Origin of the sequence: Vibrio navarrensis, from assembly GCF_015767675.1 — a bacterium.
Lineage (GTDB): Bacteria > Pseudomonadota > Gammaproteobacteria > Enterobacterales > Vibrionaceae > Vibrio.
The window spans coordinates 2,880,535-2,995,877 of record NZ_CP065217.1; the positions used below are offsets into that span (position 1 = coordinate 2,880,535).

102 protein-coding genes, 8 tRNA genes and 1 other RNA gene (2 of these 111 only partly in view) are annotated in these 115,343 nt (G+C 49.5%); 34 read left to right on the forward strand and 77 right to left on the reverse strand.

From position 1 onward, the window contains the following. The 4 genes from acnB to hrpB all read right to left on the reverse strand — a co-directional run. A protein-coding gene (acnB, locus tag I3X05_RS13525) for a bifunctional aconitate hydratase 2/2-methylisocitrate dehydratase (RefSeq protein WP_337970793.1) crosses the window boundary here: on the reverse strand, nucleotides 1–2,416 show its 5' portion. Its footprint begins 182 nt before the window's first position; only the first 2,416 of its 2,598 coding nucleotides appear in the window; its start codon is at nucleotides 2,414–2,416; its stop codon lies beyond the left edge, outside the window. Between the two features lie 268 nt (nucleotides 2,417–2,684). Then, complete coding sequence (locus I3X05_RS13530) at nucleotides 2,685–5,006, reverse strand: patatin-like phospholipase family protein (RefSeq protein WP_425304487.1); 2,322 nt, start codon at nucleotides 5,004–5,006, stop codon at nucleotides 2,685–2,687. Nucleotides 5,007–5,067: 61 nt separating this feature from the next. Beyond that, nucleotides 5,068–7,431 (reverse strand): penicillin-binding protein 1B, encoded by a 2,364-nt coding sequence (gene mrcB, locus I3X05_RS13535; protein ID WP_337970794.1) that lies wholly within the window; start codon nucleotides 7,429–7,431, stop codon nucleotides 5,068–5,070. After that, nucleotides 7,428–9,890: an ATP-dependent helicase HrpB gene (hrpB, locus tag I3X05_RS13540; protein ID WP_337970795.1), complete on the reverse strand. Its 2,463-nt coding sequence runs from the start codon at nucleotides 9,888–9,890 to the stop codon at nucleotides 7,428–7,430. Before hrpB ends, mrcB begins: the two co-directional genes overlap by 4 nt. Nucleotides 9,891–9,956: 66 nt before the next feature. On the opposite strand from hrpB, the gene sfsA reads away from it, so the two are divergent. From sfsA to panC, 7 genes are all read left to right on the forward strand, one after another. Next, nucleotides 9,957–10,673 carry a DNA/RNA nuclease SfsA gene (gene sfsA / locus I3X05_RS13545; RefSeq protein WP_337970796.1) on the forward strand — a complete coding sequence of 239 codons (717 nt, stop codon included), beginning with the start codon at nucleotides 9,957–9,959 and terminating at the stop codon, nucleotides 10,671–10,673. 131 nt (nucleotides 10,674–10,804) lie between these two features. Then, nucleotides 10,805–11,251, forward strand: coding sequence for an RNA polymerase-binding protein DksA (gene dksA / locus I3X05_RS13550; protein WP_045571188.1), 447 nt, complete (start codon nucleotides 10,805–10,807; stop codon nucleotides 11,249–11,251). Nucleotides 11,252–11,313: 62 nt separating this feature from the next. Beyond that, complete coding sequence (gene gluQRS, locus I3X05_RS13555) at nucleotides 11,314–12,195, forward strand: tRNA glutamyl-Q(34) synthetase GluQRS (RefSeq protein ID WP_045571189.1); 882 nt, start codon at nucleotides 11,314–11,316, stop codon at nucleotides 12,193–12,195. A 79-nt stretch (nucleotides 12,196–12,274) separates the two neighbouring features. Continuing rightward, a complete protein-coding gene (gene pcnB / locus I3X05_RS13560) occupies nucleotides 12,275–13,642 on the forward strand; it encodes a polynucleotide adenylyltransferase PcnB (RefSeq protein ID WP_045571190.1) in 1,368 nt (455 codons plus the stop codon). After that, nucleotides 13,639–14,124, forward strand: a complete 486-nt coding sequence (gene folK, locus I3X05_RS13565; RefSeq protein ID WP_045571191.1) for a 2-amino-4-hydroxy-6-hydroxymethyldihydropteridine diphosphokinase — start codon at nucleotides 13,639–13,641, stop codon at nucleotides 14,122–14,124. The genes pcnB and folK overlap by 4 nt, the downstream gene beginning before the upstream one ends. 23 nt (nucleotides 14,125–14,147) lie before the next feature. Then, nucleotides 14,148–14,942, forward strand: coding sequence for a 3-methyl-2-oxobutanoate hydroxymethyltransferase (gene panB, locus I3X05_RS13570; protein ID WP_337970797.1), 795 nt, complete (start codon nucleotides 14,148–14,150; stop codon nucleotides 14,940–14,942). A gap of 12 nt (nucleotides 14,943–14,954) precedes the next feature. Further along, nucleotides 14,955–15,866, forward strand: a complete 912-nt coding sequence (gene panC / locus I3X05_RS13575) for a pantoate--beta-alanine ligase (RefSeq protein WP_193157531.1) — start codon at nucleotides 14,955–14,957, stop codon at nucleotides 15,864–15,866. 132 nt (nucleotides 15,867–15,998) lie between these two features. Here the strand turns inward: panC and I3X05_RS13580 are convergent, their stop codons facing one another. The 3 genes from I3X05_RS13580 to I3X05_RS13590 all read right to left on the reverse strand — a co-directional run bounded on the left by I3X05_RS13580 (nucleotide 15,999) and on the right by I3X05_RS13590 (nucleotide 19,506). Then, nucleotides 15,999–16,769 carry an ABC transporter permease gene (locus I3X05_RS13580; RefSeq protein ID WP_039430436.1) on the reverse strand — a complete coding sequence of 257 codons (771 nt, stop codon included), beginning with the start codon at nucleotides 16,767–16,769 and terminating at the stop codon, nucleotides 15,999–16,001. 2 nt (nucleotides 16,770–16,771) lie between these two features. Continuing rightward, nucleotides 16,772–17,695, reverse strand: a complete 924-nt coding sequence (locus I3X05_RS13585) for an ABC transporter ATP-binding protein (RefSeq protein ID WP_045571194.1) — start codon at nucleotides 17,693–17,695, stop codon at nucleotides 16,772–16,774. 152 nt (nucleotides 17,696–17,847) lie between these two features. Next, entirely contained in the window at nucleotides 17,848–19,506 is a 1,659-nt protein-coding gene (locus tag I3X05_RS13590; protein WP_337970798.1) for a SulP family inorganic anion transporter, read from the reverse strand. A gap of 237 nt (nucleotides 19,507–19,743) precedes the next feature. Here I3X05_RS13590 and can point away from each other — a divergent pair, with 237 nt between their 5' ends. Continuing rightward, nucleotides 19,744–20,412 carry a carbonate dehydratase gene (gene can / locus I3X05_RS13595; protein WP_045571196.1) on the forward strand — a complete coding sequence of 223 codons (669 nt, stop codon included), beginning with the start codon at nucleotides 19,744–19,746 and terminating at the stop codon, nucleotides 20,410–20,412. Between the two features lie 118 nt (nucleotides 20,413–20,530). Here the strand turns inward: can and hpt are convergent, their stop codons facing one another. Further along, nucleotides 20,531–21,061, reverse strand: a complete 531-nt coding sequence (gene hpt, locus I3X05_RS13600) for a hypoxanthine phosphoribosyltransferase (RefSeq protein ID WP_039430440.1) — start codon at nucleotides 21,059–21,061, stop codon at nucleotides 20,531–20,533. A 390-nt stretch (nucleotides 21,062–21,451) separates the two neighbouring features. On the opposite strand from hpt, the gene I3X05_RS13605 reads away from it, so the two are divergent. Continuing rightward, complete coding sequence (locus I3X05_RS13605; RefSeq protein WP_045571197.1) at nucleotides 21,452–22,066, forward strand: LuxR/HapR/OpaR family quorum-sensing transcriptional regulator; 615 nt, start codon at nucleotides 21,452–21,454, stop codon at nucleotides 22,064–22,066. A gap of 177 nt (nucleotides 22,067–22,243) precedes the next feature. On the opposite strand, the gene lpdA is transcribed toward I3X05_RS13605, so the two are convergent. The 5 genes from lpdA to ampD all read right to left on the reverse strand — a co-directional run bounded on the left by lpdA (nucleotide 22,244) and on the right by ampD (nucleotide 30,302). Beyond that, entirely contained in the window at nucleotides 22,244–23,671 is a 1,428-nt protein-coding gene (gene lpdA / locus I3X05_RS13610) for a dihydrolipoyl dehydrogenase (protein WP_045571198.1), read from the reverse strand. 255 nt (nucleotides 23,672–23,926) lie between these two features. Continuing rightward, nucleotides 23,927–25,828 (reverse strand): pyruvate dehydrogenase complex dihydrolipoyllysine-residue acetyltransferase, encoded by a 1,902-nt coding sequence (aceF, locus tag I3X05_RS13615; protein WP_337970799.1) that lies wholly within the window; start codon nucleotides 25,826–25,828, stop codon nucleotides 23,927–23,929. 19 nt (nucleotides 25,829–25,847) lie between these two features. Continuing rightward, a complete protein-coding gene (gene aceE / locus I3X05_RS13620) occupies nucleotides 25,848–28,508 on the reverse strand; it encodes a pyruvate dehydrogenase (acetyl-transferring), homodimeric type (protein ID WP_193157535.1) in 2,661 nt (886 codons plus the stop codon). 50 nt (nucleotides 28,509–28,558) lie between these two features. Next, the gene (pdhR, locus tag I3X05_RS13625) at nucleotides 28,559–29,329 is read right to left on the reverse strand and encodes a pyruvate dehydrogenase complex transcriptional repressor PdhR (protein ID WP_039430445.1); all 771 of its coding nucleotides are present in this window, start codon (nucleotides 29,327–29,329) and stop codon (nucleotides 28,559–28,561) included. A gap of 409 nt (nucleotides 29,330–29,738) precedes the next feature. Beyond that, complete coding sequence (ampD, locus tag I3X05_RS13630; RefSeq protein WP_337970800.1) at nucleotides 29,739–30,302, reverse strand: 1,6-anhydro-N-acetylmuramyl-L-alanine amidase AmpD; 564 nt, start codon at nucleotides 30,300–30,302, stop codon at nucleotides 29,739–29,741. Nucleotides 30,303–30,394: 92 nt separating this feature from the next. Between ampD and nadC the strand changes: the two genes are divergently transcribed. The 8 genes from nadC (at nucleotide 30,395) to yacG (ending at nucleotide 37,551) form a co-directional block, all read left to right on the forward strand. Further along, nucleotides 30,395–31,282 (forward strand): carboxylating nicotinate-nucleotide diphosphorylase, encoded by an 888-nt coding sequence (gene nadC / locus I3X05_RS13635; RefSeq protein WP_337970801.1) that lies wholly within the window; start codon nucleotides 30,395–30,397, stop codon nucleotides 31,280–31,282. 215 nt (nucleotides 31,283–31,497) lie between these two features. Beyond that, nucleotides 31,498–31,938 (forward strand): type IV pilin protein, encoded by a 441-nt coding sequence (locus tag I3X05_RS13640; RefSeq protein WP_045571203.1) that lies wholly within the window; start codon nucleotides 31,498–31,500, stop codon nucleotides 31,936–31,938. Between the two features lie 7 nt (nucleotides 31,939–31,945). Next, entirely contained in the window at nucleotides 31,946–33,634 is a 1,689-nt protein-coding gene (gene pilB, locus I3X05_RS13645) for a type IV-A pilus assembly ATPase PilB (RefSeq protein ID WP_337970802.1), read from the forward strand. Nucleotides 33,635–33,654: 20 nt separating this feature from the next. Continuing rightward, nucleotides 33,655–34,881 carry a type II secretion system F family protein gene (locus I3X05_RS13650; RefSeq protein WP_193185744.1) on the forward strand — a complete coding sequence of 409 codons (1,227 nt, stop codon included), beginning with the start codon at nucleotides 33,655–33,657 and terminating at the stop codon, nucleotides 34,879–34,881. 139 nt (nucleotides 34,882–35,020) lie between these two features. Then, the gene (locus tag I3X05_RS13655; RefSeq protein WP_193157540.1) at nucleotides 35,021–35,890 is read left to right on the forward strand and encodes a prepilin peptidase; all 870 of its coding nucleotides are present in this window, start codon (nucleotides 35,021–35,023) and stop codon (nucleotides 35,888–35,890) included. Between the two features lies 1 nt (nucleotide 35,891). Then, complete coding sequence (coaE, locus tag I3X05_RS13660; protein WP_193167015.1) at nucleotides 35,892–36,500, forward strand: dephospho-CoA kinase; 609 nt, start codon at nucleotides 35,892–35,894, stop codon at nucleotides 36,498–36,500. A gap of 32 nt (nucleotides 36,501–36,532) precedes the next feature. Further along, complete coding sequence (zapD, locus tag I3X05_RS13665; protein WP_045571208.1) at nucleotides 36,533–37,273, forward strand: cell division protein ZapD; 741 nt, start codon at nucleotides 36,533–36,535, stop codon at nucleotides 37,271–37,273. An 83-nt stretch (nucleotides 37,274–37,356) separates the two neighbouring features. Further along, complete coding sequence (gene yacG, locus I3X05_RS13670) at nucleotides 37,357–37,551, forward strand: DNA gyrase inhibitor YacG (protein WP_045571209.1); 195 nt, start codon at nucleotides 37,357–37,359, stop codon at nucleotides 37,549–37,551. A gap of 292 nt (nucleotides 37,552–37,843) precedes the next feature. Here yacG and rplS read toward each other — a convergent pair whose 3' ends face one another. The 5 genes from rplS to ffh form a co-directional block, all read right to left on the reverse strand. Further along, a complete protein-coding gene (gene rplS, locus I3X05_RS13675) occupies nucleotides 37,844–38,197 on the reverse strand; it encodes a 50S ribosomal protein L19 (protein ID WP_045571210.1) in 354 nt (117 codons plus the stop codon). Between the two features lie 42 nt (nucleotides 38,198–38,239). Next, the gene (gene trmD / locus I3X05_RS13680; RefSeq protein ID WP_045571211.1) at nucleotides 38,240–38,989 is read right to left on the reverse strand and encodes a tRNA (guanosine(37)-N1)-methyltransferase TrmD; all 750 of its coding nucleotides are present in this window, start codon (nucleotides 38,987–38,989) and stop codon (nucleotides 38,240–38,242) included. A gap of 27 nt (nucleotides 38,990–39,016) precedes the next feature. Further along, the gene (rimM, locus tag I3X05_RS13685) at nucleotides 39,017–39,565 is read right to left on the reverse strand and encodes a ribosome maturation factor RimM (protein ID WP_045571212.1); all 549 of its coding nucleotides are present in this window, start codon (nucleotides 39,563–39,565) and stop codon (nucleotides 39,017–39,019) included. Nucleotides 39,566–39,579: 14 nt separating this feature from the next. Next, a complete protein-coding gene (gene rpsP / locus I3X05_RS13690) occupies nucleotides 39,580–39,828 on the reverse strand; it encodes a 30S ribosomal protein S16 (RefSeq protein ID WP_011079541.1) in 249 nt (82 codons plus the stop codon). 255 nt (nucleotides 39,829–40,083) lie between these two features. Then, nucleotides 40,084–41,463, reverse strand: a complete 1,380-nt coding sequence (gene ffh, locus I3X05_RS13695) for a signal recognition particle protein (RefSeq protein ID WP_045571213.1) — start codon at nucleotides 41,461–41,463, stop codon at nucleotides 40,084–40,086. Between the two features lie 212 nt (nucleotides 41,464–41,675). Between ffh and I3X05_RS13700 the strand changes: the two genes are divergently transcribed. Next, nucleotides 41,676–42,470: a cytochrome C assembly family protein gene (locus I3X05_RS13700; RefSeq protein ID WP_045571214.1), complete on the forward strand. Its 795-nt coding sequence runs from the start codon at nucleotides 41,676–41,678 to the stop codon at nucleotides 42,468–42,470. A gap of 109 nt (nucleotides 42,471–42,579) precedes the next feature. Next, nucleotides 42,580–43,857 (forward strand): HlyC/CorC family transporter, encoded by a 1,278-nt coding sequence (locus I3X05_RS13705; RefSeq protein WP_039437916.1) that lies wholly within the window; start codon nucleotides 42,580–42,582, stop codon nucleotides 43,855–43,857. A gap of 81 nt (nucleotides 43,858–43,938) precedes the next feature. Here the strand turns inward: I3X05_RS13705 and luxS are convergent, their stop codons facing one another. The 23 genes from luxS to pncC form a co-directional block, all read right to left on the reverse strand. Then, entirely contained in the window at nucleotides 43,939–44,457 is a 519-nt protein-coding gene (gene luxS, locus I3X05_RS13710; protein ID WP_039430460.1) for an S-ribosylhomocysteine lyase, read from the reverse strand. A gap of 63 nt (nucleotides 44,458–44,520) precedes the next feature. After that, complete coding sequence (locus I3X05_RS13715) at nucleotides 44,521–45,081, reverse strand: hypothetical protein (RefSeq protein WP_171816740.1); 561 nt, start codon at nucleotides 45,079–45,081, stop codon at nucleotides 44,521–44,523. Between the two features lie 58 nt (nucleotides 45,082–45,139). Continuing rightward, the gene (gshA, locus tag I3X05_RS13720; protein ID WP_337970803.1) at nucleotides 45,140–46,705 is read right to left on the reverse strand and encodes a glutamate--cysteine ligase; all 1,566 of its coding nucleotides are present in this window, start codon (nucleotides 46,703–46,705) and stop codon (nucleotides 45,140–45,142) included. Nucleotides 46,706–46,857: 152 nt separating this feature from the next. Continuing rightward, nucleotides 46,858–49,716, reverse strand: a complete 2,859-nt coding sequence (locus tag I3X05_RS13725; protein ID WP_337970804.1) for a M16 family metallopeptidase — start codon at nucleotides 49,714–49,716, stop codon at nucleotides 46,858–46,860. A 9-nt stretch (nucleotides 49,717–49,725) separates the two neighbouring features. Further along, the gene (locus I3X05_RS13730) at nucleotides 49,726–50,187 is read right to left on the reverse strand and encodes a YqaA family protein (RefSeq protein WP_039430463.1); all 462 of its coding nucleotides are present in this window, start codon (nucleotides 50,185–50,187) and stop codon (nucleotides 49,726–49,728) included. Next, nucleotides 50,181–51,131, reverse strand: a complete 951-nt coding sequence (locus tag I3X05_RS13735; protein WP_045571218.1) for an NADP-dependent oxidoreductase — start codon at nucleotides 51,129–51,131, stop codon at nucleotides 50,181–50,183. The genes I3X05_RS13730 and I3X05_RS13735 overlap by 7 nt, the downstream gene beginning before the upstream one ends. A gap of 123 nt (nucleotides 51,132–51,254) precedes the next feature. After that, nucleotides 51,255–52,385, reverse strand: coding sequence for a sodium ion-translocating decarboxylase subunit beta (locus I3X05_RS13740; protein WP_045571219.1), 1,131 nt, complete (start codon nucleotides 52,383–52,385; stop codon nucleotides 51,255–51,257). A gap of 9 nt (nucleotides 52,386–52,394) precedes the next feature. Continuing rightward, nucleotides 52,395–54,173: a sodium-extruding oxaloacetate decarboxylase subunit alpha gene (gene oadA / locus I3X05_RS13745; RefSeq protein WP_139046372.1), complete on the reverse strand. Its 1,779-nt coding sequence runs from the start codon at nucleotides 54,171–54,173 to the stop codon at nucleotides 52,395–52,397. A 31-nt stretch (nucleotides 54,174–54,204) separates the two neighbouring features. Beyond that, a complete protein-coding gene (locus I3X05_RS13750; RefSeq protein ID WP_039430467.1) occupies nucleotides 54,205–54,462 on the reverse strand; it encodes an oxaloacetate decarboxylase subunit gamma in 258 nt (85 codons plus the stop codon). Nucleotides 54,463–54,931: 469 nt separating this feature from the next. Further along, a tRNA-Arg gene (locus tag I3X05_RS13755) sits at nucleotides 54,932–55,008 on the reverse strand. 46 nt (nucleotides 55,009–55,054) lie between these two features. Then, a tRNA-Arg gene (locus tag I3X05_RS13760) sits at nucleotides 55,055–55,131 on the reverse strand. A gap of 64 nt (nucleotides 55,132–55,195) precedes the next feature. Continuing rightward, a tRNA-Arg gene (locus I3X05_RS13765) sits at nucleotides 55,196–55,272 on the reverse strand. A 45-nt stretch (nucleotides 55,273–55,317) separates the two neighbouring features. Beyond that, nucleotides 55,318–55,394 (reverse strand) — tRNA-Arg (locus tag I3X05_RS13770). 62 nt (nucleotides 55,395–55,456) lie between these two features. Further along, nucleotides 55,457–55,533 (reverse strand) — tRNA-Arg (locus tag I3X05_RS13775). A gap of 84 nt (nucleotides 55,534–55,617) precedes the next feature. Next, nucleotides 55,618–55,709, reverse strand: a tRNA-Ser gene (locus I3X05_RS13780). Nucleotides 55,710–55,732: 23 nt separating this feature from the next. Beyond that, a tRNA-Arg gene (locus I3X05_RS13785) sits at nucleotides 55,733–55,809 on the reverse strand. Nucleotides 55,810–55,840: 31 nt separating this feature from the next. After that, nucleotides 55,841–55,932 (reverse strand) — tRNA-Ser (locus I3X05_RS13790). A gap of 238 nt (nucleotides 55,933–56,170) precedes the next feature. Next, on the reverse strand, nucleotides 56,171–56,368 hold the full coding sequence (gene csrA / locus I3X05_RS13795) for a carbon storage regulator CsrA (RefSeq protein ID WP_039430468.1): 198 nt from the start codon (nucleotides 56,366–56,368) through the stop codon (nucleotides 56,171–56,173). Between the two features lie 91 nt (nucleotides 56,369–56,459). Next, nucleotides 56,460–57,647 (reverse strand): aspartate kinase, encoded by a 1,188-nt coding sequence (locus tag I3X05_RS13800; protein WP_045571221.1) that lies wholly within the window; start codon nucleotides 57,645–57,647, stop codon nucleotides 56,460–56,462. Nucleotides 57,648–57,843: 196 nt separating this feature from the next. Further along, nucleotides 57,844–60,426 carry an alanine--tRNA ligase gene (gene alaS, locus I3X05_RS13805; protein WP_045571222.1) on the reverse strand — a complete coding sequence of 861 codons (2,583 nt, stop codon included), beginning with the start codon at nucleotides 60,424–60,426 and terminating at the stop codon, nucleotides 57,844–57,846. Nucleotides 60,427–60,607: 181 nt separating this feature from the next. Next, complete coding sequence (gene recX / locus I3X05_RS13810; RefSeq protein WP_045571223.1) at nucleotides 60,608–61,066, reverse strand: recombination regulator RecX; 459 nt, start codon at nucleotides 61,064–61,066, stop codon at nucleotides 60,608–60,610. A gap of 57 nt (nucleotides 61,067–61,123) precedes the next feature. After that, the gene (recA, locus tag I3X05_RS13815) at nucleotides 61,124–62,170 is read right to left on the reverse strand and encodes a recombinase RecA (protein WP_039430472.1); all 1,047 of its coding nucleotides are present in this window, start codon (nucleotides 62,168–62,170) and stop codon (nucleotides 61,124–61,126) included. Between the two features lie 177 nt (nucleotides 62,171–62,347). Beyond that, a complete protein-coding gene (gene pncC, locus I3X05_RS13820; RefSeq protein ID WP_045571224.1) occupies nucleotides 62,348–62,839 on the reverse strand; it encodes a nicotinamide-nucleotide amidase in 492 nt (163 codons plus the stop codon). A gap of 81 nt (nucleotides 62,840–62,920) precedes the next feature. Here pncC and mutS point away from each other — a divergent pair, with 81 nt between their 5' ends. Next, the gene (gene mutS, locus I3X05_RS13825) at nucleotides 62,921–65,482 is read left to right on the forward strand and encodes a DNA mismatch repair protein MutS (protein ID WP_045571225.1); all 2,562 of its coding nucleotides are present in this window, start codon (nucleotides 62,921–62,923) and stop codon (nucleotides 65,480–65,482) included. A 98-nt stretch (nucleotides 65,483–65,580) separates the two neighbouring features. Here mutS and rpoS read toward each other — a convergent pair whose 3' ends face one another. The 13 genes from rpoS to rlmD form a co-directional block, all read right to left on the reverse strand. Beyond that, a complete protein-coding gene (rpoS, locus tag I3X05_RS13830) occupies nucleotides 65,581–66,579 on the reverse strand; it encodes an RNA polymerase sigma factor RpoS (protein ID WP_045571226.1) in 999 nt (332 codons plus the stop codon). An 86-nt stretch (nucleotides 66,580–66,665) separates the two neighbouring features. Continuing rightward, the gene (locus tag I3X05_RS13835; protein ID WP_045571227.1) at nucleotides 66,666–67,589 is read right to left on the reverse strand and encodes a peptidoglycan DD-metalloendopeptidase family protein; all 924 of its coding nucleotides are present in this window, start codon (nucleotides 67,587–67,589) and stop codon (nucleotides 66,666–66,668) included. 15 nt (nucleotides 67,590–67,604) lie between these two features. After that, nucleotides 67,605–68,231: a protein-L-isoaspartate(D-aspartate) O-methyltransferase gene (locus tag I3X05_RS13840; protein ID WP_045571228.1), complete on the reverse strand. Its 627-nt coding sequence runs from the start codon at nucleotides 68,229–68,231 to the stop codon at nucleotides 67,605–67,607. Then, entirely contained in the window at nucleotides 68,224–69,000 is a 777-nt protein-coding gene (gene surE / locus I3X05_RS13845; protein WP_045571277.1) for a 5'/3'-nucleotidase SurE, read from the reverse strand. Before surE ends, I3X05_RS13840 begins: the two co-directional genes overlap by 8 nt. Before the next feature lie 2 nt (nucleotides 69,001–69,002). Continuing rightward, a complete protein-coding gene (gene truD, locus I3X05_RS13850) occupies nucleotides 69,003–70,049 on the reverse strand; it encodes a tRNA pseudouridine(13) synthase TruD (RefSeq protein ID WP_045571278.1) in 1,047 nt (348 codons plus the stop codon). 34 nt (nucleotides 70,050–70,083) lie between these two features. Then, nucleotides 70,084–70,560, reverse strand: a complete 477-nt coding sequence (gene ispF, locus I3X05_RS13855; protein WP_045571229.1) for a 2-C-methyl-D-erythritol 2,4-cyclodiphosphate synthase — start codon at nucleotides 70,558–70,560, stop codon at nucleotides 70,084–70,086. A gap of 3 nt (nucleotides 70,561–70,563) precedes the next feature. Then, the gene (ispD, locus tag I3X05_RS13860) at nucleotides 70,564–71,268 is read right to left on the reverse strand and encodes a 2-C-methyl-D-erythritol 4-phosphate cytidylyltransferase (RefSeq protein WP_045571230.1); all 705 of its coding nucleotides are present in this window, start codon (nucleotides 71,266–71,268) and stop codon (nucleotides 70,564–70,566) included. A 1-nt stretch (nucleotide 71,269) separates the two neighbouring features. Then, nucleotides 71,270–71,551 (reverse strand): cell division protein FtsB, encoded by a 282-nt coding sequence (gene ftsB / locus I3X05_RS13865; protein WP_039430478.1) that lies wholly within the window; start codon nucleotides 71,549–71,551, stop codon nucleotides 71,270–71,272. Nucleotides 71,552–71,738: 187 nt separating this feature from the next. Continuing rightward, complete coding sequence (gene eno / locus I3X05_RS13870) at nucleotides 71,739–73,040, reverse strand: phosphopyruvate hydratase (protein WP_045571231.1); 1,302 nt, start codon at nucleotides 73,038–73,040, stop codon at nucleotides 71,739–71,741. Nucleotides 73,041–73,117: 77 nt separating this feature from the next. After that, nucleotides 73,118–74,755, reverse strand: coding sequence for a CTP synthase (locus I3X05_RS13875; RefSeq protein WP_045571232.1), 1,638 nt, complete (start codon nucleotides 74,753–74,755; stop codon nucleotides 73,118–73,120). A gap of 202 nt (nucleotides 74,756–74,957) precedes the next feature. Then, nucleotides 74,958–75,755 (reverse strand): nucleoside triphosphate pyrophosphohydrolase, encoded by a 798-nt coding sequence (mazG, locus tag I3X05_RS13880; RefSeq protein ID WP_045571233.1) that lies wholly within the window; start codon nucleotides 75,753–75,755, stop codon nucleotides 74,958–74,960. A gap of 96 nt (nucleotides 75,756–75,851) precedes the next feature. Beyond that, on the reverse strand, nucleotides 75,852–78,071 hold the full coding sequence (relA, locus tag I3X05_RS13885; protein WP_045571234.1) for a GTP diphosphokinase: 2,220 nt from the start codon (nucleotides 78,069–78,071) through the stop codon (nucleotides 75,852–75,854). Nucleotides 78,072–78,163: 92 nt separating this feature from the next. After that, entirely contained in the window at nucleotides 78,164–79,480 is a 1,317-nt protein-coding gene (gene rlmD / locus I3X05_RS13890; RefSeq protein ID WP_045571235.1) for a 23S rRNA (uracil(1939)-C(5))-methyltransferase RlmD, read from the reverse strand. Nucleotides 79,481–79,655: 175 nt separating this feature from the next. On the opposite strand from rlmD, the gene barA reads away from it, so the two are divergent. Continuing rightward, on the forward strand, nucleotides 79,656–82,448 hold the full coding sequence (gene barA, locus I3X05_RS13895; RefSeq protein ID WP_045571236.1) for a two-component sensor histidine kinase BarA: 2,793 nt from the start codon (nucleotides 79,656–79,658) through the stop codon (nucleotides 82,446–82,448). A 69-nt stretch (nucleotides 82,449–82,517) separates the two neighbouring features. Here the strand turns inward: barA and acpS are convergent, their stop codons facing one another. The 11 genes from acpS to rpoE form a co-directional block, all read right to left on the reverse strand. Continuing rightward, nucleotides 82,518–82,898 (reverse strand): holo-ACP synthase, encoded by a 381-nt coding sequence (gene acpS, locus I3X05_RS13900; protein ID WP_039430485.1) that lies wholly within the window; start codon nucleotides 82,896–82,898, stop codon nucleotides 82,518–82,520. A gap of 1 nt (nucleotide 82,899) precedes the next feature. Further along, a complete protein-coding gene (pdxJ, locus tag I3X05_RS13905; RefSeq protein ID WP_045571237.1) occupies nucleotides 82,900–83,631 on the reverse strand; it encodes a pyridoxine 5'-phosphate synthase in 732 nt (243 codons plus the stop codon). Beyond that, nucleotides 83,628–84,359, reverse strand: a complete 732-nt coding sequence (gene recO / locus I3X05_RS13910) for a DNA repair protein RecO (RefSeq protein ID WP_045571238.1) — start codon at nucleotides 84,357–84,359, stop codon at nucleotides 83,628–83,630. Before recO ends, pdxJ begins: the two co-directional genes overlap by 4 nt. 84 nt (nucleotides 84,360–84,443) lie before the next feature. Continuing rightward, entirely contained in the window at nucleotides 84,444–85,412 is a 969-nt protein-coding gene (gene era / locus I3X05_RS13915) for a GTPase Era (protein ID WP_045571239.1), read from the reverse strand. Further along, the gene (gene rnc, locus I3X05_RS13920; protein WP_045571240.1) at nucleotides 85,405–86,082 is read right to left on the reverse strand and encodes a ribonuclease III; all 678 of its coding nucleotides are present in this window, start codon (nucleotides 86,080–86,082) and stop codon (nucleotides 85,405–85,407) included. The genes era and rnc overlap by 8 nt, the downstream gene beginning before the upstream one ends. A gap of 22 nt (nucleotides 86,083–86,104) precedes the next feature. Next, complete coding sequence (gene lepB / locus I3X05_RS13925; RefSeq protein ID WP_337970805.1) at nucleotides 86,105–87,004, reverse strand: signal peptidase I; 900 nt, start codon at nucleotides 87,002–87,004, stop codon at nucleotides 86,105–86,107. Nucleotides 87,005–87,111: 107 nt separating this feature from the next. Next, complete coding sequence (lepA, locus tag I3X05_RS13930; RefSeq protein WP_045571242.1) at nucleotides 87,112–88,905, reverse strand: translation elongation factor 4; 1,794 nt, start codon at nucleotides 88,903–88,905, stop codon at nucleotides 87,112–87,114. A 113-nt stretch (nucleotides 88,906–89,018) separates the two neighbouring features. Further along, nucleotides 89,019–89,489: a SoxR reducing system RseC family protein gene (locus I3X05_RS13935; RefSeq protein ID WP_045571243.1), complete on the reverse strand. Its 471-nt coding sequence runs from the start codon at nucleotides 89,487–89,489 to the stop codon at nucleotides 89,019–89,021. Beyond that, entirely contained in the window at nucleotides 89,486–90,457 is a 972-nt protein-coding gene (gene rseB, locus I3X05_RS13940; protein WP_045571244.1) for a sigma-E factor regulatory protein RseB, read from the reverse strand. The genes I3X05_RS13935 and rseB overlap by 4 nt, the downstream gene beginning before the upstream one ends. Beyond that, the gene (locus I3X05_RS13945; protein WP_337970806.1) at nucleotides 90,454–91,074 is read right to left on the reverse strand and encodes a sigma-E factor negative regulatory protein; all 621 of its coding nucleotides are present in this window, start codon (nucleotides 91,072–91,074) and stop codon (nucleotides 90,454–90,456) included. Before I3X05_RS13945 ends, rseB begins: the two co-directional genes overlap by 4 nt. A 28-nt stretch (nucleotides 91,075–91,102) precedes the next feature. Then, nucleotides 91,103–91,681 carry an RNA polymerase sigma factor RpoE gene (gene rpoE / locus I3X05_RS13950; RefSeq protein ID WP_039430495.1) on the reverse strand — a complete coding sequence of 193 codons (579 nt, stop codon included), beginning with the start codon at nucleotides 91,679–91,681 and terminating at the stop codon, nucleotides 91,103–91,105. A gap of 351 nt (nucleotides 91,682–92,032) precedes the next feature. On the opposite strand from rpoE, the gene nadB reads away from it, so the two are divergent. Next, nucleotides 92,033–93,640 (forward strand): L-aspartate oxidase, encoded by a 1,608-nt coding sequence (gene nadB, locus I3X05_RS13955; protein WP_045571246.1) that lies wholly within the window; start codon nucleotides 92,033–92,035, stop codon nucleotides 93,638–93,640. A 33-nt stretch (nucleotides 93,641–93,673) separates the two neighbouring features. Here nadB and I3X05_RS13960 read toward each other — a convergent pair whose 3' ends face one another. Both I3X05_RS13960 and I3X05_RS13965 read right to left on the reverse strand, forming a co-directional pair. Then, a complete protein-coding gene (locus I3X05_RS13960; RefSeq protein WP_171816739.1) occupies nucleotides 93,674–94,090 on the reverse strand; it encodes a protein YgfX in 417 nt (138 codons plus the stop codon). Beyond that, complete coding sequence (locus I3X05_RS13965) at nucleotides 94,059–94,319, reverse strand: succinate dehydrogenase assembly factor 2 (RefSeq protein WP_045571248.1); 261 nt, start codon at nucleotides 94,317–94,319, stop codon at nucleotides 94,059–94,061. Before I3X05_RS13965 ends, I3X05_RS13960 begins: the two co-directional genes overlap by 32 nt. Nucleotides 94,320–94,547: 228 nt before the next feature. Here I3X05_RS13965 and ygfZ point away from each other — a divergent pair, with 228 nt between their 5' ends. The 3 genes from ygfZ to I3X05_RS13980 all read left to right on the forward strand — a co-directional run bounded on the left by ygfZ (nucleotide 94,548) and on the right by I3X05_RS13980 (nucleotide 96,781). Next, the gene (gene ygfZ, locus I3X05_RS13970; protein ID WP_045571249.1) at nucleotides 94,548–95,522 is read left to right on the forward strand and encodes a tRNA-modifying protein YgfZ; all 975 of its coding nucleotides are present in this window, start codon (nucleotides 94,548–94,550) and stop codon (nucleotides 95,520–95,522) included. After that, entirely contained in the window at nucleotides 95,515–96,003 is a 489-nt protein-coding gene (locus tag I3X05_RS13975; RefSeq protein WP_045571250.1) for an aminoacyl-tRNA deacylase, read from the forward strand. Before ygfZ ends, I3X05_RS13975 begins: the two co-directional genes overlap by 8 nt. A 571-nt stretch (nucleotides 96,004–96,574) precedes the next feature. Continuing rightward, entirely contained in the window at nucleotides 96,575–96,781 is a 207-nt protein-coding gene (locus tag I3X05_RS13980) for a DUF1107 domain-containing protein (protein ID WP_039430501.1), read from the forward strand. A 71-nt stretch (nucleotides 96,782–96,852) separates the two neighbouring features. On the opposite strand, the gene I3X05_RS13985 is transcribed toward I3X05_RS13980, so the two are convergent. The 3 genes from I3X05_RS13985 to I3X05_RS13995 are packed head-to-tail and all read right to left on the reverse strand — an operon-like array spanning nucleotide 96,853 to nucleotide 99,856. Beyond that, the gene (locus I3X05_RS13985) at nucleotides 96,853–98,076 is read right to left on the reverse strand and encodes an FAD-dependent 2-octaprenylphenol hydroxylase (protein ID WP_045571251.1); all 1,224 of its coding nucleotides are present in this window, start codon (nucleotides 98,074–98,076) and stop codon (nucleotides 96,853–96,855) included. Nucleotides 98,077–98,090: 14 nt separating this feature from the next. Then, nucleotides 98,091–99,269, reverse strand: coding sequence for a 2-octaprenyl-6-methoxyphenyl hydroxylase (gene ubiH, locus I3X05_RS13990; RefSeq protein ID WP_045571252.1), 1,179 nt, complete (start codon nucleotides 99,267–99,269; stop codon nucleotides 98,091–98,093). 11 nt (nucleotides 99,270–99,280) lie between these two features. After that, complete coding sequence (locus tag I3X05_RS13995) at nucleotides 99,281–99,856, reverse strand: YecA family protein (protein ID WP_045571253.1); 576 nt, start codon at nucleotides 99,854–99,856, stop codon at nucleotides 99,281–99,283. Between the two features lie 247 nt (nucleotides 99,857–100,103). On the opposite strand from I3X05_RS13995, the gene I3X05_RS14000 reads away from it, so the two are divergent. From I3X05_RS14000 to serA, 5 genes are all read left to right on the forward strand, one after another. After that, nucleotides 100,104–100,415, forward strand: coding sequence for a cell division protein ZapA (locus I3X05_RS14000; protein WP_045571254.1), 312 nt, complete (start codon nucleotides 100,104–100,106; stop codon nucleotides 100,413–100,415). A 4-nt stretch (nucleotides 100,416–100,419) separates the two neighbouring features. Then, nucleotides 100,420–100,604: non-coding RNA, 6S RNA (gene ssrS, locus I3X05_RS14005), on the forward strand. A 5-nt stretch (nucleotides 100,605–100,609) separates the two neighbouring features. Continuing rightward, a complete protein-coding gene (locus I3X05_RS14010) occupies nucleotides 100,610–101,209 on the forward strand; it encodes a 5-formyltetrahydrofolate cyclo-ligase (RefSeq protein ID WP_045571255.1) in 600 nt (199 codons plus the stop codon). Nucleotides 101,210–101,263: 54 nt separating this feature from the next. Then, the gene (gene rpiA, locus I3X05_RS14015) at nucleotides 101,264–101,920 is read left to right on the forward strand and encodes a ribose-5-phosphate isomerase RpiA (protein ID WP_039430508.1); all 657 of its coding nucleotides are present in this window, start codon (nucleotides 101,264–101,266) and stop codon (nucleotides 101,918–101,920) included. 259 nt (nucleotides 101,921–102,179) lie between these two features. Next, complete coding sequence (serA, locus tag I3X05_RS14020) at nucleotides 102,180–103,409, forward strand: phosphoglycerate dehydrogenase (protein ID WP_045571256.1); 1,230 nt, start codon at nucleotides 102,180–102,182, stop codon at nucleotides 103,407–103,409. Between the two features lie 67 nt (nucleotides 103,410–103,476). Here serA and I3X05_RS14025 read toward each other — a convergent pair whose 3' ends face one another. Both I3X05_RS14025 and I3X05_RS14030 read right to left on the reverse strand, forming a co-directional pair. Next, complete coding sequence (locus tag I3X05_RS14025) at nucleotides 103,477–104,172, reverse strand: oxidative stress defense protein (protein WP_045571257.1); 696 nt, start codon at nucleotides 104,170–104,172, stop codon at nucleotides 103,477–103,479. 106 nt (nucleotides 104,173–104,278) lie between these two features. Beyond that, nucleotides 104,279–105,175, reverse strand: a complete 897-nt coding sequence (locus I3X05_RS14030) for a LysR family transcriptional regulator ArgP (RefSeq protein ID WP_045571258.1) — start codon at nucleotides 105,173–105,175, stop codon at nucleotides 104,279–104,281. A 133-nt stretch (nucleotides 105,176–105,308) separates the two neighbouring features. Between I3X05_RS14030 and I3X05_RS14035 the strand changes: the two genes are divergently transcribed. Continuing rightward, nucleotides 105,309–105,938 carry a LysE/ArgO family amino acid transporter gene (locus tag I3X05_RS14035; protein WP_045571259.1) on the forward strand — a complete coding sequence of 210 codons (630 nt, stop codon included), beginning with the start codon at nucleotides 105,309–105,311 and terminating at the stop codon, nucleotides 105,936–105,938. Nucleotides 105,939–106,027: 89 nt separating this feature from the next. Here I3X05_RS14035 and mscS read toward each other — a convergent pair whose 3' ends face one another. From mscS to tkt, 5 genes are all read right to left on the reverse strand, one after another. Beyond that, nucleotides 106,028–106,891 carry a small-conductance mechanosensitive channel MscS gene (mscS, locus tag I3X05_RS14040; RefSeq protein WP_045571260.1) on the reverse strand — a complete coding sequence of 288 codons (864 nt, stop codon included), beginning with the start codon at nucleotides 106,889–106,891 and terminating at the stop codon, nucleotides 106,028–106,030. 212 nt (nucleotides 106,892–107,103) lie between these two features. Further along, complete coding sequence (gene fbaA, locus I3X05_RS14045) at nucleotides 107,104–108,180, reverse strand: class II fructose-bisphosphate aldolase (protein ID WP_039430514.1); 1,077 nt, start codon at nucleotides 108,178–108,180, stop codon at nucleotides 107,104–107,106. A gap of 156 nt (nucleotides 108,181–108,336) precedes the next feature. Continuing rightward, the gene (locus tag I3X05_RS14050) at nucleotides 108,337–109,500 is read right to left on the reverse strand and encodes a phosphoglycerate kinase (RefSeq protein ID WP_045571261.1); all 1,164 of its coding nucleotides are present in this window, start codon (nucleotides 109,498–109,500) and stop codon (nucleotides 108,337–108,339) included. A 147-nt stretch (nucleotides 109,501–109,647) separates the two neighbouring features. After that, nucleotides 109,648–110,673 (reverse strand): erythrose-4-phosphate dehydrogenase, encoded by a 1,026-nt coding sequence (gene epd, locus I3X05_RS14055; protein ID WP_045571279.1) that lies wholly within the window; start codon nucleotides 110,671–110,673, stop codon nucleotides 109,648–109,650. Between the two features lie 113 nt (nucleotides 110,674–110,786). Then, nucleotides 110,787–112,781 (reverse strand): transketolase, encoded by a 1,995-nt coding sequence (gene tkt / locus I3X05_RS14060; protein WP_337970807.1) that lies wholly within the window; start codon nucleotides 112,779–112,781, stop codon nucleotides 110,787–110,789. Nucleotides 112,782–113,103: 322 nt separating this feature from the next. Here tkt and metK point away from each other — a divergent pair, with 322 nt between their 5' ends. The 3 genes from metK to endA form a co-directional block, all read left to right on the forward strand. Then, the gene (metK, locus tag I3X05_RS14065; protein ID WP_039430517.1) at nucleotides 113,104–114,258 is read left to right on the forward strand and encodes a methionine adenosyltransferase; all 1,155 of its coding nucleotides are present in this window, start codon (nucleotides 113,104–113,106) and stop codon (nucleotides 114,256–114,258) included. 109 nt (nucleotides 114,259–114,367) lie between these two features. Beyond that, entirely contained in the window at nucleotides 114,368–114,868 is a 501-nt protein-coding gene (locus tag I3X05_RS14070; RefSeq protein ID WP_193168117.1) for a SprT family zinc-dependent metalloprotease, read from the forward strand. Nucleotides 114,869–114,987: 119 nt separating this feature from the next. Next, nucleotides 114,988–115,343 carry the 5' portion of a deoxyribonuclease I gene (endA, locus tag I3X05_RS14075; RefSeq protein ID WP_337970808.1) on the forward strand. Its footprint extends 340 nt past the window's final position, so only the first 356 of its 696 coding nucleotides appear in the window; the start codon lies at nucleotides 114,988–114,990; its stop codon lies beyond the right edge, outside the window.

Here is a 115,343-nt window from a genome sequence, read left to right on the forward strand (position 1 = left end):
ATAGATACACGTTCGCACCCGTACCTAAACGGTTCGGGAAGTTACGTGTCGACGTTGACATCACCGTCGCTTTGTCTGCTACGCGGGCTTGGTTGCCCATACATAGAGAACATCCCGGCGTTTCAATACGCACCCCAGCACGACCGTAAATACCGTAGTAACCTTCTTCAGTCAGTTGGTCACGATCCATCTTGGTAGGTGGTGCAATCCACAGACGCGTATCCAGTTGGCCTTTGAACTTCTCTAGCAACTTGCCCGCAGCGCGGAAGTGGCCAATGTTGGTCATACACGAACCGATGAACACTTCGTCGATTTGCGTGCCTTGAACATCAGAGAGTAAACGAGCATCATCCGGATCGTTTGGCGCACAAAGAATTGGCTCTTTGATCTCTGCTAAGTCGATTTCAATCACGTGAGCGTATTCTGCATCGCTGTCTGCTGACATCAATTCTGGGCTTGCTAACCACTCTTGCATCGCAACGATGCGGCGCTCGATGGTACGGCGGTCGCCGTAACCTTCTGAAATCATCCACTTCAACATCACGATGTTCGAGTTGAGATATTCTTCGATCGACGCTTGAGACAGTTTCACCGTACAGCCGGCTGCAGAGCGCTCAGCTGACGCATCAGACAGTTCAAATGCTTGTTCCACCGTCAGATGTTCAACCCCTTCGATCTCTAGAATACGACCAGAGAACTCGTTGATCTTACCCGCTTTTTCTACGGTCAGCAGGCCTTGCTTGATGCCGTAGTAAGGAATTGCATGGACCAAATCACGCAGTGTGATACCTGGCTGCATTTCGCCTTTAAAGCGCACCAAGATAGACTCTGGCATATCCAGTGGCATCACACCGGTCGCTGCGGCAAACGCCACCAAGCCAGAACCCGCAGGGAATGAAATGCCCAATGGGAAACGAGTATGCGAGTCACCACCGGTACCTACAGTATCAGGCAGTAGCATGCGGTTTAACCAAGAGTGAATAACACCATCGCCAGGGCGCAGTGACACACCGCCACGGTTCATGATGAAATCAGGCAAGGTGTGGTGCGTATTCACGTCGACAGGTTTTGGATACGCTGAGGTGTGACAGAAAGACTGCATTACAAGGTCTGCCGAGAAGCCAAGACACGCCAAGTCTTTGAGCTCATCACGCGTCATTGGGCCAGTAGTGTCTTGCGAACCCACTGTGGTCATTTTAGGTTCACAGTAAGTCCCAGGGCGAATGCCTGTCACGCCACATGCTTTACCGACCATCTTTTGCGCCAGTGAATAGCCTTTACCAGAGTCTGCAACGTCTGCGGGTTTGCGGAACACATCTGAAGGCGCGAGACCTAGAGATTGACGCGCTTTCTCAGTCAAACCACGACCAATGATTAGCGGAATACGGCCACCAGCACGCACTTCATCAACCAGTACATCGGTTTTTAGCGAGAATTCAGCCAATACTTCACCCGTTGCGTGGCTCGTTACCTTGCCTTCATACGGGTAAACGTCGATCACATCGCCCATGTTGAGCTTGGAGACATCCACTTCAATTGGCAGCGCGCCAGCATCTTCCATGGTGTTAAAGAAGATCGGCGCAATTTTACCACCCAACACATATCCGCCAGCGCGTTTGTTGGGTACGTAAGGAATATCATCGCCCATAAACCAAAGCACAGAGTTGGTTGCCGATTTACGCGATGAACCGGTACCCACCACATCACCGACATAAACCAATTGATGGCCTTGTTCTTTCAGTGCTTCGATTTGCTTGATTGGACCGATGCTGCCTGGCTGATCTGGCACAATACCATCACGTTCGTTTTTCAGCATCGCTAACGCGTGCACTGGAATATCTGGGCGAGACCAAGCATCTGGTGCTGGTGATAGGTCATCGGTGTTGGTTTCACCAGTGACTTTAAAGACGGTAAGGGTCACTTTCTCTGCCAATTGTGGCTTAGATAGGAACCACTCTGCATCGGCCCAAGATTGCAGCACTTGCTGTGCGTATTGGTTACCCGCTTTAGCTTTTTCTTCAACGTCGTAGAACACGTCAAACATCAACAGTGTATGAGACAGCGCTTCAACCGCGATTGGCGCCAGCGCCTCGTCATCAAGCAGCGCCACTAGCGGCTCGATGTTGTAACCACCTTGCATGGTGCCGAGAAGCTTCGCAGCGTGCTCACGGCTCACCAGAGGAGAACTCGCTTCACCACGAGTAATGGCCGCAAGGAAACCGGCTTTCACATAAGCCGCTTCGTCAACACCGGGTGGGATGCGGTTTTCCAGCAGGTCGAGAAGACATTCTTCCTCACCTTGTGGGGGATTTTTTAGAAGTTCAACAAGTCCGGCAACTTGTTCTGCGTCCAGAGGTTTAGGAACAACTCCTTCTGCGGCACGCTCTTCGACGTGTTTACGGTAGGCTTCAAGCACGACTTTTTCCTCTCATTGCGGTTCCTCCTTTATTAATACTATTTGTCCAAAGTAAAGGAGTGAACATCCATGGAAACTTGGCTCCCTATTGCCCATGTTTTCATTCAATTCTGATTGAGAAACAGCGCCGCAGAGGCCAAACTGTGGGCAGCAGAATAGCAAATTTAACGAGAAATTAAAATCTCCTCACTTTGACCAACATAGCAAGTTAAGACTAAAGTCCCATAATTTTTAACTATTTATTTGCCCTGTTTTCGCAGATGGCTGATCAACGATACGACGTACCGATGATAAAATAGATAGCATCCAGTTGCTCTTCAGTCCTTGCATAAGCAAGCACCATTGGACCTATCGGCGAATCGATCCCTGCAAAAATCGATGCGGCATTGTACAGTGGTGCCTCATTAAGTTTGAGTGTGGTATCCGACCAGACGCCACCATATTCCAGCGACGCGCCGAGGTAGACAGGCGCTTCAAATAAACCAAAATCATTGTCAAACCAGCGATAACGATAAATCAAGCTGGTAAAAAACTTGTTCTGACCAATCAAGCTATTACGCGGAATACCCGACAGATTCAAGAAGCCGCCAATACTTTTCGGATCCAGCGGTGTGTAGTCATTTTTGCTTTCGACAATCTCATATTCGGCGCTTGCGACCAAAGTATGACGCTGATAACTCTGCGCTACCTTACCTAGCAGCGACAGTTCATACACAGTGTCGCTGGATGATTTACCAGTGAACTCCGACTCAAACATTTCCGGGCTTTTATCATGAGACACCAGATATTCAAGATCTAAGTACCATCCCGAGGTTGGCAGAGAGTAGTCATCCAGTGTGTCTAAACGATACTGGGCAAACGCCCCTAAGCGCTGAAAGTTAGCGCTTCCTGCCGAACCTAATGTTGTGATTTCAATATCCCCTTTATTAAACCGGCCTCCGAGCTTGAACTCCTGCCACAACTCGGGTTGAAGACCGATAGCTAACTCAGTGGTAAATTGGCTGTAAGTAAAAGGGAGGAAATCGTAAGCGGCACTTAAGCTCGGCTCATCGAACTCAGTGACTGGAACATTTCTCTTATCGCTGGTGTAACCCAGCTTGGCGGTGGAAAAAATGTCTTGGCTAGCGCGAATTGGCGTGTAGAGCTCAGCCTCCGCCAGTTTATCCGTTCCCATTTCCAAATTGATGGTCAGCTCAGCCCCTTGCGAATTGAGATTGGTAAAGTTGGTTGAAAGCCCTACCCCGTATTGGCTCTCAGTGGTGAAATCATCTTCGAGGAAAAAACGGAAGTTGACGTAATTCGGCCCCCAAGATTTCTCTTTAACGTCCATCACCAGTTGGTTAACGCCCTCGCGCTCTTGATAATGGTAAGAGACCAGCTCAAAACGATCTAATGCGTAAAGATTTTCGACTGCGGCTTCCACCTCTTGCGTCTTCAACACCTGACCAGTTTTCAGATCGAGGCGATTACTGAGCAATCGGTCGCTGTAATGCGTGTTGTTGAGCAGAACAATCTCCTCGATTGGCATCTGATCACCGTAAACCAACTTACGACGCGCCCGCTGCTTTTGCTCCACATAACCTTGATAGTCAGCGTTGGAGAGTGCCAATGACTTAAGTACCTCCTTTAAACTGTAAGTGGCATTGTAACCCGCTTGGTAGGCTTCAGGCATTTTGTCAAACTCAGTGGTTTCCATTTTGCCCACTTGCGGGCGCAGATAGATATCCTGCTCCGTCAGGCTGGCGGCTTGACGCTGGGTACTGCGCCGCACCAGATAGTTCGACAACTGATCGGCGACAACCAAAAAGGTGGTGAAATCTTCACGGCTTTTGTAGTCGGTACTGATGTCTACCGCGATGACAATGTCCGCTCCCATCGCGCGGGCAACATCGACGGGCATATTATTGATCACGCCGCCATCCACCAGCATATGACCATCCAGCTCATAGGGAGGCAAAGCGCCGGGTACCGACATACTCGCCATCATGGCATCGACCAACTGTCCTTTGTCGATCACCACCTCTTTGAGTTCAACAATATCGGTCGCTACCGAGCGGTACGGGATGGCCAACTCATCAAAGGAGTTGAATTCATTAAGGTTACCGGTGGTTTCGCGCAGAATTCGCAGCATGTTTTGCCCTTGGACAAACCCACGTGGCGTGCGCACTTCACCAAAACGTAAGCCAAGGTCGGTCCGCAGTTGGTAGCGGTCTTCGGATTCTTTGTCACGCACACGGCGCTGACTGCGCTCTACCCGATCGCGATAGCCGCTATTCCAATCGACGGTGTAGATAAAACTTTCAATTTCATCCGCGCTCATCCCCGTGGCATACAAGCCGCCAACATAGGCACCCATACTGGTGCCGGTGAGATAATCAACTGGGATGTGCATCTCTTCAAGCGCTTTGAGTACACCGATGTGCGCCGCACCTTTTGCCCCGCCGCCAGCTAAAACCACAGCGATTTTGGGTCGTTTAACCTCTTTAATGGGCGATTCGCTGTCGGCCGAAGCCAAAGATGAGAGAACAAAACTAAGAGGAAAGAGCAACCAAACAGCAAGAGTCTGACGAGCGGATTTCCATTTATTCACTGTTTGCTGCTCCTTTTTTCGCAATAACGTCCGTTTTACAACGGATTGACAGCGCGAACAATCACCAATTCAGTAATTTATTCAACCAATTGCCCGATTGCTCACATTGACGCTTCAGCGACTCATCTTTATCCCATACAGGCAAGGTAAAGGTTTTTTCTGCACAATCGAGCACCAATGCCCCAGCGGGCTGCTGTTTGTACCCCATGGTGGTGATCTGCGTTGGCCAAGGCAGCGACAGTTTTTCAGGAATGCGCAGCTTCAAATATTCCGCATAGACGCGTAGCGCGCCGCTAGAACCCGTCAGCTTGGTCGGTTTGTTGTCATCACGCCCCAACCAGATGGTGGTGACTTCACGCCCGTCGACACCGACAAACCAACTGTCGCGGCTATCGTTACTGGTGCCCGTTTTCCCCGCCAGTGCCGCCCAAGCAAACTGATTTTGCAGATAGCGGCCAGTTCCCTGAGCGACCCCTTGTTTCATCGCATAGGTGGTCAGCCATGCCGCCTGTTCATCGACCGCAAGAGAAGATTTCGGCAGTGATTGGTACAGCACGTTGCCATCGAGATCGACCACGGAGCGCAATGCCGTGAGCGGCGCTTTGCGACCGGAGTTGGTCAAGGTTTGGTACATCTGCGCCACTTCAATCGGCGTGAGCGAAAATGCGCCCAAAAACATCGAAGGCACCGGGCGAATTTCATCACGCTTGACGCCCAGTTTATCTAGCGTTTGCGAGACATTTTCAATCCCCAGTTGCATGCCAAGGCGCACGGTCGGCACATTGAGCGATTTCGCCAGCGCTAAATAGAGCGGCACATCCCCACGAAACTGACGATCAAAATTGCGCGGCTCCCACACCGACCCTTTACTGCCTTGCAAACTGAGCGGCGTGTCTTGCAGCGTGGTCGCCAAGTTATATTTCTCAGGCTGAGACAGCGCAGTGAGATAGATAGCAGGTTTGACTAGAGAGCCAATCGGACGGCTGGCGTTGATTGCTCGGTTAAAACCATCGTAACCCGTGCGTTTGCCGCCAACCATGGCACGAATTTCACCACTATGCCGATCGACCGCCACCGCCGCCGCTTCAAGCGAATCTCCCGAGACTTTTTCCAGCTCGGGCATTTTCACACCAATGGCGAGTTCAAGTTTCTCTTGTGACACGGGGTCGAGCGAAGTAAACACGCGCAAACCGCTCTCACCTCGAAACCCTTCACCCACTTTCTGCTTCAGCTCAATCGACAACTGCTGAAAATACGCAGGCTGTCGGCTAGCGATACGTGGCGTCTGCTGAATATCCAGCGGGCGACTGGCCGCTTGTTCGTAATCCTGGGCACTGAGCAGCCCTTGCTGCATCATCAGACGCAAAACCAAATCGCGACGCTCTTGCGTCCGCTCTGGAAAGCGCACTGGGTTGTAGTAAGAAGGCCCTTTGACCATACCGACCAGCATCGCTAGTTGGTCGATACGCAGTTCTTGGATCGGCTGACCAAAGTAGTAACGCGACGCCAAAGCAAAACCGTGGATCGCTTGACTGCCACTTTGTCCTAAATACACTTCATTGAGATAGGCTTCTAAGAGGCGATCTTTGCTGTAGCGATAGTCGAGAATTAACGCGATATACGCTTCACGCAGTTTGCGCCACAAGGTGCGATCTTGAGTTAAAAACAGGTTTTTCGCCAGTTGCTGAGTCAAGGTACTGCCGCCTTGCACGGTTCTGCCCGCTTTGATATTGACCAACATGGCGCGCGCTATTGCCAGCGGTGAAACGCCATCGTGCTGATAAAAGTGGCGATCTTCGGTCACAAGCAAGGCATCGACGATGATTTCCGGAAATTGCTCGCGGCGCAGAAAGAGCCTTTGCTCTTCACTGTCTTTTTCCAACATTCCCAGCATCTTGGGCTCTAAACGCAGATACCCCAGATCGCCTTTCGATTCGAGCGATTGAATGCGATTGAGCGTGCCTGAGTCAAAATGCAGCATCACGTGGCGATCCGGCTCAGGGCCATCGGCAAATTCGAACGGACGGCGAATCAATTCAATTTTACTGCTTGAGGCGGCGTACTCTCCCGGGAACTTGGGTTGGCTAACTTTGCGGTAGTTGAGTAAGTCCAGCTCGTTTTGCAACTCCTGACGGGAAAAGGCATCGCCGGGCGAAAGCGTTAAGATGCGCGCGTATACCACGGTTGGGAGATCAAACAACTGCCCTTCAAAACGCTGTTTAACCACGCTATCAAGATAAATGCCGATAAACACCAGCAGCGCCATCAGCGCCACGGCGCATTTCCAACTAAACGACCACAACATACGTAGCCAACGGCGTTTCGGTGTTTGCCCTGAGGCTGGACGGCGAGGCGTACCACTGCGCTTGCTTTTTTGCGGCGCTTTTTTCTTCGCGTTGTCAGTCCCTTTTACTGCTTTACTCATGAGTTTAACTGTCTTTTGGTTTTCGTCGTGGCGATATGGTTGGCAGGGTCATCCGGCCATACGTGTTTGGGATACCGCCCTTTCATCTCTTTTTGCACTTCTTTGTAGGCACCAGCCCAAAAGCCAGCCAAATCTTGCGTCACCTGCAAAGGACGACGCGCTGGAGAGAGTAGCTCAAGGGTTAATTTTATCCGCCCTTGCGCTACGGTTGGCGAAGTGCTCTCGCCAAACATCTCTTGCATGCGCACTGAGAGTACCGGGCAAGCGCCTTCTTGGTAGCGGATCGTCTGACGCGTACCAGTGGGTAATAAATATTCCTGCGGCAACCAGGTGTCCAACTGCTGGTTGAGCGGCCAGCCCAAACGCGCGTTGAGCGCCTCACAGAGCGCAATTTTGCCCAGATCTTTCACTGACGTGAGATGATTCATGTAGGGCGCCAGCCAGCTTGGCAAATCATTCAGCAGACTGGCGTCATCCATGGCAGGCCACGTTTGCTCAGGTAGCCATTCAATGGCGCAGCGAATGCGTTGCAACAAGGTTTGGGCTTTGGGCGTCCAGTCTAAACTATCCAGCCCTTTGCGGCGTACATAGCTGAGTAAAGCCTGTGTCATTTTTTCCCTGCCCGGCTGGGGCAGTACCTCACGCGCCACAATCAGCTCGCCGATGCGCGTCTGCTTTTCCGCCACTAAGCGCCCTTTGTTTTCATCCCAATCGACCTGCTCAGAGGCTTGCAACAGCGCTGGGTGGTACTGTTCAAGCAGCGGTAAGCAGAGTGGCGCCGCCTGTTGGATCTGGCTGGCATTGCCACCACTGCGCAGCAGCTCAGCCGCGACCAGATAGTCGCTGTCACCCAACGGATCGTCTTCTCGCAGTTCGCCGCCGTGGCCATTTGCCAGTACGTAGCGCCCATTTTGCTTATGTCGTCGCTGCGCGACTCGATCTGGATAGGCAAAACTCATCGCAACCGCCAGCAAAGGTTCTTCGACCTCACTCAGCGCAAAAGTGGCGGATAACTTACTGGCGAGAGTCGCAGCGCGTTTGCTCAACTGATTTTTTTTCGCATGTTTTCCACTTTGCCAGCGATGCAAACTGTGACCAAGATGAGTACCGTTTTTCTCCGGCTCTTCCAAAAGCGCAGCGGCGGCAATCGCACTTTGCAGCAGTGCGTGGCTTTGCTTTGCACAAGCAATCAGCATAGCGGCTAAACGCGGCGCTAACCCGAGTTTCTGTGCCAAAGCACCTTGCGCAGTCAGTTGATGGCCTTTCACCAATCCGAGCTGCGTCAACAAGTTTTTCGCTTGTGCTACTGATGCTGCAGGCGGAATGTCCAGCAGCCTCAGCGCCTTCGGCTCACTAACGCCCCACTGCGCCAGTTCCATCATTAAAGCAGAGAGATCCGACTGCATAATTTCCGCCATAGGAACGGCGGGCATTTGCTGAAACTGGCTTAGCGAATAAAGACGCACGCAGATGCCCTCTTCGATTCGTCCAGCGCGGCCTGCACGTTGAATGGCCGAGGATTGCGCGATGCGCACTTGCTCAAGACGCGTCAACCCGGTTTTGACATCAAATCGGGCCACGCGCTCAAGGCCACTGTCGACCACCAAGCGGATCCCTTCAATCGTGAGCGAGGTTTCAGCGATATTGGTCGCCAGCACCACCTTGCGCTCGCCGGGTTTTGGCGCTTGTATCGCCTTTTGCTGCTCCTCAAATGGCAACTGACCATATAAAGGGCAGATTCGCACCGGTTCGCTCAGGTGAGCAAGGCGCTCTGCCACTTGCTTAATGGCACTGACTCCGGGCAAAAACGCCAGTACAGAACCAGATTGCTGGGCGAGTAGCTGCTCGATGGTTTTGCTCATCGCTAGAGGTAAATAATCATTGGCTCCCAGCGGCTGATAGCGAATCTCAACCTCAAAAGCGCGCCCTTGCGATTGAATGAAGGGGGCATCAGGCAGTAAATTTTGCAGCGCATCGTGATCGAGCGTGGCCGACATCACCACCAGCTTGAGATCGTCGCGCAGCGCCTCTTGCACTTCCAAGGCGAGCGCCAATGCCGTATCGGCGTGGATGCTGCGCTCATGGAATTCGTCAAAGATCAGCATATCCACGCCCGAGAGTTCAGGGTCGGATTGAATCATCCGCGTCATCACCCCTTCCGTCACTATCTCCAGTTGCGTGGCCGCGCTGACTTTACTCTCGCCACGTACCCGATAGCCAACTCGCTGCCCGACCGCTTCACCCAGTTGCTTGGCCAGATAACTGGCAATATTGCGCGCCGCCAAACGGCGAGGTTCAAGCATAATGATCTTGCCGATCACGGCCCGGTTTAGCAGCAGTTGCAACGGGAAATAGGTGGATTTACCTGCACCGGGGGCTGCTTTGAGGATGAGCTGACTGTGTTGAGCAACCGCCGCGAGCAGTTCTGGCATCACGGCTTGGATGGGCAATTGTGACAATGGAGGATCCTTATGCTTAAATGGCGGCCACATTGTACATAAAAACCAGCCTGTCTAAATACGCAAATGCAATTCCAACCCAAGTTACAAGCCGCTACTTTACAAAAGCGCTATAAACGTTTTCTCGCTGATGTGACCTATCAAGACGGCAGCACCGGCACCATTCACTGTGCCAACACGGGCGCGATGACGGGCTGTGCGACCGCTGGCGATACCATTTGGTACTCAACCTCAGACAACCCGAAACGCAAATACCCACACAACTGGGAGTTGACTGAAACCGCACACGGTGAGCGGATTTGCGTCAATACCGCCAGAGCCAATCAACTGGCCGTCGAAGCGATTGAAAACGGCTGGATCGCTGAGCTGCAAAACTATGACCGACTGCAAACCGAAGTGAAGTACGGCAGTGAAAACAGTCGAATTGATATCCTGCTCAGCACACGCGACAAAGCAACGTGTTATATAGAGGTCAAAAGCGTCACGCTGCTCGAACCGAGCGAGCCAGGGCAAGGCTATTTCCCTGACGCAGTGACAACTCGTGGGCAAAAACATCTGCGGGAACTCACAGAAATGGCACAAAATAGAAACCGAGCCATACTTTTGTTTGCTGTTTTACATTCAGGTATTGAAAAAGTTTCGGCGGCGCTCCATATAGACGCCAAATATTCCCAATTACTCAAACAAGCACAAAAAGCCGGAGTTGAAATCCTCTGTTATAAAGCAGAGATCAGCAATACAGAAATCAGACTCAATTCTGCTATCGAGTTTCTCGACAGATAGAAAAATGATGTGATGTTCACATTGACATCAAGTTTACGATTGATAGTTTGCCAGCACCGCCTCTTTCTGCTATAGATACCCGCCTAAAATTAGCTGCTTAGCAGTTGATAGGTATAAGTAGGAGATGCTGTATGCCAGAATCGAAGAAAAAAGCGCTAGGCATCCTAGCCATTGCCGGTGTGGAGCCGTATCAGGAAAAGCCTGGTGAAGAGTACATGTCACCAGACCAAGTGATTCACTTTAGAAAGATTTTAGAAGCTTGGCGTAACCAGCTCAGGGAAGAAGTCGATCGTACTGTGCACCATATGCAGGACGAGGCAGCGAATTTCCCCGATCCAGTCGACCGCGCTTCACAAGAAGAAGAGTTCAGCTTAGAGCTTCGCAACCGTGACCGTGAACGTCGCTTGATCAAGAAGATTGAGAAAACGTTAGACAAGATCAACGAAGATGACTTCGGTTTCTGTGAATCTTGCGGTGTTGAGATCGGCATTCGTCGCCTTGAAGCGCGCCCAACTGCCGATTTGTGTATCGACTGTAAAACCCTTGCAGAGATCAAAGAAAAGCAGATGCAGGGTTAAGTCACCTGATATCCGATCGTAAAGGGAGCACATGCTCCCTTTTTGTTTTGAGATCAAGAACTATGAGTTACATCGGTCGTTTCGCTCCCTCTCCTTCCGGTCCGCTCCATTTTGGCTCGCTGATCGCCGCTCTTGGCAGCTATTTCCAAGCCAAATCGCACCATGGTAAATGGCTGGTACGCATTGAAGATCTCGATCCACCCCGAGAAATGCCCGGGGCAGCAGATCTTATTTTAAAAACACTGCAAACCTACCATCTTTACTGGGATGGTGAGGTGGTGTACCAAAGTCAGCGTCATGCGCTCTATCAAGCACAAATTGCTCACTGGCTCGCTTCAGGTCAAGCATACTACTGCCAGTGTACGCGCAAACAGATCAAAGAAGATGGCGGCTACTATCCAGGCACATGTCGCAACTCGGGCCATAGCCAAGGGGCGATTCGGTTGAAAATGACGCACCCTGTGAGCGCTTTTGTCGATTTAAAACACGGTAAAATCTCCATTCCCGCTGCACTGGTGGATGAAGATTTTATTATCAAACGCCGAGATGGCTTGTTTGCTTACAATCTTGCTGTTGTACTGGACGACATTGACCAAGGCGTGACGGAAGTGGTGCGCGGCGCAGATCTCATCGAGCCAACCGGCAGACAGATCAGCTTGTACCAAATGCTTGGCCAGCCGCCGGTGCGCTATCTGCACTTACCGCTGGCCACCGATCACAGTGGCAATAAGCTCTCCAAACAAAATCACGCCAAGGGGATCGATTTGCAAAACCCAGCGGCCCTGATTCTGGAAGCGATGACGTTCCTCGGCTTCAAGTGGGATGAACAGCTAGAATACGCCAGCATTGACGAAATTCTTCGCTGGGGAGTAGAAAACTGGCAACTGACACAGCTACCCGACACATTGAAGATCACTGCACGATTCTCAAACGGTACTGTGTGAGCTATTATAAGCGCCAAAATCAAGCCAAATTGGCGTAAAACCTAACCAATGCAAAGGGGTTAACGGCCTCTTTTGCCAAATGCACATGAATAAAAACGAAAATACACCTTGCAGTCCCAGCTCTTGCCCGGAACTCGCTTTAAATGTGATTACTCGTCAAGAGCACAATATTTCACGCAAGCAGATCAGCGACAATGCGTTGAAAGTGCTATACCGACTTCATGGCGCCGGCTTTGACGCTTATTTAGTGGGTGGAGGCGTGCGAGATCTACTACTCGGCCAAATACCGAAAGATTTCGATATTGCGACCAATGCAACGCCAGAGCAACTTAAACATCTGTTTCGCAACTGCCGTTTAATTGGCCGCCGCTTTCGTCTGGCGCACATTATGTTTGGTCGCGACATTATCGAAGTGGCGACTTTCCGTGGTCACCATCAAGACGCCGATTCGCCAGTCTCGCAGCAATCCAAACAAGGCATGCTGCTGCGCGATAACGTGTATGGCACCATTGATGAAGACGCAGAACGCCGTGACTTCACCATCAACGCCATGTATTACAACATCGCCGACTATTCGATTCATGACTATGCCGGCGGCGCGGAAGATCTTGAAGACCGCTTGATCCGTCTGATTGGCGATCCGCAAACCCGTTATCGCGAAGATCCGGTCCGCATGTTGCGCGCGATTCGCTTTGCGGCCAAACTCGATTTTGACATCGAAGAAGACACCGCCGCGCCAATTGAAGAGATGGCGCCTTTGCTACGCGACATTCCTGCGGCACGTCTCTATGAAGAGTCACTCAAGTTACTGCAAGCGGGATGCGGGTTGGAAACCTACCACCTACTGCGCGAGTACAACCTATTTCAGCAGCTTTTCCCAGCCATTGCCGCCCATTTCACCGAAGATTACGTTTCGCCGACTGAGCAGATGCTGGATCTGGTATTAGACTCCACCGACATGCGCATCGACGAAGGCAAGCGCATCAACCCTGCCTACATGTTCGCCGCTATGCTGTGGTATCCGATGCTGGCGCTCGCAGACAAACTGATGGAAGCGCACAACTTGTGCCACTACGACGCCGTCATGGAAGCCAGCAATCTGATTTTGGATGAGCAAGTGCGCTCTATCGCCATCCCGCGTCGCCATACCGCCACCATCCGTGAGATTTGGCAGTTGCAACTGCGCATGCCACGGCGTAACGGTAAACGCGCTTTCCGTTTGATGGAGCTCAACAAGTTCCGTGCGGGCTTTGATTTCCTCGAAATGCGTGGTGAGATCGAAGGCGGGGAAACCGAAAAACTGGCCAAATGGTGGGCCACATTCCAAAACGCTGGGCGCGAAATGCGCGTCGCGATGGCCTCCGATCTCGATGGCAAACCCGGCTCTAAACCAAGCCGTAAGCGCAAATCCTCTTTCCGCAAGAAAAAGGACAAACCGCAGTTATGATCCGTGCATATATCGCGATCGGCAGTAATCTTGCCGATCCCATTGCCCAAGCCAATCGTGCTATTGCGGCCTTGAAAAGCTTACCAAACAGTGAGCTGGTCGCGGTATCTCAGCTTTACAGCAGCACACCGATGGGGCCACAAAATCAGCCCGACTACATTAACGCCGTGGCTGAAATCCAAACCGAATTAACGCCTTTGCAACTGCTCGATTGCACCCAAGCGATTGAACTGGAACAAGGGCGTGTCCGTAAAGAAGAGCGCTGGGGACCAAGAACCCTAGATCTCGACCTCCTTCTTTACGGCAATGAGGTGATCGACTCCGAGCGGTTAACCATTCCCCACTATGGAATGAAAGAGCGTGAATTCGTTCTTTACCCACTCGCCGAAATCGCACCAAATTTAACCCTCCCTGACGGGACCAGGCTCGCTGATCTTCTCACTCAGGTGGAGAGAAACGGCCTCGGTATTTGGCAATCATAGCCAACTCCTAGTAAGGAAAAATCATGAAAAAAATTACCATTAATGACCTGATGAAGTGGAAGCAGGAAGGTCGCAAGTTCCCAACTTCCACCGCGTACGATGCGAGTTTTGCTCAGTTGTTCGAAAGCCAAGAGATGCCAGTATTACTCGTCGGCGATTCACTTGGCATGGTGTTGCAAGGGCACTCCGATACTCTGCCTGTCACTGTTGACGATATCGCTTATCACACTCGTTGTGTTCGCGCTGGTAGCCCTAACTGCCTGCTCATGGCCGACATGCCTTTTATGAGCTATGCCACACCCGAACAAGCGTGTGACAACGCCGCCAAACTGATGCGCGCAGGCGCAAATATGGTAAAAATTGAGGGCGGTGACTGGCTGGTGGACACGGTCAAGATGCTGACCGAACGTGCCATCCCAGTGTGTGCTCACCTTGGCCTGACACCACAATCCGTCAATATTTTTGGTGGTTATAAAGTTCAAGGCCGCGAACAAGATAAAGCCGATCGCATGGTGAAAGATGCGCTTGCGCTACAAGAAGCAGGCGCGCAAGTCGTGTTGCTTGAGTGTGTTCCGGCTTCGCTGGCGGCGCGAATTACTCAAGTGCTGGATGTTCCGGTGATTGGTATTGGCGCCGGCAATGTGACCGACGGTCAGATCTTGGTTATGCATGATATGTTTGGTATTTCAGCCAATTACATGCCAAAATTCTCGAAAAATTTCCTAGCGGAAACCGGTGATATGCGTAAAGCGGTCGCCTTGTACATGGAACAGGTACAGGCAGGCACGTTCCCAGATGACGCACACACCATTGCATAGAGGATAGAGTAGATGCAAACCTTTGCCGACATTGCAGCCCTGCGCGATCAGCTTCGCACCTTCAAGCGCGAAGGGCGAAAAATTGCTTTTGTTCCCACCATGGGCAATCTGCATGAAGGTCACCTGACCTTAGTGCGTAAGGCTCGAGAGCACGCCGAAATTGTTGTAGTGAGTATTTTTGTCAACCCGATGCAATTTGAGCGTGCGGATGACCTCAACAACTACCCAAGAACGCTGGATGAAGACTTGAGTAAACTCAACTCGCAAGGCGTCGATCTGGTCTTTACCCCAACCGCCGAGATGATGTATCCAGAAGGTCTCGATAAACAGACCGTGGTCGACGTTCCTGGTCTTTCTAGCATGCTGGAAGGCGCCTCTCGTCCCGGGCATTTCCGTGGTGTCGCTACCATAGTGACCAAACTGTTTAATATCGTGCAGCCGGATGTCGCTTGCTTTGGTGAGAAAGATTTCCAGCAGTTGGCGATCATTCGCAAAATGACCAGCGATCTGGCGTTAGATATTGAGATCATCGGCGTGCCGACAGTGCGTGAAATGGATGGTCTGGCGATGAGCTCGCGCAACGGTCTGCTGACGATCGACGAGCGCCAACGCGCACCAGTTCTGGCTCGCACCATGCGTTGGATCAGCAGCGCGATCCGCGGTGGACGCGACGATTATGCGTCGATCATCGAAGATGCCAACGACCAACTGCGCGCGGCCGATTTGCAACCGGATGAGATCTTTATCCGTGATGCGCGCACGCTGCAAGCGATCAATGCCGACACCACGCAAGCCGTGATCTTGATGTCTGCTTTCCTTGGCAAAGCACGCCTGATTGATAACCAAGTGGTTGAGCTCAATAAAGAGAGCAAAGAAGAAGCGGAGCCTACCGCCGCCACTTCAAGCAACGATACCAATAGCTAAGCTGGCGATGGTTGACTTGCCTATCGTTGAGGGGCAAAAATGAAAGAGGGTTGTCGATGTGACAACCCTTTTTATTGCTTGTTTTCTTTCTTTTTTATTACTTATTTTATTGCTTCGCAATGCACGTCAGCGTTATGAACGCAGACCAATACCTCGTGTCACTAGGTAATGGGCAACACCGTATAGCAGCAAAACGAAACCGCCGAGTACAGTAAACGAAGTGGCGATACCCACATCCGACACCCCTAAAAAGCCATAACGGAAAGCATTAACCATGTAGACGATAGGGTTGATTTGCGACACCCCTTGCCAAAACTCCGGCAACAACTGAATCGAATAAAAGACGCCACCGAGATAGGTTAGCGGTGTCAAAACAAAGGTCGGGATAATCGAAATGTCGTCAAAGGTGCGGGCAAAAACCGCGTTGATCAGCCCGCCGAGGGCAAACACCACCGAAGTTAAAAACACCGTGGCAAAAATGATTCCCCAATGCTGAACTTGGAGATCGACAAACAGCAACGAAACCGCCGTGACCATCGCCCCCACCAGTAAGCCTCGCGCTACGCCCCCCATCACAAAACCTAAGATGATCACGTAATTGGGCACAGGAGCAACCAGAAGCTCTTCAATGTTGCGTTGAAACTTGGCACTAAAAAACGAAGAGGCAACATTGGAGTAGGAGTTGGTGATCACTGACATCATGATAAGGCCGGGGACAATATACTCCATGTAGCTAAAACCGTTCATCTGGCCGATACGTGAGCCGATCAGGCTGCCAAAAATAATAAAATACAAGCTCATGGTGATCGCCGGCGGAACCAAAGTCTGCACCCAAATACGGGTAAAGCGGTTGATCTCTTTGGTCAGCAAGCTACAAAACGCAGTCCAATACAAACGATACATGCTTATTTCTCCTTAGCCTGCTCACGAACAATACTCACAAACAGCTCTTCGAGGCGATTGGCTTTGTTGCGCATCGACATCACAATGATCCCCTGCGCGCTGAGCTGGGCAAAGACCTGATTGAGCGGCTGCGTTTTTTCAATCTCAATTTCCAATGAATCGTTGTCACAGCGAGATGACACCACTCCCGTCAGTTCAGGGCTCGCCGAGCCCGGCGCCAGATCCAAAATAAAGGTTTCCACATCCAGCTTCGCCAACAAGGATTTCATGCTGGTGTTCTCGATGAGCTCGCCTTTGTTGATGATGCCGATATTGCGACACAGCATCTCCGCTTCTTCCAGATAGTGGGTGGTGAGAATGATGGTAATGCCTTGCTGTTGATTAATCTCTTGTAAAAACTCCCACATGGAGCGGCGCAATTCGATGTCCACCCCTGCGGTTGGTTCATCTAAAATCAGCAGCTTGGGTTCATGCATGAGTGCGCGTGCAATCATCAGTCGTCGCTTCATCCCGCCAGAAAGATTACGCGCACGTTCTTTGCGTTTTTCCCACAGATCGAGTTTAGATAAGTACTTTTGGGCCCTTTCTTTCGCCAGTTCACGTGATACGCCATAATAGCCAGCTTGCTGCATCACGATCTGTTCCACCGTTTCAAACTGGTTAAAGTTAAATTCTTGCGGAACCAGCCCTAAGTTCTGTTTGGCTAACTCTAAATCGCGGTCAATGTCGTAACCAAAGACCTTCACGTGCCCAGATGTTTTATTCACCAAAGAGGAGATCACGCCAATCGTGGTCGATTTTCCAGCCCCATTCGGGCCTAACAACGCATAAAAGTCGCCTTTTTTTACATTCAGGCTGATCCCTTTGAGCGCCTCAAAGCCGCCCGCGTAGGTTTTACGCAGTTGTTCTATTTCGAGTGCGTACATAAATCCACAGTGCTCTTTTCATCAATAATGCCTATCAAATGACGTTCACTTGCTGCTTTTTCAACCCTGCATTAGAAATTAATCATAAACAAAAGCGCGGCTCAAAGGGCCGCGCTTTATCATAACGCTGACTGAAGCCAAAACGGCCAAAGTTAGTTCAGCTGAATCGGCGTTTTCTCAACGGTTTTTACCGCTGCATTCAAGGCTTCGTAGCGGAATTTGAAGGTATTCTCTGCGGGCACTAAATCCAGCACGTGGAACCTTTCTAATTGCTCGCGAGTACGCTCGTTTGGACAGAGCAAATAGACCTCACAGTGTGCCTCCAGCGCATCTTTGATCGCGTTTTCCAGCGCTAATCCCACCGTCACATCAATCATAGGTACATCGGTCAAATCCAAAATCATCACTTCATACTCATTGATACTGGTATGTTGGCGGGAAATCGCTTTCGATACGCTGAAAATCATCGGCCCTGAGAGGTAGAAAAACAGTACCTTACTATTGGCTTTATCCAACAGCGCACGCTCACTGTCAATCAGTGGCACATCATCGTCATCGGCGTCACTGATCGCCTTCACTTGTTTGGCTTGCTCGCGACTTAAGCGCTCAATCACCAGGATATTAGAGATGAACACCCCCAACCCGACCGCGGCGATCAAATCGACAAACACAGTAAGGAGCATCACGCCGTACATGATTGCCATCCCCTGCACGCTGACTTTGTGTGCGCGCTGGATAAAACTCCAATCGAGAATGCCAAAGCCGACATAGACCGCTATCCCGGCAAGCACCGCCATCGGAATCGGAGCGGTCAGACCGCTCGCCACCAGTACCACCAGCGCTAAAATCAGCGCCCTTGCCACACCAGAGAGCGGTGAGCGTGCCCCCACCTGAATGTTCGTCACCGTACCCATGGTTGCACCCGCACCGGGCAGCGCGCCGAACAGCCCTGAGATCATGTTGGCCAAGCCTTGGCCACGCAATTCTTTGTCTGAGTCATGCTCTTTACGCGTCAACGAATCACCAATGACCGCGGTAAGTAAGGTATCAATGCAACCCAAAGTCCCGAGTACCAGCGCATCAATCACCATAGTGGTAAAGAGTTCCGCGTCCAGTATTGGCACCACCAGCGATGGCAAACCGGTGGGAATCTCGCCAATGCGGCGAATCTCTTCGCTATCAAACAGCATCACGGAGAGCAGCGTCACCGCCACCAGCGCCACCAACTGTGCAGGCACGTACTTACGATATTGCTTGGGAAAGAAAAACAGGATGCCCAAAGTCAGCAGGCCAAGAAACAGCTCGCCAAACTTCATATTAGCCAGTGTACTGGGTAAGGCCGATAGCGTGCCCATCACGCCGCCAGATGGCGCCGCATGACCAAGCAGTGGCGACAATTGCAGAATAATCAAGATGACGCCAATTCCCGACATAAAGCCGGAGATCACGCTATATGGCATCAGAGTGATGTATTTTCCTAGCTTTAGCGTACCAATGAGTATTTGAAACGCGCCTGCCATCATGACCACCGTAAAAGTCATGGCTATGCCAGACTCTGGATACTTGGCCACCATGCTGGTCAGAACTGCGGTCATGATCACCGTCATCGGGCCAGTCGGCTCAGAAATGAGCGTCGTCGAGCCACCAAACAGAGCGGCAAACAGGCCAACCAAAATGGCGCCCCATAGGCCCGCTTCCGCTCCCGCGCCAGAAGCAACCCCAAACGCCAGTGCAAGCGGCAATGAGATAATCGCTGTGGTAACCCCGCCAAACAGGTCCCCTTTGACGTTCATATCTGAAAAGCGTGACATCTTCCTCTTCTTCCCCAAAATAAGCAGATAAATGGCAGCATATTGCCTAAATCATGCATCAGTACAATACGAGTCAGCGTATTTTGCTTTCTCAATGATGTTTTTTAACGACGTTAGCCGAAAAGTCTATAATGTTTGCAGCTAAAACTCGTCAGATGAGTGCACTTGTCACCAATTAGTAAGAGAACGAAATTGTAACATTGTGTATAGTTGGCTGAATCGATTGAGGGAAGTAAGATGCCAGAGTTAAAACAACTATTTGAAAACAATGCAAAGTGGTCAGATTCAATCAAGGCTGAACGGCCTGAATACTTTGCCAAACTTGCCCAAGGACAAAATCCAGACTTTCTCTGGATCGGCTGTGCGGATAGCCGAGTCCCCGCTGAGCGATTAACCGGTCTTTACTCTGGCGAGCTGTTCGTTCACCGCAACGTGGCGAACTTAGTGGTTCATACCGACCTCAACTGTCTGTCGGTGGTACAGTACGCAGTGGATGTGCTTAAGGTTAAACACATCATTGTTTGCGGCCACTACGACTGCGGCGGAGTGAAAGCGAGCATTAAGAACCCCAAGCTAGGGCTGATTAACAACTGGCTATTACACATTCGCGATCTCTATTTGAAGCACCGCAACTACTTAGATTTCATGCCTGAAGATCAAAGAGCCGATAAATTGGCAGAGCTTAACGTCGCAGAGCAGATCTACAACTTAGGTAACTCCACTATCTTGCAAAATGCTTGGGAGCGCGGCCAAGAGATTGAACTTCATGGCCTCGTGTACGGTATTGAGGACGGTCGTTTGGAATACCTGGGGGCGCGTTGCCACTCAAGCGACTGCGTAGAAACGACCTACGCAAGCTCGCTGGAAAAAATCCTCAACCCAGAACATAAACTGCTGTGTCGTTAAGACGCGGTTGCGTTATACCCACCGATTCAAATCAAAGAAACAAAAAAACGCCCGTGTTCAGGGCGTTTTTTTACTGAAAATCGCTTGCAGAGCTCTGCTCAAGCTTCTTTGCTGCCGCTTACTCCTGCGGAACCACTTTGCCGATAAACGGTAGATGGCGATACTTCTGTGCGTAGTCGATGCCAACACCCACGACGAACTCATCGGGAATTTCAAAACCAATCCAAGTCACGTCGACAGGCACTTCGCGACGAGTCGGTTTATCGAGCAGCGTACAAATGTGGATAGATTTAGGTTCACGCAGCGATAAGATCTCTTTGATTTTGCTCAACGTATTACCCGTATCGATGATGTCTTCGACGATCAACACATCTTTACCTTTGATGTCATCATCTAAATCTTTGAGAATACGGACATCACGTGAGCTCTCCATGGTGTTGCCGTAGCTTGATGCCGTCATAAAATCGACTTGATGTGTTAGGTTGATCGCACGTGCTAAATCGGCCATAAATACGAAAGAGCCGCGCAGCAAGCCAACCAGCACTAAATCTTCACTACCTTGATAATGCGCCGTGATCTGCTTGCCTAATTCACGAATACGTTCCTGAACAGTTTGCTCAGAAATCATTACTTCTACTGTATGTTTCATACTGTGCTCAATCTTTTTTGTTGGGAATGGCGACGTTTTTCAGCCTTAAGCTGACAAACGTGGTGCACGCGCAAACGTTCACCTGAATCTGGGGCGTAGTGTAACACTCCCACCCTCAATCTTTAAGCCCTGCGAGGCAGATCTTTTTATCTGCTTGTTACTACTCAACAAGATGAAAATAAAAGAGATGTTGGTACCAAAATAGTAAAATTCCCGATCAAAATGTTATCAACATTGACATTACTGTCTATTTCTTGGGCATAATTTGTTGACCCAAAGCATATGCACCATTACACTCATGATGCTTAGAGCAATTATTAAAACAATCAATAGGGACTAGCGTTCCGAATAACTTTTTATACATACCAACTCATTGGCAAGGAACTTATTATGGACTCAATAGCAAAGAGACCTCGAACTCGTTTATCTCCACTGAAACGTAAACAACAACTGATGGAAATCGCACTGGAAGTGTTTGCTCGTCGTGGCATCGGCCGCGGTGGTCACGCAGATATCGCCGAGATTGCACAGGTTTCTGTCGCCACCGTGTTTAACTATTTCCCGACACGTGAAGATCTGGTTGATGAGGTACTCAATCATGTCGTTCGTCAGTTCTCTAATTTCCTGTCGGATAACATTGATCTCGACATTCACGCGCAAGATAACCTCAAAAACATCACCAACGCGATGATTGAACTGGTGACTCAAGACTGTCATTGGCTCAAAGTGTGGTTTGAATGGAGCGCATCAACGCGTGATGAAGTATGGCCACTATTTGTCACCACCAACCGCACTAATCAACTGCTGGTACAGAACATGTTTGTTCGTGCCATCGAGCGTGGCGAGGTGTGTGACAAACACAGCCCAGAAGATCTGGCGAATATGTTCCTCGGCATCTGCTACTCACTGTTTGTGCAAGCCAATCGTGCCAAGAGTGAAGCGGAACTGACAAAACTCGTCAACAGCTACCTGCAAATGCTTTGCATTTATAAGGGTGAGAACTAAGCAGTTCTAGGTGCTAGGTGCTAGGTGCTAGGTGCTAGGTGCTAGGAATAGTTTAAGGTTGATACTCGGGTATCAACCTTTTTTATTACCGCAGGAAACTGATCTGTTTAGCAATCAATAAAAGCCATAAAAAAACCGCTGAACAATCAGCGGTTTTTATCATTTGGCGCTTAGAAATTACTTTTTCTTTTTCGCTTTGGCGTTTGGCAGGTCTGTGATGGTCCCTTCAAACACTTCTGCCGCCAGGCCCACAGACTCGTGCAGAGTTGGGTGAGCGTGGATGGTCAGAGCGATATCTTCTGCATCACAGCCCATCTCAATAGCCAGACCGATTTCGCCCAGCAGTTCGCCACCGTTAGTACCCACGATAGCACCACCGATAACGCGGTGAGTCTCTTTATCAAAGATCAGCTTAGTCATACCGTCAGCACAGTCAGATGCAATTGCACGGCCTGATGCAGCCCACGGGAAGGTGGCTACTTCGTAGTTAATGCCTTCAGCTTTCGCTTCTTTCTCTGTCTTACCCACCCATGCCACTTCTGGCTCAGTGTAAGCAATTGAAGGAATTACTTTAGGATCGAAGTAGTGTTTCTTACCAGAAATCACTTCCGCAGCGACGTGGCCTTCATGCACACCTTTGTGCGCCAACATTGGTTGACCCACAATGTCACCGATGGCGAAAATGTGCGGAACGTTAGTGCGCATTTGCTTGTCAACGTTGATAAAGCCACGCTCATCCACTTCCAGACCTGCTTTTTCAGCATCCAGCAGTTTACCGTTTGGTACACGACCGATAGCGACTAGAACCGCGTCGTAACGCTCAGCTTCAGTTGGGGCTTTTTTGCCTTCCATTGAAACGTAGATACCGTCTTCTTTCGCTTCAACGGCTGTTACTTTGGTTTCCAGCATCAGGTTGAATTTCTTGCTGATACGTTTGGTGTAGACTTTAACGATGTCTTTATCCGCAGCTGGGATAAGTTGGTCAAACATCTCAACCACATCAATTTTAGAGCCTAGTGAGTGGTAAACCGTCGCCATTTCCAGACCAATGATACCACCGCCCATGATCAGCAGTTTTCCTGGGACTTCTTTCAGCTCAAGCGCGTCCGTTGAGTCCCAAATGCGTGGGTCTTCATGAGGAATAAATGGCAGTTTGATTGGGCGAGAACCCGCTGCAACGATGGCGTTGTCGAAGTTAACCACGGTTTTACCATCTTCGCCTTCCACTTCAATCGTGTTAGGTCCAGTGAACTTACCAAAACCGTTAACCACGTTCACTTTACGCATCTTAGCCATACCGCCAAGACCGCCAGTCAGTTGGTTAATTACTTTTTCTTTCCACAGACGAATCTTGTCGATGTCGGTTTGCGGTTCGCCAAATACGATGCCGTGCTCAGCCAGCGCTTTAGCTTCTTCGATAACTTTAGCTACGTGCAGTAGTGCTTTCGATGGGATACAACCCACGTTCAGACACACACCACCAAGAGTGTTGTAACGTTCGATAAGAACAGTGTCCAGACCTAAGTCTGCACAGCGGAATGCAGCGGAGTAACCAGCAGGACCGGCACCAAGCACTACTACTTGGGCTTTAATTTCTTTGCTCATTTTGACCTCTTGTAGTCATTATCCCTAACAGGCTGAGTGAGTTTTGATTTTTTGTTTAACAGTGGTTTGTTTTAAACATTTTTTCAGACCGCCAACAGTTTACAGAGATGTTAATGGTGTGAAAAGTAAATCAATTTAGCCTGTGAGCCAGACGACAATTCAGTGCATAAAAAGCCAATGGATCATGGCGATTCACCAAACTGTCAGACAATTCTATTAACAGAGGCGGCATAAGGCCGCCTCTGGAGTTTTCTATTACAGAACCAAACGGCGAATGTCAGACAGACATTCGTTTAGGTAAGTAATGAAACGCGCACCTTCAGCGCCATCGATCACACGGTGGTCGTAGGACAGAGACAGAGGAAGTTGCAGACGTGGAGCAAACTCTTTGCCGTTCCACACAGGCTTAATCTCAGACTTAGACACGCCAAGGATACCCACTTCTGGTGCGTTCACGATTGGCGTGAACGCCGTACCGCCGATACCACCCAGACTTGAGATGGTGAAACAGCCGCCTTGCATGTCTGCCGCCGTCAGTTTACCTGCACGTGCTTTCTTCGATACAACGGCCAGCTCTTCAGACAGCTCGTAGATACCTTTCTTGTTCACATCTTTAAAGACAGGAACAACTAGACCGTTTGGCGTATCAACCGCGATACCTACGTTCACGTATTTCTTCAGAATCAAGCTTTCGCCATCTTCAGAAAGAGAAGAGTTAAATGCAGGGAACGCTTCAAGCGCTTTAGCAACAGCTTTCATGATGAACACCAATGGCGTGATCTTCATGCCTGAATCTTTCTTCGCTTCGATCGCGTTCTGCTCTTTACGGAATGCTTCTAGCTCAGTGATGTCTGCGTTATCCCACTGTGTAACGTGAGGGATCATTACCCAGTTACGATGCAGGTTCGCGCCAGAGATCTTCTTAATGCGAGACAGTGGCTGAATTTCAGTTTCACCGAACTTGCTGAAGTCCACTTTTGGCCAAGGTAGCAGACCTAGTGCCGCGCCGTCGCCTTTGCCAGATGCGGCTGATGCTGCGCCTGACTCCAGACGTTTCAGCGCTTCTTTCACATAGTTCTGAACGTCTTCTTTCAGAATGCGGCTCTTACGGCCTGAACCTTTCACTTTAGACAGGTTAACGCCGAATTCACGCGCTAGGCGACGAACCACTGGAGACGCGTGCGCGTACTCGTTGTTCTCTTCAAACTCAATTGCTGCTGGAGCTGCTGCAGGTTTCGCCGCTTCAGCTTTAGGAGCTGCTGCTTGAGCTGGTGCCGCTGCTGCAACTGGCGCTGCGCCCGCCACCGGAGTGCCGGCCACCTCAAACACCATGATTAGAGAACCAGTAGAAACTTTGTCGCCAGCTGCAACTTTGATTTCTTTAACCGTACCAGCAAACGGAGCAGGTACTTCCATAGATGCTTTGTCGCCTTCCACAGTAATCAGAGATTGCTCTTCAGATACGGTATCGCCAACTGCAACCATGATTTCAGTGACTTCAACTTCGTCGCCGCCGATATCAGGAACGTTAACTTCTTTGCGTTCCGGCGTTCCGGCGACAGATACTGCTGGTGCCGCTGCCGGAGCAGCCGCTGCAACTGGTGCAGGAGCTGCTGCGCCTGAACCTGCCACTTCGAAGATCATCACTAGTGAGCCAGTTGATACTTTATCGCCAGCTGCAACTTTGATTTCTTTTAGAGTACCAGCGAATGGCGCTGGTACTTCCATTGACGCTTTATCACCTTCTACTGTGAGTAGAGATTGCTCTTCAGCGATTGAATCGCCAACAGCAACCATGATTTCAGTCACTTCAACTTCGTCGCCACCGATATCCGGTACACAAACTTCTTTTAGTTCACTTGCTGCTGCAGGTGCAGCTACCGGAGCTGCTTCTGCCGCTGGAGCTGGTGCAGCCGCTGCTGCACCTTCCACTTCAAAGACCATGATCAGAGAGCCAGTCGTTACTTTGTCACCAGCAACCACTTTGATTTCTTTTACGATACCCGCTTGAGATGCTGGTACTTCCATAGAAGCTTTGTCGCCTTCTACAGTAATTAGTGACTGCTCTTCTTCAACCTTGTCGCCAACGCTTACAAGAATCTCAGTAACTTCAACCTCATCCGCACCGATATCAGGTACATTAATTTCGATTGCCATTATTCTTTCCTACCTTCAATTAAGCGTATAGCGGGTTTGTTTTTTCAGTGTCGATGTTGAATTTCTTGATAGCTTCCGCCACCACAGATTTCTCAACTTCACCACGTTTCGCTAGTTCGTTTAGAGCAGCAACCACCACGTAACCTGCGTTCACTTCGAAGTGACGACGTAGGTTTTCACGGCTGTCTGAGCGACCGAAACCGTCAGTACCCAGTACTTTGTAAGACTGTGCTGGGATGAACGCGCGAACTTGGTCAGCGTAGTTCTTCATGTAGTCAGTCGCTGCGATAGCAGGCTCAGTACCCATCACTTGAGCGATGTAAGGCACTTTCACATCTGCTTCTGGGTGCAGCATGTTGAAACGATCACACGCTTGGCCATCACGAGCCAGTTCGTTGAATGAGGTTACCGAGTAAACATCAGAGGCGATGCCGTATTCTTCGCTCAGGATAACAGCCGCTTTACGTACTTCGTTCATGATAGTACCTGAGCTCATCAGCTGAACTTTACCTTTAGAACCAGACAGCGTTTCCAGTTTGTAGATACCTTTACGGATACCTTCTTCAGAACCTTCTGGCATCGCTGGATGCGCGTAGTTTTCGTTCATCAGCGTTAGGTAGTAGAACACGTTCTCTTGATCGCCATACATGCGACGGATACCGTCTTGCATGATAACCGCAACTTCGTAAGCAAAAGTCGGATCGTAAGAGATACAGTTTGGTACTGTGCCCGCCAGAATATGCGAGTGACCATCTTCGTGCTGCAGACCTTCACCGTTCAGTGTGGTACGACCAGCCGTTGCGCCCAGTAGGAAACCACGCGCTTGTTGGTCGCCCGCCATCCATGCCATGTCGCCAACACGTTGGAAACCGAACATAGAGTAGTAGATGTAGAACGGGATCATCGGCAGGTTGTTGGTGCTGTAAGACGTCGCCGCCGCAACCCAAGATGACATCGCACCCAGCTCGTTGATACCTTCTTGCAGTACCTGACCAGACGTTGCTTCTTTGTAGTAAGAAACGATATCGCGGTCTTGTGGAGTGTAGTTCTGACCGTGCGGGTTGTAGATACCGATTTGACGGAACAGACCTTCCATACCGAAAGTACGCGCTTCATCAGCGATGATAGGAACGATGTTTTGACCAATGTTTTTGTCTTTCAACAGGATGTTCAGTGCACGCACGTAAGCCATGGTTGAAGAGATTTCACGTTTCTGTTCTTCCAGAAGCGGTTTGAACTCTTCCAGTTCTGGAATCACCAGTTCCTGAGTGAAGTTAGGCAGACGCTGTGGCGTGTAACCGTGCAGCGCTTTACGACGAGCGTGCAGGTATTCGTATTCTTTCGAGCCTTCTTCCAGTTTCAGGTAAGGCAGTTTGTTCACTTCTTCGTCAGAGATCAGATCTTGCAGGCCAAGACGGTTACGCATCGCTAGTACGTGCGTCATATCCATCTTCTTCACTTGGTGTGCAATGTTCTTACCTTCTGCCGCTTCACCCATGCCGTAACCTTTAACGGTTTTCGCTAGGATAACCGTTGGACGACCATTGGTCTCTTGTGCGTTCTTGAACGCAGCGTACAGTTTAGAAGACTCGTGACCACCGCGTTTCAGCGCGAAGATCTCATCGTCAGTCATGTCAGCAACAAGAGCCGCTGTTTCTGGGTATTTACCGAAGAAATGCTCGCGAACGTACGCGCCATCTTTCGCTTTAAAGGTTTGGTAGTCGCCGTCGATGGTTTCGTTCATCAGCTGCAGCAGTTTACCTGTGGTGTCTTTCGCCAGCAGTTTATCCCAGCCGTTACCCCAGATCACTTTCACCACGTTCCAGCCAGCACCTTTGAACAGACCTTCCAGTTCTTGGATGATCTTGCCGTTACCCATTACTGGGCCGTCGAGACGCTGCAGGTTACAGTTGATGAGGAAACATAGGTTGTCCAGTTTTTCACGTGCAGCGAAAGAGATCGCGCCGCGTGATTCTGGCTCATCCATCTCACCGTCACCTAGGAACGCATAAACGCGCTGCTCTGAGGTGTCTTTCATACCACGGCCTTCCAGATACTTGAGGAAGCGCGCTTGGTAGATAGCAGAAATTGGACCCAACCCCATAGATACGGTTGGGAATTGCCAGAATTCTGGCATTAATTTCGGGTGTGGGTAGGAAGGAATGCCTTTGCCATCCACTTCTTGACGGAAGTTGTCTAGCTGCTCTTCAGTCAGGCGGCCTTCAACGAATGCACGCGCGTAAATCCCAGGAGAGATGTGACCTTGGTAGTAAACCAAATCGCCACCATCTTTTTCGTTAGGAGCACGGAAGAAGTGGTTGAAACATGTCTCATAGAACGCCGCTGACGACTGGAATGACGCCATATGGCCGCCCAGATCCAAATCTTTCTTCGATGCACGAAGAACGATCATAATTGCGTTCCAGCGAATGATTGAACGAATACGGCGTTCGATCGTAGTGTCGCCTGGGTAAGCTGGTTCTTGGGCTGCAGGAATCGTGTTGATGTAGTTGGTTGTGATACCGGTTGGCATATCAACACCGTCTAGACGTGCTTTTTCCAGAACTTCTTCAAGTAGGAACTGCGCACGCTCTACGCCTTCTTCACGTACAACTGACTCAAGCGCGGCTAACCACTCCTGAGTTTCCAGTGCATCTACGTCATGCTTCATGTCAGACATGGCGATCTATCCTTCTGTTGGTTGGATCTAGTTTGAATCGCAATGAACCACTATTGCGGCTCATTACCTTGTTGAATTCGACGCAGCGATCGCTCACGGCGAGTCTGTTCACGAGTCAAATCCAACAACGTTTCTTCGATATAAGCTAAGTGAGAATGGGACATTTCACGCGCCTTTTCTGGCTGACCTGAAACAATCGCATCCACGATATTAGCCCGGTGCTTACTTACTTTCTCAACCGCTTCTGGGCGGCGATGTAATAATTTAAAATTCTGTCGAATATTTTGCTCAAGCAAAGGCGCAAGGCTACGTACGATGTGCAGCAGTACGACGTTGTGTGCCGCTTCAGTAATCGCGATGAGGAACGCCATCACTTGTTCAGCTTCCGCATCGGCGTCTTTCTTTTCCTGAACCTCAGCGATTCGGGAAACGCAGGTTTGAATACGGGCAAAATCTTCTTCGGTACCGCGCAACGCCGCAAAATAAGCGCAAATACCTTCCAGCGCATGACGCGCTTCCAGTAAGTCCAGTTGAGTCTCGGAGTGGCTAGACAATAAATTTAGCAGAGGATCGGAAAAACTCTGCCAAATGCGATCGCTGACAAACGTTCCGCCCCCTTGACGACGGGTCAGTAGACGTTTGGCTTCCAGGCGCTGAATGGCTTCTCTGATGGAGGGACGCGAAACCTCAAACTGTTTAGCAAGCTCCCTTTCCGGTGGGAGTTGCTGGCCAGGTGAGAGCGTTCCTTCCACTATCAGCCGCTCCAATTCCTGTTCAATCACATCGGAGAGCTTTGGCTGACGAATCCTTTGATAAGCCATAATTTATTGTTCTTCTACTCTTGAATTCACTAGCAATTCGCTTTGCTGGCAATTGGTAATACCAATTTTAAGTTGGTGCAGAAATTAACATAATTTAAACGCCACTGTCCAGCCAAAAGTTGACCTAAATCATAGAACAACTCACACCTCAACACTTTGATAACATCCGGATATTAAAACAGCAATAGAATTGGTCTGACCAATTACAAAGTAGAAACAGATGGGCGAATAACGTGCTGGTCAGTTTGGTCACAAAATGGCAAATACGCGAATCTAAGCGCGGCTCATTTTGTCAAAGCGGGCGCTGGGTTACGCTTTTTCCATCCACTAACGAGCATAAAAAAGGTAAGCAACTTAGCTTACCTTTTTATGACACAAGACTCTTATTCAGTGCAGACTCACCGCCGCTTTAAAGGTCGTCATTGTCTTCAAGCATCGCGCGGTAACGACGCCAATCAAAACTGAGGCCGGGATCGGTTTTGCGCAGCGGTGCAATGTATTGATGCCCAGTAATCCGCGAAGGCGTAATGTGCGGATAGCGTTCGATGATAGTTTGGCTCACTTGGGTAAGCGCAGCATATTGCTCTGGGGTGTAGGCGACAAAATCCGTCCCTTCCAACTCAATGCCAATGGAATAATCGTTACACCGCGAAACGCCAGCAAAACTGGAAGCACCAGCGTGCCACGCGCGATCGTTAAAAGAGACAAACTGCACAATTTCACCATCGCGTTTGATCAAACAATGGGCCGATACTCGCATTTTCGCTATCACCTGAAAAAAGGGATGCAAGTCGGGCGACAAATTACCCTGAAAAAAATCTTCAATATAGGGGCCACCAAACTCGCCTGGCGGCAAACTGATGTTGTGGATCACCAGCAGTGAGACAGGCTCCCCCGCGGGGCGGGCATCATAAAAAGGCGACGGCCGATGGGTGACGCCTTGCAGCCATCCATACGTGATCACAGCTTGCATATCCACCTCTCTGCTTTGCAAATTAACTGCTGAAATTCTTACCAGCCGAGAGTATCATTCCTTGCCAACGACCTTTCAAGATAAGATTTGCGATGAACAACAGACATAACAGCCAACAACGCCTTGACTATTTGCAGCAGCAGCTTCCTCTGGAAATTACCCGCTCGGTTACCGATACCTTAAAAGAAGATCTCGGTGGCAGTTTGGATGCGGCCAACGACATCACCGCCTCTCTTATCCCAGCCGATGCGATCAACAGCGCCACCATCATTACCCGCGAGCACGGTGTTTTTTGTGGTCAAGCATGGGCCGATGAAGTGTTCAAGCAACTTGGCGGACGTGTGACGATCGAATGGCATGTCAAGGATGGCGATCGTGTCGAGCCGAACCAAACCCTATGCACGCTCACAGGCCCTGCGCGCGACCTTCTGACCGGCGAGCGCAATGCGATGAACTTTATCCAAACCCTGTCAGGCTGCGCGACCGTGACCGCCCAGTACGCGGCAAAAATTGCTCATACACAGTGTCGACTGCTTGATACACGCAAAACCATTCCGGGGCTGCGCAGCGCGCTCAAATACGCGGTGGCGTGTGGCGGCGGTTTTAATCATCGTATCGGCGTTTTTGACGCCTATCTGATCAAAGAAAACCATATCATTGCCTGCGGCGGCATTACTCAAGCCATCTCCAAAGCCAAAGAGCTTAACCCCGGCAAACCGGTGGAAGTCGAAACCGAAAATCTCGATGAACTGCGCCAAGCGATTGAAGCGGGCGCCGACATCATCATGCTCGACAACTTCACCATTGAGATGATGCGAGAAGCGGTGGCCATTAACGCTGGCCGCGCAGCGCTGGAAAACTCTGGCAACGTCACGCTAGACACCATTTGCGAGTATGCCGAAACGGGCGTGGACTACATCTCCGTCGGTGCGCTGACCAAGCATATTAAGGCGATGGATTTATCCATGCGTTTCAAGTAGTTAACAAAGCTATTACTTATAAGGGGCCAACGGCCCCTTTTTCGTTTTAAAACCTTAACCCACTCGCAAAACCTTGCTAATCGTATGTAATTGGCGATGAAAGAGTTTTAGCTCACTCGCGATGTCGTCGCGTCGATATTCCAACAATTCAACACCTTGCATAATCTGCTCAACATGCTCACGCAGCATGGTTAAACCGAATTCAAGGAAACGACATGAAACAACATAATCGAGTAACAAAACAGCAGGGCTTTACCCTGATTGAATTAATGATAGTGGTGGCAATTATTGGGGTATTAACGGCAGTCGCCATGCCCGCATATAAAAGCTATGTAACAAAAAGTGAACTAGCTGCTGGTTCCGCCACCGTCAGAAATCTACTAACAAATATCGACATGTTTCATCAAGAAAAAGGCACTTATGTTGGAATGACTTTAGCCGATATCGGTGCGACTCAAACAATGAGTGGATTGGGTGATTTAGCACTAACAGATCTAACGGTGAGCACTGCATCTGCAACTTTCACTTTTGATAACTCTTCAGTTAATACCGCTGTTATCAAATATGCTAAGTCTTCGACAGGATGGGTTTGCGCAATTACTGCCAACTCTGCTTCAGCAGTAACTTCTGAGACAAAACCTAAAGGTTGTTCTTGATAAAACAATGACTAACAATCTTGTAATTATCCTTCGTCAATCTAATTTACTTAGCTCAACGCAAGAGCAAGCCTGTTTGGAACATCTCAATGCTTCCGGTGCCAGTGCACCGGAGGTGTTGTTGCAACTGGGCTTTTTCCAAGCCGAAGAACTGACTGAACATCTCAGCGCGCTGTTTGGCTTGCCGCCCGTCGAGCTTAGCCACTATGACTACCAAAGCGTGTGCAACCAACTGGGGTTGCGCGAGCTTATCACCCGCCACCAAGCCCTGCCGCTACAAAAAAATCGCTCAGCGCTAATTCTCGCCAGTGCCGACCCAACCAATTTACAGGCCGAAGATGACTTTCGCTTTGCCACAGGGCTGCAAGTGGAAATGGTCTTGGCCGATGTTAAGCAACTGCAAGGGGCAATACGTCGCCTATATGGCCGCACGCTTGCTCAAGATAACCGCTCAGGATTGAAAGAGATCCACCAAGATGAGCTAGCCAACTTAGTCAATGTGGCAGCCGATGAAGTCGATAATATTGAAGATCTCAGCCAAGACAGCTCCCCTGTCAGCCGTTTTATCAACCAGATCTTACTCGATGCGGTGCGTAAAGGCGCATCCGACATTCACTTTGAACCCTATGAAGCGATGTATCGCGTGCGTTTGCGCTGCGATGGTATTTTGGTCGAAGTGCAGCAACCACCGAGTCACTTGAGCCGTCGACTCTCCGCACGGCTTAAGATTCTCGCCAAGCTGGATATCGCCGAGCGGCGTTTACCGCAAGATGGGCGCATCAAACTCAAACTGAACCAAAGCACCGCGATTGATATGCGCGTTTCTACCCTACCGACACTGTTTGGCGAAAAAATCGTGCTGCGTCTGCTCGACAGTTCCAGCAGCAACTTAGACATTGATAAGCTCGGCTACAGCGAAACGCAAAAGCAGCTCTATCTCAACGCGCTGCGCAAACCTCAAGGGATGATCTTGATGACGGGCCCAACCGGCAGCGGCAAAACCGTTTCACTCTACACCGGTTTAAGCCTACTCAATCGCCCTGAGGTCAACATCTCTACCGCCGAAGATCCGGTAGAGATTAACTTGCCCGGCATTAACCAAGTGCAAGTACAGCCAAAAATCGGCTTTGGCTTTGCGCAGGCGCTGCGCTCATTTTTACGTCAAGACCCCGATATTGTCATGGTCGGTGAAATTCGTGATTTAGAAACTGCCGAAATAGCCATTAAAGCCGCGCAAACAGGGCATTTAGTGCTATCCACCCTACATACCAACTCGGCCGCAGAGACCATAGTACGCCTATCAAACATGGGCATTGCCAGCTTCAACCTCGCTTCTTCATTGAGCTTAATTATCGCTCAGCGCCTAGCGCGTCGTTTGTGTCGCCATTGCAAGCAGCCACAACACCTTTCACCTGCATTGCAAGAGCTGGGTTTAAACCAGCAGGATGGGCTGTATCGCGCCAATCCTCAAGGATGTAACGAATGCAATCAAGGGTATTCAGGGCGCGTCGGCATCTACGAAGTGATGCCCTTTGACGATGCGATGGCCGAGGCGCTGGTTAAAGGAGCCTCAGTACAAAGCTTGGAAATGCTTGCCAGAAAAAATGGCATGCTGACGCTTCGAGAATCCGGGCTGGAAAAAGTCAAACAAGGCATCACCAGCATTGAAGAGCTGCAACGCGTGCTCTACCTGTAACCACTTGCCTAGGAGAGATCATGAAGGTAAATGCGCCTACGCAGATTAAAAATTACCGCTGGAAAGGCATCAATAGCTCAGGCAAAAGAGTGTCAGGTGATGTGTTAGCCATCAGTGAAATCGAAGTGCGTGACAAACTGCATGCGCAGCAGATTAAGATCCGTAAGATAAAAAAATCCAGCGTCTCAATATTGACCCGCATGAGTCACCGAGTAAAAAGCCGCGATATCACCGTCTTCACCCGCCAAATCTCGACCATGCTCGCCACTGGCGTGCCGATCCTACAAGCGCTAAAACTGGTCGCCGATAACCACCGCAAAGCGGAGATGAAGTCCATTTTAACCAACGTGAGTAAAGCGATTGAAGCGGGCACACCAATGTCCAAAGCCTTACGAACCGCCAGCCATCACTTTGACGGGCTATACACGGATTTGGTCGCAACAGGCGAGCAGTCAGGCAACCTTGCACTGGTATTTGAACGCTTGGCACTCTATCGAGAAAAAAGCGAAGAGCTGCGTTCCAAAGTGATCAAAGCATTGATTTATCCTTGCATGGTGGTGCTCGTCGCCTTGGGCGTCTCTTATCTGATGCTAACGCAAGTAATTCCCGAGTTTCGCAAAATGTTTGTCGGCTTTGGTGCAGAGCTGCCTTGGTTTACGCAGAAGGTGCTCAATTTATCGGACTTTGTCCAAGCTTATAGCAGTTGGTTTTTTATCTCCCTTATCAGCGCCGTTTATCTGTTGCGCAGCATCAGTCGAAAGTCCGATCAGGTTAAACTGAAGTTTTCCCGTCTCAGTTTAAGGCTACCAGTACTCGGTGGCGTGTTTTCCAAAGCGGCGATTGCCAAGTTCAGCCGCACATTAGCCACCAGTTTTAGCTCGGGTATTCCGATTCTAACCAGCTTACAAACCACCAGCAAAACGTCAGGCAATCTGCACTATCAATACGCGATTGAAAGTGTTTATCGCGACACCGCCGCAGGGATGCCGATGTACATTGCGATGCGCAACAGCAACGCCTTTCCCGAACTGGTGCTGCAAATGGTGATGATCGGTGAAGAGTCGGGGCGTCTCGACGATATGCTCAATAGAATAGCGACCATCTATGAGTTCGAGGTGGACAACACCGTAGACAACCTCGGTAAGATCCTTGAACCGCTGATCATCGTTTTTCTGGGCGTGGTGGTCGGCGGTTTGGTCGCGGCCATGTACCTACCAATATTTAACTTAATGAGTGTTATGGGCTAATATGCCTTTCTGACCAAGTGCTTGACACTGTGTGTCGTGCTGCTTTAGCAGTGTTGCACCCATCGTCGCCTTTTATTGGTCAATATTTCAATCATTGATTGTTGCCAGCAGCAAAGTGGCGACACGAGACCCAATTTTTATGGATGCATTGCACTACTATCCTTGGCTGTATGTTGGCCTAGCGGCGTTATTTGGCTTGATTGTCGGTAGCTTTCTCAACGTGGTTATTTATCGCTTGCCGAAAATGATGGAACTGGAGTGGCAACGGGAATGTGCCGAGGCCTTTCCTCAATACGCCATCCCCGCGCCGAAGGAAACGCTCTCCCTCAGCACGCCGCGTTCCACTTGCCCGACGTGCCATACTCCAATTCGTATCCGCGATAACATTCCGCTGCTGAGTTGGTTTTGGCTCAAAGGGCGCTGTCATCAGTGTCAAAGTAAGATCAGTGGCCGCTATCCTGCGGTTGAGCTGCTCAGTGCAACCCTATGCGCCTTGGTGGCGTGGAAATTTGGCTACAGCCTTTACTCGCTGGCACTGCTGTTTTTCACCTTTACCTTGATCGCTGCGACCTTTATCGATCTCGATACCATGCTATTGCCAGATCAACTGACCCTGCCTTTAACTTGGTCCGGTATTGCCCTTGCGCTGCTGGAAATCAGCCCTGTCTCTTTGCAAAATTCGGTGATTGGCGCCATGGCAGGCTATCTCTGCCTTTGGTCTGTCTATCACCTTTTCCGTCTGATGACAGGGAAAGAAGGCATGGGGTATGGCGATTTTAAGTTATTGGCCGCGCTCGGCGCTTGGCTAGGCTGGCAATCACTTCTGATGATCATTTTGCTCTCTTCGGTGGTAGGGCTAATCTTTGGCCTGATCCAACTTCGCTTACAAAAACAGGGCATCGAAAAAGCGTTTCCTTTTGGCCCCTATCTCGCCATCGCCGGCTGGGTCGCATTAATGTGGGGCGAATCGTTAATGAGTTGGTATTTCAGCGTAATGATGGGGGCATAACATGGCGTTTGTCGTCGGTTTAACAGGCGGTATCGCCAGTGGCAAAACAACCGTGGCCAACCTTTTTCATCACCATTTCTCGATTGATATTGTTGATGCCGATGTGGTCGCTCGTCAGGTTGTCGAACCTGACACGCCGGGGCTTTTCGCAATTGTTGACCATTTCGGCGCAGAAATACTTTTGCCCGATGGCCGTTTAAATCGCGCCAAATTACGCGAACGGATTTTCTCTCACCCTGAAGAGAAGCAGTGGTTAAATCAATTGCTTCATCCATTGATTCGGCAAAAGATGATTGATGACTTGCGCAGCGTGCAATCGACTTACGCTCTGTTGGTGGTTCCCTTACTGGTGGAAAACCAACTGCAAAGCTTGTGCGATCGTGTGTTAGTCGTGGATGTCGATGAGCAAACGCAAATTGAACGCGCAATGCGTCGTGATGGCGTGGAGGAAACGCAGGTCAAAGCGATCCTCCAGTCTCAAGCCAACCGCCGTGAACGTCTCGCCATCGCGAATGATGTGATTAAAAATAGCACAACAGACCAAGATCTTTTGCTGCAAGTCACAAATTTACATCAAAAGTACCTAGCCATGAGCCAGCAAAATCGGTGAAAATAAGTGAGAAACGTTTACAGGCCAGTTAGATGACCACGCACAAATTCGAACATCCATTAAATGAAAAGACGCGTATTTACTTGAGAGTAGAGTCACTCTTAAGGCAGGCTCACGTGGCTTCCTGTTTTGCGGAAAATCATCAGTACCAGCTTTTTTTCCGTTCGATCTTCGATTTATTGGAGATTTTCGAACAGATTCAACTCAAAAGCGAACTGGCTAAAGATATTGAAAAGCAGCGGCTGTTGTATCGCAGCTGGTTAGATGTCGACGGCGTGGATCAAGCCACCCTGCGTTCTCTGCTCAACGAAGCCGATCGCACTCACAGCGCTTTGATGCATGCGGAGCGTTTTGGCCAATCACTCAAAGAAGATCGCTTTCTCAGTTCGATTCGCCAACGTTTTAGCCTACCCGGCGGCTCTTGCTGCTTTGACTTGCCCGCTTTGCATTATTGGCTGCATTTGCCACTAGAGCGTAAAAAGTACGACGCGCAAAAGTGGCTCAATAGTCTACAACCGCTCTCTGACGCACTGCTTTTATGGCTGAAACTGACTCGGGAAACAGGCTATTTCAGAAGCCAGATTGCACGCAATGGTTTTTTCCAAAGTGATGCTGAAGAAGCGAACATCCTTCGCTTGCATATCCCAATGGAGTTTGGTGTTTATCCGATGATTTCCGGACATAAAAATCGCTTTGCCATCAAGTTCATTAGCTTTGAAACTGGTCAAGCCTGTAGCCAAGACGTTAGTTTTGATTTGGCGGTTTGCAGTTAAGGTTCACGCTTTTCATTATTTTCATTTCGCCTTGCGTTACTATTTGTTGTTCGCAAATCCATTCGTTTTACGGTTCTATCTCTATGAAAAAAATCACCATAGTTAAATGCCCTCAATGTGCCACGGAAGTGGAATGGGGCGAGCAAAGCCCACATCGCCCGTTTTGCAGTAAAAAATGCCAAATGATCGATTTTGGTGAATGGGCCGATGAAGAGAACACTATCCCGGGCGCGCCGGATATGTCTGATAGTGATGGTTGGTCGGAAGAGCAGTTCTAAGCGAGGTGGCTAGGTGCTAGGTGCTAGGTGCTAGGTGCTAGGTGCTAGGTGCTAGGTGCTAGGTGCTAGGTGCTAGGTGCTAGGTGCTAGGTGCTAGGTGCTAGGTGCTAGGTGCTAGGTGCTAGGGATTGAAGAGGGTTGATGGTAACACGTCAACCTTTTTTATTTGGTCGTTTTTACCATTTTACTCTAGGCAGCAAGCCGAACCCTTTCGCCAACTGTGCAGTTTAAGTGATACAAAAAGCGGAGCCTACTGGCTCCGCTTTTTACTATGAGAACGCGAGTTCTAGCATTACTTCTTAGTAAGCTTCTCTTTGATACGAGCAGCTTTACCAGATAGGTCGCGTAGGTAGTACAGTTTGGCACGACGTACTGCACCGCGGCGTTTCACTTCAATGCTAGCAACTACTGGAGAGTGAGTTTGGAACGTACGCTCAACACCTTCACCGTTAGAAATCTTACGTACAGTGAATGCAGAGTGTAGACCACGGTTACGGATTGCGATTACGATGCCTTCAAAAGCCTGTAGACGCTCACGATCACCTTCTTTTACCTTAACTTGAACAACAACAGTGTCACCTGGTGCAAATTTAGGTAGATCTTGCTTCATTTGCTCTTGCTCAAGAGCTTTGATGATGTTACTCATTTTTAAAATTTCCTAGAATAAACTGATACTAAATTAAATAGGTTACTTACGCTTAGAGTGAGTTTCTTCAATAAACTCGGCAAGTAATTGTTCCTGTTCGTCAGTCAGAGCTAGGTTTTCCAGGAGCTCTGGTCTTCTTTGCCAGGTACGGCCTAACGACTGTTTCAGTCGCCAGCGACGAATTTCCTTGTGGTTGCCTGACATCAGCACCGCAGGTACTTCTTTGTCATCCAACACTTCAGGACGCGTATAGTGAGGGCAATCTAACAAGCCATTGGCGAAAGAGTCCTCTTCCGCTGACGCAAAATCCCCCAGTACGCCCGGAATAAACCGAGACACTGCGTCAATTAACGTCATGGCTGGCAGTTCACCACCCGTCATTACAAAATCACCAATTGACCATTCTTCGTCAACTTCAGATTGAATGATGCGCTCATCTACCCCTTCGTATCGGCCACAAATCAGTAACATGTTCTGATTGGTTGCCAGTTCTTCTACGCCTCTTTGGTCGAGCTTGCGACCTTGAGGAGAGAGATAAATGACTTTCGTCTTACCCGGTGAGGCTTGTTTGGCTGCGTGAATGGCATCGCGCAAAGGCTGAACCATCATCAACATACCGGGGCCGCCACCGTAAGGTCTATCATCAACAGTACGATGTTTGTCGTGAGTGAAATCGCGAGGATTCCATGTCTCAATCGACAGTAGACCTTTCTTAACCGCTTGACCTGTTACTCCAAAATCGGTAACAGAACGGAACATTTCAGGAAATAGGCTAATAATGCCAACCCACATGTCTATCTCGCTCTGAGGTTTTGGAGCTTAGAATCCAGGATCCCAGTCAACTTCGATCCGTTGAGCTTGGCGATCAACGTTAATGATCACTTGCTCTTCAAGGAACGGAATTAATCGTTCCTTCTGCCCAAAAGCATCTTTTAGATTTGCTTTGACCACCAGAACATCGTTGGAACCCGTTTCCAGCATGTCAGTCACGACACCCAGATCGTAACCTTGTGTGGTTACTACGTTCATTCCAAACAATTCTCGCCAGTAGAACTCATCTTCTGACAATTCTGGCAATACAGCAGGGTCAATGGAGATTTCAAGGTTAGTCAGCAGATGCGCATCTTCACGCACATCAATACCGTCCAGCTTTACCACCATACCTTTGTTATGGCGTTTCCAGCTTTCGACCTTATACTCGACCCACACACCTTTTTGGTTAATATACCAAGGGCTGTAATCAAATAAGCTTTCGGCATTGTCTGTGTAGGAAAAAACCTTGAGCCAACCACGAATGCCGTAAGTAGAACCAAATTTACCAACTACAATTCGTTCTTCACTCATTGTTTCTTTACCTTTCATCGACATAACTAGTTTCTAAATTAAGCCGCTTTTTGAGCGTCTTTAACTAGCTTAGCAACGCGGTCAGATAGAGACGCGCCTTGACCAACCCAGTGGTTAACGCGATCTAGGTCGATACGTAGACCTTCTTCTTGACCTTGTGCAGTTGGGTTAAAGAAACCCACTTTCTCGATGAAACGGCCAGTTGCAACATTGCGGCTGTCCGCTACTACGATTTGATAGAATGGACGCTTTTTCGCGCCGTGACGTGCCAAACGAATGGTTACCATGTCGTCCTCTTTGCTTTCTCAAAAATAAAATTAACCCCAGAAACCATCTATCACTAAACAGTTTGGGGTCTCGTGCCAAAATAAAGCTCCGGAATTTTACTCTTATTGCGAATCAATGCAAGGGGAATAGCCATTTTTTCGCCAACATAAGTTGCAATTCAAGTTTGTGATGAAGATAACAGGTTGATAGATGAGGGGGGAGAGGTCGAGCAGTGTTTGGGTTCTAGCGCACAAAGCGCTAGAACTCGGCGTGGTTTAGCGGCCGAACGGATTGAAACCACCGCCGCCCATGCCACCCATCATGCCCTGCATATTGCGCATCATGCCTTTGATGCCGCCTTTTTGCATTTTCTTCATCATCTTCTGCATTTGGGTAAATTGCTTAAGAAGACGATTAACATCTTGCACCTGAGTACCAGAACCCGCCGCGATACGCTTCTTACGCGAGCCTTTGATCAGATCAGGATTTTGTCGCTCTTTCATTGTCATCGAGTTAATGATGGCTTCCATCTGCTTGAACATCTTGTCATCGACTTTGTCTTTGATGTCCGAAGGCAGTTGCGACATGCCCGGCAATTTGTCGAGCATGCCCATCATACCGCCCATGTTTTGCATCTGCCCAAGCTGCTCGCGGAAATCTTCTAGATCAAAGCCTTTCTTCTCTTTGAACTTCTGAGCAAGCTTTTGCGCTTTTTCATGGTCGACATTACGCTGCAGATCTTCAATCAGCGACAATACGTCGCCCATACCAAGAATGCGTGACGCCACACGATCAGGATGGAAAGGCTCTAGCGCGTCGGTTTTTTCACCCACACCCAAGAACTTAATTGGCTTACCAGTAATATGGCGCACAGAGAGCGCCGCACCGCCGCGAGCATCACCATCCACTTTAGTCAGGATCACACCGGTTAATGGCAGGGCATCACCGAAGGCTTTCGCGGTATTGGCTGCGTCTTGACCCGTCATGGCATCAACCACAAACAAGGTTTCGACCGGCTTGATGGCTGAATGAAGTTGCTGAATTTCCGCCATCATGGCTTCATCAATCGCTAGACGGCCAGCGGTATCGACAATCAATACATCAAAGAATTTTTTCTTCGCGTGATCAATTGCGGCATTGGCGATATCAAGCGGTTTTTGATCGGCTGACGATGGAAAGAAATCGACACCGATGTCACTTGCCAAGGTTTCAAGCTGTTTGATCGCCGCAGGGCGGTAAACGTCGGCAGAGACAACCAAGACTTTCTTTTTATCGCGCTCTTTTAATAGCTTAGATAATTTACCAACCGAGGTGGTTTTACCGGCACCTTGCAAACCAGCCATTAAAATCACGGCAGGAGGCTGAGCAGCAAGATTAAGCGCTTCGTTCGATTCGCCCATCACCGCCTCAAGCTCACCTTGCACGATCTTGATAAACTCTTGCCCTGGAGTGAGTGATTTCGACACTTCCACTCCAACCGCTTTTTCTTTCACGCGTGCAACAAATTCACGCACCACGGGCAAAGCGACATCCGCTTCCAGCAGGGCCATGCGCACTTCACGTAAGGTATCTTTGATATTGTCTTCTGTCAGACGACCTTTGCCGCTGATATTCTTCAGCGTTTTGGATAATCGATCCGTTAAATTCTCAAACATGCTTATCTCTTCGCTTAATCCGGCGATAAATTGTCGTGAGTATACCTTAGCCGATCGTCTAGAGATACCCGCGAAACCGCTCTAATCCACACTATTGGGGGTAAGTTATTAATTTCAATATCTCAACTCTCACCATTGTTGATGATTGAACGTAGCCCCAAACCAAGTTGCAAGGTATACTTGCCCCATTCTTTTTGCCAACTTTCGGATATATGGACAGCATAATTGCCATCGGTGCGACGATTCTTTATGGATTAGCGATTGCGACCATAGTGCCCGGGCTTTACCACCAAACGGGGATAAAAGCCAAGACGGTGCTGGTGAGCGCGGTTTTAGCGCTCTGTTTTCACGCTTGGCTGTTGAGCGATCTGATTTTCGAAGGTTACGGACAAAATCTCAGCATTTTGAACGTGGCGTCTCTGATTAGTTTCCTCATCTCGCTGGTGATGAGTGCGGCGATGCTCAAAAACCGCCTGTGGTTTTTGTTGCCTGTGGTCTACAGTTTTGCGGCCATCAATCTCTCTGCCGCGACGTTTTTGCCCAGCACTTTTATCAAACATCTAGAAAATGACCCCAAGTTGCTGGTTCATATTTCTCTGGCGCTGTTTTCTTACGCAACGCTAACCATCGGAGCCTTGTATGCGTTACAGTTGGCTTGGCTCGATCACAAATTGAAAACCAAGAAAGCTTTGGCGATCAATCCCAATTTACCGCCCTTAATGTTGGTAGAACGTCATTTATTCAAAATTATTCTGATCGGCAATCTTCTCCTCACACTGACACTCATCACCGGATTTGTGTTTGTGCAAGATATGTTTGCCCAAGGGAAAGCACACAAAGCGGTGCTCTCCTTTATTGCTTGGATTGTCTACTCGATTTTATTGTGGGGGCACTACCAGCGGGGCTGGCGCGGGAAAAAAGTCACTTGGTTTGCCGTGGCGGGTGCAACACTGCTGACACTGGCTTATTTTGGTAGCCGCTTTGTGAAAGAGATTATTCTGAGATAGACGTGACGCCACTTTTGACAAGCAAACGTAAAATCTTTTGTGCGACGTTGACACTAGAAACGGGTTCAGTCATTAATTAATCAAGCCAACCAAAAGGAAATATTGAGTTTTGGACGACATATCTACGGGTATCTTATTTGCGCTACTCGCGTGTCTTATCGTCATTTCGGGATACTTTTCCGGTTCAGAAACAGGGATGATGTCACTGAACCGCTATCGGTTAAAGCACCTTGCCAATACCGGACATAAAGGAGCGAAACGAGTAGAAAAGCTCCTAAGCCGACCTGACCGCCTTATTGGTCTGATCCTGATTGGTAACAACCTCGTCAATATTCTTGCATCGGCCATCGCCACCATTCTTGGTATGCGTTTGTATGGCGATCTTGGGGTTGCTATCGCCACAGGGGTGTTAACCTTGGTGGTGCTAGTCTTCGCCGAAGTGACACCAAAAACCGTAGCTGCGCTCTACCCTGAACGTGTCTCCTATGCCAGTAGCGTACTCTTGCTACTGTTAATGAAAATCCTCTCACCGCTGGTGCTGTTGGTGAATTTTATTACCAACGGTTTTATCCGTTTGCTCGGCCTCAAGGCAAAGCATAACGGTGAAGATCACTTAAGTTCCGAAGAGCTGCGCACAGTGGTGAATGAAGCCGGTAATCTCATTCCACGTCGTCACCAAGACATGCTGGTCTCTATTTTGGACCTTGAACATGTCACGGTGAACGACATCATGGTGCCGCGCAACGAGATCACGGGCATTGATATCAATGACGATTGGAAGTCAATCGTACGCCAACTGACGCATTCTCCTCACGGACGCATTGTGCTGTACCGCGATAAAATTGATGAAGCGGTCGGTATGCTGCGCCTGCGTGAAGCCTACCGCTTGATGCTAGAAAAGAACGAGTTCAATAAAGAGACGTTGCTGCGCGCCGCTGACGAGGTCTATTTCATCCCTGAAAGCACACCACTGAACGTACAGTTACTCAAATTTCAGCGTAACAAACAGCGTATTGGCCTGATTGTTGACGAGTATGGCGACATCATCGGGCTAGTGACTTTAGAAGATATTCTCGAGGAGATTGTTGGCGAGTTCACGACCTCGATTGCGCCTAGCCTGTCTGACGAAATCACCCCGCAAAACGATGGTAGTTTTCTCATTGAAGGGGCAACCAATATTCGTGATATCAACAAAGGGCTGAAGTGGAAACTGCCTACCGATGGCCCACGCACACTCAACGGCCTGATCCTTGAGCATTTGGAAGAGATCCCCGAAAGCCACCTCAGCGTGCGGGTTGCCGGACATCCGATGGAAATCGTCGCACTGGAAGAAAACCGGATTAAGCTGGTGAAAGTCTTCCCTAAACGCAAACGAAAAAGCAGTTAAGTTTTGTTTTTCGCAACACCAAAGTATAAGGCCCACAGTGATACTCTGGGCCTTATACTTTGTCTCTTAACTCAAAGCGAACTAGTCGACTTTCAACTCTTTGAGCATCTCTGCTGGCAATGCTAAGTCGTCGTTTTTATTGACTGAGATACCCGCGGCGAGAATGTTGCTGGCGATCTGTTTTGCCTCTTCCAGCGAGTGCATCGCCGCCGTACCGCATTGGTACTCGTTCAGCTCTGGGATCTTGTTCTGGCTTTCCACTTTCAGTACATCTTCCATCGACGCTTGCCACGCAGCAGCAACGCTTTGCTCTGTCGGCGCACCAATCAGGCTCATGTAAAAACCAGTGCGACACCCCATTGGCGAAATGTCGATGATCTCTACACTCTCTCCATTGAGGTGCTTGCGCATAAAGCCAGCATACAAATGCTCTAAGGTGTGGATCCCTTTTTCCGACAAAATGTCTTGGTTTGGCACAGTAAAACGCAAATCAAACACGGTAATGGTGTCGCCTTTTGGCGTTTGCATGGTTTTGGCAACACGCACGGCCGGTGCCTGCATTCTCGTGTGATCGACGGTAAAACTATCTAATAACGGCATTGCATCTCTCCTGATTGCATCGTCCCTACATTGCATGAAGGACGTGACTGGCTTACTTAAACTCTAAAAAAGCCAGCTTCGGTTATCTTCCAACTCCTGGCGACACTGTTTCAGTTGCCAGCCATACTCTTTCGCTTGTTGCTCTACTTTGCGTGCCACCTGCAGCAGTGCGGGCTTCTTCTTATGCGTATTGCGCTTAAAACCACCACGCCCTTCATGATACGCCAAATATTGATGATACGGATCCCACAGTGAAATGCCTAGTTGCTTGCGCGTTTCACTGGTGTACCAACCAATAAACATCAAAGAATCGTCGAAATTGGTGCGCGAACCACCGTGCCCTGTCGCTTGCTGAAAGTCTTCCCAAGCCGGATCTTGCGCCTGAGCATAACCATAGGCACTGCTCACATGTCCCCAAGGAATAAAGCCCAGTAGATAATCTTTAGCTGGCCGCGCGTCGTGGCGAAAAGCACTTTCCTGTTTGACAAACGCCATCGCAACGTGAATAGGTGTGCCCCACTCTTTTTCCATCTCCAGCGCATCTTCATACCAGCCCGGCTTTTGCCGAAAGATATCACACAGATTGCTTTGCTGAGTCGGCGGTGTGGTCGCGCATCCTGTCATCAGCCCAAGCACAACGAATCCCAACGCTCGCACTTTCGTACTCCTGGTGCGGCTAAAACTATTTAAGGTAGGCAAAATAGGCATCGAGGAAAGCATCAAAATCCTGTTCATCGGCTTGTTCAGCCTCTTGCTGTTTGCGGCGCGATTCGAGTACCTCTTGTTCCATCTGCTGCTGAGTAAAATGGTGATACTCATGAGCCAAATTGCTTTCGCGATACGCATTGCCCAAGGCACATCCGGTGCTGCCTAAACCGCCCTGCAGCTGAATAAGATCCAGTAGCTGTGCAGAGAGGGTACGTTCAGGATGCTCAATCCAAGTTTCTAATGAGTGACACACCGAACGGTAAGCTTGCGTACCAAGCGCGCTGTCCATCACTTCCGCCACGAGGCGCAACTCGGCAAACACGCGATGAGCCCAAGTTTGCAAAGTGAGTTTCTCTCCTTTGCAACCAATTTGCAGCTCCAAACCATACTGACGCCCAGAGGTCACCACTTTGTTCCAGTTCTCACGCCAGCACGCCAGCTCGCAGCTGTCCATCGGATCAGAGTCGGTCAGCGCCGCCCAAGTGAGGAAGAGATCCAAGAAGCGCACTTGTTCCTCAGTGACGCCCACCGGGCTAAATGGGTTGACATCCAACGAGCGTACTTCAATGTACTCGACTCCGCCACGCGCTAACGCCTCTGACGGTTTTTCTCCCGCACGCGTAACCCGTTTAGGTCGAATCGGTGCGTACAACTCATTTTCAATTTGCAGCACATTGCTGTTCAATTGACGATATTCGCCATCAACTTTCACGCCCAATTCCGCGAACTCAGCAGACGGAGTACGAATCGCTCTCCCTAGCCCATCGAGGTATTCTTCAATGCTGTTAAAACCAATTTTCAAGCCACTTTGCGCACTGTTGGTATAACCCAAATCACTTAAGCGCAGAGACGTGGCGTGCGGCAAGTACAGCGTTTTGCCGATGTACTCGAACGGTAATGTGGTTTTACGACCTTGCAAAAACGATGAACACATGGCTGGTGAAGAACCAAAGAAATAGGGGATCAGCCAACCAAAACGGTAGTAGTTGCGGATCAGGGCAAAATAGGCCGCCGATTTGCTCTCTTGACGCTCTGCGTCCTCTTGCTCGCCATACAGCGCATCCCAGAAAATCTCCGGGAATGAGAAGTTAAAATGGACTCCAGAAATAATCTGCATCAGGCTGCCATAGCGACGTTTCAGACCTTCGCGATAAAGCGTCTTCATTTTGGCTGCATTGGAAGTCCCGTATTGTGCCAGCGCTATCTGATCTTCGTTCTCCACATAGCAAGGCATCGACATCGGCCACATCTTCTCATCACCAAGTTTCGTCTGGGTGAAGTGGTGAATGTCGCTAAGCTGATTCATCAGCTCATCAATGTCATGCGACACGGGTGTGATGAACTCCAATAACGACTCGGCAAAGTCGGTGGTGATCCATTGGTTGGTGAAGGCAGAGCCGAGCCCTTGGGGGTGCGGCGTAGTGGCAATTCGCCCTTGCTGACTGTAACGCAGCGTTTCTCTTTCCACACCGCGGCCAAACTGTTTGAACACTTCAGGGTTTCGTGCAACTAACTCGAGTCGCTCAGCAAAATCAGTCAAAATGAGATTCACTTATGTCAGAAGCTTGCAGCAGCCAGTGTGCAAACTGAATTGTCGGAAATTGCATTGGTCTGGATACCCTTCTGCCAACAAAAGGGTATCCAGACCAACATCATGTAGCGGGAGTCTCCCCCCGCTACTAAATGTGTACTCTATCGGATGATTTCAAGCTCTTCTATCTCTTTATTCAACTTTTCCAGTTGCGGCCGAAGCGTTTTCGCATCGCCCACCACTATCATTTGATATTGAGACGGATCAAACCATTTCGCAGATAACTCATTCAGCGTTTGTTTGTTCACTTGTTCCACTAAAGCATTGCGCTGTTGCAGGTAGTCCTCATCCAGACTGTAGGCCAAGATATTACCGATCAACCCCGCTTTTTGCCCCGGCGTCTCGTACTTCAGCGCATCTTGTTGGCCAACCGCTTGACGCATGAAAGCCAGTTCCTCGTCCGACATACCTGAGAGTGAGAACTCACTCAGCTCATTTTCCATCTCCATCAGTGCTGCAACGGTGGCATCGGCTCGAACCTGAGCGTCAAACACCACAACGCCAGTTTCAAGATTGCTGGAGAAATAGCCTTGAGCGCCATAGGTATAACCTTTGTCTTCACGCAGATTTTGATTGAGACGGCTGTTGAAATTGCCCGCCAAGTTAAAGTTGGCTAACTGAGCGAGGAACATTTCCCCCGTGGCATCATAAGGTAGGCCGAGTCGAACCATTCGAATGACACTTTGTGGCGCCCCCGGCTTGTCAACCAAATAGATCTTCTGCTCAGTCTGCGCTTTGACGACTTGCGGACGATACAGCGGTGCAGCATCGTCTTTCCACGCTTTCCAAAAGGCCAACTGTTTGCTCACGTCTCGCTTGCTCAGATCGCCGACCACCACAATTTGCGCGCTCTGCGGCGTGTAATGAGACTGGTAGAAGGCTTTCACATCGTCGAGTGTCAACGCTTGCAAGGAAGCAAGCGTGCCATCACTGGAACGGGCAAATAAGGTATCGCCAAACACCACTTGGCGAGTGGCTTGTGACGCCATCCAGCTCGGCTGCTGCTGTTGATACACCGCCCCCTCAATCATCTGTTTCTGCGCACGGGCAAAATCTTCTTCTTTGAAAGCGGGCGATTGAACCATTTCTTGCAGAATCTGCAGCGTAGCCGGGAGGTTTTTCTCCAATGCAGACAAAGTAACATTGGTGGTGTAACGCTCTGCCGAAACGGAAATGGTGCTGCCAAGCTTATCGAGCTCCGCCTGAATCTGCTCCGCGCTGCGCTTGCTGGTCCCTTCGTGCAACATCGCCGCGGTTAACTTGGCAAGCCCTTCTTGGCCTTTCGCCTCGAAGCGGCTTCCCGCCGGAAACTTAAACTGCATCAACACCGTGGGGGTTTCATCGCTAACGGCTCCGAGCAGTTCACTGCCGTTGTCAAAATGCAGTTTGTAGAGCTCCGGCATCTGCGCTTTAACTGGTTCACCAACGGGTGGCATTACCGAGCGGTCAAAATCATCCTGCGCTTTACGATAAACCAGCTGATCGTCGCTAATTTTCTGATATTCCGGCAGAGTGCGAGCTGGCGTAACAAAGTTGGCTTGTTGTACCGCCAAATCGGTACGCCCTTTGGGCACCACACTTAAGGTCACCTTGTTTTTGCCAGCAATGAAGTCCTGATACGCCTGATTGACTGACTCTGGTGTCACCGCACGTAGTTGATCAAGCTGATATTCAATGCGATCGGGTTGACCGAAGAAGGTTTCATTGGCCGCAAGTTGACTCACTTTGCCGCTGACACTTTGCAAAGCAAATACGGCATCCGCTTCCGCTTTGCCGGTAATTTGCTCTAAACGGCTTTGATCTGCCCCTTTCTGCTCAAATTGCGCCAATGTCTGCATCAACTCTTGGTAGAGTTTACTCAGATCGCCTTTCTCTCCCGAATCGCCCATCGCATACACGTAAAACGTGCAAGACAGTTCAGCACAATCTTGGAATGCACCCGCATCAACCGCTTTTTGCGTTTTGATCAGGTTTTGATAGAGCAAGCTATTATTCCCTGAGCCAAGCAAACTCGCCAGCGCATCCAATGAGGCTTGATGTTCTTCGCCATTGTAAGTTGTCGGCCAGCCAATCATCACCATCGGCTGACGAATGCGATCTTCTAAAGTGATAAAGCGGTTTTCGGCCAGTGTGGCAGGTTGCTTCGGTGCGTTTTCTACCTCTGGACCACGGGGAATCGAGCCAAAATATTTGTTCACCCACTGCAAGGTTTGCTCGGTATCAATGTCGCCACCAATAGTGATCACCGCGTTGTTTGGCCCATACCAGCGCAAGAAGAAGGCTTTTAGATCATTGACATCGACACGGTCAAGATCTTCAACATAACCAATAGTTTGCCAAGAATAAGGGTGACCTTCCGGATACATGGCTTCGGCCATGCGCTCCCAAATCAAACCATAAGGGCGGTTGTCATAGCGCTGCGCACGTTCGTTCTTCACCGTATCTCGCTGAATCTCAAACTTACGCTGAGAAACCGCATCGAGAAGAAAGCCCATACGATCTGACTCCAGCCAGAGCATTTTCTCTAGTTGATTGGCTGGGACGGTTTCAAAATAGTTGGTTCGATCGCGGTTAGTGGTGCCATTAAGGCTGCCACCCGCTTCGGTAATGATCTTAAAGTGCTGCTGATCGCCCACGTTCTCAGAGCCTTGGAACATCATGTGCTCAAAGAAATGAGCGAAACCCGATTTTCCGACCTCTTCACGAGCCGATCCCACATGGTAAGTGACATCCACATGCACTAAGGGATCAGAATGGTCCGAAGAAAGAATCACCGTTAACCCATTGGCAAGGCGATATTTTTCGTAGGGAATTTTGACCTTGCCAGATTGCGCTTCTGATTCATCAACCAACGTCACGCCTTCAGGCAGCGAGGAGAAAAAGGGAACGGAAACCGATTTTACCGACGCACAGCCTGCCAGCACGAAGAGCGAGCAAGCACTTAGCATAAATTTTTTCATGCGTTTTCCTTAGAACAAACCGAAATAGAGAGCCGCCAGCACGCTGTAGCGGACGGCTTTGCCCAGCGCAATCAGCGCTAGACAAGGAAGAAATTTCATACGCAGCCAACCAGCCGCCAAACAGAGCGGATCACCAATCACGGGCAACCAGCTGAAAAAAAGCGCGACATATCCATAGTTAGAGAGCCACCTCATAGCGGTATGACCTTGTTTTTCCTGCTGAGTTCGATTCGGTAGCAAGTAACCCAGCCAATAATTGCTCAGCCCACCGAGGGTATTGCCCAGCGTGGCGATGAAAATCACCTGAACAACCGGAAATTGCTGCAAAGATAAGGTCGCGATCAACCCCGCTTCTGACCCACCGGGCAGCAAGGTGGCACTTAAAAAACCAGTGAAAAAAAGCACCCAAAGGGCAGAATCAGAAAACCACAAGGCAAACTGAGCGAAACCTTGGTTAAAAGCATCTAGCATTGCATATCAAGCAGCACCTTGCCTCGCGTATGCCCTGATTCGATCTGTTGGTGCGCCGCCGCCACTTCTGTCATGGGAAATACCTGTTGAATTTCGCTTTTCAACAGACCAACGCCCACCATATACAGCAGGGTGTTTAACTGCTCCGGAGTGGGTTCAACCAGCATACCGGAGGCCTCAAAACCGAGCATGTGCGCTTTTTCACAGATCATCTCCGCCGTCAGCGTGGGCACAGTGATGACTCGCGCATTGTCCTTGAGGCATTTGAGCGCATCCAAGGCGACTTCGCCACCGACGAGATCGATCAACACATCAACTTCCTGAAGACGCTCAGACGCAGGAGCAAACTGGTAGTTAATCGCGTGCGCGCCTAGCGTGGCCATGTAATCAAGATTTCGCTCACTACAGGTGGTGTACACTTCCGCTTTCGCTGCCACGGCAATTTGCACCGCAATGTGGCCCACGCCACCTGCCCCAGCGAGAATTAAGACCCGCTCCCCTTCTTTGACGCCCGCTTTATTGATTGCCTGAGCCGCCGTTTGCCCGGCTAACGGCAAGGCCGCCGCCGCTTCCAGCGTCACCGAATCGGGTACTCTGCTCAATTGGCGCTCGTCTACACACAGATACTGGCTGTAACCACCCCCTTGCAAAGGGAAACCCACAAAGCCTGCAACGGCATCTCCCACGGCAAAAATGTTGGCACCGTCACCACAGCTCACCACTTTGCCGGCAATGTCATAACCCGGTGTCCAAGGCAGTTTGTCTTTGTTTTGCGCGGCGGCCCAACCTAGACCTGCTCGAGTTTTGACGTCGATGGGATTGACTCCAGCAAAAGAGACTTTCACCAATACCTGCCCAGCTTGAGGCTGAGGTATCTCAGAACTACGTATTGCCAGAACCTCTGGTCCACCAAATTTGCTAATGACGATTTGCTTATTTTCCATAACAGGCATTCTCTACCGATAAAAAGAAAGGGATGCGAAAGCATCCCCTTGACTATAAACCATTTTGTTTCTTGGCGTTAACCGTGAAAAGACAATTTGACCGACATTTCACGTAACACAGTGTTAACCCACTAACGCCAACAAAATCCCTGCGGCTACCGCACTACCAAGTACACCTGCCACGTTTGGCCCCATCGCGTGCATCAGCAAAAAGTTCTGCGGGTTGGCCTCAAGCCCGACCTTGTTCACCACCCGAGCAGCCATAGGCACAGCCGACACCCCAGCCGCACCAATCAGCGGGTTGATCTCTTCTTTGGAAAACTTGTTCAGCACTTTCGCCATTAAAACCCCTGCGCCAGTGCCGATGCTAAAGGCCACCGCTCCCAACGCCAGAATACCGAGCGTTTCAATGTTGAGGAACTTATCCGCCTGAAGCTTCGAGCCCACACCGAGGCCAAGGAAGATGGTCACGATGTTGATAAGCTCGTTCTGCGCTGTCTTGGACAAACGTTCCACCACACCGGCTTCTCGCATCAAGTTTCCTAAGCAGAACATACCCACTAGCGGTGTCGCCGAAGGTAAAAACAGGATGGTCATCAGCAATACAGCGAGGGGAAAGAGAACTTTCTCGATTTTGCTAACATGACGCAACTGCGCCATTTTGATCTTGCGCTCTTCCACTGTGGTCAGTGCTTTCATGATCGGTGGCTGTATGATCGGCACCAACGCCATGTAGCTGTAGGCGGCCACCGCAATCGCCCCCAAGAGATCAGGGGAGAGTCGGCTGGCGAGGAAAATCGCCGTCGGTCCATCAGCACCACCGATAATCGCTATCGAAGAGGCATCCGCCATAGTGAACTCCATGCCCGGTACATAGTTGAGCAAAATCGCGCCAAATAGGGTGGCGAAAATACCAAACTGCGCCGCAGCACCCAAGAGCAACGTTTTCGGGTTTGCGATCAACGCACCAAAGTCAGTCATTGCTCCCACGCCCATAAAGATCAGCAATGGGAACACGCCCGACTCAATGCCGACGTGGTAAACGTAATAGAGCAAACCACCCGGCTCGGTAAAACCTGCGTTGGGGATATTGGCCAAGATAGCGCCAAAGCCGATCGGCAATAAAAGTAAGGGTTCAAAGCCCTTACTGATCGCTAAAAACAGCAACAGGCAGCCAACGGCGATCATGCAGATCTGGCCAAACTCAAAATGCGCGATCCCCGTTTCAGACCAGAGAGTTAATAATCCGTCCATGGTTCTCCCTTATGCCAGACTCAGCAGTGGTGCGCCAACAGTGACGGAATCACCTTCTTTTACATTGAGCTCTTGCACAATGCCGCTGCGGGCAGCGCGGATTTCCGTTTCCATCTTCATCGCTTCCAAAATCAGCAGGATATCCCCCTCTTCCACCGGAGCACCCGCTTGCACGTGTACTTTAAAAATATTCCCAGCCAAAGGCGCAGAAACGGCTTCAGCGTCGGCACTGGCTGGCAATGGTGTCGCGGGAGTCGCTGGGGCAACACTTGGCGTTACAGAGGTTAGCTGGCCTTCAGGTCCCACTTCAACGTGGAACACCTGACCATCCACACGCACGCTGTAAGCTTCCACTTTGCCGTTACTTGCTTTCGCGGGCGCGGCTGGTTTGACATCGTCAGCGCTTGGCGTAGGTTCAAAGGCTTCTGGATTGCCGCGATTTTTCAAAAACTTCAGACCGACTTGAGGGAAAAGTGCATAGGTGAGTACATCATCCACACTCTCTTCAGCCAAACGAATGCCTTCATCCTTCGCTTTTGTTATCAGCTCGTCCGTCAACGTCTCAAGCTCTTCTTGTAACAAATCCGCCGGACGACACACTACTGGCTCTGCGCCATTGAGAACACGCGCTTGCAATTCAGCATTGACCGGTGCAGGTGCAGCGCCATATTCCCCTTTCAGAACGCCCGCCGTTTCTTTGGTGATGCTCTTATAGCGCTCACCAGTGAGCACGTTGATCACTGCCTGAGTGCCGACAATCTGCGAGGTAGGTGTGACCAAAGGGATAAAACCCAGATCCTCACGCACACGAGGGATCTCTTGCAGTACTTCGTCAATGCGATCCGCCGCGCCTTGCTCTTTGAGCTGGCTCTCCATGTTCGTCAACATGCCACCGGGCACTTGAGCGATCAGAATGCGCGAATCCACCCCTTTCAACTGACCTTCAAATTTTGCGTACTTTTTACGCACTTCACGAAAGTAAGCCGCAATAGGTTCGAGCTGTTCGAGCTGCAAATTGGTATCTCGCTCGGTTCCCTGAAGCATCGCCACCACCGTTTCTGTAGGCGTGTGGCCGTAAGTACAGCTCATTGAGGAAATCGCCGTATCGAGAATATCGATGCCCGCTTCGACGGCTTTTATCGCCGTTGCCGTTGAGAGACCAGTAGTCGCATGGCAGTGCAGCGCGAGTGGGATATCACAAGACGCTTTTATGCGCGTAATCAGCTCTTGCGCTTCATACGGCTTGAGCAAACCCGACATATCTTTAATGCACAGCGAATGGCAGCCAAGATCTTCGAGACGCTTAGCGAGATCGACCCAAGTGTCCGTATTGTGTACTGGGCTTGTGGTGTAAGAGAGTGTGCCTTGTGCATGCGCACCAACGTCAATGGTCGCCTTGACCGCCTTTGTAAAATTGCGTACATCATTCATCGCATCAAAGATACGAAAGACATCCATCCCATTGGTATGTGCGCGCTCGACAAACTTTTCCACCACGTCATCCGCGTAGTGACGGTAACCCAACAGGTTTTGTCCACGCAGTAACATCTGCATTGGCGTGTTTGGCATCGCCTTTTTCAGTGCACGTAAACGCTCCCAAGGGTCTTCTCCCAGAAAACGGATACAAGCGTCGAACGTTGCACCGCCCCAGGTTTCTAACGACCAATAACCCACTTTGTCTAACTCAGCTGCGATAGGCAGCATATCTTCAATACGCATACGCGTAGCAAATAGTGACTGATGGGCATCACGAAGTACCACATCGGTAATAGCTAGTGGTTTAGACATGCTCATAAACTCCTTTTAATCCTTTCATTTGCTACTTTGCAATCGAGGCGCGATGCTGTTGAATCGCCGCAGAGATTGCCGCCACAACCTGTGGGCTGACAGTGGATGAGGTTGATTGATTTGCTTTAGTCGTTTTCGCTGCAACGAGCTTCTCTGGTACTTCTTGTGGTACCAATGTCGACATGAATCGAATAAGAAAAATAAGAATGGTGAGAAAAATAAACACGACCCCCATCCCTGTAACCATCAGGGTGGCCGCCTCTATTAATTGGCTTCCAATATTTGTCATTTTGCTTCCTTTCTGTGTCATCCTGACAACATCAGAATCGCTATTTCAGCGCTTCTGATTAACCGATTATCTAGATCGGTTAAATTTTGTCAATTTTGTTTAATAAAGGTTTCCGAACAGCCCACAACACAGGTTGTTTTTTCACCACACAGATCACATAACTTGAAACAATTCGCCACTTTTTTCTGATTTAAGGTGGACATTAACCACTTTACTGTAGTGAAAGCACTAAAACTGCGATGAAGCTAAAGAAAAGAGAATAACTATTTGAAAAATAAGAAAAGTAAAAACAGCAAATTTTAACAAAATGGCAACAAAAAACGCGTTCATTGAGTAGCAAAGCGCAGGGAAATCGCCTTAGTAGAGAAGAGTGAATCGAAGCGCAAATCAAACCGCTTGCAGCGAGAGAAAGAATAAGTCGGTTAGCAGGAAAAGAAAAAGCCTCGCAAACTGCGAGGCTTTGTCAAAATGGCGCGCTCGAGAGGATTCGAACCTCTGACCGCCTGGTTCGTAGCCAGGTACTCTATCCAGCTGAGCTACGAGCGCGCAATAATTTGTTTTCACCTCAACACTTTTCCTAGAGTAAGAAAAGTGGCGCGTCCGAGAGGATTCGAACCTCTGACCGCCTGGTTCGTAGCCAGGTACTCTATCCAGCTGAGCTACGGACGCGCAGGTGTTTGATATCGACACAAAAAACAATGAGTCGCTATCAGGAACTAAAGTCCCTTAATAATGGCGCGCTCGAGAGGATTCGAACCTCTGACCGCCTGGTTCGTAGCCAGGTACTCTATCCAGCTGAGCTACGAGCGCGCAATAATTTGTTTCACCTCAACACTTTTCCTAGAGTGAGAAAAGTGGCGCGTCCGAGAGGATTCGAACCTCTGACCGCCTGGTTCGTAGCCAGGTACTCTATCCAGCTGAGCTACGGACGCGCAGGTGTTTGATATCGGATTCCCAATATCAGGAACTAACGTTCCTTTATACTTGAGAAGAATGGCGCGCTCGAGAGGATTCGAACCTCTGACCGCCTGGTTCGTAGCCAGGTACTCTATCCAGCTGAGCTACGAGCGCGCAATGTTCTCTTCAGAAAGAGATGTGAAGTCTATCACAAACAATTTCTTTTGGAACAAAAAAATTGACTGATTTGTCAATAAATGGCGGTGAAGGAGGGATTCGAACCCTCGATACGGGATAAACCGTATACTCCCTTAGCAGGGGAGCGCCTTCAGCCTCTCGGCCACCTCACCGTTTTTTGTTCCGATTTACGACATGGCGCGCTCGAGAGGATTCGAACCTCTGACCGCCTGGTTCGTAGCCAGGTACTCTATCCAGCTGAGCTACGAGCGCGCATTGTATCGTAAAACGATGTTCGCAAGAATGGCGGTGAAGGAGGGATTCGAACCCTCGATACGGGATAAACCGTATACTCCCTTAGCAGGGGAGCGCCTTCAGCCTCTCGGCCACCTCACCGTCTTGCGGAGGCACATATTACGATTTACCAAAAATAAGTCAAACAATTTCTTTGAAAAAATAGCGCCCTATCGACTAACCGTTGCACATTTAACCAAAACGCATGAGAAATGAACTTTTGCTAATAAAAACCAAGCTTTTCAAGCCGATCAGCTAAGGCTAATCGACAGAAAACTTATTCACGCTAAAATAAAAAAGGCTGACCCACAGGCCAGCCCTATTCAATCAAAGCTTCTGTTTAGTAGTTGCCAGATGCAACGTTACCAGTACCTTTTTCAGCTTGAATGCGCATGTAGATTTCTTCACGGTGAACGGATACTTCTTTCGGAGCATTCACACCGATACGTACCTGGTTGCCTTTAACGCCCAACACAGTTACTGTCACTTCGTCACCAATCATTAGTGTTTCGCCAACGCGGCGAGTCAAAATTAGCATTCTTTGCTCCTTGAGTATTCTCTAAATTTCTTGTTACGAAACTATTATCCAACAAAAGTTATATTTTCGTAAACTACCTTATTTTGGAAAATCAACCCAAAAAGGCTTGTTTCTGCTGAATGTTTAACGCTTCGTCAGAAGTAATGTAAGCATCATGCAGTACATTTGCTGCCAGATCGACACTCTCAGGAGATACAACTAACATACAGGACAACGGAGTCACCGAACAATGGTTGATACCAATCCCTTGTTCAATAAGCGCATCACATGCGTGTTGCATCAACGAGCTCGCTTCCAGACCTACGACAGTCAGCAAGCTTACTGCTTCACTATTACGGATTTTATCGCTGAAGACTAGATCCAACTTAGCACATGCATCCTGTTTTATCAGGATACCTGCCCAATCTGCTTCTTCGATCACATTCCAGATTTCGATGCCTAACATCTGACACTGCTTAGTCAGGCTAGACACCGTTTCTTTGGAGACTTTGATCTGAGCCAAGTCACGTTGCAGAGCAATACCACATACCGACTGTGTGCCTGTTTCCCCCTTCACCAAGCTGCCTTGGTTAACATCAAAAGTAGAGAGGACACGTAGCGGCACACTGTGCTTCCAAGCGTATTGTACGCAAGGCAGATGCAGTACTTTGGCTCCTTTTCTGGCCATCTCTTCCATCGAAGGAAAATCGATAATGTCCAGTTTCTGAGCATTTTTAACCACACGTGGATCACACGTATATATCCCATCAACGTCGGTAAAGATTTGACATTCATCTGCTGACAACGCACCAGCCAATGTCACAGCGCTGGTGTCAGAGCCGCCTCGACCTAAAGTGGTGATATCCCCATTTTCATTCACACCTTGAAAACCAGCCACAATCACGATTTGGTCCTGCTCAAGCAGTTCCAATATAGGGGCCGTATCAATGTGTTTAATCGTCGCGTCATTGTGTTGGTTATCCGTCACAATGTTCGCTTGTGCTCCGGTAAGTGAGCGTGCGGCATAACCCAGTTTATTTAGGGTCATGGCCAGCAGAGCCATAGACACTTGCTCACCAGCAGAGAGCAAAACATCAAGTTCACGAGCCGTTGGTACAGCGTCAACCTGCTTGGCCAACGCAACTAGGCGGTTAGTTTCACCCGCCATAGCAGAAACAACAACGACAACTTGATTACCATCATTTTTCGCCTTAATGATGTGTTCGGCCACAGTATGAATTGTGTTAATTGAACCCATTGAGGTTCCGCCGAACTTTTGCACGATAAGGGATTTTTTCACCAGTCTTCACCTTCCCAAGACCAAAGTCTCATTAGGACCACTTCCTATCTACATCCGTAAATCATCCGCAGTAGTTACAATAAAAACCAAGCGATTTGATTGGTTCGTTTAAAATTGCACCAATTAAACCACTTGGTTGACAGAAAAAAATCACGCCCAATCAAAGAAAGTTTTGATTGAGCGTAGGATTTATAAATTACAGACGCTCAGCCAGCCAAGCGTCAACAGACTCTAATGCAGCTGGCAAGGCTCCTGCATCAGTGCCGCCAGCCTGCGCCATGTCAGGGCGACCACCACCTTTACCACCGACTTGTTGAGCCACCATATTGACCAATTCACCCGCTTTCACTTTGCTGGTTAAATCGTTGGTAACGCCAGCGATAAGGCCCACTTTATCGTCAGCCACATTGCCAAGCATGATGATGCCACTGCCAAGCTGGTTTTTCAGTTCATCCACCATACCGCGTAGCGCTTTGTTATCTGCGCCATCAAGCTTAGCTACAAGCACGTTTACACCAGCGATTTGCTTGACTTGATCGGTCAAACTGGCACTGGCTTGTGAAGCCAATTTATCTTTGAGCTGCTGAATCTCTTTCTCCAGAGATTTGGCTTTGCTGGCCGCATCAGCCAATTTATCTTCGTATTTACGCGTTTGATTGTCTAATGCGTCCAGTGCACCTTCACCCGTCACCGCTTCAATGCGGCGGATACCCGCAGCAATACCACCTTGAGAGATGATTTTAAACAGACCAATATCGCCCGTGTTCGATGCATGGATACCACCACACAGTTCAGTTGAGAAATCACCCATAGAGAGCACACGCACTTCGTCGTCGTACTTCTCACCAAACAGCGCCATCGCCCCTTTCTGCTTCGCCGCTTCAATATTCATGATATCGGTCTGGATAGTGTGGTTACGACGGATCTGGGCGTTCACTAAACGTTCCACTTCTTTGAGTTCAGCAGGCGTCACCGCTTCTAAGTGAGAGAAGTCAAAACGTAAGCTTTCCGCTTTAACCAGCGAGCCTTTTTGCGCTACGTGCTCACCTAACACTTGACGAAGCGCCGCGTGCAACAAGTGAGTGGCAGAGTGGTTGAGGGAGATAGCCGCACGACGCTCTGCGTCTACCTGGGCGTTGACTTGGTCGCCTTTCGCCAAAACACCTTCAACCATTACGCCGTGGTGGGCAATCGCGTTCGCCAGCTTCTGCGTGTCTTCCACACGGAATAGACCCGCTTCAGTTTGCAGCACGCCTGCATCGCCGCACTGACCGCCAGACTCTGCGTAGAAAGGCGTTGCTTGTAAGATCACGATCGCTTTGTCACCCGCGGAAAGCGCCTGCGCTTCTTCACCTTCGACAAACAGAGCAACCACGTCGCTCACGCCATGAGTTGTCGAGTAGCCACAAAACTCAGACTGGGCGTCAACTTTGATTTTCGCATTGTAATCGGTGCCAAACTGCCCCGCTTCACGTGCACGTTGACGCTGCTCTTCCATCGCTTTTTCAAAGCCAGCTTCATCGATAGTGAAGTCGCGCTCACGTGCTACATCGTTAGTCAGATCGGCTGGGAAACCATAAGTGTCGTAAAGTTTAAACACGGTTTCGCCGTCAAGAACTTTGCCATCCATAGCATCAAGCGCGTCGTTAAGGATCGACATACCACGCTCAAGCGTACGGCCAAAGTTTTCTTCTTCAATACGCAGTACTTTTTCCACTAACGCTTGCTGTTTTTTGAGCTCGTCGCCAGCCGTCCCCATCACCTCAGCCAGAACACCGACTAATTGATGGAAGAATGCACCTTGTGCGCCCAATTTGTTACCGTGGCGAACTGCGCGACGAATAATACGACGTAGCACATAACCACGACCTTCGTTAGACGGCATTACACCATCAACAATCAGGAAGGCACACGAACGGATGTGGTCTGCAATCACGCGCAAAGATTGGTTCGAAAGGTCTTGGTAACCAATGACTTCTGCCGCCGCTTTGATGAGTTTTTGGAACACATCGATTTCGTAGTTTGAGTGTACGCCCTGCATGATGGCCGAAATACGCTCGATCCCCATTCCCGTATCCACTGATGGTTTAGGTAATGGCTCCATTGTGCCATCGGCATGACGGTTGAACTGCATGAAAACGTTGTTCCAGATTTCGATGAAACGGTCGCCATCTTCTTCTGGAGAACCTGGAGGACCACCCCAAATGTGTTCGCCGTGATCGTAGAAGATTTCTGTACATGGACCACATGGGCCGGTATCGCCCATTTGCCAGAAGTTATCTGACTCAAACTTCTTGCCACCTTTCTTGTCACCGATACGGATGATGCGATCGGCCGCTACACCCACTTTTTGATGCCAAATGTCAAAAGCTTCGTCGTCCGTTTCATACACAGTGACGAGGAGGCGCTCTTTGGGAAGCTTCAGAACTTCAGTCAAAAATTCCCATGCATAAGCAATCGCGTCTTCTTTGAAGTAGTCACCAAAGCTGAAGTTGCCTAGCATTTCGAAAAATGTATGGTGACGGGCAGTAAAACCGACGTTTTCTAGGTCGTTGTGTTTACCACCAGCACGTACACAGCGTTGGGCCGTAGTCGCTCGTGTGTAGGCGCGTTTTTCTAAACCTAAGAAACAATCTTTAAATTGGTTCATACCCGCGTTAGTGAACAGCAGGGTTGGGTCGTTATGCGGTACTAACGATGAACTTTCTACGATTTGGTGTCCTTTGCTTTCAAAGAACTTGAGGAACGCATTGCGAACCTCATCAGTGCTCATGTACATGCAGCTCTTCCTGAAAATAGTCGAGTTAGAATTTCGCCGTATTGTAGATCATGCTTAAAGCTTCGACTAGTTTTCTTGCGGAAAAGACGACATGAAAAGGAGAAACAGTAAATAGGTGGGAAAATAACACTTATTCACAGCCGACGAGCAAGAGACCGGACACAATCAACTGCATGGAGAGTTACTCTTCCTCAGAAAGTGCATAGCTGATTTGCTCAAAGGAAAAGCCTCGATATTGAAGAAAGCGTACCTGCTTGGCATAGGCTTTTTGATCACTCGCCTGCTGGCCTTTAAACTTTTTCCATGCGGTCTGTTTTGCCAATTCAAACCAATCTTGAGGTTCATTGACCAGCGCTTGTTCAATGATTGAATCAGCGACACGTTTTTGAGTCAGCTCTTGGCGAATTCGACGCTCCCCGTGCCCTTTTGCTACATGCTGACGAATTTGACTCTCGGCAAAGCGCTGCTCGTCCAAGTAACCATGTTCAACACAAAAAGCAATTACTGTATCGGCTTCTTCACTGGCGTAACCTTTGGCGATCAGCTTCTGCCTCAACTCATATTGACCATAGTCGCGCCGACTCAGGAGTTGAATCGCTGCCTCTTTGCACGTTTGCACCGTCGAATAATGGGAATACATAAAAATTGACCTGTAAAAAAGCCCTGCACTGCAGGGCTTTGGGATATCACTAGATGATTAAAACTCTTCTTCTTGCTCTGGTGCTTCATCAGCCAGTTCCGCGCCTTCTAGCGGGGTGGCAGAGAGCAGCATTTCACGCAGTTTGGTATCCAATACTTTCGCCACATCAACGTGTTCTTTCAGATACTTACAGGCATTTGCTTTACCTTGGCCGATCTTATCACCGTTGTAGCTGTACCAAGCACCTGATTTCTCGATCAACTTACATTTCACACCGAGATCAATCAGCTCACCTTCGCGGTTAAAGCCTTGGCCATACATGATCTGAGTGTTAGCTTCTTTAAATGGTGCCGCGATCTTGTTTTTCACCACTTTGATGCGCGTTTCGTTGCCCACCACTTCGTCGCCTTCTTTGATAGACCCCGTACGACGGATATCTAAACGAACAGAAGCGTAGAATTTTAGCGCGTTACCACCCGTTGTGGTCTCTGGGTTACCAAACATCACACCGATCTTCATACGGATCTGGTTGATGAAGATACACATACAGTTAGATTGCTTAAGGTTACCCGTGAGTTTACGCATCGCTTGAGAGAGCATACGAGCCTGCAGCCCCATGTGCGAATCGCCCATCTCACCTTCGATCTCTGCTTTTGGTGTCAAGGCAGCAACGGAGTCGACAACAATCACGTCGACCGCACCAGAGCGTGCCAAAGCGTCACAGATTTCCAGCGCTTGCTCGCCCGTGTCAGGCTGAGAGACCAGCAGTTGATCAATGTTAACACCCAGTTTTTTAGCATAAACAGGGTCGAGCGCGTGTTCAGCATCGATAAAAGCACAGGTTTTACCTTCGCGTTGCGCTGCGGCAATCAGCTCAAGTGTTAACGTCGTTTTACCGGATGATTCTGGGCCAAAGATTTCGACAATACGGCCCATTGGTAGGCCGCCAGCGCCTAGTGCAATGTCCAGAGAAAGAGAGCCCGTAGAAATCGTTTCGACATCCATCGCACGGTTGTCGCCTAAGCGCATGATAGAGCCTTTACCAAACTGCTTTTCGATCTGACCTAGCGCAGCGGCGAGCGCTTTTTGTTTATTCTCGTCCATTACTTTCTCCGATTGTGTCGTCGCAAGGCAACCACTTAGAAAACTTTTATGCAGGCTGAATCGGCTTCATCCTGCTCAACAATTGCCAGTCATTATACTGTTGATTCATACAGTGTCCACCCCTGTATGAAAAAAAATGACCTTGATTGCCCACAGCGAGATCTTTATCGCATCCGGCTATTTGGTGACCAGATAATCGCTCACCACTTGCAGGGAGTGCAAAACCGCCGCCTGACGGATAGCGGCTCTGTCGCCAGAAAAAAGACAAGTTTCCTTTCTCAGCCAGCCACTTTTATCCAACCAAGCAAAACACACTGTGCCGACAGGTTTAATCGCCGTACCACCGTCTGGCCCGGCAATGCCGCTGATCGCTATCGCTATCGTCGCGCGTGAATAGTTTAATGCCCCTTTCGCCATTTCTTCGACAACTTCCTCGCTAACTGCACCATGCTGTTCTAGGGTTTCAGCGCTCACCCCGAGCATTTCCATTTTCGCGTCATTGCTGTAGGTGACAAACGCCCGATCAAACCAACCAGAACTGCCAGCAATGTCAGTTATCGCACTCGCAACACCACCGCCAGTACACGACTCTGCGGTCGCTAGGATCTGTTTGTGCTGTTTGAGTTGTTCGCCAAGTTGGCCCGAAAGTGTTGTGATAGAAACCGTCATTGAAATACCTGCTATCTCTTTTCGCCTGTCTGTGATTCACGTATCCTAAGCCTCATTTCAGACAAACAAAAGACCAACGACGTGAAAGCCGAACAACAACACACGCCAATGATGCAGCAATATCTCAAACTGAAAGCTGAGAATCCGGAGATCTTGCTGTTTTATCGTATGGGAGACTTCTATGAGTTGTTTTACGACGACGCGAAGCGTGCTTCCCAACTGTTAGACATCTCGTTGACCAAACGAGGTGCTTCAGCCGGTGAACCCATTCCAATGGCTGGCGTGCCATTTCATGCGGTTGAAGGGTATCTCGCCAAGCTGGTGCAATTGGGTGAATCCGTCGCCATCTGTGAGCAGATTGGCGATCCTGCCACCAGCAAAGGGCCTGTTGAACGCAAAGTGGTGCGAATTGTCACGCCCGGAACTGTGACCGACGAGGCACTGCTGTCTGAACGTCTCGATAACCTTATCGCCGCCATTTACTGCCACAATGGCAAATTTGGCTATGCCACTTTGGATGTCACTTCGGGCCGTTTTCAGCTCTCAGAACCGCAAAGCGAAGAAGCGATGGCGGCAGAGTTACAGCGCACCTCACCGCGGGAATTACTTTTTCCGGAAGATTTCGAACCTGTGCATTTAATGGCCAACCGGAAAGGCAATCGCCGCCGCCCGGTTTGGGAGTTCGAACTGGATACCGCTAAACAGCAGCTCAATCAACAATTTGCCACGCGCGATTTGGTCGGCTTTGGGGTTGAACATGCCAAGCTCGGCCTTTGTGCTGCGGGTTGTTTGATCCAGTACGTCAAAGATACCCAGCGTACCGCTCTGCCGCATATCCGCTCGCTCACTTACGATCGTCAAGATCATTCCGTGATTTTAGACGCCGCCACGCGCCGCAATCTGGAGCTAACGCAGAATCTCGCGGGAGGTACGGAAAATACCCTGTCATCAGTGTTGGATCACTGTGCGACGCCCATGGGCAGCCGCATGCTTAAACGCTGGATCCATCAACCCATGCGTGATCTCGATACGCTCAACGCGCGTTTAGACGCCATCGGTGAGATCAAAGAGCAAGCATGCTTTGCCGAGCTACAACCTATTTTCAAACAAATCGGCGACATTGAACGTATTCTCGCCCGCTTAGCACTGCGCTCAGCGCGCCCTCGAGACATGGCAAGGCTGCGACATGCAATGCAGCAACTGCCTGATTTGGAGAGCGAGCTAGCCAACCTAACTCATCCTCATTTACGTCAGTTGAGCCAAGATGCGGCTCCAATCGACGACGTTTGCCTCCTTCTTGAACAGGCGATCAAAGAGAATCCGCCAGTGGTGATCCGCGAAGGCGGAGTGATAGCCAGCGGCTACAATGCTGAACTGGATGAATGGCGCAACCTTGCCGATGGCGCAACCGAATACTTGGAGCAGCTTGAAGCCGAAGAACGCGATCGTCACGGCATCGACACCCTCAAAGTTGGCTACAACAATGTGCATGGCTTTTACATTCAAGTCAGCCGCGGCCAAAGTCATTTAGTCCCACCTCATTACGTACGCCGACAAACGCTGAAAAATGCCGAGCGCTACATTATTCCGGCGTTGAAAGAGCACGAAGACAAGGTACTCAATTCCAAATCCAAAGCGTTGGCACTGGAAAAGCAACTTTGGGAAGAACTGTTTGACCTGCTGATGCCGCATCTTGAGCGTCTGCAAAACTTGGCCAGTGCGATTGCCCAGCTTGATGTGCTGCAAAATCTCGCAGAGCGGGCAGACACGCTAGACTACTGTCGCCCCAGCTTGACCAAAGAAGCGGGCATCCACATTTCTGCTGGTCGCCATCCGGTGGTTGAGCAAGTGAGCAGTGAACCTTTTATTGCCAACCCCATTGAGCTGCATGCCCAGCGCAAAATGCTGATCATCACGGGACCAAACATGGGCGGTAAATCGACTTATATGCGCCAAACCGCGCTAATTGCGCTGCTGGCACACATTGGCTCTTACGTCCCGGCACAATCCGCAACCATCGGCTCAGTGGATCGCATTTTCACCCGCATCGGCGCTTCTGATGATCTGGCGTCTGGCCGTTCGACTTTCATGGTCGAGATGACAGAAACCGCCAATATTTTGCACAACGCAACACAAAACAGCTTGGTACTGATGGATGAGATTGGCCGCGGCACCAGCACTTACGATGGCCTCTCCCTTGCGTGGGCCAGTGCGCAGTGGCTGGCGACTCAGATTGGCGCACTCACTCTGTTTGCTACGCACTATTTTGAACTGACCGAACTCCCCAACCAACTGCCCCACTTGGCCAATGTCCATTTGGACGCGGTAGAGCATGGCGATAGTATTGCCTTTATGCATGCTGTGCAGGAAGGAGCCGCCAGCAAATCTTACGGCTTAGCGGTAGCGGGGCTCGCTGGCGTACCTAAAACGGTGATCAAAAATGCGCGGCAGAAACTGTCTCAATTAGAGCAGTTGAGCAAAGGCGATGTCACGATAAGACCAACCATGGTGGATGTAGCCAATCAGCTTAGCTTGATCCCTGAGCCTAGCGAAGTGGAACAAGCACTGGCGAGCATTGATCCTGATGATCTCACGCCACGTCAAGCTCTCGAAGCTTTGTATCGCTTGAAGAAAATGCTCTAACTCTAAGTAGGCCACCTCTTAGATAGCAAAAAGGCTATGGGGATAACTCCATAGCCTTTTCTTTTATTTTCATGCTATTGGCAAGCTCGCTTCAGGACTTAATCCATATCGACATCAAACAGGTTTTCCATGTTAAGTCCCTGTTTGACTAAGATTTCACGCAATCTGCGTAGCCCTTCAACTTGGATCTGACGCACGCGCTCACGTGTTAAACCAATCTCTTTGCCCACTTCTTCGAGAGTCGATGGCTCATAACCAAGCAATCCAAAGCGACGTGCCAACACTTCTTTCTGTTTAGGATTTAGCTCTTCTAACCAGAAAATCAGTGAGTTGCGCATATCTTCATCCTGAGTTGACACTTCAGGATCGGAGTTGTTCGCATCGGGAATAATATCCAGCAGCGCTTTTTCCCCGTCACCACCAATCGGTGTATCGACAGAGCTAATCCGCTCGTTGAGGCGCAGCATTTTGCTGACATCTTCAACCGGAATATCCAGCTGAGAAGCGATCTCTTCTGCCGTAGGTTCGTGGTCGAGTTTTTGCGACAACTCGCGTGCGGTACGCAGATAGATGTTCAGCTCTTTGACAACATGGATAGGTAAACGGATGGTCCGAGTCTGATTCATCAGTGCGCGTTCGATGGTTTGACGAATCCACCAAGTAGCGTAAGTAGAGAAGCGGAAACCGCGCTCTGGGTCAAATTTTTCCACCGCTCTGATCAGGCCAAGGTTACCCTCTTCAATCAGATCAAGTAACGCTAATCCACGGTTGCTGTAGCGGCGAGAAATCTTCACAACCAAACGTAAGTTGCTTTCAATCATACGTTTACGTGCGGCTTCATCCCCACGCAATGCACGTCGAGCGTAAAGCACTTCTTCTTCAGCGGTCAGTAGCGGTGAGAAACCGATCTCTCCGAGATAAAGCTGAGTCGCATCCAAGCTTTTGTTGCTGGCATCAAACTCTTCTCTGAGTGCGGTATTGGTATCGGAACTGTTGTCTTCTTTATCACTAACTTCGATATCAGAGTCGTTCAACTCTACATCCATTTGATCAATATCGAAATCATCAACTTTGGTTACTGCATTGCTGTTACTCATAACGCCTCCCCCTGGCGAGTTAGCAAGGCATTGTATTTAGCTATGCCGCTGCTAGTTATGTCGCAAGTTGTTTTTCAAAGTTTTCATTAAGGTAAATAGCGATTTGGATTCACCGACTTACCTTGGTAGCGGATTTCAAAGTGCAAGCGTACAGATTTGGCGCCAGAGCTACCCATGGTAGCAATTTTTTGCCCGGCTGTGACACTCTGTCCTTCCGTTACTAGCAACCGATCGTTGTGAGCGTAAGCGCTTAAGTAGTTATCATTATGTTTCACGATAATCAGATTACCGTATCCACGCAGCGCATTACCTGAATAAACTACGACTCCTGCTGCGGTTGAGACTATCGATTGACCTCGCTGTCCTGCAATATCAATCCCTTTGTTTCCTTGTTCTCCCGCAGAGAAATTCTTGATAACTCTCCCTTTTGTTGGCCACAACCACTTGGCTATTTTGTCATTATCTGGTTGGGCTGGTTTGGCTGTTGGTATAACATTTTCTTTACCTTTAGGCTCAACATACTCCTTTGATTTGGATTGTTCAACCTTCCCAGATGAATCTTTTTTAACCACTTCAAGCGGCTTTTGCTCGCTTTTTTCGATAGAGTTTTTACTCGATTTTAACGTTTCAGGAGGAGAAACTGGCACGCTTTTCGTTGGGACAACCGGCGCAGAAACTATAACTGGTGCAGCTTCGGCCAGATTGCCAAATGTGGGGGCAACGTATGCAGGCCCCCATAGTTTGAGTTTTTGCCCTGGGAAGATGGTGTACGGCGGAGAAAGGTTGTTGTAACGGATGAGATCATTTACATCTTTATTTGTGACATAAGAAATGAAATAGAGCGTGTCCCCTTTTTCCACTTCATAGTAGCTGCCTCGATAGCTGCCGCGCTCTACGGATGAGTAGTCTTTCTCTAACCCCGAAACGGGTGCAGGCGAGTGTGCTGCGCAGCCAACTAACTGCACCGCACCAAGTAAACTAACTAATTGAAATGTCCTAAAAAGGCTCACACTCACTCGCTACCCCTACGCCAGTTCGCCAGCGACTAAGGGAACAAAGTTGACGCTTTCAATCACGCTAGAGGTAATTTGATCATCACGGCGTTCAATGCACAGAAGCTGCTGCTCTTCGGTACCCACGGGGATCACCAGTCGCCCCCCTTCTGCTAATTGCTCTATTAAGGCATGTGGCACATTTTCCGCTGCCGCCGTAACAATAATGGCATCAAATGGGCCTTTACTTTCCCAACCCTGCCAGCCATCACCATGTTTGGTGGAGATATTATAGATATCCAACTGCTTAAGTCGGCGCTTCGCTTCCCATTGCAGCGCTTTAATTCGCTCAACGGAGTAGACATGATCCACCAGTAACGCCAGCACGGCGGTTTGATAACCCGAGCCCGTTCCGATCTCCAGCACTTTACTGCCCCTTTTTAGGCGTAAAAGCTCGGTCATTTTTGCCACAATGTACGGCTGAGAAATGGTCTGGCCTTGGCCAATCGGCAATGCGTTGTTGTCATAGGCCTGATGCATCATTGCCTGAGAGACAAAATTTTCCCTTGGGATACGATGAATCGCCTCTAATACCGCTTGATCTTGGATACCTTGGGCAACAAGAAAATGCACCAAACGACCTGCGTGTGGATTACTCATGGCTTGCATCCTTTAACCAATCGTCCATCGCCCGTAGCGACTCATGCGCGGTCAGATCCACTTGCAAAGGCGTAATGGACACGACACCGTACTCAATCGCAAAGAAATCCGTACCCATCCCAGCATCTTGCTCTTTCCCTGGAGGGCCGAGCCAATAAATCGTGTGACCGCGAGGATCTTGTTGTTTAATCATATTTTCAGCATGATGACGAGCGCCTAATCGGGTGACTTCCATTTGTTGCAACTGGTCAAATGGCCGATCAGGAATGTTGACGTTCAACAGACGATTGGTTGGAATGGGGCAAGTTAAATGTTGCTCAACCAACTGACGCGCGATTTTAGCCGCGCTGGAAAAATGGTGCTTGCCGACCAGAGAAAAAGCGATGGACTGAACACCGAGAAAATGTCCCTCCATTGCCGCTGCCACAGTGCCAGAATAGAGCACATCATCGCCTAGATTGGCACCGTGATTGATCCCGCTCAGCACCAGATCCGGCAAATCATCTTTTAGCAACTCATTGAGCGCAAAGTGTACGCAATCGGTCGGTGTGCCCTGAACAGAATAAACATCGTCACCAATGCGATTAACACGTAATGGTTGCTCTAACGTCAAAGAGTTTGACGCACCAGAACGGTTTCTATCTGGAGCCACAACAATCACTTGTGCTATCTCACGCAATTCATCGGCTAACGCGTTAATCCCTTCGGCAAACACGCCATCGTCATTGCTTAATAGAATCCGTAACGGTTTATTCTGCTTTTCATCCATCATTATTGGTACTCTCTTTCGAACGCTATTTCCTGCACTAATTCCCGCACAATCGAAGTCGCAAAGGAGCCTGCATCCAGTGCAAAACGTAGCGTTATCTCATCTCCAACCACTGACCAAGTGAGGTTTTGTGGTTTCAAGCTTATAGCACGTCGATCATGGCGCATGCGATTGCCGCCAATCAACGCCATCAAATCCGTTTCTTCATCCAGTATCGGCTGCTCTAGTGCCAGCGCCGAAGCTTGTGTGGGCAGTGCGTTGTCGCCCGCTAGGGCCGCACTAATCATCACCTCTCCACGTTCAAAACGCGCTTGAGCCAGAGGCAAAGTCGCTGCATCGATCGTTTCTTGCCCCGCTTGAGACAAGACAACATCCCCTTCGATCACTTGGTCAAAGATCCCTTGCTGCAAGCGAGCGGAGACGATGCGATTGAAAATCCAAGAACGTGCTGTCGATAAGTACATGCTGCGTTTATTTTGGTTGCGAGTGCGCACATTTTCTCGCCCCCAGCGGCGAGCCTCATCAAGATTATTGCCATCGCGACCAAAGCGCTGGCTACCAAAATAGTTTGGTACACCAACCTGTTGGATTCGCTCTAGGCGGCGTTCTACGTCCGCCACATCCGTCACCTCGCTTAAGGTCACCACAAACTCATTGCCGAGCAAATCGCCCGGGCGAAGTTTCTTATTGTGACGAGTCACGGCCAAAATTTCGATGCTCGGATACTGAGCGAGAAAGGCCGCAAAGTTGGGAATGCCGCCAGTAGGCAGATGCACACTCAACCATTGCTCTGTCACGGCGTGGCGATCTTTAAGGCCGGCCCAACTGACATTTTGCGATAGCACCCCGCATACTTTTGCCAACTCATTGGCGACAAAACTGGTGTTTTCCCCCGTTTTTCGGATATGCACCATCAGATGCTCACCTTCACCGGTGAAGGAAAAACCCAAATCCTCTTTGACTTGAAAGTGCTCAGGTTTGGCTTTGATTTTGGCTTGTGCCGTCGGCTTACCCGCGAGGTATGCCAAAGAAGAGAGGATATCTGTCATGCTTTTTTCCACTGCCATGCAGCTTGTAAACGATTTATTCTTTAATCAACAATACAACGGCTTCCGTTGCAATGCCTTCTTTACGTCCGGTGAAACCTAAACGTTCAGTGGTTGTCGCCTTTACATTAATATTGCCAACCTCGGTTTGCAGATCCTCTGCAATTGCTTGGCACATGGCCTCAATGTAAGGCGCCATTTTCGGCGCTTGGGCGATAATAGTGATGTCAGCATTGCCCAGACGATAGCCTTGTTCTTTCACCCGACGATAAACATCTTTCAACAATTCACGGCTGTCGGCACCTTTCCATTGATCATCGGTATCAGGGAAATGACGACCAATGTCGCCGGCGGCAATCGCGCCAAGCAAGGCATCACTGAGTGCGTGCAGGGCCACATCCCCATCCGAATGCGCGATCAACCCTTGTTCATAAGGCACTGTAACCCCGCCAATAATCACGGGGCCTTCTCCACCAAATTTGTGCACATCAAAACCATGGCCAATTCGAATCATTGTTTATCCTTCTGCTCGGCTTAAATAGAATTCCGCTAACGCCAGATCTTCTGGCTGAGTAATTTTAATATTGGTCGCTTTACCGGGAATTAAGGCGGGTTGTAGCCCTTGCCACTCCAACGCAGAGGCTTCATCGGTGATGGCCACATTATGGGCTAGTGCCTGCTCAAGCGCGACGGCCAACGTCTGAGTTTGAAACATTTGCGGCGTTAATGCGTGCCAAAGGGCATCACGAGAGACCGTATGGTCAATGTCCCGCTCTACGTTAGCGCGCTTCATCGTGTCACGCACTGGTGTGGCCAAAATTCCGCCAACTGGATGAACCAAGCAAGCGCTGATCAAGGCATCGATATCGCCAAGCGAAACACAAGGCCTCGCCGCGTCATGCACTAAAACCCATTTTGCATCTAGGTGCGTTTGAACATATTTAAGGCCAGAAAGCACCGAATCCGCGCGCTCTTTACCGCCACTGACTCGGATCACTTGCGGCGAGTTTGCTATCGGCAACTGGGCAAAATAAGGGTCATCATCGCTGATCGCCACCACCACCTTCGCGATCAACGGATGCGCTAGCAGCTTATTCAAGGTGTGTTCCAACACGGTGCGCTCACCGATGGATAAGTATTGCTTGGGACGATCGGCTTGCATCCTACTGCCCACTCCGGCAGCAGGAACTATCGCGACTAAAGATAGAGTCTTTTTCGGCATCTTATTGATTTTCCTCACCGACAAGACGGTAGAAGGTTTCTCCTTCTTTCACCATGCCGAGTTCATGTCTGGCGCGTTCTTCAATCGCATCCAACCCCTGTTTGAGATCATCAATTTCTGCATACATTTCGCTATTACGCGACTGCAACTTGCTGTTCACTTGTTGCTGAACCTCGATATCACGCTCGGTGGCGTAATAATCCGACACGCCGTTTTTACCAAACCAGAGTGTGTATTGCAGCAGCGCAAATAGCAGTGTCAAAACTAAAATAAACAGACGCATGAGTGATTTTACTTGTGGCCTATCAGGGGAAAGAGTTATGAAGCCCTTTTTATAGCACAATTAGCGGGTTGGCTCTATAGAGGGTTAGTGCAACAAGGGGAGCGCGCTCACCATAAGTTTTCCTCTAGATAAAAAAACACCCCGCAAACGCAGGGTGTTTTTAAAGCTTCAATCTAAGCGATTAGAATTAAGCTTGACCTTTAACTTCTTTAAGACCGTTGAAAGGTGCACGCTCACCTAGCGCTTCCTCGATACGGATCAGTTGGTTGTACTTAGCAACACGGTCAGAACGGCTCATAGAACCTGTCTTGATTTGACCTGCTGCAGTACCTACCGCTAGGTCAGCGATAGTTGCGTCTTCAGTTTCGCCAGAACGGTGAGAGATTACTGCTGTGTAACCTGCGTCTTTAGCCATCTTGATTGCAGCTAGAGTCTCAGTTAGAGAACCGATTTGGTTGAACTTGATCAGGATAGAGTTGGCGATGCCTTTCTCGATACCTTCTTTCAGGATCTTAGTGTTCGTTACGAACAGGTCGTCACCAACGATCTGGATTTTCTTGCCCAGTTTCTCAGTTTGGTATGCGAAACCTTCCCAGTCAGACTCGTCTAGACCGTCTTCGATAGAAACGATTGGGAACTTCTCAGTCAGCTCTTCTAGGAAGTCAGAGAAACCGTTAGAAGTGAAGATACGACCTTCGCCTTTCAGGTTGTACTCTTTCTTCTCTGCATCGTAAAACTCAGACGCTGCACAGTCCATCGCTAGAGTGATGTCAGTACCTAGAGTGTAACCTGCTGCTGCTACTGCTTCAGCAATAACTTCTAGCGCTTCAGCGTTAGATTTTAGGTTAGGAGCGAAACCACCTTCGTCACCAACAGCGGTGTTGTAACCTTTAGATTTCAGAACTTTCGCTAGGTTGTGGAATACTTCCGCGCCCATGCGAACGGCTTCTTTCAGAGTTTTCGCGCCAACTGGCTGGATCATGAACTCTTGGATGTCAACGTTGTTGTCTGCGTGCTCACCACCGTTGATGATGTTCATCATTGGTAGAGGCATAGAGAATTGACCCGCAGTGCCGTTTAGCTCAGCGATGTGCTCGTATAGAGGCATGCCTTTTGATGCAGCCGCCGCTTTCGCGTTTGCTAGAGAAACCGCTAGGATTGCGTTTGCGCCAAAGTTAGATTTGTTTTCAGTACCGTCTAGGTCGATCATGATTTGGTCAACAGTAGCTTGGTCTTTTGCATCTTTGCCAACCAGAGCATCTGCGATTGGGCCGTTTACTGCAGCAAGAGCTTTCAGTACGCCTTTACCTAGGAAACGAGCTTTGTCGCCGTCACGTAGTTCAAGCGCTTCGCGAGAACCAGTAGATGCGCCAGATGGAGCCGCAGCCATACCTACGAAACCGCCTTCTAGGTGTACTTCAGCTTCAACAGTAGGGTTACCACGTGAGTCGATGATTTCACGACCTAGAACTTTAACGATCTTAGACATTAATGTTTCCTCTCGTTTAAATATAAATGTCAAATTTAAAGGGCCGCCGCACAACCTTCGCGACCGCCCGTATCCTTTTACTTCAGTTCGCCGCGCGCATTTTCACCCGCTGCTTTGACAAAGCCAGAGAACAGTGGATGCCCGTCACGTGGCGTTGAGGTGAACTCTGGGTGGAACTGAGCCGCAACAAACCATGGATGGTTCGGGTTCTCGATCATCTCAACCAGTTTCTTGTCCGCTGACAGGCCAGAGACTTTTAGGCCCGCTTTTTCAATTTGTGGACGAAGATTATTATTCACTTCATAACGGTGGCGGTGACGTTCATGGATCGTATCGCTACCGTACAATTCGCGCGCTTTCGTGCCTTTCGCTAGGTGACATAGCTGCGAACCTAGACGCATAGTACCACCAAGATTTGATGATTCAGTGCGTTCTTCAACGTTACCTTCACTATCAACCCATTCAGTGATCAAACCAACCACAGGGTACTTGGTGTCTTTATTAAATTCTGTTGAGTGTGCTCCCTCCATACCCGCAACGTTGCGCGCGTATTCAATCAGAGCAACTTGCATACCCAAGCAAATACCTAGGTAAGGAACTTTGTTCTCACGAGCGTATTTCGCTGCTAGAATCTTGCCTTCAATGCCACGATCACCGAAGCCACCAGGAACAAGAATGGCGTCCAGTCCCTGTAGAACTTCAAAACCTTTGGTCTCTACGTCCTGTGAGTCTACATATTTAATGTTAACGCTCAAGCGGTTTTTCAGACCTGCATGTTTAAGCGCTTCGTTCACCGATTTATACGCATCTGGCAGTTCGATGTATTTGCCTACCATGCCGATGGTGACTTCACCGGTTGGGTTCGCTTCTTCGTAAATCACTTGTTCCCACTCAGACAGATCCGCGTCTGGCGCTTGGATACCAAAACGGGCACAGACCAGATCATCCAAACCTTGTGATTTGATCAACTGAGGAATTTTGTAGATAGAATCCACGTCCTTCATAGAAATGACGGCTTTTTCTGGCACGTTACAGAACAGCGCGATCTTCTTACGCTCGTTGGCGGGGACAATTCGGTCAGAGCGACAAACGAGAATGTCTGGTTGAATACCGATAGACAGCAGCTCTTTTACTGAGTGTTGAGTTGGCTTGGTTTTCACTTCACCCGCCGCCGCTAGGTAAGGCACCAGAGTCAGGTGCATGAACATGGCACGCTCACGGCCAATTTCAACCGCTAGCTGACGGATAGCTTCCATAAATGGCAGCGACTCAATATCACCCACGGTACCGCCGATCTCAACGATAGCCACATCGTGACCTTCAGCGCCTGCAATAACGCGGTCTTTAATCGAGTTGGTGATATGAGGAATAACCTGAATGGTGGCACCTAGGTAGTCACCACGACGCTCTTTCGCCAGAACGTCTGAGTAAACACGACCTGCAGTGAAGTTGTTGCGCTTAGTCATCTTAGTGCGGATGAAGCGCTCGTAGTGACCAAGGTCTAGGTCAGTTTCAGCGCCATCTTCCGTAACGAATACTTCACCGTGTTGAGTTGGGCTCATGGTGCCTGGGTCAACGTTGATGTATGGATCAAGCTTCATGATGGTCACTTTAAGACCACGTGCTTCTAAGATCGCTGCTAGGGATGCTGCTGCAATACCTTTACCTAGAGAGGATACAACCCCGCCAGTAACAAAAATGTAATTTGTCGTCATGTTTAACCTGAAATTGGTTGAATGAGGGAAATGGATTTCTTCTGGACGGGACGAAAATATACCAGAAGACCCTAACCGCCACAACGTGAAATCTATCACACGCCAATTTTTTATTTTTTGCTTCAAATCAAAGTGAACTAACAGCAATCAAGCCTGTGGCAAATTAGTTGAGCCCTTTTTTTGCCACTTTATCTGCTGATGTTTAGCCCTTCTCTTGGGCTTTGACCTGATCCCAAAACCCGTCCAATTCTTGCAAACTGCACGCGCTCAGTGTTTTGCCACACGCAGAGACTCTCTGCTCGACACCGCGAAATCGGCGAATAAACTTGAGGTTGGCTTTGGCCAGAGCCACTTCAGGGTTAACCGAAAGATGGCGGGCCAGATTGACCGTCGCAAACAGTAAGTCACCTAATTCCAACTCCACTTTGTCCGCTTGCGCATCCACTTGCAGCGCCTCTTCCATCACTTCATCCACTTCCTCGCGCACCTTGTCTACCACCGGGCCAAGTGAGTCCCAATCAAAACCGGAGCGCGCACACTTTTTCTGAATCTTTGTGGCACGTAATAATGCCGGAAGCGAAGTTGGTATTGAGTCTAGAATACTTTCTTCACTTTTGCCTGCTAAGGCTTTCTCTTTTACTTTTTCGGCTTCCCAGTTGGCATTGAGCTCCGCTTCATCCGTAAATTCCTGCTCAGCAAACACGTGCGGGTGGCGACGCGTGAGTTTCTCATTGACCGTTTCCACCACCTGTGAAAAGTCAAACAGCCCCTGTTCTTTAGCGATCTGGCTGTAAAAAATCACCTGAAACAGTAAATCGCCAAGCTCCTCTTTGAGATTGGGCCAATCTTGCTTGTGAATCGCATCCACCACTTCATAGGTTTCTTCGATAGTGTGAGGCACCACGCTGTCAAACGTTTGTTTAAGATCCCACGGGCAGCCATTTTCAGGGTCGCGCAGCTTGGCCATGATCTGTTCTAACTGCTGAATTGGATGAGTCATTTTGCTTCCTTTGTAGACAATTCGTTTTGTAAAAAATGCGTTTGTAAAAAAGGCGAGTAGTCTGCACCACTCGCCTCTCATTTAAACGATTTGCGATCAGCAGAGTCGTTTGACTGACATCACATCGCGCACTTGCTCGACCCGCTTCATGATGCGGTTGAGCACTTCGATGTTAGACACCTCAAGCTCAAAGTCCATCACATTCAGATGAGTGCGATAGTCCATTCGACTCTTCATGCTGATCACTTTAATTTTCTCGTTCGCCAGCATGGTGGTGATGTCTTTCAACAGGCCACTGCGCTCCATCGCTTCCACACGCACCGTCAGCATGTAGGAACCGACCACACCACGTCCCCAAACGGTATCTATGATCCGCTCTGGTGCGTGATGGCGCAATTCGTCCAACTGTTCACAATCGCTGCGGTGCACCGAGATGCCACGACCTTGGGTGATGTAACCGCAGATCTCATCGCCCGGGATCGGTTGGCAACAGCGCGCGAGGTGGGTCATCAGGTTATCCACACCCTCGACCACCACAGCATCTTTGCGCGGGCGACTTGGCGATGCGCCTTTGCTTTCCGCTTCCTGCAGTTTTTCTAGCGCTTGTTTGTCTTCTTCTTCCGCGGTCGGTTTATTCACCAAGGCATTGATATGGTTGACGATCTGGTTGATACGCAAATCACCACTGCCGACCCCAACATACAGCTCGTCCGACGTATTCATGTTGAAACGCTTGAGCGCGTATTGCTCCGCATCTTTCAGCGTGGCGCCAATCTTCGCCAACTCGTGCTCTAAAATCTCGCGCCCCGCTTCGAGGTTTTTCTCGCGGCTTTGTTTACGGAACCACGCGTTGATCTTGGCGCGTGCACGCCCCGAGGTAACAAACCCCAGCGATGGGTTGAGCCAATCACGCGAAGGATTCGGCTCCTTCTGGGTGATGATTTCGACCTGATCGCCCATGTGCAGTTTGTGGGTAAACGGTACGATGCGCCCGGCGACTTTGGCACCAATACAGCGATGGCCAACTTCGGAGTGAATATGATAGGCGAAATCGAGCGGCGTCGCTCCCATCGGTAAATCGACCACATCACCACGCGGAGTAAAGGCGTAGACACGATCATCAAACACCTGACTGCGCAGTTCATCGAGCATCTCACCCGAATCGGACATCTCTTCCTGCCAATCCAGCAGTTTACGTAGCCAAGTGATTTTCTCATCATAGCCGCTGCGGGCGCTGCTGCCTTCTTTGTATTTCCAGTGCGCCGCAACCCCAAGTTCAGACTCTTCATGCATCTGCTTGGTACGGATCTGGATTTCGATGGTTTTCCCTTCTGGGCCCAAGATCACCGTGTGGATCGACTGATAGCCGTTGGGTTTAGGGTTGGCGACGTAATCGTCAAACTCGCTCGGCAAATGTTTGTACTTGGTGTGCACCACACCGAGCGCGGCATAACAATCTTGCAGTTTGTCGGCAATGATGCGCACGGCGCGCACATCAAACAGCTCATCAAAGGCGAGCCCCTTCTTCTGCATTTTGCGCCAGATGCTGTAAATGTGTTTCGGTCGCCCACTGACTTCGGCTTTGATGCCGCACGTTTTCATCTCTAAAGAGAGATCTTCGACGAAATCCTTGATGTACTGCTCGCGAACGATGCGTCGCTCCGCCAGTTGCTTGGCGATCTGTTTGTAGGTGTCTGGCTGCTGGTAACGGAAGGCGTAATCTTCGATTTCCCACTTGAGCTGACCAATCCCCAAACGGTTCGCCAGCGGCGCATAGATATTGGCACACTCTTTTGCCGCCGCGCGGCGCACGTCGTCCGGCGCTTGTTTGACTTCAATCAGGTTGCAAATCCGCTCTGCGAGTTTAATCACTACGCAGCGAAAATCATCCACCATGGCCAACAACATGCGGCGGACGTTGTCCACCTGAGCTGAGCCCGCACTGCCTTCCAACGTGATGTTCAACTGACCAATGGCGGCCATTTCATCCACGCCATCAATCAGCTTAATGATCTCTTTGCTGTACTCTTCTTCCAGCGCTTCACGGGCAAAAGCACCACTTGAAACCAAAGGAAACAGCTGTGCGGCCACCAGCGTCGCTTTATCCATCGACAAGGTGACCAAGATCTCGATCATCTCGCGTCCACGCCACAACAGCAGCTCTGCCTGTTCATGGTCAGCCAAAATGGTCTGGCAGTGACGATACACTTCAATCAAGCGAGTGGAGATGTTGTTATCCTGTTTCAAGCTGGCAACCCAGCTTTCCAATTCAAACTGCTCTTTTGGGTTCAAATGTGCGCTTCTTACCGCAACCATCTTGTCATCCTAATTATTCTTTGTTCGTTTCGACTAACTGCATCCGGGTTAGTTCGCTTTGCTTCGCCTGAGTGATGACATTTTGCACTGAGTTACTTCTCAAACAGTGCCATCGACTCAAGGTGACTGGTATGTGGAAACATATCCAGCATCGCCAATTTGGTTAAGGTATAGCCCTGCGTAAGCAGGCTCTGACTGTCCCTTGCAAGGGTAGCAGGATTACACGAAACATAAACCACTCTTTTCGCACCCAATACGGATACCTGATCGATGATGCCGCTTGCACCAGCTCGAGCGGGATCGAGTAGAATTTTGTCAAACTGCTCGCTTGCCCAAGGTTGGCCGATAAAATCCGCCTCAAGATTAGCGTGAAAAAATTGCGCGTTATTGATCTGGTTCAACGCCGCGTTCTCGGCGGCATTGTTGACCATTTGTGCGACCCCTTCCACTCCGATGACTTGCTTGGCTTTGCTCGCCAAAGGCAAGCTGAAATTACCAAGGCCGCAGAAGAGATCCAGCACGCGCTCATCGGCTTGTAGCTCAAGCCATTCCAATGCTTGCGCGACCATTTTCTGGTTGATATGCGGGTTGACCTGAATAAAGTTGTTCGGCGCAAAAGGGACCTTGACTCCGCATTCCTGATAGTAAGGCTGCTCGCCAACGATGCGATCAAGCTGGTCACTTTCCGGCATGAGATAAAGTGTTAGCGCATGTTTCGTTGCAAACTGCACCAGCGCGTTTTCATCTTGCTCGGCCAACTTCGCCGTGTGACGCAGTGCCACCACCACGCCATTATCGGCCGCGACCAGTTCAACATGGCCCAAAGTTTCCGGTTTATCAAAGCCACTCAGTAGCACTTTCAGTTCAGGCAAAATCTGGTTGAGCGGCGCGGCCAATACTGGGCAAGCAGTGAGGTTCTCAATCTGCTTACTCTGTTTGCGGCGAAAGCCAAATTGCAGTTGGCGCGTTTTCTTATCCAGCATCAGGCTAAAGCGAGCACGGCGGCGATAACCTTGGTCAGGCCCGGTCACGACGGGGGCGAGTTCGATTTCTCGTCCGGCGAATTTTTTCATCAATTGCAGCAACGCCGCCTGTTTGTATTCCAACTGCGCCGGATAGTTGAGATGCTGCATGTCGCAGCCACCACATTGGCCATAGTGCGGACAAAAAGGCTCGATTCGCTGCTCACTGGCTTGCAGCACTTTAATCAGCTTGCCACGGGCGAATTTACTCTTCTCTTCCACCAGTTGCGTCACCACGGTTTCCCCCGGCAACGTTCCTTCAATAAACAGCGGTTTTTGCTTGAGATAGGCGATACCCGCGCCTTGGTTGTCCAGCCTTTCAATCTGCACTTGCAGATGCTTGAAATCCGGTTGCGTTTTCTTTTTCGGTTGGAAAAAACGTGCCATGCTCTAATGCCTGAAATAAATTGCTCAAATTTGTCCTCACAGCGTCACTATTCTTTAGCGCCGCCGTTGTACCCACAGGATGATCTGATTATGCTTGTGCGATGATTCGATTGGGTCACTTCGCTTTTTGTGACGCCTATTTTCCCATATCCCGACCTTGATGTAATTAGATAACATGACCAGATATGGCTTACGTGCCCGCGTAATTACGCTGACTCTCGCTCCGACCTTAATCATAGGTCTATTGCTCAGCAGTTTTTTCTCTTTTAATCGATATCGGGATCTGGAACGTCAGGTGATCACCACCGGTAACAGCATCATTGAGCCTTTGGCGATTGCCAGCGAACCCCATCTGTTGAGCGAAAGCCGTGAAGCGGTGCGCCGCTTGATCAGTTACGCCCATCGCAAAAACTCTGAGCTGGTGCGCAGCATCGCCGTATTTGATAGCCATCATGAGCTGTTTGTTACCTCGAACTTTCACCCCAATTTCGAATCACTGACGTTTCCCAAAGACAAGCCGATTCCGCTGCTGGGCGATTCTGAGCTGCACGACACCACCATGATCCTGCGAGTGCCGATCCTTTCCGAGGGGCACTATCTCAGCAACTTAGTCGAACCCGAGCAAGCCACGCGCGCGGTCGGTTATATCGCGGTCGAGATGGATCTCTCGTCGCTGCGCTTACAGCAATACCAAGAAGTCTTCTCCGCCTTTTTAGTGTTAATACTTGGCCTTGGTCTGGCTAGCGTGTTCGCCTCGCGCCTGATGCAAGATGTTACCCAGCCGATTACCCATATGAAAAACGTGGTGGATCGCATCCGCCGCGGCCAGTTGGACATTCGCATCGAAGGCAAAATGCATGGTGAACTGGATTCACTGAAAAACGGCATTAACGCCATGGCGGTGTCGCTCTCGGAATACCATGTTGAGATGCAGCACAGCATCGACCAAGCAACCTCCGATTTGCGCGAAACGCTTGAACAGCTGGAAATTCAGAACGTCGAACTGGATATTGCCAAAAAACGCGCCCAAGAAGCGGCGCGGGTAAAATCGGAATTTTTGGCTAACATGTCTCACGAGCTGCGCACTCCACTCAATGGTGTGATCGGCTTTACTCGCCAGATGCTCAAAACTCAGTTGACCAACAGCCAGACCGATTATCTGCAAACCATTGAAAAATCGGCCAACAACCTACTCAACATCATCAACGACATTCTCGATTTCTCTAAACTGGAAGCGGGCAAGTTGGCGCTGGAAAACATTCCGTTCGACTTCCGAGAGAGCTTGGAAGAGGTGATCAGCTTGCAAGCCACCAGCGCCCACGAAAAAGGGTTGGAGATCACCTTAAAAGTGGATCCGAAAATTCCTCCCGGTCTGGTGGGTGACCCGCTGCGTATTCAGCAAGTACTGACCAACTTAGTCGGCAACTCGATTAAGTTCACCGAAAAAGGCAACATTGATGTCAGCGTCGAAATGCGCGCCCAAGCAGGCGATGCGGTCGATCTGCAATTTATGGTGCGAGACACTGGCATCGGCATCTCAGAGCGCCAACAAGCGCAGCTCTTCCAAGCCTTTAGCCAAGCAGACGCGAGCATTTCACGTCGCTACGGCGGTACTGGGTTAGGTCTGGTTATCACGCAAAAACTGGTCAGCCAAATGGGCGGGGAAATCAGCCTCACCAGCCGTCTGCACCAAGGCTCAACCTTCTGGTTCACTCTGCGTTTGCACTCAACGCAAATGCCAATGAGTGACCTGCTCGAATCAGAGTATCTGCAAGGCAAAGAGCTATTATTGATTGAACCCAACATGCAGGCGGCGGCAGTCACGCAACAACTATTGGCGCAAGAAGGCATTCACGTGGTCTACCGCTCGACCTTGCCAGAGGAGAGCAAAACCTACGATTTCGTTCTGCTCAACTTGGCCGCCAATCAAAGCTACGACTTGCACACCATCGAAAACTGGCTTAGCCGCGCACTGCAACTTTCCGCCAACACGGTGCTCGGCATCCCTAGTACCGAACTGGCGCTGGCCGATCAACTGCTGGGGCATTTTGATGTGCAGTGTTTGACCAAACCGCTGTGCCGTCGAAAACTGCTGCAAAGCCTGATCGCCACGCAAACCGCTCAACCAGAACTTGAGCAAAGTCAGCCGGTACTGCAAGAGGATAAAGCCGCGCTCACCGTACTCGCCGTGGACGATAACCCAGCCAACCTCAAACTGATCACCGCCCTTTTAGCCGAGCGTGTAACGCACGTCGTGGCGTGCAGTTCCGGGCAAGAAGCGGTCGAGTTAGCGAGCAAAACGCCATTTGATCTGATCTTTATGGATATCCAGATGCCACAAATGGATGGGGTCACGGCTTGTAAGCAGATCAAAGAAGGAGAGCTTAATCGCCAAACTCCGGTGATTGCCGTCACCGCACATGCCATGAGCGGAGAGCGAGATCGCCTGCTCAAGGCGGGAATGGATGACTATCTGACCAAACCAATCGAAGAGCACATCTTGCAGCAGGTTCTTGTGCATTGGAATCCCAACACTTGTGATCAACAACTCAACAAAATCGGCCCTTGCTATGCCGAAGTCGACCAAGAACCAACGACAACGTCTCAAACAGAGCACAAAGCGGACGTGATTATTGATTGGCAGGCGGCGTTGAAACAGTCCGCCAACAAAGAAGACCTCGCCAAAGACATGCTCAGAATGCTGACCGAGTTTATTCCCGATGTTGAACTGGTGGTCGAACAGGCACTGGACGACAGCCAGTATCCGCGAGATGAGTTAATTCATGTCATCCACAAATTGCATGGCAGCAGCTCTTACTGCGGTGTGCCACGCCTGAAATCACTGTGCGCTACGCTAGAACACGCATTGCGTTCGGGGGTTGAGTTGGCCGAACTTGAGCCTGAATTGTTCGAGTTGCAAGATGAGATGGCCAAAGTCACCGCCACTGCGCAGTTTTATCTCAATTAGAGTGACACTCGTCTTTGAAAAGCAAGATAAAAGATGAGCAGAAGGAAAACTTCCGCTCACGATAAGCCACTACGATTCGAAGATCACGGTCGCCACCGCATAGTGGCGCTCATCGGAAATCGACAAATGGCTATGGACAACCTGTCTCTGCTCAGCGAGCTGTAACGCTTTACCGGAAAGATGCAAACAAGGCTTACCATGCTCATCATTACTGACGGTGAAATCATGAAAGGTCACACCATGAGCAATGCCCGTGCCTAAGGCTTTGGATGCCGCCTCTTTCGCCGCAAAGCGTTTGGCAAGAAAGCGCCCTTGCTGCTTCGTCGAGTGGAACACCGCCAGTTCGGATTGGCTTAGAATGCGCTCGGCAAACGCTTCGCCGCTGCGAGCGAGCGCTTTTTCCACCCGCTCGATTTCAGCAATGTCAGTGCCAAGCCCCACAATCGCCATCTTACTTACGCGCCGCAACCATGATCGCTTTCATATCCGCGACCGCTTTTTCTAGCCCGTCAAACACCGCACGACCAATGATGGCATGGCCGATGTTCAACTCGTAGATCTCTGGCAACGCGGCGATCGGTGCCACATTGTGGTAAGTGAGGCCGTGACCGGCGTTCACTGTAATACCCAAATCGGCTGCATAGCTGGCGCCAGCGGCGATTTTCTTCAGTTCGTTGAGCCGATCCGCTTCGGTTTCTGCGTCGGCATAGTGGCCGGTGTGCAACTCAATAAACGGCGCGCCACAAGCTTTCGCCGCATCAATTTGTTCACGGTCGGCATCGATAAACAGTGACACTTTAATGCCTGCGTCAGTCAGTTTTTGCGTCGCCGCTTTGACTTTCTCCAGATGACCAGCCACATCCAAACCGCCTTCGGTTGTCAGCTCTTCACGCTTTTCAGGCACCAAACAGACGTATTCCGGTTTGGTTTGCAGGGCAATTTCCACCATCTCGTCGGTGACGGCCATTTCCAGATTCATTCGCGTCTGGATGGTTTCGCTCAAAATACGCACGTCGCGATCAGTAATATGGCGGCGATCTTCACGTAGGTGAACGGTGATGCCGTCTGCGCCAGCGCGCTCGGCAATTTCTGCGGCGTGGACAGGATCAGGGTACTTGGTCCCACGGGCATTACGCAACGTTGCAACGTGATCGATGTTAACACCCAGATAAATTGAGCTCATTTTTCAATACTCCTTGCTCGGGGAATTCGTGTCTGTATGAACAATTCCCGACTTTTTAAAGGTTTGCCGCCAAGATACGGCTTTAAGGCCATACGTGTAAAGCGTTTTGCCGCTTTAAGTTGCTCTCGGGTGACAAAGCGCCGCTCACTAATCGCAATCAGTTCATTGCCGTAAAAAGTCAGATTATCCATACGTACAGAGGCAATAAACCCTTTTTGCTCACGGTAGCGGTAAGTCATGTCGGGATCGACCGGTTCACCGCTGCCTGCGCAGTGTAAAAAATCCACGCCATAGCCCATCGCCGACAGCAGCGCCAGTTCAAAGCGGCGCAAAGCGGGTTCCGGGTTGTCGTTTTGCGCCAACTCAGTTAACGCAAATAGATAATCATGAAACAACCCCGGCATCGCCACTTCCGCCGCCAAAACACGTCCAAGCAGCTCGTTAACGTACATGGCCGAATACAGGGTGATCCCCGACAGCGGTAAGCCAAGGCTGATCGGCTCGGCTTGGCGCAGAGTTTTCATTGACCCTTTACCTGACCATTTGAGCAACAGCGGGGTAAAAGGCTGCAGTGCCCCTTTGAGATTGGAACGCTTGCTACGCGCCCCTTTTGACAAAATAGTCAGCCGACCATACTCCTCGCTAAAAACGTCGAGGATCAGGCTCGATTCGCTGTAAGGGCGACGATGCAAAATAAAGCAGCGTTGTAAGCCGTCACTTGGGTTCATTATGCGACTGTTTCATCCATAAAAATAAGGAGCCAGTTGGCTCCCTACGGTCATGATTGCGGAGCGATACGTTCGCCTGTCCAATCACAGATCATCAATGTATCCGAGCGAGCGCAGTGCGCGTTCATCGTCTGCCCAACCGGATTTCACTTTCACCCACGTTTCTAGGTAGACTTTGCGGCCAAACAGCTCTTCCATATCCAGACGCGCTTCGCGGCCAATGGTTTTGATCTTCTCGCCACCTTTCCCGATCACCATCTTCTTCTGACCACTGCGCTCAACCAAGATCAGCGCATTGATATGAAAACCATCGGTTTCTGGGTTGTAGTCAAAGCGTTCGATTTCCACCGTGACCGAGTATGGCAGCTCTTCGCCCGTAAAACGCATCAGCTTTTCACGCACAATTTCAGACGCCATAAAACGCTGCGAGCGATCGGTAACATACTCTTCAGGGAAGTGGTGTACCGCTTTAGGGAGATGCTCACGCACGTGCTTGCGCAGCACGTCAATGTTCTTACCATGCTTGGCCGAAATGGGCACCACGTCGACGAAGTCCATCTTCTTCGACATCTCCATCATGTGCAGCATCACTTCATTGCGATCTTGCACGTTATCCACTTTGTTCACGCACAGCACGACAGGGAAATTGGCTTTTTGTAGCTTGGTCAGCACCATCTCATCATCAGCAGTCCAGTTGGTACCGTCAACCAAGAAAAACACCAGATTGACATCGCTCAGTGACGAGTTAGCGGCGCGGTTCATCAAACGGTTGATGGCGCGCTTTTCTTCAATGTGCAGCCCCGGAGTGTCAACGTAGATGGCTTGGTAATCGCCTTGCGTGTCCACGCCCATAATACGGTGACGCGTGGTTTGCGGCTTACGTGAGGTAATGGAAATCTTCTGCCCTAAGATCTTGTTGAGCAGGGTCGATTTCCCTACGTTAGGACGACCAACGATGGCGATAAAACCACAATGTTGATTCTCAGGTGAAGAAGGTTGTTGCTTCTCTTCTGACGCGAAAAACGCGTCGATATCGAATTCGTTATCAGCCATTGGTTAACTGCTCCAGAGCCGTTTCAGCAGCCGCTTGTTCTGCCTTGCGGCGGCTGGTACCTTTTCCGATCACAGGTTTGTCCATACCCGCGACATCACACTCAACCGTGAATTCTTGGTTGTGTGCTTCACCTTTAATATTAGTCACTGTGTAGATCGGCAGCGGTTTTCTTCTGCCTTGCAAAAACTCCTGCAAACGGGTTTTTGGGTCTTTCTGTGATACGCCAGGCTTGATGGCTTCCAGACGAGCGTTGTACCAGCTTAAGACGATGCCACGCACCACTTCCAGATCGCTATCTAGATAAATGGCGCCAATAATAGCTTCGACCGCATCAGCCAGAATCGAGTCGCGACGAAAACCGCCACTCTTCAACTCACCTGGACCTAATTTTAAGTAATCTCCCAGACCAAACTCTCGGCCCAGCTCTGCCAATGTGTTTCCGCGTACTAAGGTCGCACGCATGCGGCTCATATCCCCTTCATTCACTTTAGGAAAGCGGTGATAGAGTTCATCAGCGATGACAAAACTTAAAATTGAATCGCCCAGAAACTCAAGACGTTCATTGTGTTTACCATTGGCACTGCGGTGAGTCAGCGCCAGATTGATCAGCTCAGCATCGTTAAATTGATAGCCGAGCCTCTTACTTAGTTGATCAATAGGAGAATTCATACTCTCTCGATAGTCATTTATGTTAGTGAATGCCGCCGATGCGGTTAAAACGCACTCCGGTTGGGATCCATGATGGCAAGAAACTGTCGGTGCTGCGATCAAACTCAAAGCTGATCCAGATAGCGACGGCTTTACCCACCAAGTTAGCTTCTGGCACAAAGCCCCAGAATCGGCTGTCAGCACTGTTATCGCGGTTGTCGCCCATGACAAAATAGTGCCCTTGTGGAACGACCCACTCGTTTACGCCACTACGAGGACGGTAAGCACTGATGCGATCGCTGCGCGTGGTATCAATCAGAATGCGGTGTTTCACTTCGCCCAAGGTTTCATCCAACTGCATGAGTGGAATGCCACCTTGCGAGAATTCGCTCTCAACCACATTGTTGCGCGCCACCAATTTGCACTCATTCTGCCCTTTCGCCTGAATACAAAGTTCTTTGTTTCTGTCGTAGCGCACTGTATCACCCGGTAAACCGACGACACGTTTGATGTAATCGATGTTCGGTGAAGGCGGATATTTAAATACCACAATATCACCGCGCTCCGGTTTGCCCATTTCGACCAACTGGGTGCGCCATACCGGATCTTTCAAGCCGTAAGCGTATTTTTCCACCAAGATGAAATCGCCGACCAGCAAGGTTGGCATCATAGAGCCCGATGGGATTTGAAACGGCTCATAGATAAAAGAGCGCAGAATCAGTACAAAGCCGATCACTGGAAAAATCGAGACGCCATTTTCAATCCACCAAGGCTGCATTTTCGCTTTTGCCAGTGTCGCTGCATCCAGACCGGAGTTGGTTTGCGCTTCAATTTCCGCCACTTTCTGTTGACGTTGTTTGCTCCAAACCAGCTTTTCTAGTACCCAAATGACGCCAGTCACTAGAGTGGCGATAACCAGGAAATGTGAAAATATCGTCGCCATTGACTTCCCTTATCTAAAAAATACGAAAGTGAAAGGGCGAGAACCCTTTCACTTGTTGAGTTTCTATCGTCGTATGACCGATGTCAGGCGGATAAAGTTCAAGGAAATTAATCTTTACCCACGTGCAGAATCGCAAGGAACGCTTCTTGCGGCAGTTCGACGTTACCAATCTGCTTCATGCGTTTCTTACCTTCTTTCTGCTTCTTCAACAGTTTTTTCTTACGGCTAACGTCACCACCGTAACATTTCGCCAATACGTTCTTACGCAGTTGCTTCACGGTTGAACGGGCGATAATGTGGTTGCCGATGGCCGCTTGAATCGCGATATCAAACATTTGGCGAGGAATAAACTCTTTCATTTTCTCAACCAACTGACGACCACGAGTCTGCGATTGATCTTTATGGGTGATGATCGCTAGTGCGTCTACTTTGTCACCGTTGAGCAGAACGTCTACGCGCACCATGTCTGACGTTTCAAAGCGTTGGAAACCGTAATCAAGCGAGGCGTAACCACGTGAGGTCGATTTCAAACGGTCGAAGAAATCCAGTACCACTTCAGCCATTGGAATGTCGTAGGTTAGCGCCACTTGGTTGCCGTGGTAAACCATGTCAACCTGCGTACCACGCTTCTCAATACACAAGGTAATCACGTTACCGAGGTAGTCTGCTGGCACAAGAATGTTACAACGCGCGATCGGCTCACGAATCTCATCAATATCGTTAATTGCTGGCAGTTTCGCTGGGCTATCGACATAGATGGTTTCTTTGTTGGTTTTCAGAACTTCATAAACTACGGTCGGCGCTGTGGTGATCAGGTCAAGATCGTATTCACGCTCAAGACGCTCTTGGATGATCTCCATGTGCAGCATGCCAAGGAAGCCACAACGGAAACCAAAGCCAAGTGCCGCTGATGTTTCTGGCTCATAGAACAGAGAAGCGTCGTTGAGGCTCAATTTACCAAGTGCGTCACGAAACGCTTCATAGTCGTCAGAAGCAACAGGGAACAGGCCTGCATACACCTGTGGTTTGACTTTCTTAAAGCCCGGTAGCGGTTTTTCTGCACCGTTTTTCGCCAGCGTCAAGGTATCGCCCACTGGCGCGCCAAGAATGTCTTTAATACCACAAACCACCCAACCTACTTCGCCCGTATTGAGTTCAGTGGTATCGATTTGTTTTGGTGTAAAGATGCCAAGGCGATCCACGCCCCACACCTGACCCGTGCTCATCACTTTGATCTTGTCGTTCTTCTTCAAATGGCCGTGTTTGATTCGCACCAGCGATACCACACCAAGATAGTTGTCAAACCAAGAATCGATGATCAGAGCTTGCAGCGGCGCCTCTGGGTTGCCTTCTGGGGCAGGAATGGCAGAAACAATCTTCTCGAGCACGTCGTCGACGCCCAAACCCGTCTTGGCAGAACAACGAACCGCATCAATGGCATCAATACCAACGATGTCTTCGATCTCTTCCGCCACACGCTCAGGTTCGGCCGCTGGTAGGTCAATTTTGTTCAGAATTGGCACGACTTCCAAATCCATTTCGATCGCGGTGTAACAGTTCGCAAGCGTCTGAGCTTCTACCCCTTGACCAGCATCTACCACCAGCAGAGCGCCTTCACAAGCCGCTAACGAGCGCGATACTTCGTAAGAGAAGTCCACGTGCCCTGGGGTATCGATAAAGTTGAGCTGGTAGGTTTCACCATCTTTAGCTTGGTAGTCGAGTGTCACACTCTGCGCTTTAATGGTGATACCACGCTCACGTTCAAGTTCCATTGAGTCTAGAACTTGCTCTGCCATTTCACGGTCGCTCAATCCACCACAAACTTGGATTAAACGGTCTGATAGGGTCGATTTACCGTGGTCGATATGGGCGATAATCGAAAAGTTACGAATGTGCTTCATAGATTTGGGGTGACTAAACTCTTTAATTCTGGGACATAGAAACGCCGCTCAAAGGCGGCATTTCTGTTAAGTTGGCAGATTCTACCCAATTTCAGGGCGAGGCGCATCATAATTTAGGCAATAGGCGCGCCGAAGGTTCGCAGTAAAATGACCTGTTGTGCACTTTGCTGTTCAGTAGCGCGGGCGAGTTTTTTCGCCGTCAGTAACCCCAATCCAGCCCCGATGGCCGAAGCGGCGATGACGATCCCTTCACCCAATCCAAGCAAAGGAACCAACAATAACTGGCCAACCATGGCGCCTAATATCAACGCCATTAAAGGGACAACATAAACAATCAATGCCGATCGCAGCACGTTTTGTTCTGAGATGCCGATTTCAACCACCTCTCCCACCAGCAAGCGCTGCTGGGTTTGCAGGTGCCACGCTAAGGCTTTTTTCCCAACGGCTTTACTGACAATACCAGTGCCACAGCTCTTTTGTGAGGCGCAGCTATTGCAGCTGGTTTGCTGCTCGCAGCTCAGTTCCACTGAAAAATGTTGTTGATGAGCGGTCACTTGAGTGACCGTCGCCAGTGCCGTCATCATTGCGAACTCCCCTTAGCCTGCGAGGTGGAGAAGGTTACAGATTGGATAATACGCTGCGCTGTGGTTGGTGGAATGTCACCCACCACGGAAATCTCGTAATTACCACGCACTGCACTATTGAGTGTACGGCGCCCTTGGCGTACTAATTGCCCTTTGAGCGAATGAGCATCTTTTTCACTGACATACACTGAAAAGCTGAACAAACCGTCACTGAACAGTTGGCTCTCAACCATCTGTTCCGTTAACGCCAGACGGTAGCGGTTGAGCTCATTGGGCTCAAAGCCTTCCGGCACCCAAGAGACGCTCCAATTACTTTGATCGACGGCGCCTTTGGGCAAACTCAGAACCGCAGGTAACTGGACATCTTTCAAGCCGCTCATCAGCTCAGCGATCTGTTGATTGACGGAATAGGAGATGGTTCTGAACTGCTCAAGCACTTCCCCGTCGCGATCCACCAAATCAGCTCGCAATGGCAACTTGCTCTGCTCATCAATCCAGATGACGTAGGAATAACGCAAACCATCTTTAGGGACAATCCGGATCACTTGCGAGGGCGAGCCTGCTTCACGCGCTCGGCCCACTTGGACGTAATCGTAGTAGCGATGCAGATGGTCGATGTCACTGCCAAGCATGGGCATCACGGGGGCAACCATTTCTCCGGCTTCGATGGTGAAAGGCTCAATGCCAGGTTCGATATAACTGACTTCACTGCCCCGTTTGATCACTTCACGGACCGGACCACTTAAATAGACCAAATGCGCATATTGCAGAGCATCTTTGTTGGCGTGACGGTACAACAAAGGCTCAATGCTGTTCTTCTTGATGAGAATATAAGCTAGTTCATAGCTCAAATTTTGGCTGGCTTCGCTCATTTGATGCAATAAAGCCTCTGCCGGCTTGTCGCTAGCAAAGGCTTGAGGAGTCATCACACTGAACAGAGCACAAACGCTGAACAGGAATTTCTTCATTCAATTTCCGATTTAAGTTGCTCATCCTCAAGCATGGATGAATCACTATTTAATCTTAACTGGAGTTCGTAGTCGCGTAACATAGCATGAACCCGCTTACGCTGCTCTTGCAAAGACGCATCAGTCATCGATTTTTCTACCGATTCACGCGTCAAACTCACGGGCTCTGCGCTGCCTGCAAAAGGAATGGTTTGCAAAACGGGCAACTGTTCCGCTTGAGGCACGCTGGAATCACTGCCGCCATATTGCTGAACACCAATGATCACCGCCAATGAAACACAAGCTGCAACCGCCACCTGACCAAACTGAGAAAGCCAAGCAGGCAATTGCCTTTTCGCCTCTCGTGGGGAAGGCTGAGATTCACGCGGAACTTGGCTCAGTTCCACAATCCGATGCTGATGAGCGCGATGTACTGGCTCATCTTCCAGTGCTAGGGCAACACTTTCGGCAATGTTCCATTGTGGTTGGCTTGGCCCTTCGCCACGCATCACATCACCAATCAAGTGATAATGACGCCAAGAATCGAGGCTGTCTTGATCTTGCTCGATTTCTCGCAACAAGACCAAATCGACCGTTTCACCATCCATGAGTGCCGAAAGCTTTTCTTTATCAGCCATTCTTAATTCACCATTGTTATTACTGGTACTAGCGTTGCAAAAGAGGTTGAATTTTCTTTTCCACCGCCTCACGAGCACGGAAGATACGCGAACGTACCGTTCCTACAGGGCAATCCATCACTTCTGCAATTTCTTCATAGCTCAAGCCATCTAGCTCGCGCAAAGTCATTGCGGTTTTCAAATCTTCGGGTAACGCATTAATCGCATCGAAAACGACTTGTTTCAGTTCGTTGGACAACGTTAAGTTCTCTGGGTTCGATATTTCTTTTAAGGCGTTACTTGTCTCATAAAATTCAGCTTCTTCAGCATCCACATCGGTGGCAGGCGGGCGACGACTCTGCGCAACAATATGGTTCTTGGCAGTGTTTACCGCAATTCGATATAGCCAAGTGTAAAAGGCACTTTCGCCACGAAAACTTGGAATCGCACGATAAGCTTTAATAAAAGCTTCCTGAGCAACGTCGGGGACATCGCCAGGATTACTGACATATCGGGAAATAAGATTGCATACTTTATTTTGGTACTTGATCACCAATAGGTTGAATGCTTGCTTATCGCCACTCTGAACTCGCTCAATCAATACTTGATCGGTAAGCTGCTCGTTCATTCGAGCGGATACTCCTATTCGTTATGACCCTTCTCTTTACAGATATGGGCAATAATTATGCATAATGTAGTATTGACACCACTGTCTACTTGAGCACTATTGTGACTTGTGACCAACAAGAAAGTTCCACGCTTTCTTAAATATTTTGTCAATATTGGTTCGTGATGTGATGTAATAAACACGCTCTGCCATTGATTCTGGATGGACAGAGTGAGAAATGCAATGGCGGTTTGTGCTGACTAGGGCTTTCTTCGCCGGCAGTGTCGGTGTGTTATGCAGATTGGATGCACATGAGGTGCTGAATATACCAAAGTGACCTGGTTCACTTTAGCTCGGGATTTTGAAAATTTTATGAACGCAAACCGTGAACATGAATGTGATGTGTTAGTGGTGGGCAGTGGTGCTGCGGGTTTATCGTTAGCCTTGCGAGTCGCCAATCACTGTAAAGTTATCGTGTTGAGTAAAGGGCCACGCAGCGAAGGCGCGACTTTTTACGCACAAGGTGGTATCGCCGCTGTTTTTGACGAGTCAGATAGTATCGAGTCGCATATCCAAGATACACTGATAGCCGGCGATGGCCTGTGCGAGCGAGAGACGGTGAAGTTTATCGCCGAAAACGCCAAAGAGTGTGTGCAATGGCTGATTGATGGCGGCGTGCCTTTCGATCGAGAAGAAGATGACTCCGATGACGAGCCACGCTATCACCTTACCCGAGAAGGCGGACACAGCCACAGGCGCATCCTGCACGCGGCTGACGCCACGGGCATGGCGATGCAAACGTCCTTACAAGACAACGCACACAATCACCCCAATATCCAAGTTTTAGAACGTCATAACGCCCTAGATTTGATCACCGAAGACAAAATTGGTGGCGACAAAAATAAGGTGATCGGCGCGTACGTATGGAATCGCAACGCTGAACACGTCGAAACGGTTCGCGCTAAGTTTGTGGTATTGGCCACTGGCGGCGCATCCAAAGTGTACCAGTACACTTCAAACCCAGATGTTTCCTCTGGAGACGGCATTGCCATTGCTTGGCGTGCCGGATGTCGTGTCGCTAACCTTGAGTTCAACCAGTTTCATCCAACCTGTCTCTACCATCCAGAAGCGCGCAACTTCCTGCTAACAGAAGCCTTGCGCGGGGAAGGCGCTTATCTGCGTCGTCCAGACGGATCGCGCTTTATGCCTGATTTTGATGCACGCGAGGAGTTAGCACCGCGTGATGTCGTCGCTCGCGCTATCGACTTTGAAATGAAACGCCTGGGCGCGGATTGTATGTACCTCGACATCAGCCACAAGCCTGCCGATTTCATCACGAAGCATTTTCCGATGATCTACTCGCGCCTAATGGATTTGGGCATCGACATGACCAAAGAACCCATTCCAATCGTTCCTGCCGCTCATTACACCTGCGGCGGCGTTATGGTCGACAAAAACGGTCAAACCGACTTGGAAAATCTCTACGCGATTGGCGAAGTCAGCTACACAGGTTTGCACGGCGCGAACCGCATGGCGTCGAATTCGCTGCTCGAATGTGTGGTCTATGCGTGGGCCGCCGCCAAAGACGTACTGAAAAAACACAAGCACGTCACGCTGGCACCCTCACTCCCCAACTGGGATGAAAGCCAAGTGACTTGCAGCGATGAGGAAGTGATCATCCAGCACAACTGGCATGAACTGCGCCTGTTTATGTGGGATTACATGGGTATCGTTCGCACCGACAAACGCCTTGAGCGCGCGCTGCGACGCATTCAGTTACTGCAGCAAGAAACCCACGAGTACTACAGTAACTTCCGAGTTTCTAACAACTTGCTTGAGCTGCGTAACTTGCTGCAAGTGGCGGAACTGATGGTTCGCTGCGCCATGCAACGCAAAGAAAGCCGAGGCCTGCACTATACCTTGGATTATCCTCAGCAATTGGAGCACAGTGCGCCGACCATTCTCACCCCAGAGCGTTAATTGCTCTGTTCTGTGAGTCATCATGCAAGGGAGCTAAGTTAGCTCCCTTTTCATTTGCAGCTGCTTGATGACGACCAGCAGTTGGCGATATTCGTCTTCTTGGCAACTGTCACGCCAAATCAAAAATCGTTCACCCGAGGCGGTTTTTAAACTGATAAACCACCAATAGAACTGACTATTGACCCAAGCGAGCTGCCATTGTTGCTGGCCCAATTTTAAGCGCCCCGAAAAAGACAAAGAGAGATGGCCCTGCAACTGCGGATAGAGGATGTCTCGGTTTTGATAACGCTGCAGCAAAATGGTGAACAAAGGGAAAAGCGTCACCAGCGGCAAGGCAGAGTAGACTAAAGCCCACAAAGCAAGGCTGAACACGCCAGCACTGAGCCAATGGGCTTTACGAGATGAAAAACAGGTAAGATTAACGTACCTTGCTGAGGTTGTGAGCGACAATTTTATCGACCATTGAGGCATGACCCAAGTTCTCACTGCGTCCGTGGCCCATAATCCAAGTAAACAAATCCGGATCATCGCTTTCCAACAGCGATACAAAATCGCGCTGTTCGTTCTCATTTAGGCTTTCAAAGCACTCTTCAAAAAAAGGCATGATCACCACATCAAGCTCCAGCATGCCACGACGACAGGCCCATTTGATGCGTGCTTTTTCTTCCGTAGTGTACATCGGTTATTCCTCACCTTATGTTTTTATTGAGGCGGAGTGTAACAAGGCTGTCAGTCCGCCACTAGTGTGTCTGTCACAAACTGCAATCTCACCCACTGAATAAGACCCTGTTTTTGCTGTGCTGACAAAGCGTGCTGCACGGATTAACATAGAGACAAATGACGCTGCGGTGCCAAGCGCGCATCCCTCATCGTCGCATTACCAACCGTATTGATAGGTATTTTTCTTATGCAATGGAAGAATCTGTTCTCCCGCCTCGAATTGAGCAGCAGCGAAGCGTTGCCAGAATTGGCGGTCAGCCTGCTGGACAACCTAAGCCTAGTGACCATCACTGGCAACGACAAAAAGTCATACCTGCAAGGTCAAGTGACTTGCGATGTGGTCTCGCTGCAAGCGGATCAAATCGTTTGGGGTGGACACTGCGATGCCAAAGGCAAACTTTGGTCGACCTTTCGTCTGTTTCATTTTCAAGATGGCTACGCCATGCTGCAAGACCAATCTGCCGTTGAAATTGAACTGCAAGAGCTGAAGAAATACGCCATTTTTTCCAAAGTTGACATTCAGATCAGCGAGAAAGTGTTATTTGGGATCAGCGGCGTCAAAGCCACAGATTGCATTAACTCACTTAGCGGTGAGGCGCGCGGCGCACTGCGTGCACTGGAGCACGCGACCGCCGTGCAACTAACGGACAAGCAGTGGCTTTTGATCGTTGAACCAGAAGCAGTCGAAAGTGTCTTGGCCAAGTTCAATGCCCCTTTGACCACGCATTCGCTCTGGGATTTGTATGACATTTTACAAGCAGCGCCGCGCATTCCCCTATCCGCTCAAGGTGAACATATTCCACAAGCGGTCAATCTGCAGGCTGTGGGCGGGATAAGCTTTAAGAAAGGCTGTTACACCGGGCAAGAAACCGTCGCTCGTGCCAAATATCGCGGCATCAACAAACGCGCGATGTATATAGTCTCTGGCGACTGTCCGCTCGCACTGAACGCACAGCAGCCGATTACGCTCGAACGCAGCGTAGGAGAAAACTGGCGTAAAGCGGGCGAGCTAATGCACTGCTATCAATTTAGTGACCAACAAGCGTTAGGCTTGATGGTGTTGCCAAATGACCTCGCTCCAGAGACAGAACTTCGCCTTGCAGAGCAGCCTGAAACTCGCTGGCGCATCCTGCCACTGCCCTATTCACTTGCCGATGAGTGATCCCATCGCTACCGCGCTCACGCAGTATCTCCAACAGCAGCAGGTGAGTTATCACCTGCTTCACCACCAGACGCCTGCGACCAGCATTGAAGACGCGGCTCAGCAAAGAGGGATTCGCCCGGCACAGATAGTAAAATGCATTTTGCTGCGAGATATGAGCGACCGCTATGTGTTGGCCTGTGCCCCCGGCGATCGCAGCGTTGATCCGAAAAAAGTTCGCGCACTGTTCGGTTATCGACGTATGACGTGTGTCGATAAAGCCGAAGTGGCCGAAATCACTGGCTATGATATTGGCACGGTGACACCTTTGCTATTAAAGACCACCATGCCAATCGTGTTCGACTCAACCCTACTGAGCGAGCCATGGGTCACGATCAGCAGCGGCAATTTGATGGCAGGGCTCAAATTGGAACTGAAAAGTTTACTCTCACTTTGCCAACCGCAACTGGCTGCCATCTGTCGGGAGCCGAGCGACCTCTGATTTTTAGATGCAAACAATGTGAACACCCTCACAATTTATTGACTAGCATCACAACTAAATAAATCTCACATGGAATTTTTAGTCATTTAAAAAACATAAATAGTCACAAAGATTAAATTAGGCTACTCTGATTTGGCTGAGTGAGTTTCGTACAAAAACCATCTCAGCCTAAGTGAATCCACTGACACTGTTCAGTAAATCCACTTTTGTGTAATGCATCTGTGACTATTCGCCCGCTGCTGCGGGCTTTTTTTCTTTTCTTTCCTGCACAGCTTCGCGTAACAAAAAAATATCAACTATTCTTATTTCTGTAACAAAACCATTGCCTAATACGGCGCGTATAAGTCAAGGTGGCGTGGCTCTCGTGTCAGTTACAGACGCTCAGATGAGCGTAAAAACTGTTTTTGGGGTAGACATCACTAAATTGATCCAACTGACTTTTAAAACCGCCAATGACAGCACAATTATCTGAATGAATAATACTTAGCTCTATTTTAACCTGCACATATCACATTATTCAGATACGCCAATCGGTATAATGACGGTGCAGCTTGAGAGAAAGGAGACCTATATGAGACTGTTTAAGCGCTATACGCCGGGTATGATAGCCAAGCATGTAAGTCGTCTTTTTAAGGGAAGAATTTATATCTATGGTGTGGGCAAGTTTGAGTTTGATAACGGAAAACTCATCTTGCCTGAGAAAGCGGATAAAAAACATTATCAGACTGTCAAAGAAGTGAATCAGGAAATCATGCGACTTCGATGCGCCTACGCTTAGCATCGTGATTGAATCAAAAAGAAGGGCTGGAGAACCAGCCCTTTTGCATTTTTATGCGCAACTATTTGCATTTAATTGTGTATCACAGACGTACGTGCCAGATCAGGCAATTCTCCTTTCAGACCTAACGCATACTGAATGATTTCACCCTTGGCTCCCGGCAGTTTTCCCGCCACCGTCATCCCCACACCACGTAGCAGTTTTTTCAACGGGTTTTGCCCGGCAAACAGATCACGAAAGCCTTGCATCGCGGCGATCATTTTTGCCGCTTCAGCTTTGCGCCAGCGCTCGTAACGGCGCAAATTGCGCTGAGCACCAATGTCTTGACCGCTGCGCCACAACGCCAGCACCTCTTGAGCCAAGCTCGCTGCATCCAGTAGCCCAAGATTAACCCCTTGACCAGCCAAAGGGTGAATGGTGTGCGCCGCATCGCCCACCAGCGCGACCCGTTCACGTACAAAATCGCGTGCATAGCGCATTTTAAGTGGCACAGCAAAGCGCTCACCAACCACTTCACACAACCCTAAACGCACATCAAACTCACTGGTCAGCGCTTTATTAAACTGTTCTTCACTCAATGCCATTAGGGCTTGCGCTTTATCCGGTACACAAGACCAAACGATCGAGCTCATGTCGCCTTTAGACATAGGTAAAAATGCCAGTGGCCCATCGGGCGTAAAGATTTGCCGCGCCACGCTGTCGTGCGCTTCCATGGTGCGCACATTTGCCACAATCGCGGTGTGACCGTAGTCCCAGTGGGTTAACGGAATATCTTGCTGCTGCCTCACCCAAGAGTTTGCCCCATCGGCCCCGACCACCAACTTGGCCGTCAACGCCTGACCATTATCAAGTGAAAGCCAAACCTCGCTTTCACCCACCGCCATAGACTGGCATTGCGCCGGCATTAAAAGCGTCACGTTATCCATTTTTTCCACCTGCTCTAGCAGAGCCAGTTGGATAACACGATTTTCTACAATGTGACCAAGGTTGTCCTGCGCCATGCTCGCTGCGTCAAAATTGATGTGGGCAAAACTGTCTTGCTCCCACACTTCCATCGACTGATAGGCAGCCGCACGGCGTTCAATAATGCCTTGCCAAGCGCCGAGTTTACGCAACATGATTTCGCTCGAACGACTCAGCGCCGATACACGCACATCGGGCAGCTCACTAAGTTGTGTTTCTGGCACTCGGCCTTCAATGACTGCAACGCGCAGCTCGCTCTCTTTGAAGGCGGCGGCTAACGCCAGTCCGACCATGCCACCACCAATGATGGCAATATCTACACTTTGCATCATGCTTTGTTTACTCGTTATCGGCTCACCAGCCCTAAAGTCTGGCGAAGTAAAGGTTGTTTTAACAGCGAAAGATTGTCCATCAACCCTAAGCCAAGATTACGCCCGAGGCGCAAGCTAAGGTAATCATTGGAAAAAATATGCACTAAGGCACTTGTCATTTGAATCGTATTACGGCGGTCTGCTGCTCGTCTTTGCTTGAAGCGCATCAGCGTTGGGTAAGCGCCAACATCTTGCGCTGAGTTGACAATTTCTTCAGCTAAGCTGGCGACATCCCGAATGCCCAAATTAAACCCTTGCCCAGCGATTGGATGCAAGGTTTGCGCGGCGTTACCCACTACGGCAAAGCGGTGGGAAATGTTTTGCGTTCTATGGTGCAGTACCAATGGATAACTCACACGTTGCCCCACTCGCTTGAATGCGCCTAAACGCCAGCCAAACGCCTGTTGCAACTGGCCGAGAAACTCGCTGTCAGACAACGCCATGACTCGCGCCGCCTCTTGCGGTGGCAAGCACCAGACTAATGACATGCGATTGTCAGACATCGGGAGTAGCGCCAGCGGGCCATGTTCAGTAAAGCGCTCAAACGCCCGACCGAGATGCGACTCCTGAGTAACAATATTGGCAATGATCGCGGTTTGCTGGAAATCGTGCTTTTGCAACGCGAGGCCAAGTTGCTCACAACACGACGAGATGGCCCCATCGGCGGCCACCAGCAAACGTGAGGTCAGCGATTGGCCACTTTGCAACGTCAACTGAACTTGTTGCGGGTCACGCTGCGCATCGATAACGGCATCAGGCAGATAAACGTCTATCGACGGATGATGTTGTAGCCGCTGCTGATAAAATCGCCCAACGTCGGCCAACTCCACCACATAGCCTAACGCCTCCACCCCCACTTCTTGCACGCCAATGTTCGTCATGCCCGCATGCGAACGGTCGGAAACGTGAATATGGCGGATCGGCGTGGCCAAAGGCAACATCTCGTCCCAAAGGGCAAAACGTTTCAATAAGGTAACGGTACCGAATGAGAGCGCAATCGAGCGCGAATCAAAGCCAGGGTGCGACTGCGTCTCTACCGCATGAGGCTCAACCACCGCCACACGCAATCTATTCCCACTCAAATGGGCAATAGCCAAAGCCAAAGTGGCTCCTGCCATCGCACCGCCCGCAATCACAACATCATATTGCGCCATCGCCTACTCCATCAGTGAATCGTTGGGTTATCTTGCTTCTCAGCTTTCGCACCGAATTCTGCGTGGATGATCAAGGCGCACGCTTTAACATGCTCAATCACCTGTTCGAGCAGTTCAGCTTGTTCCGCTAAATCTTCTTCTTCGTCGATACCGAGGCGGGCAATTTCTTCCATGTCTGACAGCGCTTCTTTCGCCACTGTCGACGCTTGGTTCACTTTTGCCCCAGCAAGACCAAGGCCTGAAATAAAGTGGTTCACCCAATCGGACAAGCCATCAGCCAAAGCAAACAGCGCCTCGTCTCCTGAGTCATCTGGTAAGATCAGATTCAGCTCGATCTCACTGCTGGTCAGTTCGGCAGTGGTCGCTTTAAATAGATTCTCGGCCAACGTTAGCGCTTCATTTGGCCATCCCATACCATCATTGGTGTAGTCAAACAGCATTGGCTGCCAACTCAGAGAGTCAAGTGGCAATCCACCGCTCAACATGCCACACAGCAAGCCGTGTAATTCAGCAGGCGTCACGGCCAAACTGGCACTTTTTAGTACGGCAGATGCTTGTGGGTAGCTTGGCAATTGAATTTCGCTCATGATTCAGTCTTGTGATGAAAAATTGGTAGCGCCAATCGTACCATTTAGACCGTGGGGCGAAAACGACGACGTCACGGTTTTCTGAATAGCAATTAAGCAAATTGTCCAATTACTGTCACTTTGCCATGACATTTCACTCAGAGGCATGGTGAAAAGCTTGAATCTTCAGAGCGCTTTACCTATAGTTTGCTCCTCGGTCGTTGTTGAGTACAATACCTAAGTAAACGCGTTACAGAGTTAATTCATCATGAGCAACCAAGCGGTAGACGTTGAAATTCTTGGCAAAATGACCCGTGTCAGCTGTCCGGCAGGGCAAGAACAGGCATTGGTTGCCGCGGCTCAAGATCTCGATCGCCGATTGAAAGAGATGAGTGAACGTACTAAGGTAACTAATGAGACCCAATTGTTGACCTTCGCAGCACTCAACATCTGCTATGAACTCAACAGTAAGTTCAGTGAAGAGAATCAACAACAGGTACTCCTTACTGAACGGATGGAAAAATTGACCGCTTCTATTGAAGAAGCCTTAAGTAGCGTCAAGCAAGGATTGCATCGCTAAAGAATTTACCCTGGAGTGTTTGTCAGCGGGATTTACGTCCCTGAGCCGATAAGCAACAACCAAGGGTTGGTACTTGATAGCTATTGAGCAAGCTTGGCTCGCACCGAGAAGCCTACGGTTATCATTGCCGATCCGCCTTGAACCAGCTGGTTCAAGGGCCATAATCCGCAACGGCACTCTGGGGTACCCTTTCTATGCAGACATTGTCTCGTCAAGATTTTCGCCGCTTAATCCGCACTAAACGCAATGCCTTGTGCAGCGATACTCAATATCAAGCCGCTCTCGATCTTATCCACCAGTTTTCGCAGCTAAGCGAACTGCCGCAAGCGCAGCATATCGCACTCTATCTCTCTTCAGACGGAGAGTTGGATACCTCGCTGCTGATCCACTGGCTGTGGCAACAAGGCAAAGCCGTCTATCTGCCGGTCATTCATCCTTTCTCTCAAGGACAATTGCTGTTTTTGCATTACACGCCGCAAACTGCTTTAGTCTACAACCGCTATGGCATTCTTGAGCCCAAACTCGACCTAAGGCTGATTCAACCGCAGGCAAAATTGGATTTGATTTGCACCCCATTAGTTGGCTTTGATCGCCACGGACATCGTCTCGGCATGGGGGGCGGTTATTATGACCGCACGCTCTCGGGCTGGTTTACTACCGGAGTGGGCGCCAAGCCGATCGGCATCGCTCACGATTGCCAATACGTGGAAGCGTTGCCTGTCGAAGCATGGGATATTCCTTTGCCCAAGATCGTGACTCCAAGCCAGATCTGGCAATGGGAAATCGAGCACTAACTCGCTATAATCGCGCGGCACCGTTTACCCCCTTCATCAATTCAGGAGATGAGCATGACTCAAGATGAAATGAAAAAAGCCGCTGGTTGGGCAGCACTGAAATATGTAGAGAAAGGCAGTATTGTTGGCGTTGGTACTGGCTCAACCGTTAATCACTTCATCGATGCTCTGGGCACCATGAGCGAAGAGATCAAAGGGGCGGTTTCTAGCTCGGTCGCTTCTACCGAGAAACTCGAAGCACTTGGTATTAAAGTGTTTGATTGCAACGAAGTAGCGTCTCTGGATATCTATGTCGACGGCGCTGACGAAATCAACGCCGATCGCGAAATGATCAAAGGCGGCGGCGCTGCGCTCACTCGCGAAAAGATTGTTGCAGCGATTGCCGATAAGTTCATCTGTATCGTTGATGGCACAAAAGCCGTTGATGTACTGGGCACCTTCCCTCTGCCTGTTGAAGTGATCCCAATGGCTCGCTCTTATGTCGCTCGTCAGCTCGTTAAGCTTGGTGGCGACCCTTGCTACCGCGAAGGTGTTATCACCGACAACGGTAACGTGATCCTCGATGTCTACGGGATGAAGATCACCAACCCTAAAGAGCTAGAGAGCCAAATCAATGGCATTGCTGGCGTGGTCACCGTTGGTTTGTTTGCTCATCGCGGTGCCGATGTGGTGATCACGGGCACACCACAAGGGGCAAAAATCGAGGAATAATTCGCTGGCTTTGTGCTTATTTCCGTTATTTGCTTACAGACGGTGCCTTAGGGCACCGTTTTTTATCACTTTCACTAAGAAAATTATCTCTTATTCCGTAATTTTCTTACCCAAAGCAATTTTTTTTTGTTACTTTATTGAACAGAAGACGCACAAGGAAACGTTTGTCCTATAACAAAACTGTTAATTTTATCACTTTTAGCCGTTTTGCCGCATGTGCGCCACATTAGCCCACCTTTCCATTTTAAGGACGATAACAATGGCCAAAGTTTCACTGGAAAAAGACAAAATTAAGATCTTACTTCTTGAAGGCCTTCACCCATCTTCGGTAGAAGTACTGCAATCCGCTGGTTATACCAATATCGAGTACCATAAAGGTTCTCTTTCAGAAGAAAAACTTATCGAAGCGGTTAAAGATGCGCACTTCATCGGCATTCGTTCCCGCACCAACTTGACCGCAGACGTGATCAATGCGGCACAAAAGTTGGTTGCGATTGGTTGTTTCTGTATCGGTACCAACCAAGTAGACCTTAATGCGGCGGCCAAACGTGGTATTCCAGTGTTCAACGCGCCGTTTTCCAATACCCGCAGCGTAGCGGAACTTGTCCTTGGGCAAATTCTCCTGTTACTGCGTGGCATTCCTGAGAAAAATGCGCTGGCACATCGTGGTATTTGGAAGAAAAGTGCTGACAATTCCTATGAAGCGCGTGGTAAACGCCTAGGCATTATCGGCTACGGCCACATTGGTACTCAGCTGGGCATTATTGCTGAAAACTTAGGGATGCGCGTTTACTTCTACGATATTGAAAACAAGCTTTCGCTGGGTAACGCGACGCAAGTGCACACTATGAGCGAGCTACTTAACAAGTGTGATGTGATTTCGCTGCACGTACCTGAAACCCCAGATACCAAAGATATGATGGGGGCGGAAGAGTTCGCGCGCATGAAACCAGGCTCTATTTTCATCAACGCTGCACGCGGTACTGTAGTGGATATTGAAGCGCTCTGCCACGCCTTGGAATCGGGCCATTTGGCGGGCGCGGCTATCGACGTCTTCCCAGTGGAGCCGGCAACCAACGCCGATCCTTTTGAGTCACCATTGCAAAAATTCGACAACGTCATCCTCACCCCACACGTCGGTGGTTCCACTCAGGAAGCGCAGGAAAACATCGGCGTTGAAGTGGCGGGCAAACTGGCTAAGTACTCTGACAACGGCTCAACGCTGTCTAGTGTGAACTTCCCTGAGGTTTCTCTGCCAGAACATCGCAGTTGTTCACGTCTGCTGCACATCCACCAAAACCGTCCGGGCATTCTGACGCAAATCAACACCATTTTTGCCAAAGAAGGGATCAACATCGCAGGTCAGTATCTACAAACCTCAGCTGATATCGGTTATGTGGTGATTGACGTTGAAACAGAACGCTCCGAAGAAGCGCTGGTGAAACTGAAAGAGATTGAAGGCACGATCCGCGCGCGCATTCTGCACTAATCGCACATTCACGAGAAATCATACAAAAGGGCAGATTCTTCTGCCCTTTACTTTTGCCACTTCGCTTTTATTCCGCGAGCTGATAGATCACATCCACCTGATCACGAATGATCAAACTGGAGTCCTGATAACTGTTTGACTCCGCTTTTGCATCCATCGCCATAGAACGCATCAACACTGGCTGCACATTGGGCTGATTGTAGTTAATCTGCCAGATTTCGCCCAAGTTTTTACCGAAACCTTTCGCCAGTGAACTGGCTTTTTGCCGCGCATCATTAATCGCTTCTAAGCGCGCTTGTTGCTGATATTCTGCTTCATTGCTGACTTTAAGCTCGACGCTGTCGATCTGATTGATCCCTGCATTGAGCGCCAGATCTAAATAGTTGTTGAGCGCCGAGAGATCGTCCACTTGCACCGTGATGCTGCGTGAAGCGCGATAGCCAATAAGTTCAGGCTTAGCATTGTTTGGATAGTGATACTGCGGGGCAAGATAAAGATTGGAGCTGCGAATACTCTCTTTACCGATGCCGGCTTTATTGAGGCTATTGAGGAAAGTATCGACTGTACTATCAACCGACTGCTTGGCCGACTCCGCCGTCATGCTGGATTCAACCACTTTGACAGAAAACACCGCACTATCGGGAATCGCAACCACTTCACCATAGCCCGTCGTCGAGAGGTGGGCAAAATTCAGCGTATTGGCCAAGGCTGGCGTGCTGGTGATAAGCGCACTAACAAGCAGATAAGGAGAGAACCGTTTCATTTATCAAACCTTCTATTATCAGACACTTCTGATAATAGAAGGTTTGGCCAATTAACCAATATCTGGCGATGATTTCTTACACAATTTTGACGCGCTCAGCACATCTCTACTGCGGAAGATGGGACTGAGCATAGCTGATAATCGCTTGGGAGATTTCTTGCAAAATCCCCGTTTCCAATTGCCAATGATGCCAGTAAATACGGTTGGAGAGCAGAAAACCCGGAGTAATATCCACCAGTTCGCCCGCGGTTAACTCTCTTTCAATTTGCAATTTTGGGATCAAACAATAGGCGATTCCCGATACGGCTAATCGAACAAACGCCTCAGAACTGCCCACGTTATGGTTGATTACGCTATCTCTGGCAATATTGAAGTGATCCGAAAGAAACTTGCGATGTAAATCATCGTACTGATCGTAGGAAACCGCAGGCGCTTTGCTGAGCGTCTGGTAGTTCACGCCCTGCTGGAAATAGCGGCGAACAAAATCCGGGCTGGCCACACACACATAGTCCATTCGGCCTAAATAATCGGCTCGACACCCCGTAATTGGCTGAGATTCCAAACTGATCGCACCAGCTACTTCGCCACTTTTCAGCTTTTCAATCGAGCGCGACTCACCATAGATAGCCAAATTGAGCTCCACTTGTCGTTGCGTCATCACCTCTTTCAGCGCGGGCAAGAGCCAAGTCGCAAGGCTGTCAGCGTTAGTGGCCAGTGCCAACTGCACCGGTCTTGATACATCGTCGTTCATCAGTTCGGGAATCAATTCATGCTCAAGCAGGCGAATACGTCGATATAAGCCAATTAATTTCTTGCCAACGGGGGTCGCTTTGGGTGGTTGCTCGCGAATCAATACGGGCTGTGCAAGGAACTTCTCCAACTGTTTCACTCGCTGGGAGATAGCCGATTGGGAGATAAACAGCTCCTCCGCCGCCCGCTCAAAACCGCCTTGTGTTACCACGGCATTAAGCGCTTCTATCCATTTGTAATCCAATCCGCGCATCCAAATAACCCACCCTGAACTAATAATTAGACATTCTTATATATGATTAAAATCATTAATTACACTTATTAAGATAAAAGGGATACCTTGCTCACATTCTCTTATCTGTATCACTTTTTATCTGAGGTTTACCGTGAATTTCTGGCTGTTATTACAGGGATTTGGCTTAGGCGCGACCATGATTATTCCCATTGGTGCACAAAATGCCTTTGTGCTGAATCAAGGCATCAAAAGACAACATCATTTGACCACGGCCGCTATCTGCAGCGTACTGGATATGATTTTTATCTCTCTGGGTATTTTTGGTGGCGGCGCGATTTTGTCACAAAATGAGATGCTACTGACTTCCGTCACCTTAGGGGGAATTGCTTTTCTTGCCGTGTACGGTTTCATGTCGCTGCGCAGTGCGCTAAAACCGGGCTACACTGCTGAAAATAAACAGGAGATTACGGCACGCGGGCGTCGTACCGTTATTCTTGGTGCTTTAGCGGTCACTGTACTCAACCCGCACCTCTATTTGGATACCGTAGTGATTCTTGGCTCAATTGGTGGTCAGTTTGAAGGAAATGATCGAATTGCTTTTGCTCTCGGCACCATTTTGGCTTCTTTTGTCTGGTTTTATACCTTATCGATTGGCGCCGCAAAGCTCGGCCCAACGTTGTCAAAACCAAAGGTAAAACGCGGGATCGATATGCTGGTAGCCGCCATGATGTTTACTATCGCCTTTGTGCTAACCAAAGGGCTATATCTGCAGTACAGCTAATCTTACGTGCACGGCATATTTTGTTTCCTGATAAAGAAAAAGCGAGGCTTTTCGCCTCGCTTTGCGCTGTTCTCTATCAAGATAACAAGTTAGTTCATTTTGTTTAAGTGAACATCCATTTGTGGGAATGGGATCTCGATACCGTTGGCATCCAACGCCTCTTTAATCGCCTGCATATTGTCAAAGTAGACTGGCCAGTAATCTGCGGTTTTCACCCAAGGACGCACAACGAAGTTAACAGATGAGTCCGCCAGCGTGTGTACCCCAATAGTGATATCTGGATCTTTCAAAATACGCGGATCCTTTTCCAAGGTTTCACGCAACACCTGTTTGGTTTTCTTCAGATCCGATTTGTAAGAAACGCCAATCACCATATCTACACGGCGTGTTTCGTGACGAGAATAGTTTGTGATTGGTCCGCCAATCACCGATGAGTTAGGTACCACCACCATTTTGTTGTCTGGCGTTTTGAGTACTGTTTGAAAAATCTGGATCGCTTCAACGCTGCCTGCAACGCCACCCACTTCAACATAATCGCCCGACTTGAAAGGACGGAAAGCGACAATCAGCACACCTGCGGCAAAGTTGGACAAGGAACCTTGCAAAGCCAAACCAATCGCTAAACCAGCGGCACCAATCACAGCCACCACGGAAGCAGTCTGCACGCCAAGACGGCCAAGAGCAGCAATCAGCACAATGACAAACAAGAGGTAACGCACTAAGCCGTGAATAAACTGCACGACTGCCTTATCCATCTGTTTGCTTTCAAGTACTTTCGCGACGCTGTTTGCCACCGCTTTCACTATCATGTTACCAATGAACAGAATAATGATGGCGGAAATAATATTCACGCCGTATTGAATAAATAGGTCTGAGTTGTTCGTCAGCCAAGTTTCAGCCTGTGCCAGACTGTCTACAAGTGGAGTTTCAATCCCCACAGATTCACCTGCCATAATTTCTTTCCTCAATCTGTTACGAGCCTGTATGTATACGTGGCTATTTAGCGTGCCATTGATATGGGATACCCCACAAGGCAGCACTCATATCAATCTGTACAAGGTTAAGCAATTCTCGTCATATGTGCCAGAAATTTCACCATAAGTGATTAACAAGCATAAAAAAACCCGCTCAAATGAGCGGGCTTTTAGCAAAAATTTGCGACGAATTACAGTACGTCTACTGCGTTCAGGTCAGCAAAGGCTTTCTCAAGGCGAGCAACCATAGAAGCCTGACCAGCACGTAGCCATACGCGTGGATCGTAGTACTTCTTGTTCGGCGCATCTTCACCCGTTGGGTTACCGATCTGACCTTGCAGGTAATCGTGGTTTTCGGCTTCGTACTTACGGATGCCGTCCCAAGTTGCCCACTGAGTATCGGTATCGATGTTCATTTTGATCACACCGTAAGAGATAGACTCTTTGATTTCTGCTTCAGTAGAACCAGAACCGCCGTGGAATACGAAGTTCAGAGAGTTCGCTGGAAGACCGAATTTCTCAGAAACGTACGCTTGAGAATCACGTAGGATAGTTGGAGTCAGAACAACGTTACCTGGCTTGTAAACGCCGTGTACGTTACCGAAAGAAGCCGCGATAGTGAAACGGTGGCTCACTGCGTTCAATTTCTCGTATGCGTAAGCAACGTCTTCAGGAGAAGTGTACAGCTCAGAAGAGTCCATATCTGAGTTATCAACGCCATCTTCTTCACCACCAGTACAACCCAGTTCGATCTCGATTGTCATGTTCATTTTCGCCATGCGCTCTAGGTATTTAGCACAGGTTTCAACGTTCTCTTCTAGAGACTCTTCAGAAAGGTCTAGCATGTGAGAAGAGAATAGAGGCTTACCAGTTTGAGCGAAGAACTCTTCACCAGCGTCTAGCAGACCGTCGATCCATGGTAGAAGTTTCTTAGCCGCGTGGTCAGTGTGCAGAATCACTGGCACACCGTATGCTTCAGCGACAGCGTGAACGTATTTCGCGCCCGCTACTGCACCAAGAATTTGTGCGCCTTGACCTTCCAGTTTAACGCCTTTACCTGCGAAGAAAGCCGCGCCACCGTTAGAGAACTGAACGATAACTGGTGCTTTCACTTTCGCAGCCGCTTCTAGTACACCGTTAACAGAATCTGTGTTCACACAGTTCACTGCTGGAAGAGCGAAGTTGTTCTCTTTAGCTACTTGAAATACTTTTTGTACGTCATCACCAGAGATAACACCAGGTTTTACGAAATCGAAGATCTTAGACATGGATGGAATCCTATTTATCTGTCGTTTTAAAAACAAAACTTGTTAAGTTTAAATTCTTGCAAACGTTTGCTCACAACGGGCGTCATTCTAGCAGAAGAAACCGGCGCATGCAGCAAACAAGAAAGCGGGAGATTTCTCCCGCCCTCGACATATTGATTAAGCTTTAGCGCGTGCTTCTAGCATTTCAACCGCTGGAAGTACTTTACCTTCTACGAACTCAAGGAACGCACCGCCGCCAGTAGAGATGTAAGATACGTCCGCTTTGATACCGAACTTGTCGATCGCCGCTAGCGTGTCACCGCCGCCTGCTACAGAGAATGCTGGAGACTTAGCGATCGCTTCAGAAATGCCTTTAGTACCCGCTTCAAAGTTTTTGAATTCGAATACGCCTACCGGGCCGTTCCAAAGAATGGTTTTCGCGTTTGCGATGATTTCCGCTAGTGCTGCCGTTGAATCAGGGCCTAGGTCGAAGATCATGTCATCGTCTTGAACTTCAGAAACGTGTTTGATTTCTGCTTCTGCGTTCTCATCGAATGCTTTGGCACACGCAACGTCAGTGGCTACTGGAATCGCACACTCTTTCATCAGTTTTTGTGCTGTTTCCACTAGGTCAGCTTCGTACAGAGATTTACCTACATTGTGGCCTTCTGCTGCGATGAAAGTATTAGCGATACCACCACCAACAACCAGTTGATCAGCGATTTTTGATAGCGACTCAAGCACAGTCAGCTTAGTAGAAACTTTAGAACCACCAACGATAGCCACTAGAGGACGCTCTGGGTTGCTCATCGCTTTACCTAGTGCATCTAGTTCAGCAGCCAGTAGAGGACCCGCACACGCTACGTCAGCAAACATGCCAACGCCGTGCGTTGATGCTTGCGCACGGTGAGCGGTACCGAATGCATCCATTACGAATACGTCACATAGTGCCGCGTATTTCTTAGAAAGTTCTTCGTCGTTTTTCTTCTCGCCTTTGTTAAAGCGAACGTTTTCAAGAACAACCAATTCACCCGCGTTTAGCTCAAGACCGTCTAGGTAGTCTTTCGCCAGTTTCACTTCGCAATCTAGCGCGTCGTTTAGGTAGTTCACAACAGGTTGTAGAGAGAATTCTTCTGCGTATTCACCTTCAGTAGGACGGCCTAGGTGAGACGTCACCATCACTTTCGCGCCCGCTTCTAGGCACAGTTTGATCGTTGGCAGAGATGCGATGATACGTGCATCAGAAGTGACTTTGCCATCTTTAACTGGCACGTTAAGGTCAGCACGGATAAATACACGTTTACCTGCGAGATCCAGGTCAGTCATCTTGATTACAGACATGTTGTGTCCTCTCAAATATTAAAAATAAAGTTTTTGAAAACTCGGCAACCCTGCCAAGCCTGTTAATTCTTTAAACTGGTCTTGATATGGAGTTACTAGCAATTTATTTCAAGCCTAGAAATAAATTTTCTCCGTGGCGACTACAGACTACTTAGCCGCCTGCATTGCGAGCGCAGTATCCAGCATGCGATTCGCAAAGCCCCATTCGTTATCGCACCACACCAGCATTTTCACCAAATGCCCGTTACTGACTCGTGTCTGCGTTCCATCCACAATCGCACTATGCGGATCGTGGTTGAAATCGATGGAAACCAATGGCGCTTCAGTATAGTCAACAATGCCATGTAATGTACACTGAGACGCCTTCACTATGGTTTGATTTACGTCATTAACTTTCACATTTGTATTAATTGTGACGCTCAAATCCATCGCAGTGACGTTAACTGTCGGCACTCGCACCGAAATAGCTTCAAATTTGTTGGAAAATTTCGGGAATATTCTTTCAATTCCTTTATGCAACTTAGTGTCCACAGGAATGATGGACTGACTGGCAGCGCGAGTACGGCGCAGATCGGTGTGGTAAGCGTCAATCACCTGTTGATCGTTCATTGAGGAGTGAATGGTGGTGATGGTTCCAGATTCGATGCCAAAAGCATCATCGAGGGCCTTAATAATTGGCACGATGCAGTTGGTGGTGCAAGAGCCGTTAGACACAACTTTGTGCTGCGCGGTCAGCGTTTGATGATTGACGCCATAGATGATGGTGTTGTCCACATCGTTCGCGCCAGGATGAGAAAACAGCACTTTCTTCGCGCCTGCTTTGATGTGTTCTTGACCATCGGCTTGCGAGCCGTATACGCCAGTACAATCAAGCACTAAATCGACTTCTAAATCACGCCAAGGGAGTAAATCGATGTCAGCCAGATGAAGAATACGCACCGTATCCATTTCACCGTTGCTGTGATGAATGTAAATGTGTTCTTGGTCATTGCTGATTTTCTTACCAAAACGACCATGCGAGGTGTCGTATTGCAGCAAATGGGCCATGGCATCCGGCTGGGCCAGTTCGTTCACCGCCACCACCTTGATCTGCTGATGCTTACCGCTCTCATACACGGCTCTTAAAACATTACGACCTATACGTCCAAATCCATTGATCGCAACTTTTAGCATAATTCCATCGCCCCACATTTTTTTCGTGTCACGCATAGTAACTGATCGAAAACCTTTGCGCATTAAAATAAAAGCCGAGTCAGGTTGACTCGGCTTGTTCCACTTTGTAGCGTTTAAGCGATGATTTCTTTCGCGGTGTTCACCACGTTTTCTACTGTGAAACCAAACATCTTGAACAGTTGGTCCGCTGGCGCTGATTCACCGAAGGTGGTCATACCGATGATGCGACCGCCAAAGCCGACGTACTTGTACCAGAAATCGGCAATGCCCGCTTCGATAGCAATACGCGCTGTTACGTCTGATGGCAGTACCGCTTCACGGTAAGCGGCGTCTTGTTTGTCGAATGCATCGGTTGATGGCATGGAAACCACGCGCACTTTCTTACCTTCTGCGGTTAGTTGCTCAGCGGCTTTCACTGCGAGTTCAACTTCAGAACCCGTCGCGATAAGGATAAGCTCAGGCTTGCCTTCGCAATCTTTCAGGATGTAACCACCTTTGGCGATGTCTGTCACTTGCTGTGCCGTACGCTCTTGCTGCGCTAGGTTTTGACGCGAGAAAATCAGCGCTGATGGGCCATCTTTGCGCTCAATCGCCAGTTTCCATGCTACTGCTGATTCCACTTGGTCACATGGACGCCATGTGCTCATGTTTGGTGTTAGACGTAGCGATGCGATTTGCTCAACGGGTTGGTGAGTTGGGCCATCTTCACCCAAGCCGATAGAATCGTGCGTGTACACTTGGATGTTCTGAATCTTCATCAGAGCCGCCATACGCATTGCGTTACGTGCGTATTCCATGAACATCAGGAAGGTTGCGCCGTAAGGAACAAAACCACCGTGTAGTGCGATACCGTTCATAATAGCAGTCATACCAAATTCACGTACACCGTAGTGGATGTAGTTACCAGAGAAGTCGTTCGCTTCTAGAGATTTAGAACCCGACCACATGGTTAGGTTAGAAGGCGCTAGGTCAGCAGAGCCGCCCATGAATTCTGGCAGCATTTTACCAAACGCTTCTAGCGCGTTTTGCGATGCTTTACGTGACGCAATGTTTGCTGGGTTTGCTTGAAGATCAGCAATGATTTGGCTTGCTTTCTCTTCCCACTGCGCTGGCAGTTCGCCATTTACGCGGCGTTTGAACTCTGCGGCAAGCTCAGGGTACTCGGCTGCGTATGCCTCGAACTTCGCGTTCCAAGCGGCTTCTTTTGCAGCGCCTGCGGCTTTTGCATCCCACTGTGCGTATACATCAGCAGGGATTTCAAATGCTGGGTGTTCCCAACCTAGGAATTCACGCGCTGCGGCAATTTCTTCCGCGCCTAGCGGTGCACCATGACAGTCGTGCGAGCCTGATTTGTTTGGTGAACCAAAACCGATGATAGTCTTCGTACAAATTAGCGTAGGACGAGGATCCGCTTTAGCGGCTTCAATTGCTGCGTTGATCGCTTCAGCATTGTGACCATCCACTGCTGGGATAACGTGCCAGCCGTATGCTTCAAAACGCTTAGGCGTATCGTCAGAGAACCAGCCTTCGACGTGACCATCGATAGAGATGCCGTTGTCATCCCAGAATGCGATCAGTTTGCCTAGACCTAGCGTACCAGCAAGAGAGCAAGCCTCGTGCGAAATGCCTTCCATCAAACAGCCATCACCCATGAACACGTAAGTGAAGTGGTCGACGATGTCGTGGCCTTCTTTGTTGAATTGCGCTGCGAGCGCTTTCTCAGCCATTGCCATACCAACAGCGTTGGTGATGCCTTGGCCTAGCGGGCCAGTTGTTGTTTCGATGCCCGGTGCGTAGCCGTACTCTGGGTGACCTGGAGTCTTAGAGTGAAGCTGACGGAAGTTTTTCAGATCATCGATAGATAGCTCGTAACCGCTCAAGTGCAGTAGCGAGTAAATCAGCATAGAGCCGTGGCCGTTAGACAGTACGAAACGGTCGCGGTCCGCCCACTCTGGGTTTGATGGGTTGTGGTTTAGGTGGCCACGCCAAAGAACTTCAGCGATGTCCGCCATGCCCATAGGTGCCCCTGGGTGGCCTGAGTTTGCTTTTTGTACGCCGTCCATGCTGAGTGCGCGGATTGCATTAGCGAGATGTTTACGAGATGGCATGTCTGCTCCTGAGTGCATTAAGCGATGTAATAAGAAAAATTGCGCTGGCTATTTTCGCAAAGCAATCTCTGCTCTGCAAACGATTTACCCGAGAAATCCCCCTAGCAAACCATGCTCTACTTCACTGAAAGCGAAATAGAGCAAATTCTTCGCACTAGCAAGGCAAACGATTACTTTTGACTCATACTAAAAAATCACTTGTAATTCGAGTATTCAAAACTAGAATAGACGTCTAGATGTAGAAACACCTACAAATCGTATTTCATTCCCGGAGCTGAGAGCAAGTGTTCAGCTGCGAAAATCAATCAAAAGTGGAGCTCTCATGGCAAAGCACCTGTTCACTTCTGAGTCAGTATCAGAAGGCCATCCAGACAAAATTGCAGACCAGATTTCTGATGCGGTTCTTGATGCGATTCTTGAGCAAGACCCGAAAGCACGTGTTGCATGTGAAACTTACGTAAAAACCGGCATGGTCATGGTCGGTGGTGAAATTACCACTTCTGCCTGGGTTGATATCGAAGAACTGACACGCGAAACCGTACGCGAAATCGGCTACGTTCACTCAGACATGGGCTTCGACGCCAACTCTTGTGCTGTTCTCAACACCATCGGCAAACAGTCTCCTGACATCAACCAAGGCGTTGATAAAGCCGACCCTAAAGAGCAAGGTGCGGGCGACCAAGGCATTATGTTCGGTTACGCATGTAACGAAACCGAAGTACTGATGCCAGCACCAATTACCTACGCGCACCGTTTGATGGAACGTCAAGCGAAAGTACGTAAAGATGGCACGCTGCCATGGTTGCGCCCTGATGCGAAATCACAGGTTACTTTCCAATACGATCAAGGCAAAATTGTTGGTATTGATGCGGTTGTGCTGTCTACTCAGCACTGTGATTCTATCTCAACACCGGATCTGCGCGAAGCGGTGATGGAAGAGATCATCAAGCCTGTTCTTCCTTCAGAATGGCTAAACAAAGAAACCAAGTACTTCATCAACCCAACCGGTCGTTTCGTTATCGGTGGTCCCATGGGTGACTGCGGTCTGACCGGTCGTAAGATCATCGTTGATACCTACGGCGGCGCAGCGCGTCACGGTGGTGGTGCTTTCTCTGGTAAAGATCCATCGAAAGTAGACCGTTCTGCCGCTTACGCAGCACGTTACGTGGCGAAAAACATCGTCGCAGCTGGCATGGCTGATCGTTGTGAAATCCAACTGTCTTACGCTATTGGTGTAGCGGATCCAACCTCTATCATGGTGGAAACATTCGGTACTGAGAAAGTGTCGCACGACATCATCATTGAAGCCGTTCGCCAGTTCTTCGACCTACGTCCATACGGTCTGCAAGAGATGCTGAATCTGCTTCAGCCAATCTACAAGAAGACCGCTGCATATGGTCACTTCGGTCGCGAAGAGTTCCCTTGGGAAGCAACCGACAAAGCAGCACTACTGCGTGAGTTTGCTGGCATCAAATAATCAGCCTCTTCTCGAACAGAAAGCCTCTGCTACAATGCAGGGGCTTTTTATTATGCGTATAAATTGATTATGCGTAAGAAAACAAATTTCGCCGTTTGAAGAAGAGCCCATGTTGCACCACGAACTAGCCGAACAATCCTCGCAAGTCCTCGCCCACTGTATCGCCTTAGCCGAGCAACGCTTTCAGCGCACTTTCCCTCTGCCCAAACTCAGTTTTAACGTTCGAGGCAAAGTGGCGGGAAAAGCTTACTTGCAACTGAATGAGATACGCCTGAATCCCGTATTGTTCAAAGAGAACCCTGATGAGTTTTTGCAAGAGGTGATTCCTCACGAAGTCGCCCACCTCATCGCCTATCAGATATTCGGGCGCGTCAAACCTCACGGTAAAGAGTGGCAAGCGATTATGGAGCAGGTATTTCAGCAACCAGCAAGAACGACGCATCGCTTTAATATCCATTCGGTCCAAGGGAAAACCTTTCAATATCGCTGCGCCTGCGCCGAGTACCCACTGTCAATTCGCCGCCACAACAAAGTGCAACGTCATCAAGCCAGTTATTGCTGCACAAAGTGCCGTCAGCCTTTGCAGTTTACCGGATTACAACTCAGTTAGCGGCCTCTCTAAGCTCGCCCTCAGCGCAGTTTTGACTCAGCTTTAACAATTCGCTCACTACTTCGCGGCAAAACTGAGTGCTACAATCTAAAAAGTCATACTTTTCTAAGACTTTTTAGATGAAATACCTATTTTCACTACTGGCGGCTCTCAGCAGCTTGCCTGTACTGGCTGCGCCCCCGGCCAACTTCTCTGCGGCGAAGAAAGAGGCGCTACAAATTTACCAAGATTATCCGGTCAGTTTTTACTGTGGCTGCGAGATTCAATGGCAAGGAAAGAAAGGCATTCCAGATTTGCAATCTTGTGGTTATCAAGTGCGTAAGCAACAAAATCGTGCCAGTCGTATTGAGTGGGAACATGTGGTGCCCGCTTGGCAGTTCGGCCACCAGCGACAATGTTGGCAAAACGGTGGACGGAAAAATTGCAGCAGACATGATGTTCAGTTTCGCTCGATGGAAGCGGATCTGCATAACCT

Coding starts and splice junctions, on each gene's coding strand:
- rseB (WP_045571244.1), bottom strand. CDS start 90,457: ATGAAGAAATTCCTGTTCAGCGTTTGTGCTCTGTTCAGTGTGATGACT.
- I3X05_RS14050 (WP_045571261.1), bottom strand. CDS start 109,500: ATGTCTGTAATCAAGATGACTGACCTGGATCTCGCAGGTAAACGTGTA.
- I3X05_RS13740 (WP_045571219.1), bottom strand. CDS start 52,385: ATGGACGGATTATTAACTCTCTGGTCTGAAACGGGGATCGCGCATTTT.
- fbaA (WP_039430514.1), bottom strand. CDS start 108,180: ATGTCTAAGATCTTCGATTTCGTAAAACCTGGTGTTATCTCTGGTGAT.
- pdxJ (WP_045571237.1), bottom strand. CDS start 83,631: ATGAGCTCAATTTATCTGGGTGTTAACATCGATCACGTTGCAACGTTG.
- can (WP_045571196.1), top strand. CDS start 19,744: ATGCCAGAGTTAAAACAACTATTTGAAAACAATGCAAAGTGGTCAGAT.
- I3X05_RS13700 (WP_045571214.1), top strand. CDS start 41,676: ATGGACAGCATAATTGCCATCGGTGCGACGATTCTTTATGGATTAGCG.
- I3X05_RS13585 (WP_045571194.1), bottom strand. CDS start 17,695: ATGTACGCACTCGAAATAGAACAACTGCGTAAAACCTACGCGGGCGGC.
- yacG (WP_045571209.1), top strand. CDS start 37,357: ATGAAAAAAATCACCATAGTTAAATGCCCTCAATGTGCCACGGAAGTG.
- ampD (WP_337970800.1), bottom strand. CDS start 30,302: ATGCAAGCTGTGATCACGTATGGATGGCTGCAAGGCGTCACCCATCGG.
- ygfZ (WP_045571249.1), top strand. CDS start 94,548: ATGCAATGGAAGAATCTGTTCTCCCGCCTCGAATTGAGCAGCAGCGAA.
- I3X05_RS13965 (WP_045571248.1), bottom strand. CDS start 94,319: ATGTACACTACGGAAGAAAAAGCACGCATCAAATGGGCCTGTCGTCGT.
- lepA (WP_045571242.1), bottom strand. CDS start 88,905: ATGAAGCACATTCGTAACTTTTCGATTATCGCCCATATCGACCACGGT.
- trmD (WP_045571211.1), bottom strand. CDS start 38,989: ATGTGGGTTGGCATTATTAGCCTATTTCCTGAAATGTTCCGTTCTGTT.
- folK (WP_045571191.1), top strand. CDS start 13,639: ATGATCCGTGCATATATCGCGATCGGCAGTAATCTTGCCGATCCCATT.
- mazG (WP_045571233.1), bottom strand. CDS start 75,755: ATGACTCATCCAATTCAGCAGTTAGAACAGATCATGGCCAAGCTGCGC.
- I3X05_RS13580 (WP_039430436.1), bottom strand. CDS start 16,769: ATGTATCGTTTGTATTGGACTGCGTTTTGTAGCTTGCTGACCAAAGAG.
- eno (WP_045571231.1), bottom strand. CDS start 73,040: ATGTCTAAGATCGTTAAAGTTCTAGGTCGTGAAATCATCGACTCACGT.
- ispF (WP_045571229.1), bottom strand. CDS start 70,560: ATGATTCGAATTGGCCATGGTTTTGATGTGCACAAATTTGGTGGAGAA.
- nadC (WP_337970801.1), top strand. CDS start 30,395: ATGAACAACAGACATAACAGCCAACAACGCCTTGACTATTTGCAGCAG.
- I3X05_RS13980 (WP_039430501.1), top strand. CDS start 96,575: ATGAGACTGTTTAAGCGCTATACGCCGGGTATGATAGCCAAGCATGTA.
- panB (WP_337970797.1), top strand. CDS start 14,148: ATGAAAAAAATTACCATTAATGACCTGATGAAGTGGAAGCAGGAAGGT.
- gluQRS (WP_045571189.1), top strand. CDS start 11,314: ATGAGTTACATCGGTCGTTTCGCTCCCTCTCCTTCCGGTCCGCTCCAT.
- nadB (WP_045571246.1), top strand. CDS start 92,033: ATGAACGCAAACCGTGAACATGAATGTGATGTGTTAGTGGTGGGCAGT.
- surE (WP_045571277.1), bottom strand. CDS start 69,000: ATGGATGAAAAGCAGAATAAACCGTTACGGATTCTATTAAGCAATGAC.
- I3X05_RS14030 (WP_045571258.1), bottom strand. CDS start 105,175: ATGCGCGGATTGGATTACAAATGGATAGAAGCGCTTAATGCCGTGGTA.
- I3X05_RS13840 (WP_045571228.1), bottom strand. CDS start 68,231: ATGAGTAATCCACACGCAGGTCGTTTGGTGCATTTTCTTGTTGCCCAA.
- I3X05_RS13725 (WP_337970804.1), bottom strand. CDS start 49,716: ATGAAAAAATTTATGCTAAGTGCTTGCTCGCTCTTCGTGCTGGCAGGC.
- aceE (WP_193157535.1), bottom strand. CDS start 28,508: ATGTCTGACATGAAGCATGACGTAGATGCACTGGAAACTCAGGAGTGG.
- pilB (WP_337970802.1), top strand. CDS start 31,946: ATGACTAACAATCTTGTAATTATCCTTCGTCAATCTAATTTACTTAGC.
- rpoS (WP_045571226.1), bottom strand. CDS start 66,579: ATGAGTAACAGCAATGCAGTAACCAAAGTTGATGATTTCGATATTGAT.
- aceF (WP_337970799.1), bottom strand. CDS start 25,828: ATGGCAATCGAAATTAATGTACCTGATATCGGTGCGGATGAGGTTGAA.
- I3X05_RS13935 (WP_045571243.1), bottom strand. CDS start 89,489: ATGATGACGGCACTGGCGACGGTCACTCAAGTGACCGCTCATCAACAA.
- rnc (WP_045571240.1), bottom strand. CDS start 86,082: ATGAATTCTCCTATTGATCAACTAAGTAAGAGGCTCGGCTATCAATTT.
- pcnB (WP_045571190.1), top strand. CDS start 12,275: ATGCACATGAATAAAAACGAAAATACACCTTGCAGTCCCAGCTCTTGC.
- panC (WP_193157531.1), top strand. CDS start 14,955: ATGCAAACCTTTGCCGACATTGCAGCCCTGCGCGATCAGCTTCGCACC.
- metK (WP_039430517.1), top strand. CDS start 113,104: ATGGCAAAGCACCTGTTCACTTCTGAGTCAGTATCAGAAGGCCATCCA.
- relA (WP_045571234.1), bottom strand. CDS start 78,071: ATGGTTGCGGTAAGAAGCGCACATTTGAACCCAAAAGAGCAGTTTGAA.
- rpoE (WP_039430495.1), bottom strand. CDS start 91,681: ATGAACGAGCAGCTTACCGATCAAGTATTGATTGAGCGAGTTCAGAGT.
- I3X05_RS13605 (WP_045571197.1), top strand. CDS start 21,452: ATGGACTCAATAGCAAAGAGACCTCGAACTCGTTTATCTCCACTGAAA.
- coaE (WP_193167015.1), top strand. CDS start 35,892: ATGGCGTTTGTCGTCGGTTTAACAGGCGGTATCGCCAGTGGCAAAACA.
- recO (WP_045571238.1), bottom strand. CDS start 84,359: ATGAACCCAAGTGACGGCTTACAACGCTGCTTTATTTTGCATCGTCGC.
- I3X05_RS13995 (WP_045571253.1), bottom strand. CDS start 99,856: ATGAGCGAAATTCAATTGCCAAGCTACCCACAAGCATCTGCCGTACTA.
- I3X05_RS13735 (WP_045571218.1), bottom strand. CDS start 51,131: ATGGAAAATAAGCAAATCGTCATTAGCAAATTTGGTGGACCAGAGGTT.
- I3X05_RS13730 (WP_039430463.1), bottom strand. CDS start 50,187: ATGCTAGATGCTTTTAACCAAGGTTTCGCTCAGTTTGCCTTGTGGTTT.
- I3X05_RS13945 (WP_337970806.1), bottom strand. CDS start 91,074: ATGGCTGATAAAGAAAAGCTTTCGGCACTCATGGATGGTGAAACGGTC.
- I3X05_RS14000 (WP_045571254.1), top strand. CDS start 100,104: ATGAGCAACCAAGCGGTAGACGTTGAAATTCTTGGCAAAATGACCCGT.
- truD (WP_045571278.1), bottom strand. CDS start 70,049: ATGACAGATATCCTCTCTTCTTTGGCATACCTCGCGGGTAAGCCGACG.
- I3X05_RS13985 (WP_045571251.1), bottom strand. CDS start 98,076: ATGATGCAAAGTGTAGATATTGCCATCATTGGTGGTGGCATGGTCGGA.
- I3X05_RS13875 (WP_045571232.1), bottom strand. CDS start 74,755: ATGACGACAAATTACATTTTTGTTACTGGCGGGGTTGTATCCTCTCTA.
- alaS (WP_045571222.1), bottom strand. CDS start 60,426: ATGTACATGAGCACTGATGAGGTTCGCAATGCGTTCCTCAAGTTCTTT.
- rplS (WP_045571210.1), bottom strand. CDS start 38,197: ATGAGTAACATCATCAAAGCTCTTGAGCAAGAGCAAATGAAGCAAGAT.
- era (WP_045571239.1), bottom strand. CDS start 85,412: ATGGCTGATAACGAATTCGATATCGACGCGTTTTTCGCGTCAGAAGAG.
- I3X05_RS13975 (WP_045571250.1), top strand. CDS start 95,515: ATGAGTGATCCCATCGCTACCGCGCTCACGCAGTATCTCCAACAGCAG.
- I3X05_RS14025 (WP_045571257.1), bottom strand. CDS start 104,172: ATGAAACGGTTCTCTCCTTATCTGCTTGTTAGTGCGCTTATCACCAGC.
- acpS (WP_039430485.1), bottom strand. CDS start 82,898: ATGGCGATTGTGGGGCTTGGCACTGACATTGCTGAAATCGAGCGGGTG.
- pdhR (WP_039430445.1), bottom strand. CDS start 29,329: ATGGCTTATCAAAGGATTCGTCAGCCAAAGCTCTCCGATGTGATTGAA.
- dksA (WP_045571188.1), top strand. CDS start 10,805: ATGCCAGAATCGAAGAAAAAAGCGCTAGGCATCCTAGCCATTGCCGGT.
- ubiH (WP_045571252.1), bottom strand. CDS start 99,269: ATGGCGCAATATGATGTTGTGATTGCGGGCGGTGCGATGGCAGGAGCC.
- I3X05_RS14010 (WP_045571255.1), top strand. CDS start 100,610: ATGCAGACATTGTCTCGTCAAGATTTTCGCCGCTTAATCCGCACTAAA.
- I3X05_RS13655 (WP_193157540.1), top strand. CDS start 35,021: ATGGATGCATTGCACTACTATCCTTGGCTGTATGTTGGCCTAGCGGCG.
- I3X05_RS13650 (WP_193185744.1), top strand. CDS start 33,655: ATGAAGGTAAATGCGCCTACGCAGATTAAAAATTACCGCTGGAAAGGC.
- I3X05_RS13715 (WP_171816740.1), bottom strand. CDS start 45,081: ATGACAGGATGCGCGACCACACCGCCGACTCAGCAAAGCAATCTGTGT.
- ffh (WP_045571213.1), bottom strand. CDS start 41,463: ATGTTTGAGAATTTAACGGATCGATTATCCAAAACGCTGAAGAATATC.
- recA (WP_039430472.1), bottom strand. CDS start 62,170: ATGGACGAGAATAAACAAAAAGCGCTCGCCGCTGCGCTAGGTCAGATC.
- I3X05_RS13750 (WP_039430467.1), bottom strand. CDS start 54,462: ATGACAAATATTGGAAGCCAATTAATAGAGGCGGCCACCCTGATGGTT.
- tkt (WP_337970807.1), bottom strand. CDS start 112,781: ATGCCATCTCGTAAACATCTCGCTAATGCAATCCGCGCACTCAGCATG.
- ispD (WP_045571230.1), bottom strand. CDS start 71,268: ATGCCGAAAAAGACTCTATCTTTAGTCGCGATAGTTCCTGCTGCCGGA.
- recX (WP_045571223.1), bottom strand. CDS start 61,066: ATGTATTCCCATTATTCGACGGTGCAAACGTGCAAAGAGGCAGCGATT.
- luxS (WP_039430460.1), bottom strand. CDS start 44,457: ATGCCGTTATTAGATAGTTTTACCGTCGATCACACGAGAATGCAGGCA.
- rlmD (WP_045571235.1), bottom strand. CDS start 79,480: ATGGCACGTTTTTTCCAACCGAAAAAGAAAACGCAACCGGATTTCAAG.
- I3X05_RS13590 (WP_337970798.1), bottom strand. CDS start 19,506: ATGTCACGCTTTTCAGATATGAACGTCAAAGGGGACCTGTTTGGCGGG.
- oadA (WP_139046372.1), bottom strand. CDS start 54,173: ATGTCTAAACCACTAGCTATTACCGATGTGGTACTTCGTGATGCCCAT.
- rpiA (WP_039430508.1), top strand. CDS start 101,264: ATGACTCAAGATGAAATGAAAAAAGCCGCTGGTTGGGCAGCACTGAAA.
- hpt (WP_039430440.1), bottom strand. CDS start 21,061: ATGAAACATACAGTAGAAGTAATGATTTCTGAGCAAACTGTTCAGGAA.
- lpdA (WP_045571198.1), bottom strand. CDS start 23,671: ATGAGCAAAGAAATTAAAGCCCAAGTAGTAGTGCTTGGTGCCGGTCCT.
- zapD (WP_045571208.1), top strand. CDS start 36,533: ATGACCACGCACAAATTCGAACATCCATTAAATGAAAAGACGCGTATT.
- csrA (WP_039430468.1), bottom strand. CDS start 56,368: ATGCTAATTTTGACTCGCCGCGTTGGCGAAACACTAATGATTGGTGAC.
- mrcB (WP_337970794.1), bottom strand. CDS start 7,431: ATGAGTAAAGCAGTAAAAGGGACTGACAACGCGAAGAAAAAAGCGCCG.
- serA (WP_045571256.1), top strand. CDS start 102,180: ATGGCCAAAGTTTCACTGGAAAAAGACAAAATTAAGATCTTACTTCTT.
- mscS (WP_045571260.1), bottom strand. CDS start 106,891: ATGGCAGGTGAATCTGTGGGGATTGAAACTCCACTTGTAGACAGTCTG.
- I3X05_RS14070 (WP_193168117.1), top strand. CDS start 114,368: ATGTTGCACCACGAACTAGCCGAACAATCCTCGCAAGTCCTCGCCCAC.
- lepB (WP_337970805.1), bottom strand. CDS start 87,004: ATGGCGACGATATTTTCACATTTCCTGGTTATCGCCACTCTAGTGACT.
- rpsP (WP_011079541.1), bottom strand. CDS start 39,828: ATGGTAACCATTCGTTTGGCACGTCACGGCGCGAAAAAGCGTCCATTC.
- I3X05_RS13640 (WP_045571203.1), top strand. CDS start 31,498: ATGAAACAACATAATCGAGTAACAAAACAGCAGGGCTTTACCCTGATT.
- pncC (WP_045571224.1), bottom strand. CDS start 62,839: ATGACGGTTTCTATCACAACACTTTCGGGCCAACTTGGCGAACAACTC.
- rimM (WP_045571212.1), bottom strand. CDS start 39,565: ATGTCGATGAAAGGTAAAGAAACAATGAGTGAAGAACGAATTGTAGTT.
- ftsB (WP_039430478.1), bottom strand. CDS start 71,551: ATGCGTCTGTTTATTTTAGTTTTGACACTGCTATTTGCGCTGCTGCAA.
- epd (WP_045571279.1), bottom strand. CDS start 110,673: ATGCTAAAAGTTGCGATCAATGGATTTGGACGTATAGGTCGTAATGTT.
- barA (WP_045571236.1), top strand. CDS start 79,656: ATGACCAGATATGGCTTACGTGCCCGCGTAATTACGCTGACTCTCGCT.
- sfsA (WP_337970796.1), top strand. CDS start 9,957: ATGCAATTCCAACCCAAGTTACAAGCCGCTACTTTACAAAAGCGCTAT.